The 115,343-nt window shown below is 40.4% G+C and carries 103 protein-coding genes, 8 tRNA genes, 1 pseudogene and 1 other annotated feature (1 of these 113 only partly in view); of the genes and pseudogenes, 41 read left to right on the forward strand and 71 right to left on the reverse strand.

What is annotated here, in order from left to right; genetic code table 11:
* The 7 genes from PUND_RS11850 to PUND_RS11880 form a co-directional block, all read right to left on the reverse strand.
* Window positions 1-466: the 5' portion of a putative porin gene (locus PUND_RS11850; protein WP_010391475.1), read on the reverse strand. Its footprint begins 323 nt before the window's first position; the window shows 466 of its 789 coding nt (coding positions 1-466); the start codon lies at window positions 464-466; its stop codon lies beyond the left edge, outside the window.
* Between the two features lie 208 nt (window positions 467-674).
* Window positions 675-1,049 (reverse strand): PH domain-containing protein, encoded by a 375-nt coding sequence (locus tag PUND_RS11855; protein ID WP_008111597.1) that lies wholly within the window; start codon window positions 1,047-1,049, stop codon window positions 675-677.
* Entirely contained in the window at window positions 1,049-1,957 is a 909-nt protein-coding gene (locus PUND_RS11860; RefSeq protein WP_010391473.1) for an ABC transporter ATP-binding protein, read from the reverse strand. Before PUND_RS11860 ends, PUND_RS11855 begins: the two co-directional genes overlap by 1 nt.
* Window positions 1,954-2,781, reverse strand: a complete 828-nt coding sequence (locus tag PUND_RS11865; RefSeq protein ID WP_010391471.1) for an ABC transporter permease subunit — start codon at window positions 2,779-2,781, stop codon at window positions 1,954-1,956. The genes PUND_RS11860 and PUND_RS11865 overlap by 4 nt, the downstream gene beginning before the upstream one ends.
* 143 nt (window positions 2,782-2,924) lie before the next feature.
* Entirely contained in the window at window positions 2,925-4,103 is a 1,179-nt protein-coding gene (locus PUND_RS11870; RefSeq protein WP_010391468.1) for a cystathionine beta-lyase, read from the reverse strand.
* A gap of 3 nt (window positions 4,104-4,106) precedes the next feature.
* Window positions 4,107-5,033, reverse strand: a complete 927-nt coding sequence (gene nudC, locus PUND_RS11875; protein WP_010391466.1) for an NAD(+) diphosphatase — start codon at window positions 5,031-5,033, stop codon at window positions 4,107-4,109.
* Between the two features lie 185 nt (window positions 5,034-5,218).
* Window positions 5,219-5,713: a LabA-like NYN domain-containing protein gene (locus tag PUND_RS11880; RefSeq protein WP_010391464.1), complete on the reverse strand. Its 495-nt coding sequence runs from the start codon at window positions 5,711-5,713 to the stop codon at window positions 5,219-5,221.
* A gap of 139 nt (window positions 5,714-5,852) precedes the next feature.
* Here PUND_RS11880 and PUND_RS11885 point away from each other — a divergent pair, with 139 nt between their 5' ends.
* Together PUND_RS11885 and PUND_RS11890 are read left to right on the forward strand one after the other, a co-directional pair.
* The gene (locus PUND_RS11885; RefSeq protein ID WP_010391462.1) at window positions 5,853-6,476 is read left to right on the forward strand and encodes a hypothetical protein; all 624 of its coding nucleotides are present in this window, start codon (window positions 5,853-5,855) and stop codon (window positions 6,474-6,476) included.
* Window positions 6,476-7,219: a DUF3307 domain-containing protein gene (locus PUND_RS11890; RefSeq protein WP_010391460.1), complete on the forward strand. Its 744-nt coding sequence runs from the start codon at window positions 6,476-6,478 to the stop codon at window positions 7,217-7,219. The genes PUND_RS11885 and PUND_RS11890 overlap by 1 nt, the downstream gene beginning before the upstream one ends.
* Before the next feature lie 79 nt (window positions 7,220-7,298).
* On the opposite strand, the gene PUND_RS11895 is transcribed toward PUND_RS11890, so the two are convergent.
* Together PUND_RS11895 and PUND_RS11900 are read right to left on the reverse strand one after the other, a co-directional pair.
* Entirely contained in the window at window positions 7,299-8,696 is a 1,398-nt protein-coding gene (locus tag PUND_RS11895) for a DEAD/DEAH box helicase (RefSeq protein ID WP_010391458.1), read from the reverse strand.
* Between the two features lie 171 nt (window positions 8,697-8,867).
* Complete coding sequence (locus tag PUND_RS11900) at window positions 8,868-9,707, reverse strand: isopenicillin N synthase family dioxygenase (RefSeq protein WP_008111615.1); 840 nt, start codon at window positions 9,705-9,707, stop codon at window positions 8,868-8,870.
* Between the two features lie 310 nt (window positions 9,708-10,017).
* Between PUND_RS11900 and PUND_RS11905 the strand changes: the two genes are divergently transcribed.
* The 3 genes from PUND_RS11905 (at window position 10,018) to PUND_RS11915 (ending at window position 12,538) form a co-directional block, all read left to right on the forward strand.
* The gene (locus tag PUND_RS11905; protein WP_010391456.1) at window positions 10,018-11,220 is read left to right on the forward strand and encodes a bifunctional alpha/beta hydrolase/OsmC family protein; all 1,203 of its coding nucleotides are present in this window, start codon (window positions 10,018-10,020) and stop codon (window positions 11,218-11,220) included.
* A gap of 140 nt (window positions 11,221-11,360) precedes the next feature.
* Window positions 11,361-11,972: a M35 family metalloendopeptidase gene (locus PUND_RS11910; RefSeq protein WP_010391453.1), complete on the forward strand. Its 612-nt coding sequence runs from the start codon at window positions 11,361-11,363 to the stop codon at window positions 11,970-11,972.
* Window positions 11,969-12,538 carry a hypothetical protein gene (locus PUND_RS11915; protein ID WP_010391450.1) on the forward strand — a complete coding sequence of 190 codons (570 nt, stop codon included), beginning with the start codon at window positions 11,969-11,971 and terminating at the stop codon, window positions 12,536-12,538. Before PUND_RS11910 ends, PUND_RS11915 begins: the two co-directional genes overlap by 4 nt.
* A 105-nt stretch (window positions 12,539-12,643) precedes the next feature.
* Here PUND_RS11915 and PUND_RS11920 read toward each other — a convergent pair whose 3' ends face one another.
* Window positions 12,644-13,390: an alpha/beta hydrolase family protein gene (locus tag PUND_RS11920; RefSeq protein WP_010391449.1), complete on the reverse strand. Its 747-nt coding sequence runs from the start codon at window positions 13,388-13,390 to the stop codon at window positions 12,644-12,646.
* Window positions 13,391-13,519: 129 nt separating this feature from the next.
* Between PUND_RS11920 and PUND_RS11925 the strand changes: the two genes are divergently transcribed.
* Complete coding sequence (locus PUND_RS11925; protein ID WP_010391447.1) at window positions 13,520-13,843, forward strand: hypothetical protein; 324 nt, start codon at window positions 13,520-13,522, stop codon at window positions 13,841-13,843.
* Between the two features lie 35 nt (window positions 13,844-13,878).
* Here the strand turns inward: PUND_RS11925 and PUND_RS11930 are convergent, their stop codons facing one another.
* Both PUND_RS11930 and aspS read right to left on the reverse strand, forming a co-directional pair.
* Entirely contained in the window at window positions 13,879-14,478 is a 600-nt protein-coding gene (locus PUND_RS11930; RefSeq protein ID WP_010391446.1) for a pentapeptide repeat-containing protein, read from the reverse strand.
* A gap of 100 nt (window positions 14,479-14,578) precedes the next feature.
* On the reverse strand, window positions 14,579-16,357 hold the full coding sequence (gene aspS, locus PUND_RS11935) for an aspartate--tRNA ligase (RefSeq protein WP_010391445.1): 1,779 nt from the start codon (window positions 16,355-16,357) through the stop codon (window positions 14,579-14,581).
* 237 nt (window positions 16,358-16,594) lie between these two features.
* On the opposite strand from aspS, the gene PUND_RS11940 reads away from it, so the two are divergent.
* Both PUND_RS11940 and PUND_RS11945 read left to right on the forward strand, forming a co-directional pair.
* Window positions 16,595-17,443 carry a DUF72 domain-containing protein gene (locus PUND_RS11940; RefSeq protein ID WP_041709112.1) on the forward strand — a complete coding sequence of 283 codons (849 nt, stop codon included), beginning with the start codon at window positions 16,595-16,597 and terminating at the stop codon, window positions 17,441-17,443.
* A 27-nt stretch (window positions 17,444-17,470) separates the two neighbouring features.
* Entirely contained in the window at window positions 17,471-17,968 is a 498-nt protein-coding gene (locus PUND_RS11945) for a M48 metallopeptidase family protein (protein WP_010391443.1), read from the forward strand.
* A gap of 200 nt (window positions 17,969-18,168) precedes the next feature.
* Here the strand turns inward: PUND_RS11945 and PUND_RS11950 are convergent, their stop codons facing one another.
* Entirely contained in the window at window positions 18,169-18,852 is a 684-nt protein-coding gene (locus PUND_RS11950; protein ID WP_010391441.1) for a DUF3334 family protein, read from the reverse strand.
* A 116-nt stretch (window positions 18,853-18,968) separates the two neighbouring features.
* Here PUND_RS11950 and cmoA point away from each other — a divergent pair, with 116 nt between their 5' ends.
* The 5 genes from cmoA (at window position 18,969) to PUND_RS11975 (ending at window position 23,325) form a co-directional block, all read left to right on the forward strand.
* Window positions 18,969-19,694, forward strand: a complete 726-nt coding sequence (cmoA, locus tag PUND_RS11955; protein WP_008111640.1) for a carboxy-S-adenosyl-L-methionine synthase CmoA — start codon at window positions 18,969-18,971, stop codon at window positions 19,692-19,694.
* 15 nt (window positions 19,695-19,709) lie between these two features.
* Window positions 19,710-20,678, forward strand: a complete 969-nt coding sequence (gene cmoB / locus PUND_RS11960; RefSeq protein ID WP_010391439.1) for a tRNA 5-methoxyuridine(34)/uridine 5-oxyacetic acid(34) synthase CmoB — start codon at window positions 19,710-19,712, stop codon at window positions 20,676-20,678.
* Window positions 20,679-20,874: 196 nt separating this feature from the next.
* Window positions 20,875-21,927: a phosphoribosylformylglycinamidine cyclo-ligase gene (gene purM, locus PUND_RS11965; protein WP_010391437.1), complete on the forward strand. Its 1,053-nt coding sequence runs from the start codon at window positions 20,875-20,877 to the stop codon at window positions 21,925-21,927.
* Window positions 21,927-22,574: a phosphoribosylglycinamide formyltransferase gene (gene purN, locus PUND_RS11970; RefSeq protein WP_010391434.1), complete on the forward strand. Its 648-nt coding sequence runs from the start codon at window positions 21,927-21,929 to the stop codon at window positions 22,572-22,574. Before purM ends, purN begins: the two co-directional genes overlap by 1 nt.
* On the forward strand, window positions 22,528-23,325 hold the full coding sequence (locus tag PUND_RS11975; RefSeq protein ID WP_041709110.1) for a DUF3108 domain-containing protein: 798 nt from the start codon (window positions 22,528-22,530) through the stop codon (window positions 23,323-23,325). Before purN ends, PUND_RS11975 begins: the two co-directional genes overlap by 47 nt.
* A 107-nt stretch (window positions 23,326-23,432) precedes the next feature.
* On the opposite strand, the gene PUND_RS11980 is transcribed toward PUND_RS11975, so the two are convergent.
* Window positions 23,433-24,197, reverse strand: a complete 765-nt coding sequence (locus PUND_RS11980) for a class II glutamine amidotransferase (RefSeq protein WP_008111650.1) — start codon at window positions 24,195-24,197, stop codon at window positions 23,433-23,435.
* A gap of 309 nt (window positions 24,198-24,506) precedes the next feature.
* On the opposite strand from PUND_RS11980, the gene fadE reads away from it, so the two are divergent.
* On the forward strand, window positions 24,507-26,969 hold the full coding sequence (gene fadE, locus PUND_RS11985) for an acyl-CoA dehydrogenase FadE (RefSeq protein WP_010391432.1): 2,463 nt from the start codon (window positions 24,507-24,509) through the stop codon (window positions 26,967-26,969).
* Window positions 26,970-26,974: 5 nt separating this feature from the next.
* Here the strand turns inward: fadE and PUND_RS11990 are convergent, their stop codons facing one another.
* The gene (locus PUND_RS11990; protein ID WP_010391431.1) at window positions 26,975-28,084 is read right to left on the reverse strand and encodes a DUF6136 family protein; all 1,110 of its coding nucleotides are present in this window, start codon (window positions 28,082-28,084) and stop codon (window positions 26,975-26,977) included.
* Window positions 28,081-28,671 (reverse strand): ABC transporter ATP-binding protein, encoded by a 591-nt coding sequence (locus tag PUND_RS11995; protein ID WP_010391430.1) that lies wholly within the window; start codon window positions 28,669-28,671, stop codon window positions 28,081-28,083. The genes PUND_RS11990 and PUND_RS11995 overlap by 4 nt, the downstream gene beginning before the upstream one ends.
* Window positions 28,672-28,833: 162 nt before the next feature.
* Between PUND_RS11995 and PUND_RS12000 the strand changes: the two genes are divergently transcribed.
* On the forward strand, window positions 28,834-30,777 hold the full coding sequence (locus tag PUND_RS12000) for a S9 family peptidase (RefSeq protein WP_010391429.1): 1,944 nt from the start codon (window positions 28,834-28,836) through the stop codon (window positions 30,775-30,777).
* A gap of 52 nt (window positions 30,778-30,829) precedes the next feature.
* Here the strand turns inward: PUND_RS12000 and PUND_RS12005 are convergent, their stop codons facing one another.
* From PUND_RS12005 to dnaQ, 10 genes are all read right to left on the reverse strand, one after another.
* Window positions 30,830-31,546 (reverse strand): helix-turn-helix domain-containing protein, encoded by a 717-nt coding sequence (locus PUND_RS12005; protein ID WP_010391428.1) that lies wholly within the window; start codon window positions 31,544-31,546, stop codon window positions 30,830-30,832.
* Between the two features lie 221 nt (window positions 31,547-31,767).
* A tRNA-Asp gene (locus PUND_RS12010) sits at window positions 31,768-31,844 on the reverse strand.
* 53 nt (window positions 31,845-31,897) lie between these two features.
* Window positions 31,898-31,974 (reverse strand) — tRNA-Asp (locus tag PUND_RS12015).
* Window positions 31,975-32,010: 36 nt separating this feature from the next.
* Window positions 32,011-32,087 (reverse strand) — tRNA-Asp (locus tag PUND_RS12020).
* 38 nt (window positions 32,088-32,125) lie between these two features.
* Window positions 32,126-32,202, reverse strand: a tRNA-Asp gene (locus PUND_RS12025).
* Window positions 32,203-32,233: 31 nt separating this feature from the next.
* Window positions 32,234-32,310 (reverse strand) — tRNA-Asp (locus tag PUND_RS12030).
* A 41-nt stretch (window positions 32,311-32,351) separates the two neighbouring features.
* Window positions 32,352-32,428: transfer RNA gene (locus PUND_RS12035), tRNA-Asp, on the reverse strand.
* A 27-nt stretch (window positions 32,429-32,455) separates the two neighbouring features.
* Window positions 32,456-32,532, reverse strand: a tRNA-Asp gene (locus PUND_RS12040).
* 98 nt (window positions 32,533-32,630) lie between these two features.
* Window positions 32,631-34,001 carry a TIGR03503 family protein gene (locus PUND_RS12045; RefSeq protein ID WP_010391426.1) on the reverse strand — a complete coding sequence of 457 codons (1,371 nt, stop codon included), beginning with the start codon at window positions 33,999-34,001 and terminating at the stop codon, window positions 32,631-32,633.
* A gap of 9 nt (window positions 34,002-34,010) precedes the next feature.
* Entirely contained in the window at window positions 34,011-34,724 is a 714-nt protein-coding gene (gene dnaQ / locus PUND_RS12050) for a DNA polymerase III subunit epsilon (RefSeq protein ID WP_010391424.1), read from the reverse strand.
* Between the two features lie 68 nt (window positions 34,725-34,792).
* Here dnaQ and rnhA point away from each other — a divergent pair, with 68 nt between their 5' ends.
* Entirely contained in the window at window positions 34,793-35,257 is a 465-nt protein-coding gene (gene rnhA / locus PUND_RS12055) for a ribonuclease HI (protein WP_010391423.1), read from the forward strand.
* 14 nt (window positions 35,258-35,271) lie between these two features.
* Here rnhA and PUND_RS12060 read toward each other — a convergent pair whose 3' ends face one another.
* Window positions 35,272-36,033: a class I SAM-dependent methyltransferase gene (locus PUND_RS12060; RefSeq protein ID WP_010391422.1), complete on the reverse strand. Its 762-nt coding sequence runs from the start codon at window positions 36,031-36,033 to the stop codon at window positions 35,272-35,274.
* A gap of 53 nt (window positions 36,034-36,086) precedes the next feature.
* On the opposite strand from PUND_RS12060, the gene gloB reads away from it, so the two are divergent.
* Together gloB and PUND_RS12070 are read left to right on the forward strand one after the other, a co-directional pair.
* Window positions 36,087-36,860, forward strand: a complete 774-nt coding sequence (gene gloB / locus PUND_RS12065; protein WP_010391421.1) for a hydroxyacylglutathione hydrolase — start codon at window positions 36,087-36,089, stop codon at window positions 36,858-36,860.
* A gap of 153 nt (window positions 36,861-37,013) precedes the next feature.
* Window positions 37,014-38,591 (forward strand): LysM peptidoglycan-binding domain-containing protein, encoded by a 1,578-nt coding sequence (locus tag PUND_RS12070; protein ID WP_041709094.1) that lies wholly within the window; start codon window positions 37,014-37,016, stop codon window positions 38,589-38,591.
* Window positions 38,592-38,660: 69 nt separating this feature from the next.
* Here PUND_RS12070 and PUND_RS12075 read toward each other — a convergent pair whose 3' ends face one another.
* On the reverse strand, window positions 38,661-40,031 hold the full coding sequence (locus PUND_RS12075) for a Gfo/Idh/MocA family protein (RefSeq protein WP_010391419.1): 1,371 nt from the start codon (window positions 40,029-40,031) through the stop codon (window positions 38,661-38,663).
* A gap of 161 nt (window positions 40,032-40,192) precedes the next feature.
* Between PUND_RS12075 and PUND_RS12080 the strand changes: the two genes are divergently transcribed.
* The gene (locus PUND_RS12080) at window positions 40,193-41,803 is read left to right on the forward strand and encodes a M28 family metallopeptidase (RefSeq protein ID WP_010391417.1); all 1,611 of its coding nucleotides are present in this window, start codon (window positions 40,193-40,195) and stop codon (window positions 41,801-41,803) included.
* Window positions 41,804-41,869: 66 nt separating this feature from the next.
* Here PUND_RS12080 and PUND_RS12085 read toward each other — a convergent pair whose 3' ends face one another.
* The 24 genes and pseudogenes from PUND_RS12085 to PUND_RS12195 form a co-directional block, all read right to left on the reverse strand.
* On the reverse strand, window positions 41,870-42,085 hold the full coding sequence (locus PUND_RS12085) for an EF-hand domain-containing protein (RefSeq protein ID WP_010391416.1): 216 nt from the start codon (window positions 42,083-42,085) through the stop codon (window positions 41,870-41,872).
* 69 nt (window positions 42,086-42,154) lie between these two features.
* Window positions 42,155-42,367, reverse strand: coding sequence for an EF-hand domain-containing protein (locus tag PUND_RS12090; RefSeq protein WP_010391414.1), 213 nt, complete (start codon window positions 42,365-42,367; stop codon window positions 42,155-42,157).
* Between the two features lie 155 nt (window positions 42,368-42,522).
* Window positions 42,523-42,735, reverse strand: a complete 213-nt coding sequence (locus PUND_RS12095) for an EF-hand domain-containing protein (protein ID WP_010391413.1) — start codon at window positions 42,733-42,735, stop codon at window positions 42,523-42,525.
* Window positions 42,736-43,273: 538 nt separating this feature from the next.
* On the reverse strand, window positions 43,274-43,489 hold the full coding sequence (locus tag PUND_RS12100; protein ID WP_010391412.1) for a TIGR02450 family Trp-rich protein: 216 nt from the start codon (window positions 43,487-43,489) through the stop codon (window positions 43,274-43,276).
* Window positions 43,490-43,582: 93 nt separating this feature from the next.
* Window positions 43,583-43,892, reverse strand: a pseudogene (locus PUND_RS18465) (cupredoxin domain-containing protein).
* Between the two features lie 23 nt (window positions 43,893-43,915).
* Entirely contained in the window at window positions 43,916-46,156 is a 2,241-nt protein-coding gene (locus tag PUND_RS12105) for a heavy metal translocating P-type ATPase (protein ID WP_010391411.1), read from the reverse strand.
* Window positions 46,153-46,590, reverse strand: coding sequence for a MerR family transcriptional regulator (locus tag PUND_RS12110; RefSeq protein ID WP_010391409.1), 438 nt, complete (start codon window positions 46,588-46,590; stop codon window positions 46,153-46,155). Before PUND_RS12110 ends, PUND_RS12105 begins: the two co-directional genes overlap by 4 nt.
* A 158-nt stretch (window positions 46,591-46,748) precedes the next feature.
* Window positions 46,749-47,243 carry a DUF2059 domain-containing protein gene (locus tag PUND_RS12115; protein ID WP_010391408.1) on the reverse strand — a complete coding sequence of 165 codons (495 nt, stop codon included), beginning with the start codon at window positions 47,241-47,243 and terminating at the stop codon, window positions 46,749-46,751.
* A gap of 132 nt (window positions 47,244-47,375) precedes the next feature.
* Window positions 47,376-47,708 (reverse strand): Na+/H+ antiporter subunit G, encoded by a 333-nt coding sequence (locus PUND_RS12120; RefSeq protein WP_008114566.1) that lies wholly within the window; start codon window positions 47,706-47,708, stop codon window positions 47,376-47,378.
* A gap of 9 nt (window positions 47,709-47,717) precedes the next feature.
* Window positions 47,718-47,987, reverse strand: a complete 270-nt coding sequence (locus PUND_RS12125) for a K+/H+ antiporter subunit F (protein WP_008114565.1) — start codon at window positions 47,985-47,987, stop codon at window positions 47,718-47,720.
* Complete coding sequence (locus PUND_RS12130; RefSeq protein WP_010391406.1) at window positions 47,981-48,517, reverse strand: Na+/H+ antiporter subunit E; 537 nt, start codon at window positions 48,515-48,517, stop codon at window positions 47,981-47,983. The genes PUND_RS12125 and PUND_RS12130 overlap by 7 nt, the downstream gene beginning before the upstream one ends.
* Complete coding sequence (locus PUND_RS12135; protein WP_010391405.1) at window positions 48,517-50,034, reverse strand: monovalent cation/H+ antiporter subunit D; 1,518 nt, start codon at window positions 50,032-50,034, stop codon at window positions 48,517-48,519. The genes PUND_RS12130 and PUND_RS12135 overlap by 1 nt, the downstream gene beginning before the upstream one ends.
* The gene (locus PUND_RS12140; protein WP_010391402.1) at window positions 50,031-50,378 is read right to left on the reverse strand and encodes a Na+/H+ antiporter subunit C; all 348 of its coding nucleotides are present in this window, start codon (window positions 50,376-50,378) and stop codon (window positions 50,031-50,033) included. The genes PUND_RS12135 and PUND_RS12140 overlap by 4 nt, the downstream gene beginning before the upstream one ends.
* Window positions 50,378-53,170 (reverse strand): monovalent cation/H+ antiporter subunit A, encoded by a 2,793-nt coding sequence (locus PUND_RS12145; RefSeq protein WP_010391400.1) that lies wholly within the window; start codon window positions 53,168-53,170, stop codon window positions 50,378-50,380. The genes PUND_RS12140 and PUND_RS12145 overlap by 1 nt, the downstream gene beginning before the upstream one ends.
* 254 nt (window positions 53,171-53,424) lie before the next feature.
* Window positions 53,425-54,564, reverse strand: coding sequence for a hypothetical protein (locus PUND_RS12150; RefSeq protein WP_010391399.1), 1,140 nt, complete (start codon window positions 54,562-54,564; stop codon window positions 53,425-53,427).
* Window positions 54,548-55,420: a lipoprotein NlpI gene (gene nlpI, locus PUND_RS12155; protein WP_010391397.1), complete on the reverse strand. Its 873-nt coding sequence runs from the start codon at window positions 55,418-55,420 to the stop codon at window positions 54,548-54,550. The genes PUND_RS12150 and nlpI overlap by 17 nt, the downstream gene beginning before the upstream one ends.
* Before the next feature lie 348 nt (window positions 55,421-55,768).
* Complete coding sequence (gene pnp, locus PUND_RS12160) at window positions 55,769-57,895, reverse strand: polyribonucleotide nucleotidyltransferase (protein ID WP_010391396.1); 2,127 nt, start codon at window positions 57,893-57,895, stop codon at window positions 55,769-55,771.
* A gap of 350 nt (window positions 57,896-58,245) precedes the next feature.
* A complete protein-coding gene (rpsO, locus tag PUND_RS12165; protein WP_006793376.1) occupies window positions 58,246-58,515 on the reverse strand; it encodes a 30S ribosomal protein S15 in 270 nt (89 codons plus the stop codon).
* Window positions 58,516-58,624: 109 nt separating this feature from the next.
* On the reverse strand, window positions 58,625-59,569 hold the full coding sequence (gene truB / locus PUND_RS12170) for a tRNA pseudouridine(55) synthase TruB (RefSeq protein WP_008114547.1): 945 nt from the start codon (window positions 59,567-59,569) through the stop codon (window positions 58,625-58,627).
* Window positions 59,569-59,976, reverse strand: coding sequence for a 30S ribosome-binding factor RbfA (gene rbfA, locus PUND_RS12175; RefSeq protein ID WP_008467148.1), 408 nt, complete (start codon window positions 59,974-59,976; stop codon window positions 59,569-59,571). Before rbfA ends, truB begins: the two co-directional genes overlap by 1 nt.
* A 157-nt stretch (window positions 59,977-60,133) precedes the next feature.
* Window positions 60,134-62,791 (reverse strand): translation initiation factor IF-2, encoded by a 2,658-nt coding sequence (gene infB, locus PUND_RS12180; protein WP_010391393.1) that lies wholly within the window; start codon window positions 62,789-62,791, stop codon window positions 60,134-60,136.
* A gap of 25 nt (window positions 62,792-62,816) precedes the next feature.
* Entirely contained in the window at window positions 62,817-64,316 is a 1,500-nt protein-coding gene (gene nusA / locus PUND_RS12185) for a transcription termination factor NusA (protein WP_010391392.1), read from the reverse strand.
* 38 nt (window positions 64,317-64,354) lie between these two features.
* Window positions 64,355-64,810, reverse strand: a complete 456-nt coding sequence (gene rimP, locus PUND_RS12190; protein WP_008114543.1) for a ribosome maturation factor RimP — start codon at window positions 64,808-64,810, stop codon at window positions 64,355-64,357.
* Window positions 64,811-65,089: 279 nt separating this feature from the next.
* Window positions 65,090-65,166, reverse strand: a tRNA-Met gene (locus PUND_RS12195).
* Window positions 65,167-65,458: 292 nt separating this feature from the next.
* Between PUND_RS12195 and PUND_RS12200 the strand changes: the two genes are divergently transcribed.
* From PUND_RS12200 to PUND_RS12215, 4 genes are all read left to right on the forward strand, one after another.
* Window positions 65,459-67,012, forward strand: coding sequence for a cryptochrome/photolyase family protein (locus PUND_RS12200; RefSeq protein ID WP_010391391.1), 1,554 nt, complete (start codon window positions 65,459-65,461; stop codon window positions 67,010-67,012).
* A 160-nt stretch (window positions 67,013-67,172) separates the two neighbouring features.
* Window positions 67,173-68,186 (forward strand): phospholipase C/P1 nuclease family protein, encoded by a 1,014-nt coding sequence (locus tag PUND_RS12205; RefSeq protein ID WP_010391390.1) that lies wholly within the window; start codon window positions 67,173-67,175, stop codon window positions 68,184-68,186.
* On the forward strand, window positions 68,186-69,376 hold the full coding sequence (locus tag PUND_RS12210) for a peptidyl-prolyl cis-trans isomerase (RefSeq protein WP_010391389.1): 1,191 nt from the start codon (window positions 68,186-68,188) through the stop codon (window positions 69,374-69,376). The genes PUND_RS12205 and PUND_RS12210 overlap by 1 nt, the downstream gene beginning before the upstream one ends.
* Window positions 69,373-69,888 (forward strand): hypothetical protein, encoded by a 516-nt coding sequence (locus PUND_RS12215; RefSeq protein ID WP_010391387.1) that lies wholly within the window; start codon window positions 69,373-69,375, stop codon window positions 69,886-69,888. Before PUND_RS12210 ends, PUND_RS12215 begins: the two co-directional genes overlap by 4 nt.
* 59 nt (window positions 69,889-69,947) lie before the next feature.
* On the opposite strand, the gene PUND_RS12220 is transcribed toward PUND_RS12215, so the two are convergent.
* On the reverse strand, window positions 69,948-70,394 hold the full coding sequence (locus PUND_RS12220) for an Hsp20 family protein (protein ID WP_010391385.1): 447 nt from the start codon (window positions 70,392-70,394) through the stop codon (window positions 69,948-69,950).
* Window positions 70,395-70,684: 290 nt separating this feature from the next.
* On the opposite strand from PUND_RS12220, the gene PUND_RS12225 reads away from it, so the two are divergent.
* Complete coding sequence (locus PUND_RS12225; protein ID WP_008114535.1) at window positions 70,685-70,948, forward strand: GrxA family glutaredoxin; 264 nt, start codon at window positions 70,685-70,687, stop codon at window positions 70,946-70,948.
* A 160-nt stretch (window positions 70,949-71,108) separates the two neighbouring features.
* Window positions 71,109-72,938: a DEAD/DEAH box helicase gene (locus PUND_RS12230; protein ID WP_010391384.1), complete on the forward strand. Its 1,830-nt coding sequence runs from the start codon at window positions 71,109-71,111 to the stop codon at window positions 72,936-72,938.
* Window positions 72,939-73,990: 1,052 nt separating this feature from the next.
* On the opposite strand, the gene PUND_RS12235 is transcribed toward PUND_RS12230, so the two are convergent.
* The 5 genes from PUND_RS12235 to PUND_RS12255 form a co-directional block, all read right to left on the reverse strand.
* A complete protein-coding gene (locus PUND_RS12235) occupies window positions 73,991-75,550 on the reverse strand; it encodes an AbgT family transporter (protein WP_010391381.1) in 1,560 nt (519 codons plus the stop codon).
* A gap of 143 nt (window positions 75,551-75,693) precedes the next feature.
* A complete protein-coding gene (locus tag PUND_RS12240) occupies window positions 75,694-75,969 on the reverse strand; it encodes a YfcL family protein (protein WP_010391380.1) in 276 nt (91 codons plus the stop codon).
* 3 nt (window positions 75,970-75,972) lie between these two features.
* Entirely contained in the window at window positions 75,973-77,115 is a 1,143-nt protein-coding gene (locus PUND_RS12245) for an ATP-NAD kinase family protein (protein ID WP_010391378.1), read from the reverse strand.
* Window positions 77,105-77,659: an elongation factor P hydroxylase gene (locus PUND_RS12250; protein ID WP_010391376.1), complete on the reverse strand. Its 555-nt coding sequence runs from the start codon at window positions 77,657-77,659 to the stop codon at window positions 77,105-77,107. Before PUND_RS12250 ends, PUND_RS12245 begins: the two co-directional genes overlap by 11 nt.
* 165 nt (window positions 77,660-77,824) lie before the next feature.
* Window positions 77,825-81,010 (reverse strand): HD domain-containing phosphohydrolase, encoded by a 3,186-nt coding sequence (locus PUND_RS12255; RefSeq protein WP_010391375.1) that lies wholly within the window; start codon window positions 81,008-81,010, stop codon window positions 77,825-77,827.
* Window positions 81,011-81,206: 196 nt separating this feature from the next.
* Between PUND_RS12255 and PUND_RS12260 the strand changes: the two genes are divergently transcribed.
* Window positions 81,207-81,905: a 2'-5' RNA ligase family protein gene (locus tag PUND_RS12260; RefSeq protein ID WP_010391374.1), complete on the forward strand. Its 699-nt coding sequence runs from the start codon at window positions 81,207-81,209 to the stop codon at window positions 81,903-81,905.
* A 46-nt stretch (window positions 81,906-81,951) separates the two neighbouring features.
* On the opposite strand, the gene PUND_RS12265 is transcribed toward PUND_RS12260, so the two are convergent.
* The 3 genes from PUND_RS12265 to prmB form a co-directional block, all read right to left on the reverse strand.
* On the reverse strand, window positions 81,952-82,338 hold the full coding sequence (locus PUND_RS12265; protein ID WP_010391373.1) for a DUF4112 domain-containing protein: 387 nt from the start codon (window positions 82,336-82,338) through the stop codon (window positions 81,952-81,954).
* Window positions 82,339-82,464: 126 nt separating this feature from the next.
* Entirely contained in the window at window positions 82,465-83,562 is a 1,098-nt protein-coding gene (gene aroC, locus PUND_RS12270) for a chorismate synthase (RefSeq protein WP_008114519.1), read from the reverse strand.
* Window positions 83,563-83,653: 91 nt separating this feature from the next.
* Window positions 83,654-84,589 (reverse strand): 50S ribosomal protein L3 N(5)-glutamine methyltransferase, encoded by a 936-nt coding sequence (gene prmB, locus PUND_RS12275; protein WP_010391371.1) that lies wholly within the window; start codon window positions 84,587-84,589, stop codon window positions 83,654-83,656.
* Window positions 84,590-84,886: 297 nt separating this feature from the next.
* On the opposite strand from prmB, the gene smrB reads away from it, so the two are divergent.
* Window positions 84,887-85,444 carry an endonuclease SmrB gene (smrB, locus tag PUND_RS12280; protein ID WP_008114517.1) on the forward strand — a complete coding sequence of 186 codons (558 nt, stop codon included), beginning with the start codon at window positions 84,887-84,889 and terminating at the stop codon, window positions 85,442-85,444.
* A gap of 17 nt (window positions 85,445-85,461) precedes the next feature.
* Complete coding sequence (locus PUND_RS12285) at window positions 85,462-86,385, forward strand: AEC family transporter (protein ID WP_010391367.1); 924 nt, start codon at window positions 85,462-85,464, stop codon at window positions 86,383-86,385.
* Window positions 86,386-86,439: 54 nt separating this feature from the next.
* On the opposite strand, the gene sixA is transcribed toward PUND_RS12285, so the two are convergent.
* Window positions 86,440-86,916 carry a phosphohistidine phosphatase SixA gene (gene sixA, locus PUND_RS12290; protein WP_021033112.1) on the reverse strand — a complete coding sequence of 159 codons (477 nt, stop codon included), beginning with the start codon at window positions 86,914-86,916 and terminating at the stop codon, window positions 86,440-86,442.
* A 183-nt stretch (window positions 86,917-87,099) separates the two neighbouring features.
* Between sixA and PUND_RS12295 the strand changes: the two genes are divergently transcribed.
* Both PUND_RS12295 and PUND_RS12300 read left to right on the forward strand, forming a co-directional pair.
* Window positions 87,100-89,823, forward strand: coding sequence for an insulinase family protein (locus tag PUND_RS12295; protein WP_010391362.1), 2,724 nt, complete (start codon window positions 87,100-87,102; stop codon window positions 89,821-89,823).
* Window positions 89,824-89,874: 51 nt separating this feature from the next.
* Complete coding sequence (locus PUND_RS12300) at window positions 89,875-92,115, forward strand: sensor domain-containing protein (protein WP_010391359.1); 2,241 nt, start codon at window positions 89,875-89,877, stop codon at window positions 92,113-92,115.
* Here PUND_RS12300 and PUND_RS18450 read toward each other — a convergent pair.
* Window positions 92,112-92,315, reverse strand: a complete 204-nt coding sequence (locus tag PUND_RS18450) for a hypothetical protein (protein WP_010391357.1) — start codon at window positions 92,313-92,315, stop codon at window positions 92,112-92,114. The genes PUND_RS12300 and PUND_RS18450 overlap by 4 nt on opposite strands.
* A gap of 148 nt (window positions 92,316-92,463) precedes the next feature.
* Window positions 92,464-93,036: an elongation factor P-like protein EfpL gene (gene efpL, locus PUND_RS12305; RefSeq protein ID WP_010391355.1), complete on the reverse strand. Its 573-nt coding sequence runs from the start codon at window positions 93,034-93,036 to the stop codon at window positions 92,464-92,466.
* Window positions 93,037-93,229: 193 nt separating this feature from the next.
* Here efpL and PUND_RS12310 point away from each other — a divergent pair, with 193 nt between their 5' ends.
* A complete protein-coding gene (locus PUND_RS12310) occupies window positions 93,230-93,616 on the forward strand; it encodes an MmcQ/YjbR family DNA-binding protein (protein ID WP_010391352.1) in 387 nt (128 codons plus the stop codon).
* Between the two features lie 87 nt (window positions 93,617-93,703).
* Here the strand turns inward: PUND_RS12310 and fadJ are convergent, their stop codons facing one another.
* Window positions 93,704-95,896 carry a fatty acid oxidation complex subunit alpha FadJ gene (gene fadJ / locus PUND_RS12315; RefSeq protein WP_010391350.1) on the reverse strand — a complete coding sequence of 731 codons (2,193 nt, stop codon included), beginning with the start codon at window positions 95,894-95,896 and terminating at the stop codon, window positions 93,704-93,706.
* Window positions 95,896-97,206: an acetyl-CoA C-acyltransferase FadI gene (gene fadI / locus PUND_RS12320; protein WP_010391348.1), complete on the reverse strand. Its 1,311-nt coding sequence runs from the start codon at window positions 97,204-97,206 to the stop codon at window positions 95,896-95,898. Before fadI ends, fadJ begins: the two co-directional genes overlap by 1 nt.
* 329 nt (window positions 97,207-97,535) lie before the next feature.
* On the opposite strand from fadI, the gene PUND_RS12325 reads away from it, so the two are divergent.
* From PUND_RS12325 to PUND_RS12360, 8 genes are read left to right on the forward strand one after another with little or no spacing between them, the layout of a single operon-like run.
* A complete protein-coding gene (locus tag PUND_RS12325) occupies window positions 97,536-98,492 on the forward strand; it encodes an AAA family ATPase (protein ID WP_010391346.1) in 957 nt (318 codons plus the stop codon).
* A gap of 3 nt (window positions 98,493-98,495) precedes the next feature.
* Entirely contained in the window at window positions 98,496-99,440 is a 945-nt protein-coding gene (locus tag PUND_RS12330) for a DUF58 domain-containing protein (protein WP_010391342.1), read from the forward strand.
* 3 nt (window positions 99,441-99,443) lie between these two features.
* Entirely contained in the window at window positions 99,444-99,878 is a 435-nt protein-coding gene (locus tag PUND_RS12335; RefSeq protein ID WP_010391338.1) for a DUF4381 domain-containing protein, read from the forward strand.
* On the forward strand, window positions 99,871-100,854 hold the full coding sequence (locus PUND_RS12340; RefSeq protein ID WP_010391336.1) for a vWA domain-containing protein: 984 nt from the start codon (window positions 99,871-99,873) through the stop codon (window positions 100,852-100,854). Before PUND_RS12335 ends, PUND_RS12340 begins: the two co-directional genes overlap by 8 nt.
* Entirely contained in the window at window positions 100,854-102,752 is a 1,899-nt protein-coding gene (locus PUND_RS12345; RefSeq protein WP_010391333.1) for a vWA domain-containing protein, read from the forward strand. The genes PUND_RS12340 and PUND_RS12345 overlap by 1 nt, the downstream gene beginning before the upstream one ends.
* Window positions 102,746-104,389, forward strand: a complete 1,644-nt coding sequence (locus PUND_RS12350) for a BatD family protein (RefSeq protein WP_010391331.1) — start codon at window positions 102,746-102,748, stop codon at window positions 104,387-104,389. The genes PUND_RS12345 and PUND_RS12350 overlap by 7 nt, the downstream gene beginning before the upstream one ends.
* 53 nt (window positions 104,390-104,442) lie before the next feature.
* Window positions 104,443-105,000, forward strand: coding sequence for a sigma-70 family RNA polymerase sigma factor (locus tag PUND_RS12355; protein WP_010391329.1), 558 nt, complete (start codon window positions 104,443-104,445; stop codon window positions 104,998-105,000).
* The gene (locus PUND_RS12360) at window positions 105,000-105,752 is read left to right on the forward strand and encodes a DUF3379 family protein (protein ID WP_010391327.1); all 753 of its coding nucleotides are present in this window, start codon (window positions 105,000-105,002) and stop codon (window positions 105,750-105,752) included. The genes PUND_RS12355 and PUND_RS12360 overlap by 1 nt, the downstream gene beginning before the upstream one ends.
* A gap of 76 nt (window positions 105,753-105,828) precedes the next feature.
* Here PUND_RS12360 and PUND_RS12365 read toward each other — a convergent pair whose 3' ends face one another.
* Entirely contained in the window at window positions 105,829-107,019 is a 1,191-nt protein-coding gene (locus PUND_RS12365) for an amino acid aminotransferase (RefSeq protein WP_010391325.1), read from the reverse strand.
* Between the two features lie 78 nt (window positions 107,020-107,097).
* Complete coding sequence (locus PUND_RS12370) at window positions 107,098-107,757, reverse strand: GAF domain-containing protein (protein WP_010391323.1); 660 nt, start codon at window positions 107,755-107,757, stop codon at window positions 107,098-107,100.
* 248 nt (window positions 107,758-108,005) lie between these two features.
* Between PUND_RS12370 and PUND_RS12375 the strand changes: the two genes are divergently transcribed.
* Window positions 108,006-108,335: an SUI1 family translation initiation factor gene (locus tag PUND_RS12375; RefSeq protein WP_008114484.1), complete on the forward strand. Its 330-nt coding sequence runs from the start codon at window positions 108,006-108,008 to the stop codon at window positions 108,333-108,335.
* A 14-nt stretch (window positions 108,336-108,349) separates the two neighbouring features.
* Here PUND_RS12375 and PUND_RS12380 read toward each other — a convergent pair whose 3' ends face one another.
* Window positions 108,350-111,352, reverse strand: a complete 3,003-nt coding sequence (locus PUND_RS12380) for a bifunctional diguanylate cyclase/phosphodiesterase (protein ID WP_010391318.1) — start codon at window positions 111,350-111,352, stop codon at window positions 108,350-108,352.
* A 195-nt stretch (window positions 111,353-111,547) separates the two neighbouring features.
* Window positions 111,548-111,663, forward strand: a sequence feature (Phe leader region).
* 43 nt (window positions 111,664-111,706) lie between these two features.
* Here PUND_RS12380 and PUND_RS12385 point away from each other — a divergent pair.
* Window positions 111,707-112,864: a chorismate mutase gene (locus tag PUND_RS12385; RefSeq protein ID WP_010391316.1), complete on the forward strand. Its 1,158-nt coding sequence runs from the start codon at window positions 111,707-111,709 to the stop codon at window positions 112,862-112,864.
* A 54-nt stretch (window positions 112,865-112,918) separates the two neighbouring features.
* Here PUND_RS12385 and tyrA read toward each other — a convergent pair whose 3' ends face one another.
* Window positions 112,919-114,052, reverse strand: a complete 1,134-nt coding sequence (gene tyrA / locus PUND_RS12390; protein WP_010391314.1) for a bifunctional chorismate mutase/prephenate dehydrogenase — start codon at window positions 114,050-114,052, stop codon at window positions 112,919-112,921.
* 315 nt (window positions 114,053-114,367) lie between these two features.
* Window positions 114,368-115,237, reverse strand: coding sequence for an MYG1 family protein (locus PUND_RS12395; protein WP_010391312.1), 870 nt, complete (start codon window positions 115,235-115,237; stop codon window positions 114,368-114,370).
* Window positions 115,238-115,343 lie beyond the last annotated feature (106 nt).

Here is a 115,343-nt window from a genome sequence, read left to right on the forward strand (position 1 = left end):
CTACATAATCTGTATCGTTTAGCATGTGGTTGTATGCTAAAGAAAAGAATGTAACGTTATCACCATCTTTTTGATCAACAAATCTTACTTTTGCAAGTAAATCTGGGTTAAAGAAATAACCAGCAGAAAGTGTGTATGACTCGTTGTTAGAGTTGTAATCAGCATTTTGGTAAGACGCACCAACAACAAAATCTTCAACGAAGTATTCACCGCCAATAGCAGTCACATCGCCAAAATCGTCATCAGCGTAGCCACCAAATACGTTGCTTTGCTTATTGATGTATTCGAATTGATCGTATGGACCTAGTGTGCTCTTTGGAGAGAAGTAGTAAGTAGAGTCCACGCTGATAGTATCGTTGTTATCAGTATCTGTGTAGTTTAAGTTACTGATTGATTGATAGCTATCTGCAGCGTGTGCAGCACTTGATAATAAAAGACCTGAAATAATAATTGCTAACTTTTTCATAATGAAACATCCCTATGTACATTGTTTTTGTACTTTAACTACATTGCTAAAGTGGGGGTATGCTAACGCCGCGAAACTGAACGAAAACTGAATCAAGCAATTGTATTTGTTAGGGAATTTGTAAGAAAGTGTTGGAGTAATTTATGTTAAAGTAATCGCAACAAACTGTAAACAATTACTTTAATTTTACACCGATTTTTGTTTGTTTCTATAATGAATACTGGCTAATTATCCTATAAACATCATTTATGTTATCACCAGCTTTAAAGTCTTTGCTGATAGGGTTTGGATCAGATCCAACCCAAATTTTCAGTTCTGCATCTAAATCAAAGTGCCCCGCACTTTCTTTGCTGAACTTAGTTATCTTAGAGTAAGCAATACTGATCATTTCCATTTTAGAACCAGTCACACCTTGTTTATCTAATAAAATTAGTCGCTTATTAGTAAAGATAAACATATCACGAACTACTTTATACGCCTTTTCAACTCGCTCACCTTCAATAAGCGTATTAGCCAATACTTTTTCTAAATCGGCATCATCCACTTCACTGGCGTTACCCATTAAACCACTAAATAATCCCATTACAGTTTCTCCTGTTTAAATATTTGATTTTCTAGAGTATGACCATTTACTAACTGCCTATACTGCCAATTATGTTGGTGGCAAAATTGCAATAGCGCGATGTCAAGTGAATCGCTAGTTGGTTGATACTCAATCACATACTCTTTATGTTGGCTCATATAAACACGACTCACCCCCTCAATTGCTTGCAGTTGTTGCTCCACATTTTGATACGCTTCACTTAGCATTAAGGTATAAAAGTGCTTATCAGTATTCGCCGCTTTAGTTTGATGCTCGCTTAATATGCCTTTATCTAAATGTAGTACTTGGGAGCAAAGTCGTTCTAGTTCAGTTAAATCATGAGAGCTTAAAATAAACGTCGCTTGAGACGACAGCTCAGACACCAGCTCTCTGACCTCTCTGGCATGAATCGGATCAAGCCCTGCGGTGGCTTCATCTAACATTACAATTTGCGGTGAACCAATTAATGCTTGTGCTATGGTTACACGCTTGCGCATACCGTGAGATAAGTCCCCTGCGCGGTTTTTTGCAACCTCGCTAAGACCCACTAAATCTAATACTCGAAGTGCCTCTATTTGGCTTTGCTTGGTGCCCATACCTTGTAGCTTGGCATAAAAGCTAAGTTGTTTATCTATATTAAAACGCGGATCTAGCTGTGCATCTTGTGGTAACGCACTCACTTTATTAAATAAAGCCGCGCTACCTGGTTTATGGCCGAGTATTTCAAGCTCACCCATGCTAGGTGCGATATAGCCACACAACAAACTAAATAAAGTGGTTTTCCCTGCGCCATTAGGGCCAACTAATGCAACTGGCGCGCCTTTTTGAATCTCAAAATTCACATTATCAAGAGCCAGTTTTGAGCCGTATAATTTACTTAAATTACGCCCTGTTATTAATGATTTCATAATGAGCTCCTTGCAAAAATACGTTGAGCAACTGCAAGTAACACCGCTGTTTGCACTAAAGGAATAGCCAAAGCACTCAATAACGGTAAGTTTTGTCCAGCCAATAACTCTATTTGCACACCAGGGAATAAATAATCAAGCACACTTAATGCGGGTATTTGCCACTCCAGTAATCCAACAATAATGCCGCCGGCTGTGAAATATAAAATTGCTAACACAATAGATAAGCGAGATGAGCTCGCAAAAGTATTAATTAAGCTCATCAAGGCTACAAACGGCGTAAAAGTAACGATGAGTATTAAAAATATTGAAACAGCACGACCAAGGCCACCAGCAAGTAAGCTCGGCTCGCGAAACCCGAGCACCGCCAATGTCGCTATAAGCGTGATGCCAACTAAACAGGTTAGTACCGCTAACTGCCCTAAAAAACGACCAAAGAGTATTTCAAAGCGAGTTGAGCGTAATGATAAAAACCTTAGCGTACCGCGCTCTCTATCACCGACGGTTTGATCACTACAAATAAATAAGCTAAAAACAGGAAAACTATACAAAGCAATAAGCCAATACATAGCAAATTCTGCTTCAGGCCAATCAAGTAACTTACTTAATCCAATAGAGCCGGAAATATCACGGGCTATTTGTTCAAAATCTGGCGAGCTGATTATGCCTACAGCTTGACCTATGGGGTAACGTAAAATAACAAGCCACACTAGTGCAAAAGCCGCCAGTGCAATAAGTCCTCGTTTAGTTAAAAACATACGTACCAGCTCAAAACCCGCGATTTGGGTTAAGCGCCCTACGTTAACTGGTGATGGTGTTGCCATTGACTATCCTTAATGACGTTGTTCATACTTTAAAATAAGCGTTATTTAACAACACTAAGTGTAAACACGTTGAATTGCTAGCAAAAAAAAGCCTACTCAGAGGTAGGCTTTGTAACAAATAATGTAATTTAACCAATTAGTAATTATAAATGTTGCTCATAAATAGCTAATGCTTGCTGTAAGTCGGCAATTAAATCTTCAACATCTTCCAAACCAATGTGCAAACGAATAACAGGTCCATGCTCCCATCCTGTGTGCGAGCGCAGCCCTTTCATTGATAAGTTTGCCGTTACTAAGCTCTCAAAGCCCCCCCACGAAAAACCCATTTTGAAATGTTGTAAGCTATCTAAAAAAGCATCTATGGCGTGTTGATTACCTGCTTTCATTACAAACGAAAATAAACCATTACTGCCGTCAAAATCGCGTTTGAAAAATTCATGGCCTGGGCATGTTGTAAACGCAGGATGGCGAATATGATCAACCAACGCATGTTGCTCAAGCCATTTTGCTACTTCTAGCGCGGCTTTTTCATGCTGATTTAATCGCACTGCCATGGTACGTAAGCCTCGTAGTGCTAAATACGCATCATCTGCACTGGTGCATTGCCCGAGTAAATAAGAGTGTTCACGAAGTGTTGGCCAATACTTTTTATTAGCTACAGCAACCCCCATCATCACATCAGAGTGGCCAACAATATATTTGGTGGCGGCTTGAATACTAATATCAACACCATGTTCAAGCGGACGATAATGCAAGCCATTGCCATAGGTGTTATCAAGCACTGTCATTACATTATGATCGTTTGCCACTTTTACCATGGCGGGAACGTCTTGAACTTCCATGGTAATTGAACCCGGAGACTCTAAAAACAACATTTTGGTATTGTCTTGAATGTACTCTTTTATGTCTGCGCCAATCATGGGCGGATAATAGGTCGTACTAATACCCAACCCAGCTAATATCTTGTCGCAAAAATCACGAGTTGGCTCGTAAACAGTGTCCACTATTAAAATATGATCACCTGACTTTAAAAACGATAACAGCGTTTGGCTTATCGCTGCCGCGCCACATGGGTATAACGCACAGCCCTCACCGCCTTCGAGTTCGGTAATTGCCTCTTGCAGAGCAAAATGAGTGGTCGTCCCTCTGCGGCCATAAAACAAGGTTTTGTCGCCACGTGTTTTAGCCGCTTCTTTAAGCTCACTCACAGAATCAAACACAATCGTTGAAGCGCGCTGTATCACTGGATTAACTACGCCATGGGTGTACGCTTTTTTGCGCCCTGATGACACTAATTGGGTATTTTTATTTTTGCTCGACATGATTCATCCTTCTATCTGAGTACGCCAATATTCAATTAAATAACGCGAAATCGAATCAGCTCTAGGTAGCTTTAAATGCTCCCCCTCGTGTTGCCAATCTTTAAATTGCGCAAGTTCTTGGCGAGAAAACCATCGTGCATCTTCAAGTTCATCTTGCTCTGTGCTTATTTCATCACTGCTTGCTGTGGCAATAAAACCAAGCATGATTGATGAAGGAAACGGCCAAGGTTGAGAAGCAATATACTCTGCTTTCTCCACGGTAATACCCGCTTCCTCTTTTACTTCTCGGATCACGGTTTGTTCAAGGGTTTCACCTGGGTCAACAAACCCGGCAAGTGAGGAATACAGACCTTTAGGCCAAGTTGCTTGGCGACCCAATAAGCAGCGTTCAATCCCATCAGAAAATGTTTTAGTTACTACCATAATAACGGCTGGATCGGTACGCGGAAAAGTTTGGTGCATACAGGCTGCGTTGTCGCATAAACGTGAATGCCCCCCTTCAACTAAGTGATTTTTGGTACCACAGCGACCACAAAAACTATGAGTGGCATGCCAGTAACACAACCCACGAGCAAGCGCTGCATTTGAGCCATCTTCAAGTGCTACTTGAGTACCAGGTTGACGAATATCTGCAAACTGGGCATCACCAACAATCGTTGCTAATAACGACTCTTCGAGTTCAGTTACGTCTAGCGCAAATACGGCATTATCCTGTTTATTTGATCCTAAAAGAATAGCCTGCGTTAAATCTAAATGTGCCACTTGTTGGTAAGCTAAATACACCACCTCAGGGCTACTGTTAGCAAATAAGGTGTGATTGCCTTTAACTAGAAGCCATAAACTGTCTGCTGTTTTTTTTGCGTCTACCCAAGTAGGGTCTTTGCGCGCATTTGAGCCTCTGTCTAATGGCATATTACTGTAGTTAAGCATGTAATTCCTTGATACTAATTGAATCTTAAAATTACCATACTCATCCACTAAACCCAATTTATTATCGCCATAAAAAAAGCCTAAATTAGGCTTAATTAATCTATGCACCCGTTGTATTAAATACTCTCATGATCAACGCAAACATTCTGCTCAAAAATAAATCAAAAATACAATACTTATACTTTTTAAAGTAGTAGCTGTTTGTCTATTAAATGAAATTGCTCGGCACTTTGCTTAAGTACCTCTGCGGTTAATTTATCAGCACCGTATACATCACACGGAACATTATATTGATTTTTTAAATGCCCAAGTAATAATGCAAAGTCACCGTCACCCGAGAGTAAAATAACTTTATCAAGCTGCTTCCCCTGCTCTAGCATATCTATGGTTATACCCACATCCCAATCGCCTTTGGCACTGCCGTCACGGCGTTGAATAAAGGGTTTTAGTTTTACTTCAAAGCCAATAGCGCGCAAAATATTTTGAAACTGATTTTGCTTTTCATCACCTCGGTATATTGCATAGGCGAACGCACATTCTATATCGTATTGTTGCTCCATCATTCGCCAAAAGGCATTGTAATCAAAATTTTTACCGTAGCTTTCGCGACAGGTGTAATAAATATTTTGTACATCGACAAAAATACCTACACGAGGTTTACTGCTTTGTTGTGAGGTCATTCTTATGTCCCAATGAGTAATACTTGCAATTGCGTGTTAAGTAACCTAAATTAGTTACCAAACCCAATGTAACCAAATACGGTTACATTTAACAATGTAACCAAATTTAGTTACATATAAATAATCTATTTGGATTTTTATGATTGGTGTGATCAGCGGCGATATTATTAAATCGCAAAAAATACCTAAACAACAATACGATGCCATGCTTTACCAGCTAGAGCAAAGTTTACGTGCAAATTGCAATAAAACAACATCTTGGGATATTTACCGTGGGGATGCATTTCAACTACAACTCGATAAAAGTGAACAGTTAGTTACCACCGCTATTCTTATTTATCTACAGTTAAAATCTGCCGGCTATGAATTGCGCCAAAGCATGGCGTTGGGGCACATAGATAACCCTAGTACGAGTATAAAAACTGCTACAGGCTCTGCGTTTACTCTCTCTGGTCATGAGCTAGATAAAATGACAAACCAGCGTTTTACATTTGCTATTGCAGATCAATCGGTTGATGAGAGCTTTAAGCTAAACCTAGCGTTTGTCGATGTATTACTGTGTAAAATAACCCAAAAACAAGCAAATGCTTTGTATGTATATTTAACCCATGCTAATAACAACCATGCAGCTTTAGCTAAAGAGCTCAACACCAGCCGCGAAAACGTTACTAAGCTGCTTAATCTTGCTAACTATCAGCTGATAGAACGATTTATTTTACATGCACAACAACAGCTTAAAAGCATACAGCAAGGACATGACTAATGGAATTTTCACTATTACTCGTCGCACTGATTATTGGCCACTTACTCGCTGATTTTTATTGGCAACCCATGAGCTGGGTAAACGACAGAAACACCCGTCATTTTAAAGCAAAAAAACTTTACTACCATGTATTGGTTCACGGAATTACCAGTGCAGTCGTTGTGGCACTTTGGGAATATAGTTTTGGCTGGCAACAACTAAGCAGCGTATTACTGGCGACCGGCATTATTATGATCAGTCACTACTTTATTGATATTGCTAAATCGTATTCAAATAAAGGCGTAGTGCCTTTTTTATTAGACCAAATTGCACATATCACTGTCATTATTGCGATAAGTATTTGGCTCACTGACGATCAGCAATTTGCTGACAATGTGATGGCGTTATTGTGCAACGATAAAGTGCTGTGGGTTATAGCTGGTTACTTTATTATTTTAAGTCCCAGTGCGGTATTTATAAGAATGATGTTAGAGCGTTTAACTAATCACTTTTCTAGTGATGGTAGCCTCCCCTTAGCAGGACAAAGTATTGGTATGCTTGAAAGAGTACTTATGCTGACATTTATTTTATTAGATCAGTTTGCAGGGCTTGGGTTTTTAATTGCCGCCAAATCCGTGTTTAGATTTGGCGACTTAAGTGCCAGCAAAGATAAACAACTCACTGAATATGTGATGCTAGGAACGTTATTGAGCGTCAGTGTTACTTTATTTGTAGGATTAGCAGTTAATTATTTAATCGGTTAGTAAAGCTTTAAAATAGGCATTAAAAAACGCGCTACCAGTAAAAGTAAGCGCGTTTTTTATTAAAGCGAACTAAACCTAATTAGTCGTTATTTGCTGGACGACGACGGCGCTGGCCATTCCCACCAACCGATTGACGCTTTGCCCATGGGTTTTGTGCATTATCATCGGTTTTAGCTGCTGGCTTTTTAGAGCCACCACGACGTGGGCCTGTACCATTGCCACCATTGTTAGGCTTTTTGCTGTTAGGTTTGCTGCTATCTGATTTAGGCTTATTAAATGGTTGTTTTTTCTTTGGCTTTTTTGCCGGTAACGGGCGTGCATCGAGTGCGCGCTCTGCAACAGGGTTAGCCGGTTCAAAACCTTCTTCTTCAGCACGTGGAATTAGCTCGCCAATAAAGCGCTCAATGCCGTATAAATCTACTGCATCGTCAACCGTTACAAACGAAATAGCATGCCCTGATGCCCCCGCACGACCAGTTCGGCCAATACGGTGAACATAATCTTCATATACATTAGGTAAGTCGTAGTTTACAACATGCGGTAATTCAACAATGTCTAAACCACGTGCAACAATATCGGTTGCCACTAATACGCGCACTTCACCACTTTTAAAGCCCTCTAGTGCTTTAACGCGCGCGCCCTGAGATTTATTGCCATGGATTGCCGCGCCAACAATATCATCGCGTTCAAGTTGCTTAACTAAACGATTAGCACCGTGTTTAGTACGACTAAATACCAGTACTTGTTGCCAATCGTTGCTACGAATTAAATGGCTTAATAGGGCCGTTTTACGCGCTTTATCTACTGCGTATACGCATTGAGTCACGCTTTTAGCAGTGGTGTTTTTGGCAGCGACTGAAATTTCAACCGGATCGTTAATTAACCCTTTTGCCAATGCACGAATGTCGTCAGAAAAGGTTGCTGAGAACATTAAGTTTTGACGCTTTTCAGGCATTTTTGCAATTAGGCGTTTAATATCATGGATAAAGCCCATGTCTAGCATACGGTCGGCTTCATCTAAAACCAGTACTTCAACGCTATCAAATTTAACCGCGTTTTGATTGTGTAAATCAATTAAACGCCCTGGTGTCGCCACTAAAATATCAACCCCTTTGCGCAGGCGCTGCATTTGTGGGTTAATTTTAACACCACCGTAAACTACAAACGAACTCACGTTTGAATGCTTAGCATATTCTTCAACGTTTTCACTTACTTGCAACGCAAGCTCACGGGTTGGCGTTAAAATAAGCGCACGAACATGATTACTTTTTGCTTTAGTGCCCGACGATAAACGCTCAATAAGCGGCAAAGTAAAACCAGCCGTTTTACCGGTACCGGTTTGCGCTGCGGCCATTACATCGCGACGTGCAATAATTGCTGGAATAGCTTGAGCCTGAATAGGCGTTGGCGTTTCATAGCCCTTTTCTAAAACCGCATTAACTAAAGACTGTGATAAACCTAAACCATCAAAACTCATATAAACTCTCTATTTCAAATTAGGCCAAAGTGGCCAGTTGCGCGCATTATACCTTTAGTAGCTCAGAATGCATGCCATTATTTACTTTGTGCCAAATCAATAAACACAAATACTAAAAAAGCGGCTAAACAGCCGCTTTTTATTTACCTGAGCATTACAAATGCTAAAAGATTATTTTACACCTAACTCACGTAAACGCTCTTGTAAGTAGCTATCTGCTGTGTAGCGATCAGATAACACCACATCTGGACGAGGGTGTAAAAACAATGGTAATGAAATACGTGATTTGGTTGTTGCTTTACCCGATGGATTAATTACACGGTGAATCGTTGATGGGAAGTAGCCACCCGATGCTTCTTGTAGCATGTCACCAATATTAATAATTAAACTACCAAAATCACATGGCACGTCTAACCAACCGCCATCGGTTTTTTGTACTTGTAAGCCTGGCTCATTTGACGCCGGTAATACGGTTAATAAGTTAATATCACCGTGCGCAGCAGCACGAATAGCACCAGGCTCTTCATCACCTGTCATTGGCGGGTAATGTAAAATACGTAACAACGTTTGCTCAGACTGGGCAATCATATCTTTTAAATCAATAGAGAACTTAGCACGCACTTCTTCAGGCGCTTCAGCCTGCACCCAACTTAATAATGTTGCCGCAAATTCATTAGCTAAACGGTAGTACTCACGAACATCTGCTTCTAATTGTGCAGGAACACGGCCTTTAGGGTAAACATGAAAGTACTCTTTAATGTCTTTTACCGTATGGCCTTTAGCTACTTCTGATACCGACGGTGGAAAATAACCATCTTGCGTTTCTTTTGAAAATAAAAACTCATGCTTTTGCTCTGAGTTAAAAAAGTCTTGCCAATTTTTATAAATAGACTCAACTAAAGATTGCGGAATAGGATGGTTTTTTAATACGCCAAAACCAGTATTTCTCAACGATTCAACAAATTGCGCAGCCGCATCGTCCGCTTTATAATCAACTGTAGGTAATTGCATGGTACATTCCAGTAAGTAGGTTGTTAGAAGCCATTTACTAATCCGCTTAAGCCACAGGTCTACACGAAATTAGTATTACATTCAAATATAGCTTAACTACTTAATTCAAGTAATAAAGGCTGCATTTTTATGCTGTGCGAGGATAGACAAACCCCCTTGAAATTATAAGGACATATGTCCGCACTCAATAAGCAAGCCTTCTCTGCCTTGATCAAGATCAAAATAACGCTTGTATTGAATTTTCACCCCATCGTACCAATCTCTTCTTTATCAGCATCACACACTATATCAACTTGTTAAGGCTCTCTACATGCGACAAAAAGTTTCTTTTAAAAGCGGTGAATTAGAACTCGCTGGACAACTTGAACAGCCCTCTGGTGAAGTGAAATTTTATGCCTTATTTGCTCACTGTTTTACCTGCTCTAAAGATGTAGCGGCTGCAACACGAATAAGTCGCGCGCTCACTCAGCAAGGCATTGCTGTATTACGCTTTGATTTTACAGGGCTTGGTAATAGCGATGGTGACTTTGCCAACAGTAACTTTTCATCAAACATTCAAGACTTAGTGGCTGCAGCCAATCACTTAAGAACACACTTTAAAGCACCTCAGTTATTGATAGGCCACAGCTTAGGTGGTGCTGCGGTGCTTGCAGCAGCAGAGCACATACCCGAAATATCGGCCATTACGACTATAGGCGCGCCATCAGATGCCCAGCATGTTACTCATAACTTTGCTGCTCATTTAGATGAAATAAACCAATCGGGTGAAGCAAAAGTGTGTTTAGCTGGGCGGGAATTTACGATTAAAAAGCAATTTATAGATGACATCGCCAAATACGATAACAGCCATATAGGCAAGCTTAAGCGTGCTTTGTTAGTTATGCATTCTCCTATTGATGCCACCGTGAATATTAGTGAAGCCGAAAAAATTTACGCAGCTGCTAAGCATCCAAAAAGCTTTATTAGTTTAGATAATGCCGATCATTTACTCAGCAATAAAGAAGACGCTAACTACGCAGCCGATGTCATTGCTACGTGGGCTAATCGCTATGTTGAATACGATAAAACACCCTATAGTGCAAAATTAACTAACGGCAGTGTATTAGTTGAAGAAAAAGATCATAAATTCACTCAGCACGTGAGTACTAAAAACCATACATGGCTTGCTGATGAGCCTACCGATGTCGGCGGTAAAAACTTAGGCCCGGACCCTTATGATCATTTACTCGCTGGGCTTGGAGCTTGTACTGCAATGACACTTCGCATGTATGCAAGTCGCAAAGAGTTGCCGCTAGAGCACATAAAAGTAGAGCTCAACCATACCCGCAATTACAACCAAGATTGTGATGATTGCGAAAAAAGCGGCAATTTAGAGGCCATTATCCGCAAAATAACCTTACAAGGTGATTTAACTGACGCTCAGCGAAATCGATTACTCGAAATAGCCGACAAATGCCCTGTGCATAAAACGCTACATAATAGTCCACTGGTGGTTAGCGCATTAGTGGGGTGACGCACAGCTGTGGCTGCGCTATCTTAGATGTTCATTAATGTAACCTCACAATCTGAGATAAAATATAGAGGTTGAATAATAGGTACAATTCTAGTAGCTTGTTAGTAAAAATTATATAACCAAGGATAGGTATAAATAGTATGAATAAAAATACTTACTATGAGCGCAATAACTTTTCAATTTACGAAGTAACAAACAAAACAGGTATCGAGTTAACTTTATCTGAACTAAAACAAATTGAAATAGCTATGCTAATTACCCCAAAAGCATTAACAACTTTTATTAATATATTACACAACCCTGCTAACTTAGATGAAAAGAAAAAAGAAAAATTCGAATCAATTATGAAACAATATGGTTTTATTAATTCAATTAATTTTGAGGCAACACGAACATTTCTAATTCGCCAAGCACGCAAAATAATAAACCTTATCGGCTCCATGCTTTTAACCCCTCATAAACTTTATAAATGCACAGGGTTTGGAGATGCTACTTATTATGATAGATATGGAATTATAGGGTTTGGTAAGAGCTTTTTCGAAGTAGGAACTGACAGAAAAGTTGATACTATCGTTCACGAGTTTAGTCACGCGGTATGGACTTCTGAAGATACAGCATATAACGCTAGAACAGCTTTGAAAGAGCTTAATATAATCGCTCGAAACGCACGAATAAACCAAAGCGCCCAAGATAGAAAAGAAATTCTATCCTCTTCATACGCATTTGAAAGTGCAGTACGAGCAGCCCAATGAAAAGAATTATTATTACTATATTTTGTTTGATTAGTTACTCATCGTTTGCTACCGAAGAAGCTATCGAAAGTCCTATCGCTACCTCCTCTTTCACTTTTTGTCATATAGATACTAAGTGTATAACGAATATCAGATTAGCTAACACAACACCATATAAAGTTAAGCTAAGCTCTCTCGCTTTTAATAAGCAAGGAATCGATTTAAACTCGATGTATGTATTTGAAGAAGATAGGTATTACGATTTAAAAGAGAATAACTTAGATACAGGTATGTCAGAGCAACCCATACAGGGACGCAGACGCGCCTACAAGCAATTGTCATCATTAGAATTCGAGCCCCTAGAAGTCAAATTTATTGAACTAAAAGGCATAGAAAAGAGGTTTGCATTAGATCCAGGTAAGAGGTATCTGGTGGGGACACTTACCCCATTTGTAAACTTGTACATTAATGGTAAATTTGCCGATATCATCACAATTAGAACAAACTATTCACTTTTAACAATTCCTACAGAAGATATGGAAATAAAGGAACAGCCAATAAAGCAGTTTGCTACGCCCCAAGGGTAACCTGTAATAAATATACATGCTTTGTTTGATCGCACTAAAAATTCTGCGTCAGCTTAAACCTTTATATATCAAGCCAGCATAATGTTGGCTTGAAATATATCTTAGCTAATTATCTAAAAACGCCGCTACCTCTTTGCTCACTCTATCCACCAGCCATTTAGGCCCGCCATCGTACATATCGTTATGACGTGATTTTTCTATCAACGTTTGCGTAACAGAATAAACGGTTAACTCTTGGTCGGTTAAAAGCACGTTTGCATCGGCTGGATAATCACTAGCGCGCAGTGTAAGTACACGTATGTTTTTATTACGTGGCAATAACATGCGGCGGTGATCGAGCGTAATTAATTGGCTTACTTCACTTGGGTAAATAGCTGCATACAAGGCTGAGATATCTCCACCATTTGAGTGACCAAATAAAGTGAGTTTTGTAAAATCATACTTAGGGTATTTAACACTTAGCTCATTAACTAAAAACTTTAGGGTTTCAGCACCCCGGTGCCAATTTTCTATACGAGTAGTTAAGTATGGCTGCGCACGATTAAGTGCAGGGTCACTTTTAAGCTCATGTGCTACCGCAATGCTTAAATAGCCTTGTCCATTAAATAGCTTACTCGCAAAAGTGTATTCATTGTGGCTAATGCCATACCCTGCATTTACAAATACCACTGGGCATTTGACTTGCGCGCTGCACTTAAGGTGGTTAGCTGGTAGGGTAATATTTACAGGTATAGAGCGATTACGACTTTCATCAATGATTGCATCGTTTTGGGCATAACTTGATGATGCAAATAGCATAGTGCTTAAAGTCAGTGCCTTTAACATTAAATGCTTTTTTATAATTTTTAACATGCATTCCCTTGTATTATTTATACATTTTTAACTAACATTAATTTTTATTTTAAAGGTTAGCGCGCGCCTTTGCTAATTTGTGCGATAATAGCGATTATTGTTTTACTATTATCGCAAAAGAATCCATTCATGAAATCATATAGCAGCATTGAACAACGCATCGACATTCTCCAAAGCAGAATTGAAGCCTACCAAGAAGAAATTAAAGTGTTACAAGCCGAGCCGAAAAGTAACAACGAACGGATTATTTTTAAGTTCATTGAAACCGGCAGTACAGGTAAAACCAAAGACTTTGTGAGAGAGCTGGGAATTAAATCGCCGCGTGATAGCTTATATTCATCTGGTGATGTAACTAAACTGATTAAAGATGGCGCTGATGATATTACGCCTGAGCTACTGAGCATAGCCCGTGCACTTGCTAGCGCGCGCAACAAAAATGGCCCTGCTTGCTAATAGTAAATATACGCATTAGCCGTAAACTCTTGCGGCTAATCAACCAGCTCGATATCAAGTCCAGCTAATAAATTTAACGCTTCAAGCCGTTCAAACTTTGCATTACTCACATCATTGCTTGTTATATCAATATTAAATTGCGTTGCGCCAACAAAGTTTGCTTTTCTCACATTAGTTTGATGAAACAGACTGTCTCTAAAGTCAGTATCCGAGAAGTTGCTTTGAGCTAAGTTAGCGTGCCTAAAATCGACATCTTTGGCAAAACAGTTCGTCATTGTTAACGCTTTTAACTGTAATTCAAAAAACGAACTATGGCTCAGTTCACACTGTTTAAAACTCACCGGTGACGTTAGCGCTAATTGCGGCCAATTTACTTGTCCCCACATTATGCTATTGAGTTTACAATTTGCAAAGCTCACCCCTTCTAGTGAGCTGTAATTCCAATTAAGCTCAGTCAAATTACAGTTAATAAATTCACACTCTATAAACCGACAGGCACTAAACTGGCTGTGACTAAAATCGCAATCAATAAACTGACATTGTTCAAACTCAATATCGCTAAAGCGCTTTGCATTTGCTGTAAAGTTTGAAAATGACTGATCAAAATAATGACTATCTTTAAATAGCTCACTCATAAATATAAAGCACCTAAATTGGGTTATGCCAAACAAAAAACCCCTTAGGTATTTAGCCTAAGGGGTTTTGATCTAACTAAAGACTATGGTTTAACTAGCTTTATTCTGCGCTTGGTAATTCTTTCTCAACTACACTAATAGCAAGCTCTGTCAGCGAATCGCTGTTTGCTTTGCTAGGCGCATCGGTCAATAAACACGATGCCTGTGTAGTTTTAGGGAAAGCAATAACGTCACGAATGTTATCAGTACCACATAGCAACATAACTAAACGGTCTAAACCGAACGCTAAACCTGCATGCGGTGGTGTGCCGTATTTAAGTGCATCAAGTAAGAAACCAAATTTATCTTGCTGCTCTTGCGCTTCAATACCTAAAATTCTAAATGCCGCTTCTTGCATATCTGCATTGTGAATACGTACCGAGCCACCGCCCACTTCGTAGCCGTTTAATACCATATCGTAAGCATCTGAAATAGCCGCTGCTGGGTTTGCTTCAAGCTCACTGGCACTAATATCTTTTGGTGCAGTAAATGGATGGTGTACAGCGTGTAGTGTGCCTTCGTCATCTTCTTCAAACATTGGGAAGTCAACAACCCAAAGTGGTGCCCAGCTATCTAAATTAGTGATTTCTAAATCAATACCAATTTTTAAACGAAGTGCGCCCATGGCTTCATTTACGGTGTTGCGTTTATCCGCACCAAATAAAATGATATCGCCTGTTTGTGCATTAGTACGTTCAAGTAACTGCGTGATCACGTCTTCATTTAAGAATTTAGCGATTGGCGATTGCACGCCCTCAACGCCTGCATCACGGTCATTTACTTTCATCCATGCTAAACCTTTAGCACCGTAAATACCGATAAACTTAGTGTAATCATCTAGTTGCTTACGAGAAAGTGATGCGCCACCTGGTACCGTTAGTACTGCAACACGGCCTTTTTCATCGTTTGCTGGGCCTGAGAATACTTTAAATTCTACGTCTTTTACTAAATCGGCTATATCAATAAGCTTCATTGGGTTACGTAAGTCTGGCTTATCAGAACCATATAGGCTCATTGCCTCAGAGTAAGGCATAATTGGGAAATCACCTAAATCAACATTTAGTAATGACTGCCACATTTCACGGATCATTTTCTCTGTCATACCACGTACTTGATCAGAGCTCATGAACGAGGTTTCTAAATCTATTTGAGTAAATTCAGGTTGACGGTCAGCACGTAAGTCTTCATCACGGAAACATTTAACAATTTGGTAGTAACGGTCAAAACCCGACATCATCAACAATTGCTTAAACAACTGTGGCGACTGTGGTAATGCGTAAAAGCTACCTTTATGAACACGACTCGGTACTAAGTAATCGCGAGCACCTTCAGGCGTTGCTTTAGTTAGCACTGGCGTTTCGATATCTAAAAAGCCATTTTCATCTAAAAAGCGACGTACAAAGCTGCTTGCTTTAGCACGTAATTTAATGCGGTCGCTCATTTCTAAACGACGTAAATCTAAGTAACGGTATTTTAAACGACGCTCTTCTGAGTTCACTTGGTTAAAATCAAGTGGCATAGGCTCAGAGCGGTTAATAATAGTTAAACCCGTGCCTAAAATTTCTACTTCGCCGGTTGCCATGTCTTTATTTACTTGGCTATCTGGGCGAGCGCGTACAATCCCTTTTAACTGAACACAAAATTCTTGACGAAGTTTGTTAGCTGTTTCCATTAATCCTTCAACTTCCGGATCGAATACAACTTGTACTAAACCTTCTCTATCACGTAAATCGACAAAGATAAGTCCGCCAAGGTCACGTCGTTTGTTGATCCAGCCACATAGTTCAACTTCCTGATCTACGTGAGTTTTATTTAGCTGTCCGCAGTATATAGAGCGCATAGTTTTCCTGTCAGATAAAAGGCATATAGCGGTTAAACACCGTTGTTTTAAAAGTTTTTATAAACACCAAAATGAAAATAAAACCGCTAGCAATTCAAAATAATCAAATTAAGCCCTGCATTATACCCAAGTCGGTTGAAGATGCTAGGGCGTGTTTACCTTTCGGGGTTGAATTTACAGCGCACCGTTTTGTTATTTGTTACACTACAAGCACTTTATAACAAGGCTTTTGTTTGTATGCTATATATTGGATGCCCGCAGTGGTCGAGCAACGCATGGAAAGGAAATTTATTTTCACGCCAGTGTAAAAATGCCGATATGCTTAGCGAATATGCGCAGTATTTTAATTCGGTAGAGGGTAATACTAGCTTTTACGCCGACCCCTCGCCTGACACTGTATTACGCTGGGCTGCGAGTGTACCTGATGAGTTTAAATTTACTTTTAAATTTCATCGGCGCTTTAGTCACGAACTCCAACTTACTAACGTGCAACATGAGCTAACTAATTGGCTTAATTTATTCGCCCCGCTATTTGAAAAAACAGGGCAAATAATGCTGCAATTACCTAAAGCGTTTGCGCCACAACATTTAGCTAAGCTTGCCGCTTTTATAGATTTACTTCCTAAAGAGCTAAACTATGGGGTTGAGGTACGCCACCCTGATTTTTTCAAAAAAGGTGAGGCCGAAATCGCGCTTAATCAGCTTTTAATGGCACACAATATAAACCGCATTGCAATGGATACCCGCGCATTATTTGCGGTTAAACCCACAACCGAAGCACTCATAGATGCACAACAAAAAAAGCCTTATTTACCAGTGCACGCTATTGCTACGGGCTCGCAGCCTATGGCGCGCTTCGTTATTGCTGATTTAGAAAACGATTATAAGACCTTTTATCAGCCTTGGCTTAGCAAAGTAACCCAGTGGCTCGATGAGGGCAAAAGCCCCTATGTGTTTTTTCATACCGCTGATAACCGCGAAGCGCCCTTACTGGCTCGCCAGTTTTGCCAAGATTTGGGGTATAATCACAATGTACTCAATCCATTTAGTGGCGAAAAAGAAGCCCACCAGCAAGCACTTTTTTAAAAATAAATTCAAAATACAGAGACAATAATGAGTGAATACGCACGTTACTTTACCGGCTACCCTGCCAATATCGTTGAGCAAGTGTTAGGACTAATAAAAGCAGGAAAGGTAAGTGAGTATTTACTTAAAAAGTACCCGCAGGCGCATCGTATTACCAGTGATAAGTTACTGTATAGCTACGCCACTGAGCTTAAAAAGCAGTATTTAAAAAACGCCCCGCCATTTGGCCGCGCTGCGTTTAAAAAACAAGGTGATATGGTTACCAATGCGCTCGGTACCCACACGTACCGTATGCAAGGTAAAACCCGCAAGCACGATTTAGCAATAAACAGCGATTTACTGCGCGCGCCAGAGCCATTATTAAAAGCATTAGTGGTGCACGAACTCGCGCATTTTAAAGAAAAAGACCATAACAAAGGCTTTTATAAACTGTGCTGCCATATGGAGCCGCAGTACCATCAGCTAGAGCTGGATTTACGGATTTTTTGTGTGGCTATTGCGATGGGTGAAAATCCGTATAATTGAGCGGTCAGCAGTCAGCAGTCAGCAGTCAGCAGTCAGCAGTCAGCAGTCAGCCAAAATTCAATGACACACGAGTTCATAATGAAAGCCCTCGTTAATAAAAAACGCGATACTAAATCGCGTTTTTTATAATTTACTGATAGCTACAAACTGACAGCTAGCTCGTTAGATTTCGTTTCACTCAACCCAACCTACTTAAAACGTTAAAGCCCTAATTCGGCCATAAAGTCGTCGTCGCTATCATCTTGCTTTGGCTGTTTTGCTTTTTCTTTATCCGCTTTTTGCTTGGCTTCGTTTGCGATAATGTCGTCTGGGTCTACAGCTTCTACAATGTCAAAGTCGTGAAGTTTAATAAACTCTGTTTTATCCATCGCCAATTCTAAATAGAAGATATTTTGATTGCGAGTCGTAAACGTTACACGGCGAGCTTGCGGGCGATCCATAGTGGTATCAACCGATATTTGCACTTGCTTATTAATAGCCATCATTTTTGGCTGGTTTTGGGTAATAGAGGTATGTAGCTGTTCACGCACTTTTGACGTGAAGTCTCCCACTATTTGGTTCATCAACTCACCCATCACGTTTGAAACGTCATCAGATAAGTGACTATGCGCGATTTCGTCTTCTGGCATGCCCATATTACGCATGTAATCGCCATAAATTTCCATCGCCGCTTGCGCCGTAAAGTTGGTAACAACTAAGCCGGTAAAGCCCCCGTCAAATAAAACAAAACAACCTATGTCTGGTCGCATACATGTCCGGGTAATTTTTTGTACCATGGCTGAATAGCTGATCTCGTTGCCGCTGGCTGATGAAAGTACACCCGTTACTGAGTGGCATAATGTTGCTAATATATCGTCGGTACTAATAACCTTACTTTTGCTCATTTAATAATCTCTTTTATACTTATTCTTCATAATTCTAGTCAAGCTACTGAATTTATCACTGACTATCCAGCATAAAATGTTAAAATAGCACTATTATTTTCAAAGAGACTGCCTTCGTGAGTATAAAAGACAGTATTTATGCCTCTGAGCAACAAGTAAAAGACTTTAGTTTTGATCAAAACGTGGTTGAAGTATTTCCCGACATGATCCAACGCTCGGTACCCGGTTACGCCACCATAGTAAGTACCATGGGAAAATTAGCGGGTGAGTATGCTCAGCCTAATTCTAACCTTTACGACTTGGGCTGCTCGTTAGGGGCGGTTACCCTAAGTATGCGCCGTAATATTCAAACTGATAGCTGTCATATTATTGCTGTAGATAACTCACAAGCCATGGTGGAGCGTTGTAAGGTCCATTTACAAGGGTTTAGATCAGACGTTCCTGTAACGGTTACCTTGGGTGATATTAACGAGCTTGATATTCAAAATGCCTCAGTAGTAGCGATGAATTTTACTCTGCAGTTTATTCCACCTGCGCAGCGCAAAGCGGTACTTGAAAAAATATACGCTAATTTAAAACCCGGTGGCGTTTTGCTATTAAGTGAAAAAATTAAAGCCGAAAATGAGCAATGTGATAACTTACTGATTGACTTGCACCACGACTTTAAACGTCATAATGGCTACTCTGAGCTGGAAATAAGCCAAAAGCGTACCGCCATTGAAAACGTAATGCGCCCCGATACACTTAGCACACATACACAACGTTTAAGCGACATTGGTTTTAGCCAAACGCAAGTGTGGTATCAATGTTTTAATTTTTGCTCAATGGTAGCAATTAAATAATTTAGAGAGTGACACATGTCTGCATGGTTTAACCAATTTTACGCTGCTATTGCACAAAGCCCACTTAGCCACTGGCTAGAAACCTTGCCTGCGCAATTAAAGCATTGGCAACAAGAGGCCAGCCATGGCGATTTGCCTCAATGGCAAAAAGTACTAAAAAACTTACCTGAGGTATCAACAAACCAAGTTGATATTGTCAGCAAAGTAGCAATAGGCGCGCCTGGCGAAATGACTGAAGGCGAAAAAAAGCAAACCACGCATTTATTAAAACGAATGATGCCTTGGCGTAAAGGCCCATTTAATGTGCACGGTATCGACATTAATACAGAATGGCGCAGTGACTGGAAATGGGATCGACTTCTACCGCATATTGAGCCATTAAAAGGCCGTACTGTATTAGATATTGGTTGTGGCTCGGGATATCACTTATGGCGTATGCGCGGTGAAGGTGCACAGTTTGTGGTGGGTATTGACCCATCTGACTTATTTTTGTGCCAGTTTCAGGCAATTAAACACTTCAACCCTGATGAAAACGTGCATTTATTACCATTAGGTGTAGAAGCCCTGCCAGAGCTTAAAGCATTTGATACGGTATTTTCGATGGGAGTACTTTATCACCGTCGCTCACCTATCGACTTTTTAGCGCAATTAAAGGCACAGCTTCGCCCTGGTGGTGAGCTAGTACTTGAAACTTTAGTTATTGAAGGCGATGAAAACACCGTTTTAGTACCGACCGACCGCTACGCAAAAATGCGTAATGTATGGTTTATTCCAAGCACTGCGGCATTAAAATTGTGGATGGAACGTGTTGGCTTTAAAGATGTGCAAATTAAAGATTGTGCTATTACAACGCTCGACGAGCAGCGTAAAACTGACTGGATGGAAAACGAATCTTTAGTTGACTTTTTAGACCCTACTGACACCAGTAAAACCATTGAAGGCTACCCTGCTCCACTTAGAGCGATACTTACAGCAAAAGCCTAATTTGTAGTATTAATTTTTATTTTCATGTTAAAAAGCGCCATTGGGCGCTTTTTTTGTTTACTAATGCAACAATTAGCGGACAAGTGTCCTTGTCTTTAAAATCAAATCCAGATTTCAACTAGCCGCGCCCTTGCAATTGTTGTAAAATACGCGCGTTTCTAAGTAAGCATCAAAACAACTATTTTGAGGAAAACCTGTGAGCGAACAAAAACAGTCTCTAAGCTATAAAGACGCGGGCGTGGATATCGACGCTGGTAATGCACTTGTTGAGCGTATTAAAGGCGTAGTTAAAAAAACTCGTCGTCCTGAAGTGATGGGCGGAATTGGTGGTTTTGGCGCACTTTGCGAAATTCCTGAAGGTTATAAGCAACCTGTACTTGTAGCAGGCACTGACGGTGTTGGCACTAAGTTACGTTTAGCAATTGACCTTAAAAAGCACGATACCGTAGGTATCGACTTAGTTGCGATGTGTGTAAATGATTTAATAGTACAAGGCGCTGAACCCCTGTTTTTTCTAGATTACTATGCAACGGGTAAACTAGATGTAGACACAGCAGCCGACGTAGTAACCGGTATTGGTAAAGGTTGTGAAATTTCAGGTTGTGCCCTAATTGGTGGCGAAACAGCTGAAATGCCAGGTATGTATGATGGTGAAGACTACGACATGGCAGGCTTTTGTACCGGTGTGGTAGAAAAATCAAAAATTATTGATGGCACTAAAGTAGCCGCAGGCGATCAGCTAATTGCGCTTGCTTCTAGTGGTCCACACTCAAACGGTTTCTCACTAATTCGTAAAGTATTAGAAGTCTCTAACGCTGATACTAACCAAGTGATTGATGGCAAAACCTTAGGTGAGCACCTTTTAGAACCAACACGCATTTACGTTAAGCCATTACTTGAGTTGTTTAAGCAAGTAGATGTGCATGCGCTTTCGCATATTACTGGTGGCGGTTTTTGGGAAAATATCCCTCGTGTATTACCTGAATCTGCTAAAGCGATTGTTAAAGGTGATAGCTGGCAGTGGCCTACTGTATTTAGTTGGTTGCAAGAAAATGGCAATATTACCACTCACGAAATGTACCGCACATTCAACTGTGGCGTAGGTATGGTGTTAGTTGTACCTGCAGATCAACTTGATAACAGCATAAACATTTTAAAAGATCTTGGCGAAAACGCATGGCACCTTGGTGAAATTCAAGATGCGGTTGCGGGCGAAGAGCAAGTTGAAATTGTAGGTGGTGCTGCGTAATGGCACCCACTCGTCTAGTAGTTTTAATCTCAGGCAGTGGCTCAAATTTACAAGCCATTATTGATGCCTGTGAAAGCGGCGAGATAAACGCTCATATTGCGGCTGTTATTAGTAATAAAACAGACGCATATGGGTTAGAGCGTGCAAAAAGTGTAGGCATTGCTACGCAAGTACTGAGTCATAAAGAGTTTGACTCACGCGAAGCTTACGATGCCCAGTTAATGCATATAATTGACTCTTTTGAACCAAATCTAGTTGTATTAGCTGGGTTTATGCGTATTCTAACTCCTAGCTTAGTGCAAAAATATGTTGGAAAAATGTTGAACATTCATCCATCTTTGTTGCCTAAGTACCAGGGGCTGAATACCCACCAAAGAGCAATTGATGCAAAAGACGACGTTCACGGCGTTAGTGTTCACTTTGTAACTGAAGAATTAGATGGCGGACCCGTTATTCTTCAAGCTAAAGTGCCTGTATTAGCAAACGATACAGCAGACACGCTCGCTAAACGTGTGCATGCGCAAGAGCACATAATTTATCCTTTGGTGGTCAAGTGGTTCAGTGAACAACGACTTACGATGGAAGCAGATTATGCAGTTCTTGACGAAAAACAACTTCCTGCACACGGCGCGCACTACCCAAAATAAAAAATTAAGTGCTTGGCTACTATGTGCGGGCACTTTATTACTTCCTACCAGCCTGATTGCAGGCGAGTTAACCCAGTACCAAGCTAGTTATGATATTTTGCGCAAAGGCACTAATCATGGCAAAGCCGAGCGTGAACTAAAAAAACTCGATAATAATAACTACCAAGTCACTTACCACAGCGATATTGAATGGATGATTTTCTCTGACTCACGTCAAGAGTCATCAACCTTTAGCTTTATGAATGATAAAGTAGAGCCTATTGATTACACGATGATCCGCACAGGCACTGGGCCTGACAAAAAGTATGAAATTAACTTTGACCGTCTAACCAAAACTGTTACCAGTAACACCAGCGATTACCCGTTAAAATGCCAATGGCATGATAACTTCCAAGATGGTATTTCTTATCAAGTACAAGTTCGTGAAGGTCTTAAAAAAGGCAAAACCAACTTCTCGTTTCCGTTGGTTGATAAAAAAGGTAATTGCCGTGACTACGACTTTGAAGTGGTAGAAACCGAAATGATTTCTCTGCCTATAGGTAATGTAGAAGCAGTGAAAGTTAAACGCTTATACGATAACGATAAACGCCAAGCTTTAGCCTGGTTTGCCCCAGAAATGGATTACATGCTAGTGCGCATGTGGAAGGGTGAAAAAGGTGTGGAGCAGTTTGAAGTGCAAATGAAATCGTTTACCGTGATCAACCCACCTGCTTTACCTGCAGAAGTGAAAAACGAACTATCACCAGAGTAAATTGCTTACAAGGTGAAAGGCCCAAGTGTGACGACCATAACTTGGGCTTTTCATTTTAATACTTAAATTTAAAACTTTAAGCTGGGTTTCATTTCACTCTACCCAAGCTACATTAATTCACCCATTTTAAATAACGCAAACTCTCCTGGCTGCATTTTTTGCCAGCGCTCATCATTAGTTAATGGCCTTGTTGCTATAACCGTTACTACATCGTTTGGTGTGGTTTCTTGTTGAAAGTCGACCACCATGTCAGCATCAATCAATGTAGCTTTACCAAATGGTGCACGGCGCGTTATATAATGTAAGTTATTAGTACAATACGCTAAAACAAATACACCATCGGTCAATAACATATTAAATACGCCCTTTTCACGTAGCGTATGCGAAAGCTTGGCGGCGTATCTAAAAACCGATGCCATATTACTTGGACGCTTTGGGTATTTTTCGCGAATTTTGTCAAGTAACCAACAAAAAGCGAGTTCACTGTCGGTGTTTCCCACAGGTCGATAATACTCTGGTTTTAAATCGTGATAATTTGAAAGCTGCCCATTGTGTGCATAGGTTATTTCGCGCCCCCACAACTCTCGGGTAAACGGATGAGTGTTTTCAAGACACACCCGACCACGATTCCCTTGGCGAATATGACTAATTACCGATACGCTTTTAATTGGGTACGCTTTTACCAGCTTTGCTATTTCTGACTGGTAACTTGGCTCTGGATCTTTAAAGGTTCTGCAACCTTTACCTTCATAAAAAGTAATACCCCAGCCATCTTTATGCGGGCCAGTATTTCCACCACGCTCCAACAACCCTGAAAAACTAAAACAAATATCCGTTGGCACATTGGCTGACATGCCAAGTAATTCACACATAAAATAAATAAACCTTTAAAAAGCTAAACATAGAATATCGTTCTATTTTTAATAAGCGTACACTGATCATCATAAGTATATTTACTTAATTAAACTTATATTACTACTAGATTAATTGATTTTTTTAATGCTTATATTTTTTTATGATAAGCCAAAATAAACGATTACAGCCAAACTGTTCGTATAACATACAACGCATTGTAATAATCGTACCGATAACTACACTTTAATCTAAGTAATGTACTTGAAACTTAGCGTTACTAGCGCTACTCTAAACGAGGTGGTCTGACCTCTATTAAGGAATTAGCAATGACACTCATATTTACACTTGGTTTAATCGCACTGCTCAGCATTGCGCTTTACCACAGAGCGAGTTGGAACACAGCACTTGGTGTTTCTGCCGCAACATTATTAATTGGTACCTTTGCTGGTGCTTTTGGTTTAATTAGCTGGGTGATCTTTTTAATCATCGCAGTGCCTCTTTCAGTTACTGGTATTCGCCAGCAATACATTATCAAACCTATTTTCACCATCTTTAAAAAAGTAACACCGAGTATGTCTGACACCGAAAAGTCAGCAATCGATGCGGGTACTACGTGGTGGGAAGCGGATTTATTTTGTGGTAATCCAGATTGGAAAAAGCTTCACCAGTATCCAGTTCCAAAACTTACTATTGAAGAGCAGGCATTTATCGACGGCCCTGTTGAAGTTGTATGTAGTATGCTTGATGATTGGGAAGCTACGCATGAGCTGACTGATTTACCTCAGGATGTATGGCAATATCTAAAAGATAACAAGTTCTTTGCCATGATCATTAAAAAGGAATACGGCGGCTTAGAATTCTCTGCATTTGCACAATCGTGTGTACTGCAAAAACTAACCAGTAAATCAACATTGCTTTCGTCAATTGTTGGTGTACCTAACTCGTTAGGCCCAGGTGAGCTATTACAGCACTATGGTACTGAAGACCAAAAAAATCATTACTTACCGCGTTTAGCAAGCGGTCAAGAAATTCCATGTTTTGCACTTACCTCGCCAGAGGCGGGTTCTGATGCAAGCTCAATTCCAGACTACGGTGTAGTGTGTAAAGGGCAATGGAATGGCGAAGAAGTAGTTGGTGTAAGCCTTACATGGAACAAACGTTACATAACACTTGCGCCTGTAGCTACGGTGCTTGGTCTAGCATTTAAGTTACAAGATCCTGATGGATTATTAAGCGACGTTAAAGAGCCAGGTATTACCTGTGCACTTATCCCAACAGATACCCCTGGGGTAGAAATTGGTCGTCGTCACTTCCCGCTTAATGTGCCGTTCCAAAACGGCCCTACTCGCGGTAAAGATATTTTCGTTCCACTTGATTACATTATTGGCGGCCCAGAAATGGCTGGTCAAGGCTGGCGTATGCTAGTTGAATGTTTATCGGTTGGTCGTGCTATTACGTTGCCGTCAAATTCAGCCGGTGGCATTAAAATGATTGCAGTAGCAACCGGTGCTTATAGCCGTATTCGTCGTCAATTCCGCTTACCTATTGGTAAAATGGAAGGGGTTGAAGAATCAATGGCCAAACTTGCTGGTTATGCTTACAGCTCAGACGCTGCAGTAAGCATGTCTACGGGCGCGGTTGATTTAGGCGAGAAGCCATCAGTTGTGTCGGCGATTATTAAGTACCACCTTACCGAGCAAATGCGCGATTCAACCATTCATGCAATGGACGTGCTAGGCGGTAAAGGGATCATGCTTGGGCCAAATAACTATTTGGGTCGTGGCTATCAAGGTGCACCTATTGCCATTACCGTTGAAGGTGCAAACATCTTGACCCGTAATATGATTATTTATGGTCAAGGTGCAATTCGTTGTCATCCATTTGTACTTACCGAGCTAGGTGCGTGTGAAATTGAAGACCGCGAAGAAGCGCTTAACGTATTTGATAAAGCGCTAATGGGTCACATTGGCTTTACCATGTCTAACCTTGTACGTACTAAGTGGCTTGCGCTTACTGGCGCTCGCTTTACTAGCGTGCCATACAAAGACGAAACTGCAGAGTTTTACCGTATTGCGTCTCGCTTTAGTGCATCACTTGCACTTATGTCAGACATTAGCATGGCGGTATTTGGTGGATCTCTTAAACGTAAAGAACGTATTTCAGCACGTTTAGGCGACTTATTAAGTTACCTTTACTTAGTATCTGCAACGCTAAAACGTTACAACGACGAAGGCCGTAAAAAAGAAGATTTTGCATTGGTTCAATGGAGCTGTCAGGATCACCTTTACCACTGCCAGCGTGCACTTGCTGACTTAATCAATAACATGCCGTCGGCTCCACTACGTGGTGTTTTAAAAGTATTGTTATTCCCGTTTGGTCGTCCGGTTCGTAAACCTACCGACAAACTTGAGCACAAACTAGCGCAGTTGTTACAAGTTCCTAGCGAAACACGTAATCGTTTAGCAAGCTATGTATACCTTACAAACGAACCGCTTAACCTTGTAGGCCGTCAAGAGCAAACGCTTAAAGACGTTCTAGAAGTAGAGCCATTGTTTGAGCGTGTATGTAAAGAGAAAGGCGTAAAGCTGCCATTCTTCCAGCTTGATAAAGTGGCGCAAATGGGTTTAGAAGCGGGTATTTTAAGCCAAGCAGAAGCCGATAAGCTCGCTGCAGTTGAAAAAGATCGTCTAGACGTGATTAATGTTGATGACTTTGACCCTGCAGATTTACTTGCTGGCAAAGCAGCGCGTAATAGCAAAGCTAAAGCTAAAAAGGCAGATGCTGCTTAACTTTACTAATAAAAGCTAAGCAACACACCTGTTATAACCATCCAAACCAGCGCATAATGCGCTGGTTTTTTTTGCGCTAAGGCCTGTTGTAGTAAACACCAAACAACCCCTATTACTAGCAATAAGCAATTTGCTTGATTAAATAAAACCACAAAACCAACCAGTGCGAGTAATAATACAATTAAGCTAGGAATAAATAAGCTAACAAAGAATGCTGTTTGCTTATTCTGCATGTTAAAAAACACACTGTACTGCTGATATAGGTGACGACAATCAAATTGTAGTGAGCTACTAAATAACACCACAAAGGCAAGTGACAAAATACTGAATATAGCAGCTAAATCAGCGCGCTCTTGTAACAACACCTTGGATGCCATAAATACACATAGTAATAAAGCTCCTCGCCATATCAAAGCCCAGCTATTATGCATAAAAAATAACAGCCAAAAGCCTGTAAGTGAATTCAACTTTAGCTTAGCTGTAGCATTAAAAGGGACCATCAAGGTACTTAGCGAAAATAACAGAACAAAGCCGCTATGATAAAGCAATGGACTGACATCAAGCGGTAACGTTGCCCAAATTGCGGATAACAAAAAACCATAAACCAGCGCTATTGGCTTGTATAAACATAAAATGCCGAGCACAAATTGCAATAGTAAAAACAACCAGAAATGCGGCACTCTAAGCCACTGACTCACACTAAGATCAATCGCGATAATGAGGCTCGCAATCAACCAGCCATTGCTTAAAAGTAATAGCTTTATATCCATAAAACCAAGCCAATATCGCTTCACCAATGTTTGTTGAAAGGCACGTTGAGCGCTGTTTTTTATAGCAGATTTCATTGCGCTCAACATGACACTTTGCAACAGCAAATACAGCCAAGCCATCTGTGCACCATACTGCGGTGCATCGCTGCTATCGATAATTCTTCCCAGCCCTAAAAACAACAGTAAAATCATACCAAGCATGGCAGAGCCAAGTACCACTAGAAATAACAAGCCAAAGTTTTTAAGTTGCAACAATAATTGCGTGAGTTCAGTTTTGTAAGCCTGATAACGATAATCCATAAAGGAGCGATATTGCCCGATTGATTGTTTTAAATTTGCAATCATAACGGTATACACTCAAAGCCACGCTCAATAAATGGCGCTGGTTCATGGCAAGTGATGACTATTTGCCCATTTGGCTTATCCATTAGATATTCATCAAGCAGCACTAATAAATACTGAATACTGGCTTGATCAAGTGCTGCGCTGGGTTCGTCTAGAAGTAAATAAGGTGCATCACGCATAAGCGCTAAAATTAACTGGCATTTCTTTTGATTACCTGACGACAGCGCATCAAAACGAGTATTTAAAAATTCATTGAAATTAAACCCATCTATTATTGTTGTTGGCCAACTACAATCCAGCGTATTCGCAGATAAGTTAATTATTTGCTTTGCAGTCAAAAAGTCGGGTAAAGCAATACGGTCTGAGGCTATAGCAACTTGCTTATGTGGTTCGGTTAATGCTTTGCCTGAAAACAAAATCTGCCCACTTTGGCGCGTTTCAAGCTCAGCTAGCATCATCAACAACGTTGTTTTACCTAGGCCATTTGGCGCTTCAATGCATATTTTAGGTGCACAAAATTGCACGCTATAGCCACTGTACAATACGTTTTCAGCAAACTGTTTATGTAACCCAATGACTTCTATCATAAATACTCCCTGATTTTGAAAGTGAATTATAACTGGTTTTCTATTTTCGTGGGCTACATGGTTTGTAACACTTTATTGCAGTTCGAGTAGGCTAATTACTTGCGTTTAAAAAATGTTCGGTTAACACTAAAAGTCTATAATTATAATCCAAGGAATGTATCTATGAAAAAAGCCCTCAAATTTGCCTGTATTACCTGTGCAGTATCAATTGCATTAACAGGTTGCAGTCAATCTAATAATTCAGCCTCTACCCCTGTGGCAACTGAGCAAACACAACAAGTAAAAACCTATAACGCTAAAACCTTTTTTGATACAACATCTATCATGGGCAGTAGCTTTTCCCCGACTGGCGATAAAGTTCTAGTTAGTAGCGATGAAAGCGGTATCTATAGCCTCTATGAAGTCGATGTAAAAACAGCAAGTAAAACGCGCCTAACCAATTTTGAAGACAGCACCTACCCTATTCGCTATTTCCCAAATGATGAGCGTGTACTATTTACCAAGGACTCAGGCGGTAATGAGCGCTACCATGTTTATGTGCGTGAAGTTGATGGTTCAATCAAAGATTTAACTCCAGGGGAAGAAACCCGCGCGAGTTTTGCAGGCTTTACTAAAGATGGCAGTCAGTTTTTTATTACCAGTAATCAACGCGATGCCAAGTTTATGGACTTGTATCGTGTAGATAGCAAAACCTATAAAGTCACGCCCGTTTATCAAAACACACAAGGACTAGATGTGGGCGCAATTAGCCCCGATGGACGCTACATTGCACTGTCTAAAAATAATACCAATAAAGACAGCGATACGTTTATTCTTGATACCTATAAGAAAACCCTCAAGCCGCAATTAATTTCAAAACACGATACACCAGCACAATATACGCCTGAGACCTTCTCTGTAGACAGCAAATATTTATACTACTCAACAGACGCTAAAGGAGAGTTTTCAGAGGTGTGGCAATATGAGCTCGCCACAGGCAAGCACAGCCCAGCATTAAAAGATGATTGGGACGTTAGCTTTATTTACTTTTCTAAATCTGGGCGTTACCAAGTAAGCGGTGTAAATGCTGATGCCAGCACAAAGGTCACAGTAAAAGACACGCAAACAGCGGATGAAATTGCCATGCCTAAATTACCTGCGGGAAATCTACGTGGTGTGAATTTCTCAAGCGATGAGAAAACCATGGCGTTTTATTTAAATTCAGATACCTCACCAAGCAACTTATTTGTTTGGCAAGTTGGCAGTAATGAAGCCAAGCAACTTACCAACACATTAAGTGAAGATATAGATCAAAACGACTTAGTAGAGAGCACCATTGTGCGCTTTAAAAGTTTTGATGATTTAGAAATACCGGGCGTATTATACAAACCAAAACAAGCCAGCAGCACCAATAAAGTACCTGCACTTATTTGGGTGCATGGCGGCCCAGGTGGGCAAAGCCGAACTGGTTATAGCGCAATGCAGCAACATTTAGTTAATCATGGCTATGCTATTTTTGCCGTCAATAACCGCGGTAGCTCAGGCTATGGTAAAACATTTTTCCATTTAGACGATAAAAAACATGGCACCGATGATCTACAAGATATTGTCTACGGTAAAAAACACTTACAAAGCCTAGATTGGGTCGATGCAGATAAAATCGGCATCATGGGTGGTAGCTACGGCGGCTTTATGACCGCAGCCGCGCTTGCCTTTGAACCGGAAGAGTTCAAAGTAGGTATCAATATTTTTGGTGTGACTAACTGGGTACGCACACTGAACTCAATTCCACCATGGTGGGAAAGCTTTAAAAAGGCGCTATACGATGAAATGGGCGATCCTGCCACCGATGGTGAACGTCACCGTGCTATTTCACCGCTATTTCATGCCGATAACATCACTAAGCCTTTAATGGTTATTCAAGGTGCTAATGATCCACGCGTATTACAAATTGAAAGCGATGAGTTGGTTGCTGCGGTTAAAGCTAATGGTGTGCCAGTAGAGTATGTATTATTTGATGATGAAGGCCACGGTTTTAGCAAAAAAGAAAACCGTATCAGCGCCTCCAACGCCTACCTAAACTTTTTAGATACTTACTTGAAAGAACGCTTTGGCCCACAAGGGTAATTGTAAGCCAATTTATATTAAAGCCTGCTGCGTTTTCATGTACGCAGGCTTTTTATTGCTTGGTTAATCTAGGTTCCAGTAAAGCGAGCGCCAAACCAAATACAGCAGCAAAAATACCTAAAAACTCAAACCAACTATTGCCTGCATGTGGCATAGTCCGCGAAAGCTCATTTGCAGTATAAACACGTTTACCTCCCTCAACCTCTTCAACAAATGATTCACCGACATACTCATCCATTAACTTAAAACTTGGTACCCTTCTGGCCAGCATTTCCCGATTTTTCTCATCTCTTTTTTCTCGATTCGACTCAATAATATAATTGCTCCAATGAGTAAAAACATTCAGAGGTTCACCTGTTTTGATCACACCTTGTGATTTATATTCGTAAAAGCGCTCATTGAACACATAGTTTTTATGTCCTGCATAAAACAATGCACAACCAATAGATATTAAAAACATTGCGAGATAAATAACCTTACGCTGTGTGGCTGAGCTCTTTACTGCTTTACTTTTATACCACAGCTCTACATCGGATATCTGTATGAGTCTTGCTTTGTCATGGCTGGAAATGAGAGGCTTCATAAACTCATCAACTGAAAGATCTAATGCTATCAATAAAGCTCTAAATATTTCATTTGAGGGAATTGATTTATCATTTTCAAGCTTGGATAAATAACTCTGCTCTATCCCCACTTGCTGAGCGAACTCTGGCTGGCTCAGTTTTTTATCATTTCTTAGCTGCTTTAATTGCTGACCTAATGTACTCATCTTAATGCTTCCTTTTTAAAAGTGAGGTTAGATTCTTGGTAATTCATGCAGATATATGAAGCTGAATAGTGAAGAATAATAAGGAATATTAGCAGGTTAGTATAAAAAAGTCGATCTGATAGCTGATAGCTGATAGCTGATAGCTGATAGCTGATAAAAAATTATGTTTGGATTTATTAATAAGGAAATTATTTATTGCTTGTTATTGAGGAAATAACAAGTGGCGGAGTGGACGGGACTCGAACCCGCGACCCCCGGCGTGACAGGCCGGTATTCTAACCAACTGAACTACCACTCCGCAGTGGTATGTGCATGGGGTAATGCACTTACTAATTTTGTTATGATATCAAATGGCGGAGTGGACGGGACTCGAACCCGCGACCCCCGGCGTGACAGGCCGGTATTCTAACCAACTGAACTACCACTCCGCAGAGATATCTTTTACTTGTCATTACTTAATTTGTTGGCGGAGTGGACGGGACTCGAACCCGCGACCCCCGGCGTGACAGGCCGGTATTCTAACCAACTGAACTACCACTCCAGCATACAAATTTTGTAATATAACAGTGTTTAAATAGTTGGCGGAGTGGACGGGACTCGAACCCGCGACCCCCGGCGTGACAGGCCGGTATTCTAACCAACTGAACTACCACTCCAGCGCGTATTTAAACTGTTATTTTTTCTTATTGGCGGAGTGGACGGGACTCGAACCCGCGACCCCCGGCGTGACAGGCCGGTATTCTAACCAACTGAACTACCACTCCATAATAAGAATATGTTTTACAACCATATGTTGTGTAAGTGTTGGCGGAGTGGACGGGACTCGAACCCGCGACCCCCGGCGTGACAGGCCGGTATTCTAACCAACTGAACTACCACTCCAGCGCATACTTACAAATTGTCGAAAATTGGCGGAGTGGACGGGACTCGAACCCGCGACCCCCGGCGTGACAGGCCGGTATTCTAACCAACTGAACTACCACTCCGCATTTTCGTTTCTGTCTGAGTCTCCCCTGACAGCGGCGTGAATAATACGAACCAGCCCCTGCTTCGTCAAGGGCTTTTTTGTTTTTTTACAGGTTTTTTAGTCATCTGACATCGAAAGGTTTAAAATTCCACCTGATTTATCATTTTTTGAGCTATTTTCTGGTTCATCTGATTTTTGCTGTTCAGCTTTTTTTGACTCAACAGCTTTCTTTTTATTTAAAAAAGCTAAATTCAATTTAAGTTTTAATGGTTTGTTCTGCACAAAAACACGAATACATAACCAACCTATAAATAAAATGGCCAAATTTCCACCAACAATTAAACTAACCATTAATCCCGTGGACATTACTTTTGGTTTTACAACTGGCACAGGAATAATTTCTGGTTCGCTAACACTGGCAACTGGAATTTCTGGAATCACTTCAATCGGTCTTTCTATTTCAAATAAATAGGTTGGCAATGTAGCCATAAACTCTCGGTCATTGATTGTTGAGCCAAAAACAGAGATTTCAATGTTGTAGCGCCCCCAACCATAATCTTGTAAAGCCAACTCTCTAGCAGTAGTGCTGTTGCTATCTAAGTAAAATACCTGCTCTTCACCATTGGGATAATAAATTTTACCTTGCATGATCACCGTATCAGGTTTTAAAAGCTCATCATCAATATTGATGGTAATGCGATGATCATCCCCCTCTTCGGTTGCTTCAACGGAGGTAAAGCTGAAAGGCGGCTCATGCACAACAATAGGATCTTGAACCACCCGCCTCTCTAATACATCAGTGGTAATATAAAGCTCAGGGCGCCACTCGCCAGGTGTGAAATTTAAAGTAAACTCACCGGTAAACACACCGTCTTTAGCGCTTTCATCGAACCCGTAGCCATCATCTTTGAATTCAGTTACTTGTTGTATGCCTGCACCAAAGTTTTCAAAGTTTTCATTATTGGTGCTCACAAAGCTTACATTAAGCGATACCGCATCTTTAAATAGGTTGGCGCGAATCGGCTCGCCATCATTTAAAATCTCACCAGTTACCTTTACAGTTTCACCCTGAAACAGAATTTTAGGCAGTGGGTCTACTTTTAGCGATAACTCACCAATAACAACAATGCGGCTTTCTGGCATTATTTGGCCAATAACTTGCCACGGCCCAGGCATGGGATTGCGAATAACCACTAAGTCATAATTTAATTCATCGTACCAATCAAGACTAGTGTTTCTCACCGCATTGGTTGCAAAGTATTTAGTACCATCGGGTCTTACTAAAATTACGGCAGGCGATCCAGGGCGTCTAAAAAATATTAATTTTATTTCATCAATTTTGTCATCAACACGAAAACGGTTATCCAGTAACGGGATTTCATTTTGTTTACCGCTGCCTTTTAACTCTTCAACTTGCTTTACGCTGTGTGCATCGGGGTGGAAACACACGGCGATTAAAAGCAGTGAAACTACTAATAGCGTTTTCATAATAATGCCCTATTCAGCGCGCCATAAACAATGGCCGCCCTCCTTTTGTACAATGTCTAAACGCGTTTGATGTGCGCTTTGCTCTGCATCGTTAGCTGCTATAACTACCAAAGGTGCTCTGTCGCTACTTAGGCGTCTAATACCGCCTTTTTGATCTTCACTTGAGTCATCTTTGTTTTGATTTAGGTTTAGCTTTACTTGCCCCCCGGTCATTGCCAGGTAAACATCGGCTAAAATTTCAGAATCCAGTAAGGCGCCGTGTAACGTCCGCTTAGTGTTATCAACATCGTAGCGGCGACAAAGTGCATCTAGGTTGTTCTTTTGCCCTGGATGCAAGTCACGCGCCATTTTAAGGGTATCAAGCACACCACAAAAACTATGGGTGTTTTGATAGCCTTGATTTAATAACGCAAATTCATTATCCATATGGCCAATATCGAACGGCGCATTATGAATGACTAACTCAGCCCCTTTAATATAGTCAAAAAACTCTTGAGCAATGTCACGATAAAGTGGTTTATCGCGTAAAAATTCATTAGTAATACCGTGAACATCGATTGCTTCTTCTTCAATGCTGCGCTGCGGATTAATGTAAACGTGAAAATTATTGCCGGTTAACCGACGATTCATAAGCTCCACACAACCGATCTCAATGATACGGTGCCCTTGTTTAGGGTCGATGCCGGTGGTTTCTGTATCTAAAACTATTTGTCTGCGTGCCATATCGAATTAAGCCTGACTCTGGTATCTTTCTATAATCACTTTATTGTACATAATATCAAGGTAAAACAGTGCAAAAAACCGTAGAGATTTACACCGATGGTTCGTGTTTAGGTAATCCAGGCCCCGGTGGTTATGGTATTTTTATGATTTATGAAGCCCATGAAAAAAAATTAAGCCAAGGTTATAAGCTTACAACCAACAACCGTATGGAAATGCTGGCAGCCATTGTGGCGCTAGAATCTCTTAATCGTGCCTGCACTGTAACCCTGACTACCGATAGCCAATATGTTAAGCAGGGTATTGAGTCTTGGATCACCAATTGGAAAAAACGCGGTTGGCAAACCTCGGCTAAAAAGCCGGTTAAAAATGTCGATTTATGGAAACGTCTCGACAAAGCCTGTGCCGAGCACGACGTTACCTGGAAATGGGTAAAAGGGCACAGTGGCCACAAATATAACGAAATTGTTGACGACCTTGCTCGTGATGCAGCCAGCGGCAACAACTTACTCGATGATGAAGGTTACCAACCGTAACCCTCTACATCATGCTATTTTTTATTTTGTTGATAATGCTGCTTTGAGGTTTGCCTAAGCCCTACCCCTTTTATTGGCACAAATTGTGGACGAGCATGCCACTTAGGTTTGATTGGTGTAAGTGGCGCAACTCGTTTTCGTGCCACCAGCATATACACACTGCCCATAGGTTTTAAATACTGTTTGGTAAAGCTGCGCCAAAATGCAAACCGCGATAAGCGATTACCGCGCGCCAACGACGAATAAATAAAACGCTCATCGGCCACAATTTCAAATCCAAGTAAATTTAGCCAGTCTTTTACCCGTGCAGGAGTAAAAAAGCGCCCTGTCCACGGTAATTTTTGACGGCTAAACGGCAGTAACTGCGCTAACCCACAAAAACTAAACGGATTAAACCCCGTAATTGCGATATAACCGCCTGGAATAAGGGTTCGATGAGCCTCACGTAAAATATGATGTGGATCTGAGTGATACTCTAAACAATGGCTCATAATGCAGGCATCTATACTATGCTCGTAAAAAGGCAGTTCGTCTATATCGGCAACCACCCCCGTGTATGGGCCAAGCTCTGCAACACATACTTGATGTTTAATGGAGCTTTTACTGGTGTCTAATTCACCGCTTAAATTACCTAATTTAAGCATATGATAGCCAAACATTCGCGGTAACCAAGGCGACAATTTGCGTTCTATATCACAACGTAAATAATCACCATGCGGAAACTGCTGCCATGACAACGGTTTAGGACCTTCTTGAAAACTAAGGGCTGGTTTCATTATATAAGCTCGTTATAATATTAATTAAATACCACTTTATAGAGCAACGATACATGGTGCAAGTCAAAGCAATTAAAGCCTTTTCTGATAACTACATTTGGTGCTTAACCACCGAACAGAATAACCAAGCGTGGGTGGTTGATCCTGGGCAATCAGCACCAGTTTTAGAGCATTTAGCACAGCATAACTTAACCCTTGGCGGTATTTTAATTACCCATCATCATTATGATCATACCGATGGCGTAGCTCAATTAGTAAAGCAGTACCCAAACATTGCAGTTTATGGCCCTAGTAATAGCCCATTTGAGGGAATAACAATGCCTTTAAATGAAGGTGACACAATTAGCGTTTTAAACATTCCATTTGAAATTATAGCCACCCCTGGGCACACCCTAGACCATATTTGTTATATTAATGATGCACTGGCCTTTACTGGCGACACCTTATTTAGTGGTGGTTGTGGGCGCTTATTTGAAGGCAGCCCAGAGCAAATGTGGCATTCATTTAATAAGTTTCGAGCATTGCCAAGTGATTGCAAAGTGTATTGCACCCACGAATACACCCAGGCAAACTTGGCCTTTGCAAAAGCGGTTGAGCCACGAAACCCCGAATTACTCGCTTACAGCCAGAAAGTAGATGAATTGCGAAAAAATGATGAAATAAGCTTGCCAAGCACCATAGGCCAAGAGCTTAAAGTTAACCCTTTTATGCGTAGTAATTTGCCCGATATTACAAAGTCATTACCAAAAGAGTATTGTTTAGTTACAAAAAACAATGAACCTTGGGAAAACTTTGCTAGTCTGAGGATGTTCAAAGATAATTTTTAAGCCAGTAACAAAAATAATTAACTGTTCATTTTAAATAACAATAAGTTAACACTTTCTAATTATATTTGTTTGGATTTTTAACGATGACAAGTGGCAATGTTGGCTCATAATGAGTAGTATTCGCCGAGTTTTTTACCCTATGTATTGGTATTTATGAATAAATCTCCTCTTTTATTGGTTTTAGCGATGACGCTAAGCGGTTGTCAAACATTGACAACATTAGACACAGATTCACAAAATCAAGTTCAAAACCAACTTGAAGGCGCCAGCCCAAATGATATTAGCACTGCATTAATGATTAATGCGCAATATCAACAAGTAAATGATATTGAAGAAGAAGCCCCTGTGTTTGACGATGTTTGGGAGCGTATTCGTTACCAATTATCTATTGATATTCCACAAAATCGCCCAGTGGTCGCTGAGCGTAATTATTATGCACGTCATCAGGCATACCTAGATCGCATTTCTAAACGTGCTGAGCCGTATTTACATTTTATTGTTGAAGAAATTGAAAAGCGTGAAATGCCCATCGAAATTGCACTTTTACCCATTGTAGAAAGTGCGTTCGACCCTTATGGCTATTCGCACCGTACTGCATCGGGTATTTGGCAGTTTATGCCCGCAACCGGCGAGCGTTTCGATTTAAAACAAAACTGGTGGTATGACGGTCGTCGCGATATTGTGCAGTCTACTCGCGCTGCACTTGATTATCTCTCATACTTACACAAAACCCTTGAAGGTGATTGGCTGAACGCAATTGCCGCCTATAACTCAGGTGAAGGCCGCTTGTTGCGTGCGATAAAAAAGAATCGTAAAAAGCATTTACCTACCGACTTTTGGTCACTAGATTTACCTCGTGAAACCACCGCCTACGTGCCTAAATTATTAGCTTTAGCTGATTTACTAAAACGTGCAGATGAGTTTAAAGTGTCGTGGAAGCCAATAATTAACGCACAAGTAGTCGAAGTGGTTAATATTGAGTCACAAATAGATTTAGCACTGGCTGCGGATATGGCCGATATGACCCTTACCGAACTATATCGATTAAATCCAGGATTTAACCGCTGGGCAACCGATCCTGATGGCCCACACTTTTTATTACTTCCTACCGATAAAGTAGAACAATTCACTGAAAAGCTTACCGCTACAGCGATTAAAAACCGTCTTCGTTGGCAGCAATATAAGGTCAAACGTGGCGATAGCTTGTCGGTGATTGCAGATAAATTTACCACTAGTATCAGCGCGATTAAGTCATTAAATAAGCTTAACTCAAACGTAATTCGTGTGGGTCAACAAATTTTAGTACCACTCACTGATGGTAAAATTAACAGTGAACATTTGCCTCAGCAAGTACGTGCGGCCGCTAATAAAAGTTTACGCACTAAACTTTCTCATACGGTAAAAAGTGGCGATACCCTATGGGATATTAGCCGCGAATACGATGTAACTATGAGTGAATTAGCTAAGTGGAATAAGCTGAAAAAAAATGCAGTACTGCGTTTAAATCAAAAATTGGTAGTTTATAAGTCAGCTAGCCAGCCTAAAAAGTCGACGAGTAATACTAATCGTACTATTACCTACAAAGTGCGCCGAGGCGATTCTTTAGCGCGTATAGCGTCTAAGTTTAATTTAACAGTGAGCGATATTATTAAATGGAATAACCTTGCCGGACAAAAATACTTACAGCCAGGACAAAAGCTTAAATTAAAAGTAGATGTAAGAAGTAGCTGATCCCTATTGTAATAAACTGTTAAATAAAAAAAGAGCGCATGCGCTCTTTTTTTATGCCTGCTATAAACCTTAGCCTACAATGCCTAAAGGCTGTGCTGTTTGCCATGCACCGCGAGTAAAATCGGGAATATCGATTGAGCGGCTACGCTCACTCACAGACTGGGCTGATAACGGTGAAATAACCGACCACGCTGCGCCATCGTAAACGTCCTGATCCAGCGGTTCGCCATTTCTTAGGCAATAAATCATCCGCCAAAACATTAAAAAGTCCATACCCCCGTGGCCGCCATTGCGCTGTGCTTCTTCACCCATTTTAATCCATAGGGGATGGTCGTACTGCTCATACCATGCGCTCATATCATAATCCCACTCATGAAAGCTTGTTGATCCGCCATTTTCAAGCGCAATACGATTAGGGAAACCGGCAAACACCCCATTCGTCCCTTGGATTAAATTATGTCGAGAGTATGGCCGAGGGGTTGTTGTATCGTGCTGTACCATAATACTGCGCCCCTTGAGAGTTTTAATCAGTGTCGTGTTCATATCACCGGCAATATAATTAAGCTGATTACGGGAATGATCCGCTGCAAATTCACGTTGTGCATAGGCGCTTCTACCCAGCGAAGGTGAGCTCATTGAAGTTAAAAAATCAAACCTATCGCCACGATTTATATTCATATATTGCGATACAGGGCCTAATCCATGAGTGGGGTATAAATTACCATCACGTTTTGCATGCCATTGCGTTCGCCATGAGCCTGTTTTGTGATCTAGCTCTTTCATTTGCCAACGAAGCTCATGAATATAGGCCGCTTCGCCATGTAACAGCTCCCCAAATACACCTTGGCGCACCATGTTTAATACCATTAACTCGTCGCGACCGTAATTCACATTTTCCATCATCATGCAATTCTTTTGAGTACGTTCGGCGGTGTCTACAATCTGCCACATTTCGTCAACAGTCAGTGCCAGGGGCACTTCAACAAAAGCATGTTTTGCGCTGTTCATAGTATCGATAGCCATAGGTGCATGCCATGCCCAAGGAGTAGAAATAATGACTATATCTATGTCTTGTCGTTCAAGCATTTGTTGATAGGCCCGCTCACTGCCAGTATATAACGCCGGCTTAGCTACCCCTTTATCAACTAAATAATTGGCAGCTCGCTCTAGCACCTCAGTATGCGTGTCACAAATAGCGACTATTTGCGCACCTTCAATATGGCTCATGCGCTTTACATGTCCATAACCGCGCTGACCCACACCAATAAAGCCCACTCTAACCACATCCATTTTGGGCGCGACTAAACCAATAACACTGCGCCCTTGCTGTTTTGGTGCGCTTGCATTAGCACTTCCACTTGATGCACAACCACTCACTACACCGGCAGCTGCGGCGACACTGGCTGCTTTTAAAAAGTCTCGACGATTAAATTGCTTCATTACTTTATCCTTTTTGTTATTGTTTTAACTTACCTAAAGGCGATGAACGGGTAAATAGGTGAAGAGGTAAGCGACATAAAAATAAGGTTAAAAGAGATAAAAATTCGCATTTAACGGTTACTTGGGGTTATAGTCGAAAAAAATTATTATTTTAAGTAGTTATGTCTTATATAAAAATCACTGCACTTTTTTTAGCTATTGCACTAACGGGTTGCTCTGAGCCTACAACTCCAGCTTCATCTCTTGAAAACAGCTCAGGCGTTAGTTTAAACAATCTTAAGCAGCATATTAAAACCTTAGCATCAGATGACTTTGAAGGACGCGGCCCGCTTACCTTAGGTGAAGTTAAAACCGTTGGTTATTTAAGTGAGCAATACCAAGCTATGGGGTTGTCTGGCGCGTATCAAGGGAAATATTTACAGCCAGTTAAAATGGCCATGCTAACTGCAGATCAAAAAATGCAATTAACTATGGGAGAGCTTAGCTTTATTGCAGGTAAAGACTTCACCGCCCGTACAAAGCAGTTACAGCCGATTATTGATGTCCGCAATAGCGATATTGTGTTTGTTGGTTATGGGATTAACGCGCCAGAATATAACTGGAACGACTATGCCAATGTTGATGTAACCGATAAAACCGTTATTGTGCTGGTGAACGATCCGGGCTTTGCCACCCAAGACGATACACTATTTACAGGCAATGCCATGACCTACTATGGCCGCTGGACTTATAAATATGAAGAAGCCGCGCGCCAAGGTGCAAAAGCGGTATTTATTGTTCATGAAACAGCCCCAGCCGCATACCCTTGGGGCGTGGTTGAAAGCTCAAACACGGGCACCAAGTATAGCTTAATGGACAACAGCCTTAATGCATCTGAACTGCCGGTTATGGGCTGGTTAACACTTAATGCGACTGAACAAGTATTCGCATCGGCAAACTTAAATTATCAACAATTAAAGCAACACGCATTAAGTAAGCAATTTCAAGCCAAGGAATTGAACTTAAAGGCAAACCTTGCATTTAAAAATGAAGTGTCACACGCTAAATCACATAATGTGGTTGCACAAATTACAGGCAGTGAAACCCCTGACGAATACGTTATTATTAGTGCCCATTGGGACCATTTTGGTACTAAACAAACCGACAGCGGACCTAAAATTTATAATGGCGCAGTCGATAATGCTTCAGGCACCGCAGCAACGCTTGAAATTGCTCGCATTATGAGCAAAATGCATCAGCAAAAGCCGTTTAAGCGCTCAATCCTGTTTGCTAACTTTACCGCCGAAGAAACAGGTCTAATCGGCTCAGAAGAATTTGCCAATGGGAATATGATTGCCACCAAAAAAATGGTCGGATTATTAAATATCGATGGTATGAACGTGCTCGATGAAACCGATTATATTTTGCAATACGGTAACAACCTATCAGAAATGGAGAGTTACTTAGCAAGCGCGGCTAAAGCACAAGGACGCGTGGTAAGAATGGATCCTCGCCCACAAAGTGGATTGTTTTTTAGATCAGATCATTTCTCACTCGCTAAACAAGGCGTGCCAAGTTTACTGTTTATGAGCTTAGGTGATACCGACCCTGACTACATCAGTCATAAATACCATAAAGAAGCCGACGACTATTCAGATACATGGTCATTAGCTGGTGCAAAACAAGATATCGAGCTGGTTATAGATATAGCCAGACAACTTGCCAATAATGGCGATTGGCCTAAGTGGACAAGCGAGTCTGATTTTAAAGCCAAACGTTTAGAAGATAAGTAAATAAAAAAGCAGCCGAGAAATTACTCGGCTGCTTTTATCTGTATCGTTAAAGATTGTGCATGTTTGTTACTGAACTTTAGCAAATTCTTGCTTAGATAATTCACCATTCCCGTCAGTATCTAAGTCATCAAATAATTTAGCTAATTGTGAATTAGCTTGTGCTTCAGACTGGCTAATAACGCCGTCGCCATCAGAATCAAAAGAATCAAAGTCAACCGCAGCAAAAGCGGCAGAAGACGAAGCAAGTGCAATTAAAGCAAGCGTTTTAGTAAATGTTTTCATAATAAATCCTTAGCTTAATAAAAAAGTGGGTAAGAAATCCTTTTCAAAGATCCTTAGGGAATTATGAAGTTAGTATGCTGAAAATTCGTCTTTAGAAAGTTCACCATTGCCATCTACGTCCAGCTCTGCAAACTGCTCCATAAGTTCGGCCGCAACCGATGCTTCAGCTTGGCTAATTGCGCCACTACCATCTACATCAAGAGTTTCAAAGTCTGTGCTGGCAAATACTGCAGATGAAGAAGCAAGTGCCATAAGTACAAGAGTTGACTGTAATTTTTTCATAATATTAATCCTTCAAAGTATGCAATGTTTGGGTATAAATTAATTAACTCAACGCTACAACCGTACATCCTAGTTATTCTCTTTCATAGGCTCCCTTGCCTATTTAGGTTGTCTTTGGCAACTCAGAATATGTAATAGCGTTGAGCATTGGCCTTTTAAGCCTTAGAAAATTCTGCTTTAGAAAGCTCGCCGTTTTTATCCGTATCAAGCTCTGTAAACTTACTCATAAGTGAAGCGTCTACTGATGCTTCAGCTTGGCTTATTGCGCCATTACCATCCACATCCAGTGTGTCAAAATCTGTTGCAGCAAACGCCACAGATGAAGAAGCAAGTGCCATTAATACCAGTGTTGATTTAAATGTTGTCATAACGTAATTCCTTCATTGGGTTGTAAGGTTAAGCGTTAAGCTTAATCACTTTTTGCTAAATACAGCTTAGGTATTACAACTTCGATGCCATGTTTAATTTTTTATTTATAAACAATAAGTTAAAAATAAAAATGTGATTTTTACTTAAAAATGCCCAACATTTTGTTGCTCTTTTGCAACAGCTACTTTTAACTAAAAAAATACCCATTAAAATTCAACAAGTTAAATCATCTAAAAAAGACACACCTATCTTCAATTCAAAATAAAACAATAAAACTGAGTCGCTATAGAGATAAATCGCCACTGAACAAATTAACAACGCGAAATTAAACAGGTTAAATTAAATAGATAACAAATTGAAAATAAACAACTTAAATTGATTTGTAGAAAAATATAAATTAATTTTTTTAACTGGGAGAGAAAAAGCAAGGATTTGTCGCCGTATGGCGAATAAATACTTAAAGCAATGAATGAATCTCGTGCGGGATACTAATTTGATATCACTCATACCCACTTATTTGGGCATGAGTACAAGCGGTCACTTCCAGCCTTGGCGCCACCTTTGTTCATCTTTTAAATCGCGCCACTGAATAGGATATTGATTTTTTGACATCACCGCTTCAGTGATACATTCAATCACATTAGCGTCTTCATCAAATTCTACCTCAACAATAATAAAGTGCTTTTCTTTATTAATAGCTGGGATGGCAGTCCATTTACTATTTAGCAGTTTTTTAGGGTTTAATTTATTCATACTACACCTTTTATGTTTTCTGCTTGATAATACGCATCAGTGATACGTTTAGTTTTATTAAAAAACCAAAAACTTCCCTTTAAACATTTGTATTTAGCAATGAAAAGCATATTCTCCAGCATCAAGCGAAAGTAATTCAATAGCCGCATTTTCACCTATACTTGGCGTTTCACGAGTTCAAGCGGGGGAAAATCACTGTTTCAGCGCAAGGAGAACCGTCTTGTCGATTCAGGGTCAGAGGCCTGTTCGCTGCTACCTTAATATACGCTGGATAATTAATACACCCCGTTACCCACAGTAATGGCTATTTGATTGCTATGACTGTTTACTTCGGCTCATACAACCAAAACCAATAAATAATAGCGACAATAAGTAAAACGCCTAATAAATTAATTAATAGCATAATTAAATCCCCTATAAATAAAGTTACGAGTTACTGGCTTTAAAATAACGTAATCGGTTTGCATTAGTGACTACAGTAAGCGATGATAAAGCCATTGCCGCGCCAGCTACGACTGGGTTTAGTAGTAAACCAAAAAACGGATACAACAGCCCTGCAGCAATCGGAATACCCGCAATGTTATAAATAAACGCCCCAAACAAATTTTGTTTAATATTAGTTATGGTTGCGCCACTAATTGCAATGGCATCTGCAAGACCATGAAGTGAGCCTCGCATCAGCGTTATATCCGCACTTTCAATAGCTACATCTGTACCAGTGCCAATGGCAAATCCAACATCGGCTTGTGCCAACGCTGGCGCATCATTTATACCATCGCCAGTCATGCCCACAATTTCACCTTGAGATTGGCGCTTAGTCACTTCACCGGCTTTATCATCTGGCATTACTTGCGCTATAAAGTCTGTAATACCGACTTTGCTGGCAACGGCTTTAGCGGTCGCTTGGTTATCGCCTGTCAGCATAACCACATGAATACCATTATTTTGTAAGCGTTTAATAGCTTCAGCTGAATCTTCTTTTATTGGGTCAGCAACCGCAATAATGGCATGTAATTGATTGCCAATAGCAAAGTACATCGGCGTTTTAGCAGCGCTAGCAAGCTGCTCCGCTTGCGGTATTGCCTCTGCAATATCTATATTGTGGCTTTTCATTAGTGCCTGATTGCCAAACAATAGGCTTTGCTCATTAATGGTACCGATGACACCTTGCCCAGTGATAGCATTAAAATTACTGACTTTTTCAAGGGTAATATTTTGGTTTTTAGCATAATTAACAATGGCTTCGGCTAATGGATGCTCAGAACTACTTTCAAGACTAGCTGCTAACTTTAGCACCTCGGTACTGTCGCTTTGGTTGAACGTAACCACATCGGTCACGGTTGGCTTACCAGCGGTTATAGTGCCTGTTTTATCTAAGATCATGGTGGTGATTTTAGCTGTTGTTTGTAGCGCTTCACCGTTACGAATAAGTATACCCGACTGAGCAGCTTTACCTATGCCGACCATAATTGACATCGGTGTAGCTAAACCAAGTGCACACGGGCAAGCAATAATTAAAACTGTGGTTATTGCAACAACCGCATAAGCAATACTCGGCTGTGGGCCAAAATTAAGCCATGCTAAGCCTGCTAACACCGCAATAATCATCACTGTGGGTACAAATATGCCTGAAATAACATCAGCTAAGCGTCCAATTGAGGGTTTAGAGTTTTGTGCACGTTTAACCATATTAATAATATTCGCTAAGGTGGTTTCGCTGCCTATATGGGTTGCTTTAAACAACAAAGTACCACTTTTATTAATACTGCCAGCAACAACCTTGTCACCCTCACCCTTATTAACCGGCATCGGTTCACCAGTGAGCATTGATTCATCTAGTGTACTGCTGCCTTCAATAACATCTCCATCGACTGAAATTTTCTCTCCAGGGCGGACACGAATCAAGTCACCTTTAATAACTTGGCTTATAGCTACATCTTGCTCTTGGTTATCTCGGATCACCCGTGCCGTTTTAGGCTGTAAACCAATTAAGCGTTTAATCGCCTCAGAGGTACGCCCTCGCGCCTTTACTTCAAAGGCTAAGCCAAGACTTATTAAGCCTATGATCATTGCTGAGGCTTCAAAATAAACATGTCTAGCCACCTCTGGTAATAGACTTGGCATGATCACCACCACCATTGAATATAGCCAGGCTGTTCCCGTACCAAGCGCAATCAAGGTATCCATATTAGCCGTATGATTTTTAAATGACTGCCATGCGCCAGTATAAAATTGCTTACCCGACACAATCATTACGACCAATGTCATCATTCCAACAATAAACCAGCCAATACGCTGGGCATTGCTAGTGACACTCATATCAAAGATTAATCCATAAAGCATTAATGGCGCACCCAAACCCAATGCCAATTGCATATTGCGCATAAGTTTTTTGTAGTGCGCGTTATCAGCTTCGGCTTTTTCATCTAGGGCGTCTTGTTGAGAATCACTATTCATAGGTTTAGCTTGATAGCCAATATCAGCGACAGCGTGCATTAGCTCCCCAGCCTTAGCCGAACCTTCTACTTGCACAGTTCGATCGGCAAAGTTCATTTCAACGCGCTGCGCACCCTTTACATTTTTCAGTGCTTTCTCTATTTTAGCCACGCAACTGCCACAATTTGCGCCTTCAATCATAAAGTTTTGCGTGGTAGGTTGATTACTCATAACGCTTCCTTAGTATTTTTAACTTCAGAGATTGGATCAACAAAGGTCTCTATTAAGCTACATATATCTGCACTTACAGCCCCATCAGGCGATTTATCCCACTGTTTAACCGCTGCTTGCATTCGCGTGCGTAATTTAAGTGTTTCTTGAAAGTGCTGCTCTGTTTCCTCTAGTCGCTTTGCTATTAATTGTCGTGTGAGCGGACAAGGGCACTGCCCTTGGTCCGACTGTGCAATAATTTGTTGAATATCTTTTATTGAGAAACCGAGTTGACGCGCACTAATAATAAACTTTAAACGTTGCTGATCGGCTGCGGTATACTCTTGATAACCATTGCGCTCACCACGAATAGGATTAAGCAGCTTTATTCGCGTGTAATGACGAACTGTGTCTTGGGTCACGCCCATAGTATTGGCTAATTGCTTTACGTACATCATTAAACCTCTGGCTGGCTATGTAATGACAACATAATAAACCTATGTGTAACACATAGGTCAACAATTAATTAAGCATATGGCTGGGAGTGCGAAAGAAAGTTAAGATAAGAGCAGCCACAATATGTGACTGCTAAATTTGAGAGCTACTGTAGTGCTTAGTTTGCTTTGCTTCGAGATTGCTTAAGTGCTTCACCAAGCTCACCCGCAATTGCTTGAATTTCAGGCATAGCGTCTTGTACTAAGGCTTGTGACATTTGCATTGATTCTTGCATTACTTGTGGCATTTTCTTCAAAATAGCCTGCCCTGATTCTGTCTTATAAAAAGCTAACATGTCGCTAATTTCTTGTTCAGTAAATTGTTTATCGTAGAGGTTAATCATCATCGGCTGCATTTTTTGCCAGCTCATTTTTGTTTTTAATACCTTGGTCATATCAGCATAATATTTGTCGAAAATTGCTTTCTCATCTGGCTTAACGCCCATTTGCACTGACATATTTTGCATCATACCCTCAACTTGCGCATACATAGAGTCAACCATGGCATCCATGTTCATCACCTCTACCAGCTCATCAATTTTTTGCTGTTTGGCAGTTTGCGCTGCAAGGTTAGTTGAAAAAATTAAAAGTGAAAGCAGTATTACCTTACCCATATTAATATCCTTTTTGTATTTGAATTAGCGTCATAATCACATGTTCAACAAGTGTTGTAAATGGGGACAACCAAAAAACGAAAAAGCCGAATAACTGGTGTTTATTCGGCTTTTAATCGTTTATTCCCAGAGCTAATCTTTTTCGATATTATCGAGCCCTTTCGTTCCCTCTTTAGCTTTAAGCTTATGATGAATAGCGGTTTTAATCAGCATATAGCCACTAATAGGTGCAGTGATTAATAGAAATATAGTGATTAATATTTCTTTTACACTTAAGCCACTGACTGAATTAGCAAAAAATACCATAGCAGCGGTAAGTATACTCGCCATACCTAAAGTGGTGGCTTTTGTTGGCCCATGTAAACGCATAAAAAAGTCAGGTAATTTAATTAAACCAATTGAGCCAATTAAAATAAATAACCCGCCTAATAGCAGCAATATTGATACGATCCATTCACTTATCATTTTAATACCTTACTCAATTATGTCGCCGCGAAGTAAATACTTACATACAGCTACCGTACTTATAAACCCAAGCATGGCAATAAGTAAGGCTGCTTCAAAGTACAGCCCCGTGCCCATGCTAATGCTATATAAAATAATCAAGGCAATCACGTTAATGTACATAGTATCGAGCGCTAAAATACGATCCGGTACTGATGGGCCAATAATAAGTCGCCATAGATTAAGTAATAACGACAATCCAACCATTGAAAAAACAATCAGTAATACTGTATCTAACATTGAAATATCTCCTTTAGGGGAGCTTCGTAACGTGCTTTTATTTGTTTAATAAGCGCTTGCTCATCATCTAAATCTAACACGTGAATTAATAAATAACGCTGTACCGGTTCATCGCCTTCATTAAGCGATTTAATCAGCGGGTAAACCTCGGCACTTACCGTACCCGGCGTTAAAGACACGCAGCTTGCTAAAATAGTAATTGGCATTTCATGCATTAAATCTATAGGCACTTTAACAAAGCCTGGGCGCAGATTTTTTGAAGGGCCCAAAATTAATAATGCCACTTGCAAGTTAGCCACTATAATATCGTAAAGTACGATTAGTAATTGCTTAAGTGCTAGCCCCGGCTTTAATATCAGCGGTTGCGGGTCTCTAAACGACATACTAAATAACGGTATTAGCAACGCGAGTAGCGCTCCTAATATAATATGCCCTACCGACACACTGTTATTTAACAAGAGCCATACTATAAATAAAAATAGACTACGAAACGGCGTAGGTAACCAACCAAAACGAGCTTGTAAGCGCATTACATACCTCCCTTAAGTACCGCATTTATACCACCACTAATATCGTGAAGCTGTGTTGCCGCCTCGAGGGCGTACTGCGTTGCCACGTCACCAAAAATAACCAGTAGTATTGAACTTGCTAATAAACCAACTAACACGGTCACTTGTAACGGGTGGGCATTGGCAGCATCGCTAGCATCACCTGTTTTGTCTTTACGTTCCCAAAACAAACTAGTACCCGCACGTGATATAGCCACAATTAGCGCTAAGCTCATAATTAAGTAAACAGGCCAAAATACCAGTGCTTGCTCGCTATTTAAGGTCGTTTTTAAAATCCAAATTTTGCCAACAAAGCCCGAAAAAGGTGGCATACCAATAACGGTTAAACCGGCAATAATAAAACACGCACCTAATAAAAATGGTTGTTTTACTGCACGTCCTCCAACTAATCGATCACCAGCTTTACCTCGTTGTGTTGCAATTAAATCAGCAAGTAAAAATAGCGCCGCAGTCACTAACGTTGAATGCACTAAATAGTAAAGCAATGCAGCGGTGGCATTTATGTTTTGGAGTGCGACTAATGCCACCAACGTCCCTACAGAAACCAGTACTAAATTAGCGGTAAGCTTACGTAAATCTTGTGCGGCTAACACCCCTATTGCGCCAATCACTATGGTGGCAATAGCCAGCGCCCATAACCAAGACTGCGCCATATGCTCAAGTTCGCCAGCTTGTTCACCAAAAATAACCGTATATACACGTAAGGTTGCGTAAACACCGACTTTGGTCATAATAGCGAATAATGCAGCAACCACAGGTGTGGCACTTGAGTAGGCGTTTGGTAACCATAAATGCAATGGTAATAACGCACTTTTAAGTGCAAATACAACGAGTAATAATAACCCGCCCGCTTTTGCTAAATAAACGTCGTCACCACTTAGCTGCGGTACTTTATTGGCCATATCAGCAATATTTAAGGTGCCTAATACTCCGTATAAAATACCTAAACCAATTAAAAATACGCTTGAACCAACTAAATTTAAAATAACGTAATGCAGAGCAGCGCGCGTTTTGGGTTTACCGCCACCGTGCATTAACAGCGCATAAGAGGCAATTAATAACACTTCAAAAAATACGAAGACGTTAAATAAATCCCCTGTTAAAAATGCACCATTTACCCCTAATATTAAAAAATGGATTAAAGGGTGAAAAAAGCTACCTTGTTCATCATCACCAGCACAGCCATATAAAGCCACGCCAACCCCCAAAAAGGCGGTTAAAGTGACTAACAAGGTCGAGAGCATATCTGCAACCAGTACAATACCAAATGGCGCAGACCAGTTACCTATTGCATAAACAATTATACCGTTATCTTTAACCTGAATTAGCAGTAATACTGTGACTGCAAAGGTTAGAATAGCCATTAAGCTAGACATAAATCGGCGTGCAAATAAGCTTTTGCCACACGGTGGAAGTAACAAAATAATTGCCGCTAACATTGGCAGTAAAATAGGCAAAGATGCTAAATGCTGAATCATTTTCTCTCCTTGCGTTTATTTTTAGTTAGGGTGCCATCAACATGGTCGTTGCCTAAATCTGCTCGGCCACGAATAGATAAAATAACCACAAACGCAGTCATCGCAAAGCCAATTACAATGGCTGTTAACACTAAGGCTTGTGGTAGCAGGTCAGCGTAATCAGCGCCAGTCCCTAGTACCACGGCTTTATTAATTGTTAAGCGCCCTGATGAGAATAAAAACAAATTAACCGCGTAAGAAATCATTGTCAGCCCCAGTACCACTGGGAATGTACGCGCTCTTAGCAATAAAAACACGCCACAGGTGACTAACACGCCAACGCAAGATGCGTATAACAGTTCCATTAAATATTTACCTCTTCTTTCTCTGCGTTCGCGGTCATATTACCTAAGCTTGCAAGGATCATCAGCGTAGCGCCAACAACAGTCAAGTACACGCCCAAGTCAAATACAATGGCGCTGGCAAGCTCTGTTTTACCAACAAACGGAATATCAAAGTAATCAAACCAGGTAGTTAAAAATGGCTTGTCAAAGAACCAACTTCCCACACCTGTAAACATGGCAATAGCAATACCTGATGCAATGATCTTTCGATAGTTAACATCAAAGCGTTCATTTATCCACGCAGTACCATGCGCCATATATTGTAAAATAAAGGCAATAGAAGTTACGAGGCCTGCTATAAAGCCTCCTCCAGGTAAGTTATGACCGCGTAGGAAAATATAAGCAGACACTAATAGCGCTAATGGTAGTAAGCTTTGAGAAATACAAGCCAACAAAATAGGATGGCGATCTTTAGACCATGGACGCCCTTCACTATCGCTCGCTGGCATATAGAGTGGAATTCTTGATAACAGTTTAAATATGCCCAGTGCGGCAATACCTAGTACAGTAATTTCACCTAAAGTATCAAAGCCCCTAAAATCAACCAAAATAACGTTAACTACATTAGTGCCACCACCGCCTGTTTTGGCGTTAGCAATAAAGAACTCAGAAATTGAATCAAGCGGACGAGTCAGTAAGGCGTAACAAATACTGGCAATAATGATCCCCACGGTAGAGGAAATAACCACATCACGTAAAATACGCAATGAGCTTGACTCTCTTGGCGTGCTCTGAGGTAAGAAAAACAGTGCCAACATTAATAGTATAATAGTGGCTACTTCTACAGTAAGTTGCGTTAAGGCCAAGTCAGGCGCTGAAAAACGGGTAAACGCCACCGACACCATTAGTCCCACAATCGACAGCATTAATAACGACACCATTCGAATTCGATGCCAAATAACGGTAGCAATTGCACCTATTATGAGTAGTCCTGCACCAATTGCGTTTTGAATATCAACCGGGGTATTAGGCACGCTACCAGCTAGCTGCTTCATTTCAAATAATGGCCAACCAGAGGCAAGTAATACAACGCCTAACATTATAAATACATAACGTTGCAATGAGCCATTTTCTGTTGATTGTATTTTGTTTTGACACCAATTGACCACTACCGCTAAAAAACGCTCGAAGATTTTTTTAGCGTTAAAAGGAGGTAACGACGCTTGGAACTGGAACAAGTACTTTCGATTAACGTAAATAAATAAACCACCAATTACCGCCATACCACTCATAAGTAGAGGTAAATTGAAACCATGCCAAATAGTCAACTTGTACTCGGGCATAGCTTGACCAAGTACAGCCAGTGACGCGGCTGATAAAATACCGTCAACGACAAAGTGTGGAAAAATACCCACTAAAATACACAGTACCACTAAGATTTCTATAGGCACACGCATATAACGCGGCGCTTCATGAGGGGTACGTGGTAAATCAATTGGCTCACCATTAAAGAACACGTCATGAATAAAGCGTGATGAGTACGCCACCGACAACGCACCCGCTACAGTTGCCAGCACCGGAATTAACCAAGACATAGAGCCAAGCACCTGCTGATGCAGTGTCTCAGCAAAGAACATTTCTTTTGATAAGAAACCATTTAACAACGGTACACCGGCCATAGCGGCAGCAGCCACCATCGCCAGGGTGGCTGTATACGGTAAGTAGCGCCACATACCATTGAGTTTGCGCATATCACGAGTCCCGGTTTCATGGTCAATAATACCGGTTGCCATAAATAACGACGCTTTAAACGTCGCGTGGTTAATAATATGAAAAATAGCGGCAACGGTTGCAAGCTGTGTATCTAGGCCTAGTAATAATGTAATTAAACCCAAATGACTAATCGTTGAATAGGCTAACAACCCTTTTAAATCATGTTTGAATAACGCGATATAAGCGCCAAATAATAACGTGGTTAAACCGGTCAAACCGACTAATAAAAACCAAGTATCGGTACCCGCTAATGCGGGATAAAAACGCGCAAGTAAAAAGATACCTGCTTTTACCATGGTGGCAGAGTGTAAATACGCACTTACCGGCGTAGGTGCAGCCATAGCGTGCGGTAACCAAAAATGAAACGGAAATTGTGCAGATTTAGTAAAAGCACCCAGTAAAACTAATACCAGTGCTAATTCATATAAGTCGTGAGATTGAATAATCGCTTTGCTAGCTAAAATGGTGTCTAAGTCGTAACTTCCAACAATATCGCCTAACAACATTAAACCACCCAGCAAGGCTAAACCACCTGCGCCGGTTACTGCTAATGCCATGCGCGCCCCCTTGCGCGCCTCTGATTTGTGCCACCAGTAACTGATCAGCAAGAACGAGCTAATACTGGTTAGCTCCCAAAATACCCATAACTGAATCACATTGTTTGACATAACAATGCCCAGCATGGCGGTCATAAATAACATTAAGTAGCTAAATAGCTTTGGCAGCGAATCATTTTGACTTAGGTAATAACGGGCATACAAAATAACCAGCAACCCTATTCCTAAAATCATAAATAAAAACAGTAAACTCAAGCCATCTAAGCGTAAGGAAATATCCAGCCCTAAAGCAGGTATCCACTGTGCGCTAAAACGAATGGTTTCTCCCGCGAGAACCGCAGGCGCATGATAAAGTGTAATTGCAAGCGCGGCTAATGGCGCAATAGCCGTTAGGCTCGTTGCCTGATTTCGAGAAAGTTTGCCGGTGCATGCAGAAATAACACTGCCTAATAAGGATAACAGGGGTATCCAGAGCAAAGTCATAATGAAGGGCCTTTTTGAATCATAAAGTTTATCAATTCGCTACTTGTTATTATTAAATACCAAAGTGACTTGGGTATACGTTTTATGTCTGTTTTTTAACAACATTAATACGTACAGTTATACTGATAAACGCAGTTTTTGTCTATAGAAAGCGCCGCTAGCGGGATAATAATCAAACAAAAATGCCTATAAATTCATGAACTGAAGTAAAACAAGCTTAGCTTTTAAACAGTTTACGGCAGAGTCTATAACCACTAAAATCGTACAAATAAATCAGCATTGAGTGCTATATGGGTCTGCCACAAAACACGGTATTGCGCTGATAGCCCTAACTGTTGATATTGCATAATTGACCACTGTGCACTGGGCTTATAAGCAGTGCCACCTTGTTGGCAACTTTGGCTTTTGTGCCACCCTTTGGGAGCAACTGATTTTTTTGCAATAAATAAGTTAGGAGCAACAAACCCATCAAGCTGACATAACCACGCTTGCTTTTTTGCTGGTAAAGCGTACTCATCTTCAAAGCCATTAAAGTGCATTAATTCATGCAAAAAAACCGCGTAGCTAGCCTGTGAATTAATATGCATTAAACCATTTTTTACACTGGCAGTACCTTGCTTAGGCATCATAACAGCAAAATCGAACCCAGTGGGAAGCCGCTTTTTAAGCGATGATTGTTGCCAATTGCACTTAGCACGGGAGGATTCAGTACTATTGCAGCTAATTGCACTACCCACATAAACTGGTTTTGAAAAACAAAAGGTATTGAGACTCGGCTCTGGGTTTTGAAAGTACGCGTTACGAAATTGATTGAGCCTGTATAAACCATCACGGTGATCGCTCAACATTAATACGTTAAATGTACACTGCTTTTGTATCTCAACTTGCTCGCTTGCAAGTAAAAACCCTAACTTATTCATGAATGATGCACTCAATGTTTCTATGGGTGCTTGTTGCTGTAATTGCAGATGATAAAAGATATCGCCTTTAGGAAGCTTATTTTGATTTTTTAGTAGCGCTAAATCCTGCCAACGCTGTTGCGAAAATAACGAGTCGGCGAGTTTTTTTTGCTGTGCTCGTGTAATTTTATCCAAACTTGCTTGCCAAAATAGTTTAGCCGTTTCAGTTTGATTATTGCTTAATAATGACAACCCATAGCCATATTGAGCATCCGCTATTTTATTGCGAGCTAAGGTTGCTAAGGCTGTGGTGGGTAATTGTAATATGTGGTTTGCAAAGTAACGAGGGAATTGCCAATAACTGTCAATCACATTGGCCTTGGCATGTAATACTTGCCAAAAGCCAATGCTATTTTGTTTATTACTCGAGCCACTAATAACGCTAGCGCACAGTAATAAAGCACTTAGTTTTAAATAATTAGCCAGCGCTTTCACTGGCCATCAACTCAAGCTCTAAACGCGCATACTTATATTCTATAAATTCATGTACGTTCGTTGCTAGCGCCAATTTAAAGTAATCTGTGGCAATTGAGAGCTCACCTGCGGCTTGGTGCTGTTTAGCTAAGTAAAAATAAGCTTCACATAAACGCTGAGCGTATTCTTGTTGTGAACTTACACCATCGGCTATGCCTGAAAAAAATACTTTTTCACTCAAATCACCCACATACAAAGCAATAAGCTGATACGCCCATTCATTTTCATCAAGGGCCGCCGCATTGGCTTTTAACGCAGCGATTGCCGCGGTTTTATCTTGTGCTGCTTGGGCTAAATAAAGCCACAATACACGGTAAGGATCGTTAGGAGAGCGCTCCAAGAATGTTTTAAAGTCATCCTTTGCAAGCGTGGCTCTATCACCATAGTACAAAGCAATACCACGATTTAAATACGCATATTCATGTTCTTGGTCTAACTCTATGGCTGAATCAAAATACTCGTATGCTTTTTCGTATTGCTGCATCAAGGTATGCTGAATACCCAAAAAGTTATAGACTTCAGCCAAATCAGGCTTAAGTTTAACCGCTCGGTTAAAATCAATTCGCGATAAAGTCGTCATGCCTAAGCTATCAAACAGTACTCCACGGTCATAATAGAGCTTTGCTTGTTGTTCTGTACTCAAGTCTGCTCTGTTTAATAGCTCTGAAAAACGTGCAATGGCAATTTCATTTCTAAAATCTGATGCAAGCGGTGCAGTAAATGGCACATTAATAATAGCAGCGGGTTTAGTAGTAGCCTGACAAGCGCTTAAAGACAAAATAGCAAAAGATGCCAAGGCTAAATGTTTAAGTCTCATTAAAATCCTTAATACCGAGGTAAGTAGCAAATAGATAAGACATAAGCTGTCTTGTAAGGTTCATTCCTGTTATGTGTTATTAATATCAACCGGCATAAATATTTGAACAATTTAACGAATTAAATACCCCTATAACGTTGTTAAAATTCTTTTATTTAGAACAACTAGATATCAAAAATTTTGCCTAGTTATAGAGCAATTTTCTTATCGTTAAAATAAGTCCCATATCCAAGCAGGTTGGTATAAGTATGATGAACACAATTAATTGCTAACATTAAAGCATAAAAAAAGGGGCTAAACAGCCCCTTTTTATACTATCCAGTAATTATCTGGATGAAAGATTAGCAATTACGCGTCTTTAGACTCGTCAGCTGCAGGTGATGCTGATTCCATTGCTTCTTTAATACTTAGACGTACACGGCCTTGACGGTCTACTTCTAGTACTTTAACTTTAACTTCTTGACCTTCGCTAAGGTGATCAGCAACGTTGTTAACACGCTCAGTGCTGATTTGTGAGATATGCACTAGGCCATCTTTACCAGGAAGAATGTTTACAAACGCACCGAAATCAACGATACGTACCACTTTACCTTCGTAGATAGTACCTACTTCAAGCTCAGCAGTTAATTGCTCAATACGGCTAATTGCATTTGCTGCACTTTCACCGTCTGTAGCAGCAATCTTGATTGTGCCATCATCACCGATTTCAATCGTAGTACCCGTTTCTTCAGTAAGCTGACGGATAGTTGCGCCACCTTTACCGATAACTTCTGCGATTTTCTTCTGTGGGATTTGCATCGTGTAAATACGCGGAGCAAACATAGATAACTCTTCAGAAGGTGCAGAAATCGCTTCGTCCATTACATTTAGAATGTGTAAACGTGCAGCTTTCGCCTGTTTAAGCGCGATTTGCATGATTTCTTGAGTAATACCTTCAATTTTGATATCCATTTGCAGTGCAGTGATACCGTTAGTTGTACCCGCTACTTTAAAGTCCATGTCACCTAAGTGATCTTCATCACCTAAGATATCTGAAAGAACAACAAAGTTTTCTTCTTCTTTAACTAAGCCCATTGCGATACCCGCAACTGAGGCTTTAATTGGAACACCTGCGTTCATAAGCGCTAAAGACGTACCACAAACCGATGCCATTGAAGATGAACCATTTGATTCAGTAATTTCAGATACAACACGGATTGAATATGGGAAGTCAGTCAATGTTGGCATTACAGCTTGGATACCACGCTTAGCTAGGTTACCGTGGCCGATTTCACGACGCTTAGGAGAACCAACAAAACCAGTTTCACCTACACAGAACGGAGGGAAGTTGTAGTTAAGCATAAAGTGGTTTTTGTGCGTGCCAGTTAAATCGTCGATTAACTGTGAATCACGTTCTGTACCAAGTGTTGCTGTTACTAATGCTTGCGTTTCACCACGTGTGAAGATTGCAGAGCCGTGAGTACGTGGAAGTACGCCCGTCATTACATCTAGAGCACGGATCATATCTGGTTCACGACCATCGATACGTTTTTCGCCAGCAGCGATACGGCCACGAACGATTTTCTTCTCAAGTGAACCGAATACTTTACCTACTTCTTGCTTATCAAGCGTTTCGCCTTCAGCAAGTTCGCTTGTTAGTGCTTCAACAACCGCATCTTTTGCAGCAGTTAATGCTTCTTTACGCGCTACTTTATCAGTAATACGGTAAGCTTCGCCTACTTTATCAGCAGCAAGAGTTGCTACTTTCTCTTCTAATGCAACGTTTTTCTCAGGTGCAGTCCAATCCCAAGTAGGCTTGCCTGCTTCTGCTTTAAATTCGTTAATTGCATTGATGATAGACTGTGATTGCTCATGGCCGTATACAACCGCGCCTAGCATTACGTCTTCAGCAAGTACGTCTGCTTCTGATTCAACCATAAGTACTGCGTTATCAGTACCAGCAACAACTAAGTCAAGTTGGCTCTCTTCAAGCTCTTTTAGTGTCGGGTTAAGTACGTATTCACCGTTAATGTAACCAACACGTGATGCACCAATTGGACCGCTGAACGGGATACCAGAGATAGCAAGTGCTGCTGATGTACCAATCATCGCAACCATATCAGGTTGGATTTCAGGGTTTACAGAAACAACAGTCGCGATAACTTGTACTTCGTTTACGAAACCATTTGGGAAAAGTGGACGAATTGGACGGTCAATAAGACGTGCAATAAGTGTTTCGCCATCGTTAGGACGACCTTCACGCTTAAGGAAACCACCTGGGATACGACCAGCAGCGTACATACGCTCTTGGTAGTTAACTGTTAGTGGGAAGAAATCTTGACCTGGTTGAGCTTCACGCTTACCAACAACCGTTACTAGTACTGACGTATCGCCAATGCTTGCTAGTACTGCGCCGTCAGCTTGACGAGCGATAGCACCTGTTTCTAGCGTCACTGTGTGTTGACCTAGTTGAAATTCTTTTATAATTGCTTGCACTTAAAATATTCCTTAAATGTATTTTTAGTATTAATTAAGTTTTCATCAAAGTACCAATTACAGTACATAATTGTATTCAGTTGGAAATCAATTAAGTACTACAATTGGCAATGATGTAAATAACCGTAAATAAACCTTCTTATCTACGCGCCATAGTATATAACAAAGTCAGGTAAAATTGCGAGCTTAGTCCAGAGATAAACGCGTTGCTAAATTATGTACTTTGCTGTTACTTACAATGTGGCTTTTAGCTGATATTTCAAGGGGATTAATCGATGTGGATAGTGGGTATGGGGAAGTTTAGACACAAAAAAAGGAGCTAAAAAGCTCCCCTTTTGATAATCAAGTTCTTAGCGACGTAGGCCAAGCTCTTTGATTAACGCAGTGTAACGCGAGATATCTTTACCTTTAAGGTAATCAAGCAGTTTACGGCGAGTGCTTACTTTACGAAGCAGACCACGACGTGAGTGGAAGTCATGCTTGTGATCAGCAAAGTGACCTTGAAGCTTGTTGATATCAAAAGTAAGTAATGCTACTTGTACTTCAGGTGAACCAGTGTCGCCTTCAGCGCGTGCGAATTTAGCAATGATATCGATTTTTTCTTGATTGCTTAGTGACATAATAACTCCAAAAGTTAAATTTAATAGGTGCTTTAGCCGATCACTAATTCAGCCAAAACGATTAAGCGGGCGTATTCTACCAATTATCAGCATAACTACAAGTTAAACTTTACTCTGGTTGTTGATTAGACAAGCCACGCTTTGATTTTAAATGGCCATCAGGATTACGTTCGCCCGTACCAATAAATATTCCGTCAGCCAGGACTTTAATTGCACCTTCAGGCAGGGCTTTACCCAACACCACAGCTTGACCATGGCTAAATGCCATTCCCTGCTCTTTAGTAATTTCCACAACGGGTAAATCAACTAACGCGGTATCCATTGGCAATAATAGTTCGTCAAGGTAAGTGGAAGGCGCAACGTCTTGTTCTTTCGCTTGATTTAATAACGTTTCTAACTGCTCAAGTGTGACCATTTTATCTGCAGGGTAATGCCCTACAGCACTACGATGCAGCATAATCACATGCGCGCCGCAGCCTAAGTTTTCACCTAAATCATCAACGATAGTACGAATATACGTACCTTTAGATACATGTGCGGTCATTTGTATTTCGTTAGCTTGCTCATCAAACTCATCAAGCGTTAAGCTAAATACGTTAATTTTTCGACATTTGCGAGGAACTTCTATGCCTTCACGCGCATATTTATATAAAGGTTTACCTTCATATTTAAGCGCTGAATACATTGATGGATATTGGTCTGACTCACCTAAAAACTTAGCAATCTCTTCGCTTAGTAATTGGGAAGTAACATTCACATCGCGAGTTTCGACCACTTCGCCATCAGAGTCTGATGTGGTAGTACGTTCACCTAGCTTAGCTCGAACAACATAGGTTTTATCTGTATCGAGTAAAAACTGGGTAAACTTAGTCGCTTCACCAAAACAAATTGGCAGCATGCCGGTCGCAAGCGGATCAAGCGCACCTGTGTGCCCCGCTTTTTGCGCAAAATAAATACCTTTAGCCTGCTGTAATGCCTTGTTTGATGAAATGCCTTCTGGTTTGTTTAACAACAAAATACCATCAACTGGACGGCCTTTACTGCGTCTTGCCATTAGTCTTTAGTGCCTTCTTCGCTATCTGTTTCATCATCAACATGCTTAGCATTATCTTCACGAATGATAGAGTCCACTAAGTTAGAGATGCGCATCCCTTCCATTAATGAGTTGTCAACCACAAATTTAAGCTCTGGCATAATACGTGCGCGAATACGTTTACCTAGTAACGAACGGATATAGCCCGTTGCTTCGTTCAGTACTTTTGCACTCTGTTTTGCTGCATTTTCGTCTTCAGTGTTAAACACCGTGATAAAAACTTTGGCATAAGATAAATCGCGTGATACTTCTACCGCAGACACTGTCACCATGCCTAAGCGCGGATCTTTAATTTCGCGTTGTAGAATCACAGCAATTTCTTTTTGAATTTGCTGAGCAACACGATCAGTGCGAGAAAATTCTCTCATTTCACTTTCCTAAAATTATAACTTATTGAAAAACAATAATAAGTTAACTAAATAATGGATACACAAATGGGGGCTGAGCCCCCATTTAAAATCTTAGCATAGGTTATGTTGGGCTATCGAGGTACGACCTTGAATGTCCAACAACACCTAACAACAATTAAAGACTACGTTGTACTTCAACTGTTTCAAATACTTCGATTTGGTCACCAACGCGAACGTCATTGTAGTTCTTAACGCCGATACCACATTCCATGCCGTTACGAACGTCTTGTACGTCATCTTTAAAGCGACGTAATGACTCAAGTTCACCTTCGTAAATAACCACGTTATCACGAAGTACACGAATTGGTGCGCTACGTTTGATAGTACCTTCAGTAACCATACAACCAGCAATTGCGCCAATTTTTGGAGACTTAAATACATCACGTACTTCAGCAAGACCAATGATCTCTTGTTTAAACTCAGGAGCAAGCATACCAGACATGGCTTGCTTAACTTCTTCGATAAGTGCGTAAATTACGCTGTAGTAACGAAGGTCTAAGTTTTCAGAGTCAATCACTTTACGCGCTGATGCATCGGCACGAACGTTAAAGCCAACTACGATTGCGTTAGACGCTGCAGCAAGAGTTGCATCTGTTTCAGTGATACCACCAACACCAGAACCAACAATCTTCACTTTTACTTCATCAGTAGAAAGTTTAGTTAGTGAGTCTGAAATTGCTTCAATTGAACCTTGAACGTCTGCTTTAAGTACCACGTTAACTTCAGACACGTCGCCTTCAGTCATGTTAGTAAACATGTTTTCAAGCTTCGCTTTTTGCTGACGCGCTAATTTAACATCGCGGAATTTACCTTGACGGTAAAGTGCAACTTCACGTGCTTTACGCTCGTCTTTAACTACTGTCGCTTCATCACCTGCAGCTGGAATACCAGAAAGACCTAAAATCTCAACAGGAATAGAAGGACCCGCAGATTTAATGTCTTTACCGTTTTCATCGCGCATTGCACGAACACGGCCATACTCAAGACCACATAATACAATGTCACCTTGGTTAAGCGTACCTGATTGAACAAGGATAGACGCTACTGGACCACGGCCTTTATCAAGACGTGATTCAATAACAACACCTGCAGCCATACCTTCGCTAGGTGCATTTAGTTCTAACAGCTCAGATTGCATTAATACTGCTTCTAAAAGGTCATCAATACCAAGACCTGTTTTAGCTGAGATGTGAACGTATTGCGTATCACCGCCCCAATCTTCTGGGATAACGTCTAGCTGAGCTAGCTCGTTTTTAACACGGTCTGGATCTGCGCCTTCTTTATCCATTTTGTTAACAGCAATGATTAAAGGAACGCCAGCTGCGCGAGCATGCTGTACCGCTTCTTTAGTTTGTGGCATTACACCATCATCGGCTGCAACTACTAGGATTACGATATCAGTCGCTTTTGCACCACGAGCACGCATAGATGTAAATGCGGCGTGACCCGGAGTATCTAGGAAAGTGATCATGTTGCCGTTAGTTTCAACGTGGTATGCACCAATGTGCTGCGTAATACCACCGGCTTCGCCTGAAGCAACTTTAGCTGAACGAATGTAATCAAGCGTTGACGTTTTACCGTGGTCAACGTGACCCATAACAGTTACTACTGGAGCACGAGGCTCAGACTTACCATCTTCGTGGCGGTCGTTAAGTACTGTTTGCTCTAATTCGTTTTCTTTAACGATGATAACTTTATGGCCCATTTCTTCTGCAACAAGTTGCGCAGTTTCTTGGTCAATAACTTGGTTAATCGTAACCATGTCACCCATTTTCATCATTGTTTTTACAACTTCAGCGCCTTTAACAGCCATGCGTGACGCAAGCTCAGCAACTGTAATTGTTTCACTAATACGCACTTCGTTTTTAACATCAGCCGTTGGTTTTTGGAAACCGTGCTGTAATGACGCTGGCGCTTTTAGCTTACCTTTTTTACCTTTAGACGCTGCAAATTTATCTTTTGCTGGCGCTTTTTTCTTTTTCTTCGCACGGCGTGAGCCTTGCTCTTCGCGAGCATCTGCTACATCTTCTGCTTCACGTGCGTAAGTTGAAGTCGTAAGGTGGTGATCCGCGGTTTCTTCGCGTTTCTTACGTTCTTCTTCTTCTTTCTTCCAGCGTGCTGAATTCTCTTCAGCTAGCTTTCTTGCCTCTTCTGCTTGACGTTTCGCTTCTTCTTCAGCTTTCTTCAATGCGGCCTCTTCTGCTTCTTTTTGCAGACGCTCAGCTTCGATGCGATCTTTCTCAGACTTAGCACTTTGCTCAGGGGTCATCTGCTGTTGTTTCGCTTTACGCTCAGCATCTGCTTTGCGTTTAGCTTCTTCTTTGGCTTTACGATCAGCGTCTTCTTTCGCTTTACGTTCTGCCTCTTGTTTCGCTTTCAATTCTGCGGCTTCTTGTTCAGCTTTTTGCTGCCCTTCAAGACGCGCTTTTTCTTCAGCGGCTAGACGTTGCTGTTCTTGCTCTTGCTCAACAGCACTTTTTTTCACGTAAGTGCGGGTTTTGCGAACTTCAACTTGCACAGCCTTTGCTTTACCCGTAGAGCCAGTCACACTTAATGTGCTTTTGCTCTTACGTTGCAATGTCATGCGCGCTGGACCTTCAGATCCAGTACCGCCATGTTGCTTGCTTAGGTGATCAAGTAACGTCGCTTTTTCAGCTTCTGTTACATTATCGCCTGCTTGTTTAGTAATACCGGCTTGTGAAAACTGCTGTAGCAATTTATCAACAGTTGTACCTATATCACCGGCTAGTTTTTCAACATTTACTTCTGCCATAGTCTCTAATACCTCCGTTAATAAATTACTCGTCTGCAAACCAACAAATATTACGTGCAGCCATAATTAGCTCGCCCGCTTTCTCTGCAGATAGCTCTGTAATATCTACAAGCTCATCAATGCCTTGCTCAGCTAAGTCTTCAAGTGTTACTACACCCTTGCTTGCCATAACAAATGCTAAATGACGCTCTAAGCCTTCAAGCGCAAGTAAGTCTTCAGCAGGCTCAGCGCCTTCTAAGCTTTCTTCCGTTTTAAGGGCTTTCGTTGTTAATGCATCTTTTGCACGTGAACGTAATACGTCCACTGTTTCTTCATCTAAGCCGTCGATTTCTAAAAACTCAGAAGCAGGTACATACGCAACTTCTTCAAGTGTTGAGAAACCTTCGTTGATAAGTAATGACGCAAACTCGTCATCAATATCTAAGTTTTCAGTAAATAAGTTAATTAACTTATCTGACTCAGCTTCGTTCTTAGCGCGCATTTCATCAACGGTCATTACGTTTAATTCCCAGCCAGTTAACTGGCTTGCTAAACGTACGTTTTGACCATTACGACCAATAGCTTGTGCTAAGTTATCAGCTTCAACAGCAATATCCATTGAGTGAGTGTCTTCATCCATTACGATTGAAGCCACTTCTGCTGGTGCCATTGCGTTAATAACAAACTGTGCTGGGTTGTCATCGTAAAGTACGATATCAACACGCTCACCGCCAAGTTCTGACGATACCGCTTGAACACGTGCGCCACGCATACCAACACACGCACCTACAGGGTCTATACGCTTATCATTAGACTTAACTGCGATTTTAGCGCGTGAACCTGGATCACGAGCTGCGGCACGTAATTCAATCATCTCTTCGCCAATTTCTGGCACCTCAATGCGGAATAATTCCATCAGCATTTCTGGTTTAGAACGGGTTACAAATAACTGTGCACCACGTGCTTCTGGTTTAACTTCATATAGAAGACCACGAATACGATCGCCTGGGCGGAAGTTTTCACGTGGCAGCATGTCGTCACGGTAAATAACCGCTTCTGCGTTATTACCTAAATCAAGTACGATTGCATCACGCGTTGCTTTTTTAACAACACCCGTTACTAGCTCGCCTTGCTGATCTTTGTACGCTTCAACCACTAAGGCACGCTCTGCTTCACGTACTTTTTGTACGATTACTTGCTTAGCCATTTGTGTTGTTATGCGGTCAAATTTAATTGATTCAATCTGCTCTTCTACGTAGTCGCCCATTTTCAAGTCTGGTTCTTCAACTTGAGCAGCTTCTAACGTGATTTCGCTGTATGGATTCTCTAAAGAACCATCTTCTAATACTTCAGCTATTTGCCAGCGACGGAATGTATCGTAATCGCCAGTTTTGCGGTCAATTGCAACACGTACATCAATTTCACCATCATGCTTTTTCTTTGTCGCTGTCGCTAATGCGAACTCTAGAGCTTCAAAAATCTTTTCTTTTGGAACCGCTTTCTCATTGGAAACGGCTTCAGCAACCAATAATATCTCTTTTGCCATGGGTAATGCCTCGCTTGCCCTATTCCTTCGCACTCGAATTAAAACTTTGCGATTATGTTCGCACGTTCAATGTTACTAAGCATGATTAAATGCTCTGCACCATCGCTAGATAATGTGATCATATCGCTGCTAACTGCTATTAAGTCGCCTTTAAAATTACGACGACCGTCTTGTGGAAGCTTAGTACGCACGCGTACTTCCTCTCCTTGCGCCTGCTCGTAGTGATCTTGTTTGAATAATGGACGATCAACACCAGGAGACGACACTTCCAAATCATATTCGTTTGTAATCGGGTCTTCGACGTCTAAAATCGCACTAATTTGACGACTTGCATCTGCGCAGTTGTCAACTGAAATTCCATCCTCGTGAGCAATGTATACTCTTAAGGTAGAATGGCGACCCGCTTGTACAAACTCAAGACCATGTAATTCAAAGCCTAGCATTTCTACCGCAGGCGTTAACATGGTTACTAAATCTTGTTCAAGTTTTGTCACGAAAATCCTCCATACAAACAAAAAAAGGGCTTATAGCCCTAAAATACTGAGTTTAAATTTTGATTTAATCGATAAACATTAAATCAAACGGTGCAGATACAACAACGCCCCGAACCAAGCGGGGCGTCACACCAAAAAACGCAAAACTGTGTGGCCTAGGGCCAAGCTTGGTTGCGAGTCAGTACCCTGACCAAATTAAACTTCATTAGCTTAAACGCAAAACGCGCATTACTTAGAATGCGCGATATAAAGTAGTAAGTTTAAACCTACTATTAAGATTGGTTGCGGGAGCCGGATTTGAACCAACGACCTTCGGGTTATGAGCCCGACGAGCTACCAGACTGCTCCATCCCGCGCCAATAGATAAAAAGTTAATAACTTAATATCGCTGTTAGTAAATTTTATAACCTACTAAACAATGGCCGCTATTATAAGGATGTGCCGCTAAATTAGCAACCATAATAACTAATAAGTTGATAAAAAAAGCAACCTAGTTTATCGCCTTACCTACACTATGTTTGCTATAAAATTTGAATCGTTACAATCAACCGCTGTATTAAATTGCATTCGGTGCTCTATTATTAAGTAACCTTTAGGAAATAGATCGCTTTTAAAAATATCACGTATAAGAGTGAATTTTGGCTAATTATGAAAAAATACAACACACTAAAATTGATTTTAGGTGATCAGCTCAATCCTGCTCATTCGTGGTTTAAAGACAAATCAGACGACACAGTATTTGTTATTGCTGAGCTTATACAAGAAGCACACTATGTAAAACACCATGTGCAAAAAATATCAGCCTTTTTTAAAGCCATGGAAAACTTCGCTAATGCATTAAAAGATGCTGGCTTCAATGTTTTACATCTCACGCTAGATGACACCAAAGACGATGATGACTTACCCGCTCTTTTAACGCGTTTAGCCAAGCAGCATGAATGTACCTCTATTGAATATCAATACCCAGATGAGTACCGTTTAAAAACACAGCTTCACGAATTCGCGACTAATAGCGAGTTAACGGTGAATGCCTGTGACAGCGAGCATTTTTTATTAGCATTTAACGACATAGATAAACGCTTTAAAAAAGATAAACACGTCACCATGGAGCATTTTTATCGGGCAATGCGTAAGCAGTTTGATATTTTAATGGACGATGACAAACCTGCCGGTGGGCAATGGAACTTTGATGCCAATAACCGTAATAAGTTTTCAAAAAGTGATTTAGCCGATATTCCTGGGCCTAAATTATTTAAAAATGACGTGAGTGCCATTATTGAGCGCTTAGATTCGCATAACGTAGAATATTTTGGACAAATAGAAACTCAGTTAAGCTGGCCAACAACCCGTAAGCAAGCAATAAGTACGCTTGATCATTTTTGTGCGCATTTACTACCTCGATTTGGTCAGTTTCAAGATGCGATGACAGATCAATGTCCTGATAAAGATACCTTTTATCACAGCCGGTTATCGTTTGCGTTAAATGCCAAAATTTTACACCCTCGCTATGTTATCGACCGCGTGGTTAAAGAGTTCCACCAACGTCAAGATGAAATATCTATTTCTCAGGTTGAAGGCTTTATTCGCCAAGTTCTGGGTTGGCGCGAATATGTGCGTGGCGTGTATTGGAAAAACATGCCCGATTACGCCAACAAAAACCAGCTTAATGCAACTCGTGTACTGCCGAGTTATTTTTGGAATGGTAAAACAAAAATGAATTGCTTAAGCCACTCATTAACACAAAGCTTAGACAGCGCGTATGCCCATCATATTCAGCGCTTAATGGTAATAGGCAATTTTTGTTTATTAACCGCCATCAGTCCCGATGAAGTGGATGAATGGTATTTAGGTGTTTATATCGATGCAATTGAATGGGTAGAAATGCCTAACGCCCGAGGGATGAGCCAGTTTGCTGACGATGGCATCATAGCCACTAAGCCTTATGCGGCTAGCGGCAACTATATAAATAAAATGAGCGACTACTGTAAAAGCTGCCAATACAAAGTAAAAGAAAAAGTGGGTAAAGACGCGTGTCCGCTAAACAGCCTCTACTGGCAGTTTATGCAAAAACACCGAGAACGACTTGAGAAAAACCCGCGAATAGGCATGGTTTATCGTAATTGGGATAAACAAGATGAATCATTGCGCCAAGAAACCTTAGAGCAAGCTAACAACTATTTAAATAATATTGAAAAGCTATAAATATAAATGCCGTCAATTGGCGGCAGTATCCTTGATAGTTAATATTAAAGTACCAAAATCAGGGAATATTGTTAATTTAATGTTTAATTTATTTGTCATGTCAGTGTAATGAGCTTATTTTTTAATAGCACCTCTTACTCCAAACTATGATGAGAATAAAATGAAAAAACAATTAATTGCAGCGACACTTTTATTACTCGGTACAAGCCAAGCTCAAGCTTTTAGTCAAGAAACTCACAAACGTATTGTTCTAGATGCCGTAAATTATATGCAGCAACACCCAGCCAGCACCGAATATGCTGCCCTACGTCAGTACGCTGCACAAAACAATCTGACAATCTCTGAATTAGCCGAGCTGCTGGGACAAGCTGCTTATGACGTAGATGACTTTGAAGACACCTTTTTCTGTGGTGCTATTACAGGTTCCTGTGTTCAAGCGCCAGTATGGGGAGCAGCGCAAAGTATAGTTAAATATACAAGCTATTGGCATTTTCAAAATCATACCCAAGGTGCAGACCAACATGGAAACGATTTTGGTGGTTATAATTATGAGAAGCTCACCGTTTGGGGCACTATTGATAATCTTGCATCTGCTTGGCTTAAAGGTGACTATCTTGATGATGGTAAAGGGGGGGAAACAGGTTGGTTCAATGCCGACTCTTCAAAATATAACAGTTATGGTGTAACAGAATCTCACTACAGAATCGATAGCAACTCAACCTATTCTATGTACGATGACTTTGAAGAAATGCCATTTCAACCTATCGATAATTTAGGCCAATATTGGTATCAAAGTTACTTACAAAGCGGAAATCCTCAAGTATTAGGGTTTGTATTTCATACTACTGATTTATTACAACCTCACCACACATGGACCACATCAGACCTTAACCACTCTAGCTGGGAAAGTTGGGTAAAAGATTACTATGATCAAGAGCAGCTCAACGATTTATCTCTCGTTACTCAAGCAATGCAAACGTTCTCGCCTTTAGATAAAAATAGCCAAGATGTTCGCCCATTATTAACTCAAGGCGGTTCATTTTCTTATGCACAAGGTGGGATTGTACTCAACTCAGAAGATCATTTTGATCGCCTTAATATAGCTAAGCAAGTAGTGCCGCATGCAATAGCAATGGTAGTGCACTTATTAAACCACGCCATGGTTGCTCGCTAATGAAAAAAGTGGCTATTTTAGTGATTACATTACTAGGGGCTTTTTACCACTCCCTAGTAATGGCCTCATTTACACAATACAGTAGTGATGAAGTTAACTTTATGCATCGTGCTTATTTAAAGCACAAACCTGAAATTACAATCAATGAAGTTAGAACTCGTCTTTATGAGAATCAGTTTTTATTACAACAAGCAGCGCTAAAAACACCAGCAATAATAAAACGACAATCTGCCGTTGGTTTTAGTACTCAATACCATGTTGAACGTTACTTAAAAAATCTGTTCGATTCGCAGTTAGCTATAAAGGCACAGTCAAGTCAGGTAAAGCTTGACACTTATGATAGTCAATGGCTTAAACACACATTAGGACCCTACCCTAAAAATGGCCAATATGTGCAAAGCTTGATTAAAAAAATGCAGCAGATCGATTTAACCCCTATTTTGTATAAACCTATTAATTTATATGAATTTATCGATGCACTATCAATGCAGGTACGTTTTAAACTCCATAGAGGCGATAGTAAGCTATTCAAAAGTGAATTAATAAAAAAACGGCAATTCAATATAGCGTTTTCAAAAGCCAAACCGATTTTGGCAAAACAGAATATTGATATTGAACATCTGTATGAAATAGCTAAAGGAGATATTTTGCGCCCCTCCATTCAAAGCTGGCTAGGCATAAATACAATGATGCATATGCAGAGCCCTGTTCTTGAAAAGCTAGAGAAACAAGTAAACAAAAGCGAAATTAAAGCGTTTTATCAAGCAAATAAATCGCAGTTTAAATTTTTAAGCCAAGTGAAAGCCCACGGAGCCCAATTTGCTAGTCGAACCAATGCTGTAGACTTTCGCACGTTGGCGGATAACAAATCACTTAAACAAGCATTAGTAATATCAGGAAAACAAGATATATATGCTCAATACAATAGTGAATTAAATCGCAAAAACAAAAGTAGTTGGGTTGTACAACTTGCGTTCACAACTAAAGAAAACACCATTTCTGCTGTTATACGTACACCTAGAGGTGAATGGGTGGTGATACACAGTTATGAGCATCAGTTTGATTACTTTTCGCCAGAAGATGAAACCGTTCGATACCAAGCAACAAAGGCCATCGCAAAACAAAAAGCGGCACAACAGTATGAAAATAACTGGCTCAAGTGGCAAAATAAGACGGGAGTAATTTTATGAGTAAAAAAAATTTCTTTTCTGTCATTGCTTTAGCTTGTGTTGGTATTTACACACTTTTCACTCATTATACTAGCAAACCAACAATAGAGAATATTGATGGTCTTAACCAAGCTAAAAGTGTCAAGCAAATAACGTCCCTTGAACTTACTGCTGCTGACATGACTCAAGAGTTGGAAAGCACGCAATTGAAAACGGTTGCAACTAGTAATACTAGCTCTCAGCCCTTACCAACAATAACCTCTGTGGCCTATTTACCCAACATAGTAAAAAATACTCAGCCAGTGGCTCAGTACAATGGTGATCTAAATAATCACCAGGCATATCAAGATTTCCACCTTGAACAGCAAAGACAGCTCGAACAACGTTTTGTTGTTGCTGCAAAAGCCAAAATATTAAAACTTGAAGACTTACTTGCTAAAGGCCGACAAAAAAAGCTTTCACAAGAACAACTACAAGTTGCAATAGATAAAATTAACGCTCTAAAACAAATGCAAATAGATTTAAAAGACTAACAACGCAAAAAGCCGCCAAATGGCGGCTTTTCACAGGGAAAATACGTGTGCTATCTAAGCTATTTACTTTCTAGCATATTGCCTGAGCCAATTTCAATTTTACGTGGCTTCAGCGCTTCTGGGATCTCACGTTCAAGGTCGATGCTTAGTAAGCCGTTAGCTAGGTCTGCGCCAAGTACTTTAACGTGGTCACCTAACTGGAACTTACGCTCAAAGTTGCGCTCGGCAATGCCTTGATGAATGAATTTACGTTCATCGTTTTGATCTTTACCTGCTTTAGTGCCTGATACAACTAACGTGTTGTTTTCAGATTGCAGGCTTAACTCGTCTTCACTAAATCCAGCAACTGCCATAGTGATACGGTATTTGTCTTTATCAAGTGCTTCGATGTTGTATGGAGGAAAACTTGGCTGCTTGTCAGTTCGTGCAGCGGCATCCATTAATGATGCTAAGTGATCGAAACCAATGAATGAACGGTATAGGGGTGATAAATCTACTGTACGCATAATAATATCCTCATATTTAAGCGATATATTGCTGCCACTTTTCGTTTGAACAAGTAACGGCAAAATTTAATTAATAATATAACTTTCAAATAGTTCTGTTTAAATGAAGACCCATCAGGCGTCCTCAAATAACTATTTATGGGCGGACAATTTTATTTCAAGATTTTTTTATAAAATATTTTTTATTTTTTTACAGGCCCTAAAAAAAGCGAACACAATAATCGTTTTTTTGCACTGTAATAAATAATGAAATTAGTTACACTAGGGTCAACTAATTTGAGGAGAGCGTTATGTTAACAGTAATTTTTGGCCGTGAAGGCTGCCCTTTTTGTGTTCGCGCTAAAGATGTTGCAGAGCAACTTGCTAATGACCGCGATGATTTTAAATACCGCTACATCGACATCATCAAAGAAGGTATCAGTAAAGAAGATTTAGAGAAATCTGCAGGCAAGCCATGTCCGACTGTGCCACAAATTTTTGTAGACCAAACTCATATTGGTGGTTTTACAGAATTTGAAGCCTACGCCAAAGAAAACCTAGGCCTTTACCAGTAAATTTGTAGGTATATTGTTAACCAGCTTAATTAACGCACAACTTGAGCTGGTTAAATTTCGACCAACATCAACCACATATAAATTAGTTGTAATTTATACAAGCATTTGCCTCGTATTTCCTATACAATGCGCGCCTCTTTAAATTCGTTGAGGCGTATTAATGTCAGAACCAGTCACGTTTGAATCTCTAAATCTTTCTCCTGCAATTTTAAAGGCAGTTGAAGAGTTGGGTTACAAGACACCATCTGAAATCCAAGCTCAATGTATACCGTTATTGCTAGAAAGAAAGGACGTACTGGGACTAGCACAAACGGGTACAGGTAAAACAGCAGCATTTGCACTGCCATTACTAAATGATATTGACCCGTCTGTGAAACAGCCACAGATCCTTGTACTCACACCAACCCGTGAGCTTGCGATCCAAGTAGCTGAGGCATTTGAACAATATGCAAAACACACTCGTGGTGTTGAAGTACTGGCACTATATGGTGGCCAGAGCTACAGCATCCAGTTGAGCGCACTTCGTCGTGGCGCACAGATTATTGTTGCTACACCGGGTCGTTTAATCGATCACATAAACCGTGGCACTATCAAGTTTGATGCTTTACAAGCACTTGTACTTGATGAAGCCGATGAAATGCTACGTATGGGCTTTATCGATGATGTTGAAAACATCATGGAAAAAACGCCGCGTGAAAAGCAAACATGTCTTTTCTCTGCGACTATGCCTAAGCAAATTCAAAACATCAGCAGCAAATATATGAACAATCCTGAACAGGTTCATATTTCTGCACGCAACTCAACTGTATCGTCAGTAGAGCAAGTGTTTTGGAATGCACACGTACATAAAAACAAAGCCATTGTTCGTTTCTTAGAAGCAGAACAATATGAAGGTGCTATTGTTTTCGTACGTACACGTAACGATACAGTACAACTAGCTGAGTTATTAGAGCGCGAAGGTTTTTCTGCTGCACCACTTAACGGTGACATGAACCAGCAAGCGCGTGAGCGCACAGTTGATCGTTTAAAAAGCGGCATGCTAAACGTTGTTATTGCAACAGACGTAGCGGCACGTGGTCTTGATGTAGACCGTTTAAGCTTAGTTATCAACTACGACATTCCACAAGATTCTGAAGCCTACGTTCACCGTATCGGCCGTACAGGTCGTGCTGGTCGTACTGGTAAAGCGATTCTTTTCGTTAAGCATAACGAGCGTTATTTACTTAAAAATATCATTCGTCATACTAAATCTGAAATCGCACAAGTTGAATTACCAACAGCTAAAGTTGTTGAAGAGAAACGTATCAATGCGCTTCAAGAAAAGCTTACGCTTGCACTTGAAAACAAAGATATTACTTTCTTCAACGAAGTGGCTGCCAACATGGCACAAAAACTTGAGCTTGCTCCTGAAGACTTAGCGGGTGCATTACTGTGTTTAGCACAGCAACAATCACCAATTAAAGTTGAAGAAGTTAAGATTCAACCGCGTGAACGTAACGAACGCAACCCTCGCAACGACCGTAATGATCGTGGTGACCGTGGTCGTCGTAACGAACGTGGCGGTGAGCGCGCTGAGCGTAAACCTCGCGAGCGTAATAGCCGTGATGCAGGTCCTATGGATACGTACCGTATCGAAGTAGGTCGTGAGCATGGTGTTCAGGTTAAGAACATTGTTGGTGCAATTGCTAACGAAGCAGACATTTCAAGCAAGTTTATTGGTGACATTCGTCTTCACGACAGTCACAGTACGGTACAATTACCGCAAAACATGCCTAAAGATGTACTTGATCACTTCCAAAAAGTGTTTATTTGTAAACGCCCAATGGGTATGACATTAACACAAGATCAAGGCCCTTCTGAGCCACGCGGCGAGCGTTCTGAACGCCCTGCTGGTGACAAGAAGCGTAGCTTTAATAAAGATGGTCAACGCCCTGATAAGCGTAGCGGCCCTCGTAAAGAACGTCGCCCAGTTAGCTTCACCGCTAAGTAAGCAACGACTCTTTAATAAAAAAACCTTGGCATGAAAGTGCCAAGGTTTTTTTGTGTCTAGAATTCAGGTATCAGGTCAGCTTAAATTCCGTAACTTGAAGCCGCTAGCCAGTATTAGGTACTTAACTAAAATATTGAATTAAAAATATTTTGTTTGTTTTCTCTAACCAGAGATTGCAGTGAAAACAAGGCGAAATTACGCGTCAATTACTAGCCATTGTAAGTAAATTCAACGCAATTAGCGTTGAAAAAGCTGCTTGAGATAGCTTTATTATCCAATAACTCAGATTACTTAATGTGTATAAACATGTTTTCTTTGATTTTTAAAACAATAAAATTTATGTAAACTAAGCAAAGGCTATAATTCACGGACGAATTAAAAATTGAAAAGAAATTACGACAACTTACTCTTTGTAGTAATAATGTTACCTATTTTATTATGCATCATTATTCCTATTTTAATGGACTTTACAGATCCACCATTTATCACAAATGAAATATACGACGTTATTTTCTTTATAGCATTCCCTATTATTTGTGGCGCATCATTCATCTATTTAAATATACTTGTATTCAATAAATATAGACGCTGCAGTAAATACAGAGAGCATCTTAAATATAGTTTTTCAGATACAAAAACGAAATTATCATTAATATTCGCGTACCCATTAATCCCTTTGTTAATCTATGCAAGTCTCTATTTTTTATTCTCTGCCCCCATTAAATTATGGGCTTACTACACGCAAGGCGACTATTGGTATAAGGAATATATCCTAACTGATGTACAAAAGTGTGGTTCTGATTATGAAGATAATTGTACTCGTTTATATTTTAAAGATCCTAAAACAAACGAAACTCATGATTTTAGGTGGTACGACGATAAGTCTACAATAATGAATAACAAAAACGATTATGTTTATATTTTTGGTGAGGCTAGTTTGTTTGGTTATATAGTGAGAGATTTAGAAAGGTAACTTAGACTTACTTTGAATATTACAGCACTTTTATATAAACCTCACTCGAGTGAGTGAGGTTTATGAATCAAGATATAAGTTAAGGCGCCACAGCGGGATACACGTAGCTGGCATCAAGTCCTAATGGGATACCGAGTGCCCAGTAGCCTAGCAAGAAGATACTCCAACCGATCATAAAGGCGATTGAATACGGTAGCATCATCGCGATAAGCGTACCTATGCCTGTGCCTTTAACGTATTTTTGACAGTACACCACCACCAGCGGGAAGTATGGCATTAGCGGGGTGATAATATTAGAGCTAGAATCTCCCACACGGTACGCTGCTTGCGTTAAGTCTGGCGAAATACCGAGCTGCATTAGCATAGGTACAAATACCGGACCTAATAGTGCCCACTTAGCCGAGCTTGAACCAACAAACAAGTTTACAAAACCAGTTAGGAAAATAATCCCTACCACCGTTACAGAGCTCGGTAACTCCATTGCTTTTAATACCTGAGCCCCTTCAATTGCCAGTAAGGCACCTAGGTTTGATTTACTAAATGCAGCAATAAATAATGAACAAAAGAATGCCATAACAATGTAATACGCCATACCATTCATGGCTTTGCTCATCGCATCTATCATGTCTTTAGAGCTTTTAAAGGTGCCTACGGTAAAACCATATACTGCGCCTGGGATCCAAAACAGTAAGAAGATTAGCGGCACTATTGACTGCATTAGTGGTGAACTAAAGTTTGTTAAAGAGCCATCGCTGCTGCGCATCGCTGAATCAGCGGGTGCGGATACGTACGCTAATAACGCAATACCTGCAATCATTACGGAACTAGCAATAAGAAAGGCGCGCTTTTCGTCACTACGGGCATCTTCAAATGCTGGTAGGTCTTGAGTTTCACCATCTACTGGTGAATTTTTTAAACGTGGTTCAATAATTTTATCGGTGATGTACCAGCCTAACATTACAATAAATAAGCTTGATGCTGAAGCAAAGCCCCAGTTATTAAGCGGGTTAATGCTCATTGTTGGATTAATAATTTGTGCTGCACTTTGCGTAAAGCTTTGCAGTAACGGGTCAATCCCAGATGGAATAAAGTTAGCGCCAAAGCCACCGCTAACCCCTGCAAATGCCGCTGCAATACCGGCAAGCGGATGACGACCTGCTGCAAAAAATATTACCCCAGCAAGTGGAATAACCAGCACATACCCTGCATCGGTAGCCGTATGGCTCACAATAGCTACCAAAATAATTGAGGGTGTTAGTAATTTTCTAGGCGTTACTTTGAGCATTAATTTAAGGCCGGTATTAATAAAGCCCGAATGCTCTGCAACGCCTACACCTAGCATAGCAACCAGTACGACACCCAGTGGCGCAAAACCGGTGAATGTTTTTACCATAGAAGATAAAAAAGTGGCCAACGAATCGCTGGCAAGCATGTTATTAATAATAATGGCTTCGCCAGTACGAGGGTCTATTGCATCAAATGTGACGCTTGAAAACCACCAAGACAAAAACCAGATTAATAACATGGCAAACAAAAAGATAATTGCTGGATCAGGAAGCTTATTACCTACCCGCTCAACAAAATTTAAAAATCGCGCAACTATGCCAGTTGGCATTGTCGCATCATTATTGTTATTCATTTCACTTGTTCCCTAGAATTTAGACTGTGCTACTTTAGCGTATCTAAGGAATGAGGTAAATTTTAACTGAATAAACAAGTTCTTTTTTAGGCACAAAAAAACGCGGCTCAGTAGCCGCGCTATTTTTAATGAATAAAAAAAGCTTATGCGAGTGCTTTTACTTCATCCCATATTCTTACTACGAGTGCTTTATCATCTTCATTAAGTTCGCCATTGCGATAAGCTTTTACTAAGCTTTTTTCAACCGTGTCGTTTAGTTCTGCAATTTCTAGATTTAACTCTTCAACTTGTGCATAACCTACGGCTAAATCAAAGTGGCCGCGTAAATAACCGCCAGCAAATAACTCGTCATCGGTGGCTTTTATCACTAAATCATCAAAATATTGCTGCGCAGCATCTATGTAATTTACTAAACTCATGTGTTACTTCTCCTCTGGGTGCAGCCCATCTTGATGACCTACTGCATACATAATATGGTCGTTAAACCCACTGGTTACACGTATATAACCGCTTAATTCATCATCTAATTTGCTATCGCCGGTATCACAAATCAGCGGTCGGCCATTTAAAGCCTGTAATTTTGTTTTAGTAGCCACCACAATAATATTATCGCGGCCTATCGCTTTAATTAACGCAGGACTGAGTTGTTGATTGCCTCGACCAAAAATATGCCCTTGACCGCCAATTAGAGTGATCACTAATTTTGTTTCACGTTCTTTGGTAAGTTCAAGAAGTTGCTGGGCTGTTAGGTCTTGCCCTACTAAAGCTTGATCTTCAACGAGATCAACACCGAGTAAGGTGTTTTCAAGCCCCATCTCTTCCATCACTGCGCCAACGGTAGAGCCACTACCCATGACATAGAGGATATCGGCATCCATTTCACTAACGACATAAGCAGCTATATCTGCTAGCACCAGCTCGTCAGTTTCTTTACCGCCATTTTTAACCGCTTGTACATAGCGCACTTCACTTGGCACTTGCATTTCACCATAACGTTTTGCTTTTACTGTTCCTTGGCGAAAAGCCACTTCATCAATGTCCATCACATCAGCATCGCTTAATGTTACAAGCTCACCTTTTACCAGCATTTCAACTACACGGCCTGCGGCTTTTGGCGTTATGGCATAGACGCCGGAATGAATTTTACACCCAGCAGGAATGCCCAACACGGGTACAGAGTCTTCTACAGCATGGCAAATATTGCGCGCCGTTCCGTCGCCACCAGCAAATAAGATTAAATCTACACCTTGTTGCTGTAATAAACGAGCTGCAGCTTCGGTATCGTCACTGGTTGTGGGTGAGTTACTTTGATAAACCACTTGCGTATTAAAGCCCAACGCTTTTGCTGTTTGCTCCCCCATTTCATCATTAACAGTATAAATAGTAATGTTTGATTGATGAGGTACAAGCACTTCAAGTGCAGCTTTAGTGCGGCTATTTGACTTAGGCTCTGCACCTAATGCAATGGCTTTAGCAGCGGTGTCTTCACCGTCACTGCCCTTAAGCGCAACACTACCACCGAGCCCTGCGACCGGATTTACAATCAATCCTAACTTAAACTGCATCTTTTAACTCCTCGGGAGAATGCCATGAAAACTGCGCAGCATGTAATGGCCACGTGGTGTTATAAAATTTACACAGTGCTTTTAATAGTAAGGTTGTTCTTGGGTTAAACCCGTTTTGCAATAACTCTAATAACTTTGAATGAACGCGAGACTGAAACGCAAATCGACATGTTTGCTCACCATTTAAATTATCTACCGATACGTTAAAATCAAACCCGGCAGCCACACTCAATGCCCACTCTATTGCTTGAGGTTTTACCTCTACTGATTCAAATTCCGCTTGCTGTGTAGCATCGCGCCCATCAGGGCAATACCAATAACCATAGTCTTCACTTAAACGGCGCTGAGAACCTGCCACTAACCAATGAGCTATTTCATGCAATGCACTGGCATAAAAACCATGGGCAAACACAATTTGATGATGCGGGGTTGTATCATTTGCGGGAATGTAAATAGGCTCATGCTCACCTTTTACCAAACGCGTGTTATAGCTTTGGTAAAAAGTGTGTTCGAAAATAGAAATCAGATCAGCTACTTGGTGCATAAATACTTCGTATACTCGTTTGAACCCGATGCTTTAAAGACAGATGAAATTAGTATAAAGCACACTAAAAACGAAGCGAATTGTACGTACTTTTATCTACAAAGTAAAAAACAAGTGATTAAAAACATTGTTAGCGCTAAGCGGTTTAATTTTAACGCTTTGGCCCTAAGTTATATATTTAGAAATATCTACTTCATCTATTTGTTCAGCATTGAGATAACGCTTAGCATAATCAAGATAAATACCTGAACTTAAAAATAATTCAAATACGGCTTTATCAACATGCTGATCGGCCACCATTTTAGCTAATATACCGATGGACTCACTGAGTGTTTTTGCCTTTTTATAGGGCCTGTCGGCTGCTGTTAATGCTTCAAAAATGTCAGCAAGTACCAACACCCGCTCAGGTATCGATAAATCATCGGCACTTAGTTTACGAGGGTAGCCAGTTCCTTTTAATGTTTCATGGTGAGTAGAGGCAAAACGCGGGACACGCTCCAACTCTTTAGGAAACGGTAATGTATCGAGCATACGTATGGTACTTATAATATGCTCATTAATTTTAAACCTATCTTCTGCGGTAAGGGTGCCTCTAGAAATTTGTAAATTATAAAGCTCCCCTAAATTATATTTATATTTACACGGAGCAATTTTTATTCCTAAACGCTCGTCATATTCAATCGGTTTATCATGAGGAATTAAATGCCAAGGCTTATCGCTGAGTAGCTTTTCAGTAGCAGGCAGCGTGTCACTCGTTTGTGCATAGCGATACATTTCGACAGGTGAAAGCCCTAGCTTATCGTCAAAGTGCCGCACCCAAGTAACATTGCTTAGCAAGGTTAAACGCTCAAGCGAGGCTGCTGTGATTTTTTCGCCGCCAATATTACACTGTGCAATAAAGGCAAAATCGTCCAACAACTGTTGATGTTTAGCCGCCAACTGCTTAGCTAAATCACTCTGATTTTGTGGATTTTGCTGTAATGATTTGTAGTAATCAAGCTCAGCATCTCGCCAAAGGACTTCAAAACGCGTTCTTACTTCATGAATACGATTATAAATCACCTCCAACTTAGTGCCTTTATCAACAATATGCTCTGGAGTGGTTATTTTACCGCAATCATGTAACCAAGCAGCTAAACTAAACTCTTCAACCTCTTCATCACTTTTAAACGCAAACATTTTAAAAGCTGGTAACTCTGATTCCGAAGCGGCTTTAGCAAGCTCAATACCTAGCTCTGGGACACGTTCGCAGTGTCCCGCAGTGTAGGGAGACTTATCATCAATTGCTTGAGCTATAAGCTCAACAAACGAAGCCATGAGTGCTTTTTGGCTTTCTTCGTGTTGTTGTATCGACTTGCTCATTTCGACCATAGAGCTGGCTAAAGTATTAATTTCTTTAATATGACTTTTTAAGGTTGAGACTTGCTTAAACTGACGATTTTTAATTTTATTATTTTCACCCACCAGCGTTTTAATTGGGGCAACAATGGGGGATGCAAAAAACCACGACACAGGTAATATCAAAATAAGGCAAACAGCAGTAATGATAAGAGAAAGCTTTATTTTTTTCCGTGTAGAACTCAATACATCTTCTTTAGAAACCATAATGGCTAAGTAACCTGTACTGGCTAGCGATAAATAGTCAGATAAAGGCTTAATAAATACATACTGTTCTTTGCCATTAATATGCACTAACTTTAAATTAGAGAAATTACTATCATCGTCTAATAAAGTAATTAATTGTTCATAGGGGACAGTGCCCACAATTTTTGATTTTTTCTCTGGATTAGTATTAAGCCATTTATCACTAAGTTGTTGTTTAAATTGCATAGGCAGTTGCGTGGCTGCATAGTCAAACAAGGCTTTTAATTGAGCGTCTTGGTTATGAAATAATAAGTGATAGTCATTTGAAAAAAGCGCGGCACTTTCTTCATCTAGTTGATTATACTGAACCCCATCAATAAAAAATTGTTGTTGGATATATTGTAATACCGCCTTGCTGTCTATTCCCGCATAGGTATCACCATTGGCTACATGCGTTAACAACGTTTTTGTATTGGGAACCTCTACTAAGTTAATTTCTGGAAATTGCGCTTGCAATGTTTTTACAATTGACCAGCCCTCACCCACTGCAACTGACTTACCAGCAAGTTGCTGTATGTGGGTGATTGGTGGGTTGCTCTGATGGTTAACAATACTCAAAGGCAAATTTACCATGGGTGTACTAAGCATACCTAAGGTATTATTCGTTGTGGTATTAACTACAGGATGAAGTACATCTATCTGATTATTTTTAAATAAATTAAGTAATTCTTGCCAACTAAGTCCATTAACATAATTTATCTTAATACCCAGTAGCTGCGCAATCGCATTGATATATTCAATACTGTAGCCATTGGGCGTACCACTAACACTAAAGTCCATAGGGGCCCAATTTGTTTCGTTTGATACTGTAATAGTCGGGTATTGTGCAATTACTTTTTGCTGTTGCTCGCTTAGCGTTAATTGTTTCAAGCTTTTGTTTTTATCAACCTTACCTTTCTGATTTGAAGCAACAATCTCTCCTTCTCGATTATATATAAATAACTGCGCAGAGTTATGCATATCTAACTGCTGCTGTTGTGTTAATAAATAATTAGAAATATTATCGACCATAACTCCAAGAGCTAACACATGGTCTTTGCCTTTGGTTTTAATCGAGTAGGTTTGGCCTGAAGTTTGTAAATGCGAGAATAAGTAAGGTTTAGTTTTATTCACCTGCTCTGAATTTGCTTGTTTAAACCACGTTTGCTCTCGAGGATCAAAAAACGTCGGTTTATTGGTTTGTTTTCTTAAGTTAAAATCAGCATCAAAGTAGTACCTGTGTTCTACCCTTTGCCCTTTTTCGGTTTTAATATGGATCACAACCCACCGGTCATTATCAACCGTATTTAAACGCTCTCTGACTATTTTACCACTCTCAAGATTGATAATTTCATAAAAGTCTCCGTTGCTATAGCCCATAGAAAATGCGTAAAACAAAGGGTTTAATTCCATTATTTCGCTCAATACATTACGCAGCTCTGTTTTGTCTGAAAAGTTATTACCTACTAGTGAAGTATTTTTAACCATCATATTTAAAGTATTTTCAGATTTTTCATTGATGCGTGATAGGTAATCAGCAACAGATTGCGTGGTCATATTGAAATGCAGCAGGTTAGACTCTAGTGCCATTTTTTCGCTGAAGTAATACTGTAAACTAGTGGCTATAATGGCGGTAATAGACGTTGCCAATACAAATACAGCCACAACCGTTAAACGAATAGAAAAGCGCACTGTTCTTTTTAACTTATTTAACGCTTTAAATATCATTGAACTTTCCTTGAAGCACTTTTAAGAGCAATAAATACAGAGAGTTGAATACTGCTAAAAACAATATTCATAATCCGTATGGAGCTAAAGTAATATTAGTCACAAAATCAAAAATATAAAACTTTATGCACTTATTTACTGATCACTTAATTGCGCTTACCATATGCCAACCAAAAACCTAAATTGACTCACTCTTATGGTTAAACAACACAGCTCTTTTTCGTGGCTATTTATCTCTTTTACTTTTTTAACACTCTTGGCTACTTCTGCCAGCAGTTATGCAAAAAGCATAAGTATTAACGTATTTGCTATTCCTTCTAAGCCTATTGTTGAGCTAGTCGCTAACACCAGCGATAAATTAGCTACGCACCAAATTACTACGTTTTACCAACAAGGGTTACCCGTGCACGCCACCTTGTATTTAACGGATTACCCACTTGAAGCACAAAACGAAATTAAGCAAATGGTAGAGCGTATTGCCAAAGAACATCAGTCGTTTGAGATAAAAGCCAATGGATTTAGTGTGTCACCAAGTAATTGGGCATTTATAAATTTAGAAAAATCATATCAATTACAACGATTGGCAGATGAGGTTACCCTTAAGCTTGAGCCGCTTCGCGATCATCAAGCACCAGTGCCTAGTTGGGTAAAGCATTACCCTAATAAACTTGTGGCTTTTGAACGTTATGGCAGCCCTAATGCATTTCAGAATTTTCAGCCGCATTTAACACTACTCGCAAATGAACAAAGCGCAGCATTAGCGTTAGTCAAAAAAGCACTGCACGCTGAGCCACCGCAGGCACAAGGTGAAATAATTGGGATTGGAATTGGAGTGTCTGATCAGTTTGGTCAACAAAAAGAAATACTCGCTAAGTACTTTTTTGATGCCAAATAAATAGTTAATAGTGGGAGCTAATTACACATTTATTAACTTAAATGGTTTATGGGTTTGTGGTTAGCTTATCTGTTAAATGTTTTTTAAGTATGCGGGTGTTACGCGTATTTGCTTTAAACATGGCATCAAAAATATCTCCAAAAAATGGAATGAGCCCGCCAACAAAATCAATCAACATATTTATAATAATACGGCTTTTTACTCGCTTGCTAACACCTAAGCGCTGCGCTTCAATTAGTACATAGCCAGATAAAATAAGCCCTGCTAAATCACCTATCACAGGTAAAAGCCCAATCAACGACTCTACACCAAATTTAAATTTAGTAAACGGAATACCAATGCTGCTATCGGTAAAGCGGCTAAACTCTTCGAGCCGTTTTATGGTGGCTTTATATTCAGTTTGTGAGATGGAAGCTTGATTGTTTTTTTGCATACTAACAGCTCTCTTATTTTTAGGTGCGCTGAGCACATTTAAATTGTTGAGCGGCAATAAAGATGTATAGCCTGTATATACTAAACGCGCTATTGCCCGTTTAGTATAGTTTTAAACGTAAGGCGCTTAAATAGCGCCTTTAATTGGCCCATGTTCGTGGTTTACATGTGGGTTTTGACCGCGTTGACGAAGTAAATGATCCATTAAAGTAATAGCCATCATTGCCTCAGCAATCGGAATAGCACGAATGCCTACACAAGGATCATGACGACCTTTGGTGATCATTTCAACCGCTTCATTTTCGGTGTTAATACTATTACCGGGAATAGTAATACTCGATGTCGGTTTAAGCGCAATTGATGCGATTATATCTTGCCCCGTTGAAATTCCTGCAAGCACGCCACCGGCATGATTTGAGGTAAACCCATCAGGGGTTAACTCATCACGATGCTCAGAGCCTTTTTGCTCGACTACATCAAAGCCATCGCCAATTTCAACGCCTTTAACAGCATTAATACTCATTAATGAATGTGCAAGTTCGGCATCTAGCCTATCAAATACTGGCTCACCTAATCCAACTGGTACATTTTTAGCCACTACTTTTACTTTGGCACCCACTGAGTCGCCTTGCTTTTTTAGCTCGCGCATATATTCATCAAGTGCTTCAAGCTTACTTGTATCTGGGAAGAAAAATAAATTGTTTTCCACTTCGTCCCAATCGTAGTTTTCGGCTTTTATTGGCCCTAATTGACTCAAGCATGCTTTAACTTCAATACCATGAAACTGCTTTAAATACTTTTTAGCAATGGCGCCTGCCGCAACCCTAATAGCGGTTTCACGCGCAGATGAGCGGCCACCACCACGGTAATCGCGTAGGCCGTACTTGTGCCAGTAGGTATAGTCACCGTGACCTGGACGAAATACGTCTTTAATTTTGCCATAATCTTGTGAGCGTTGATCAGTATTTTCAATTAATAAACCAATACTGGTACCGGTGGTTTTACCTTCAAAAACGCCCGCTAAAATTTTAATTTGGTCGCTCTCACGGCGCTGCGTGGTATAGCGACTTTGTCCAGGCTTTCGACGATCTAAATCGTGTTGTATGTCGGCCTCTGTTATCTCAAGGCCTGCGGGCGTGCCATCCACTACGCCGCCTAATGCAACGCCGTGGCTTTCGCCAAAGGTGGACACTTTAAATAACTGCCCTATGCTATTACCTGCCATTAACTTTCCTCATTCCTAATGACTTATAGCCGAGAATTAACTCGGCTATTGTTTTGCCCAGCCATTTGGGATGAATGGCTAGTATTAATTATTACTGTGCAAAGTAGGCATCTAGTTGTTGCTTGCTAATAACAAACACACCTAATCCGCCTTGTTCAAACTCAATCCATTCAAATGGTGCGCCTGGATACAGTGCATCCATATGTACCATAGAGTTACCTACTTCGACAAATAACAAACCGTTATCTGTTAGATGCTCACTAGCTTGATCTAAAATAGTACGTGTTACATCAAGGCCATCGTGACCCGATGCTAACCCAAGCTCTGGCTCGTGGTGGAACTCACGTGGTAAATCAGCCATATCTTCAGCATCAACGTACGGTGGGTTTGCTACGATTAAGTCATATTTTTGCCCAGGTACACCGCTGAATACGTCAGACTGGATCGGTAATACACGGTCACTTAGTTGATAGTCAGTGATATTAATATCAGCCACTTCAAGCGCTTCATAAGATATATCAACCGCATCAACTTGCGCATTTTCGAATGCTTGTGCCAATGCAATCGCGATACAACCTGAGCCCGTACATAAATCTAAAATACGCCCAACTGACTCTGGCTGCTCTAGCCAAGGTGTAAAACGATTATTAATAAGCTCAGCAAAAGGCGAGCGAGGAATTAATACACGTTCATCCACATAAAATGGCATATTGGCAAACCATGCAGTGTTGGTCAGGTATGGAACTGGGGTAAAATCGTTAATGCGCTCGGCAATTAAGCCTGCTAAACGGTTTTTTTCAGTGCTGGTTAAACGGGCATGCATCAGCTCTTTGGGTGCATCAATTGGCAAGCTAAGTGCTGGTAATAACAAACTTACCGCTTCATCCCATGCGTTATCGGTGCCATGACCAAAGAAAATACCGCTACTTGCAAATTGACTTGTCGTCCAACGAAGCCAATCGTGTAAGGTTGAAAGTTCTGCAACAGCTTCATCCAGGGTTGCTTCTTCTATTAGTAATTCACTCATCAGTATTATCTGCCTGCTACTTTCAAAAAATTAACTCAATCGGGGCACACTATGGGCCCCATGATTGCCCTATTGTATACCCAAGCCACCTCTAGGTGCGAGTGACAGTTAGAATTAAAAGTAATTTAAACAAGGCATTGATTGCAAGTGTAATAGTCACTCTGTTGTTCAAATCAATAACGCAGTATAAATCGCTTTTAAACTAACCTTATTGGCGCCGTACTATGCACCTCAAAGCTGCTTGGGTATCACACCTTTTTACTCGATTTTTACCACTTTTTTGTTTAGACTGCCGCTATGAAAAAAGATCCACACTCAAACAATCTAATTAGCCCTGATGACATTGACTTGTTTCGTCAAAGTATCAGCGGTGCGCGCGTGTTCAAACAAGACACTCACCGTTTTAGCAATAAACCTAAAGTGTCACAAGCGAAGCAATTTGCCCAGCAAAAAAAGCAACAACAATCAGAATTTTTCTTTTCTGATGAATATGTGCCCGATATAGACACTAACGGCACTGTTAATTATGTGCAACAGGGTCAGGATCGTTTTTTAGCGAAACAACTTCGCCGAGGGGATTTTATACCTGATTTAACCCTCGACCTGCATGGCTTAAATAAAGAAGTAGCCAAGGATGAGCTCGCAGGGCTTATTCATGAGTGTAAAAAAAAGCATTATTACTGCGCCTGTGTTGTACACGGAATTGGCGGCCATATCCTCAGACATAAAGTGCCGCAATACTTAGTGCAGCACCCCGACGTTATTGCTATGCATCAAGCACCACTTGAATATGGCGGTAAAGGTGCGGTACTGATATTAATTAATTTACCGCAAAGTGATGAGTTTAGACGCTAATCAACAAGAGCCTTTTAGTGCATATATTTTCGATTATATTCCCGCTGATATTTATTGTGCTATGTGGCTATATTGCTAGCCGCAGTGGCTTTTTAGAGCGTATCCATATAGCGGGATTAAGTAAGTTTACTTTTTATATTAGTGTGCCGAGCTTTTTATTTTTAAATATGGCCAAAGCAGACTTACAAACCAGTGTCAGCTTAAATGGCTTTTTAAGTTTTTACATTCCGGTTATTTTAATTTACTTTTTTGCCCTAATTATTGACCGCTACATTCTCTCTAAACATCTTCAATACGAACGCCATAGCGTGTTTGCCCTTGGCAGTAGCTATTCCAATACTGTATTGGTGGGGTTACCTATTATTATTGCCGCATTAGGCGAGCAAATGATGGGCATTATTTTTATGATCATTACCTTTCATAGCGCATTATTGTTCACCCTTACTTTTTTAATTAGTGCAAACAGCGCCAGTCATGCGTTTTCCTGGTCAGCATTTTCCAAGAATATGCTACTCAATCCGGTAGTGTTAAGTATTAGCACTGGTTTATTGGTTAATTTGGCAGGGGTTACTTTATTTGCTGACTTAACTAATGGCTTAGCGCTTTTAGCCGAACCAGCGATTGCTTGTGCGTTATTTGTATTGGGCGCTAACTTAGCTTTTTATAAAATTAGCGATAACTGGCAAGCAGCGGCCATTGCCAGTCTATTAAAATTAGTCATATTACCTACCTTGGTATTATTGCTAGGCACACACGTATTTACACTTAATGAGTCACTGTTAAAAGTACTGGTGCTATTAAGTGCATCGCCATTAGGCGTTAATGCCTATTTAATTGCATGCCAAATAAAACAACACCAAGATACCCTAGCCAGTGCGGTAGTTTTATCTACAGTATTAAGTGTGTTGAGTTTTAGTGTGTGGTTAACCATTTTACTTTAGATATATGCCTAACCACGTTTTATTGTCAGGCTTTAAGCTGGGGAGATTCGTAGTTTATACGGTTACATTAGCTGGCGCATCTATAGTGATGTAATCACTTTTATGGCTCACTTCATTGTAACTAATTTGGGCAACAGCACCAGTATTAAAAATTGGCATATTACCAGCGCATAGCTGATCAACCAAATAGCTCACCATAGGCATGTGGGCAACAACCAGCCAGGTATCGCATTCTGGATGAAGCGCAATTAACGTTTCTAAATAATCTGCAGCAACTTGAGGATTGCCCTCAGGAATAACATCGTGACAAGTTTCTTCAAATAAAAAGGTATTATTTTTTTTAACAGCCTCAGCCGTTTGCTGCGCTCTTACATAGGGGCTAACTAACAGGCCACTGGGAGCGTGCATTTTTTGCAACCATAGCCCCATTTTTTCAGCTTGCTGCTGACCCACAGAAGTCAAATTTCTACTGACATCATCAGAGTGCATCGGTGTTGCTTCACCATGACGCATTATCAAGATTGTTTTCATAAAAAATCAACCAATTAAAGAATATAAAACAGTAGCCAATTTGCTCGAATTTCCGCTATATTAATAACTCAAACCTATTTATTTTCTTAAAATAGTTCTTTCATGATGTTCAGGTAAATAGCGTCGCATTCCTGAAGTTATCATCTGTTGTTAACAATTTACGTTTAGTTTCAGGAGCATCATTTGAAAATCAGCACCAATGATAACAGAGCTTACCGCACACTAACACTGGACAATGGTCTAAAAGTGCTTTTAGTGCGCGATCAGGACTCAGCAAAAGCGGCAGCCTCCATGGCAGTTAACGCTGGTCACTTTGACGATCCTCTTGATAGGCAAGGCTTAGCGCACTTTTTAGAGCATATGTTGTTTTTAGGTACGGATCTGTATCCCGAATCCGGTAGCTTTAATAATTTTGTCTCTCAATCTGGTGGTAACACCAATGCCTGGACTGGTACCGAGCATACCTGCTACTTTTTTGATATTAATAACAATCATATTGAATCGGCGTTAGCACAATTTAGCCGTTTTTTTATAGCGCCCGCCTTAAATCCCGCAGAAACCGAAAAAGAACGTAATGCGATTGAGGCTGAGTTTAAATTAAAGATTAAAGATGATGGCCGGCGCATCTATCAAGTGCATAAAGAAACGGTTAACCCTGCACATCCATTTGCTAAGTTCTCTGTAGGCAACCTACAAACATTAGCTGATAGAAAACGCTGTATTAGTGATGAGTTACGCGACTTTTTTAATCAGCATTACCAAGCTCAATGGATGACCCTAGTGATTTGTGCCAATGAATCATTAGATACTCTTGAGGCATGGGCAACTCAATATTTCTGGCAGATTAAAGGCAATAACAGCAAGTTAAAGCCACCCATAGAGGCACCGCTTTATCGCAGCCAAGACTTGGGTAAGTTGCTCCATATTGAGCCACACAAGCATGTACAAAAGCTGATTATTAGCTTTGCTATGCCAAACATTGACGATTTTTACCGTCATAAAACTGTTAGTTTTATTGCCCACTTACTAGGGTACGAAGGGCAAGGCTCGTTGTATTCTGTACTAAAAGAACAAGGCTGGATCAATGCTCTTTCTGCCGGGGGTGGTATCAACGGTAGTAACTTTAAAGACTTTAATATTAGTATGGCACTGACCGATGAAGGCATTGAATACTACGAAGATATTATTGAAATGGTATTTGAATACATTTGCTTAATAAATAACAACATCGGCAAACTCCCTCGCCTTTATCAAGATAAGCAAAAGCTGCTGCAAATCGCATTTGATAACCAAGAAAAATCTCGGCTGATTGACTGGGTCAGCAATTTAAGTATTAACATGCAACATTACGATGAAGTTAATTACTTACAGGGCGACTATTTAATGGAAGGCTTTAAAGCCACCACTCATGAAATGGCGATGCAATGGTTAACCCCTCATAATATGCGTTTAGTGCTGATTCATCCGGGTGTAGAGCCTGAACATACAGCCGCTTGGTATAACACACCGTATAAAATTGAAAAATTGTCACTGCATTGGCTCGAAGCGCTGGCACAAATTAGTCAGCCACAAGGTGAAATGTTATTACCTACCGCAAACCCTTATTTAGCTAAAGATGTTGTTCTATATCCAATAGAGTCGCAGCAAGCTCATCCAACGTTACTGGTGAAAGAAGCTGGCTTTGATTTTTGGTTTAAACAAGATGCCACCTTCAGAGTGGCTAAAGGGCATTTTTATTTAGCCATGGACTCTGACTTTGCAGTTAAAGATGTAAAGCATATGGCATTGACTCGATTGTTTTCTGATTTGTTTATGGATAGTGTTGGCGAGCAATTTTATCCAGCTGAGCTCGCGGGCTTAAGTTATCACTTAACCTCTCACCAAGGCGGCTTAACCCTGCATACTGCAGGGCTATCTTCAAGCCAACTAGAGCTGGTTGATCAGCTAATTGATGCACTATTTAACGTAAAAATTTGTGCTAAACGCTTTGCTGAATATAAAAAACAACTGGTAAGGCACTGGCGTAATAGCAACCAAAACAAACCCGTTAGTGAGCTCTTTAGTATTTTAGGCGCTAAAATAATGCCATGGAATCCACAGCCTGACGAGTTAGCAAATGCACTTAAAGATACCTGTTTTCATCAGTTTAATGAGTTTAGACAGGCGTTTTTTAATGCACTTCATGTTGAGTCTTTTTTACATGGCAATTGGCAACAAAATGAAGCGCTTGAGTTTCAGAAAAAGGTGGCACTGCACCTTAAAAAGTCAGCCGTTATAAAAGATTTAAAGCGCCCACTCTTTGAAATTACTAAAGTGACTCGTTACGAATTAGAACTCGCTTGTAGCGATAATGCCATGGTGATTTATTATCAAGCATTAAGCGATGATGTTGATGAAAAAGTAAAAATGATGGCGCTTAATCATTTAATTAACCAAGATTATTTCAATGAGCTACGGACCACACAACAACTAGGTTATTTAGTTGGTGCCGGTTATGCGCCCTTTAATACCCGTGCCGGAATTGCTTTTTATATTCAGTCACCTAAATTTGAACCAAGCACATTACTGCACAGGCATAATGTGTTTATTAGTCAATATTTATCAACCATTGATGAACTGACAGAGCAAACCTGGCTGCAACAAAAACATGGGCTAGTGACGCATATTGCCGAAAAAGACAAAAATTTGCGTTTACGTTCACAACGTTTATGGCTTGCAATTGGCAATGGCGATCATCAGTTTAATATGCAGCAACGCCTGCTAGATTCTTTAAACGCATTAACGCTTGAAGGTTTAAAAAACTATGCAGCTGAAATTTTTGATGCTGATCGCCCAAGATATGAGCTTTTAAGCGCTAAATCTGTGAATCAATCGGAGAATCTACCACTTTATTCGCATTCTCTTTGACTCTTGCTCGCGCTTGATTTAGATTGTCTTTTGTAAATAAGAAGTAAGACAATGAACAAAATAAAAATAATAAAATACATTCTGTTGTTGACCACTTTGGTCACCGCCTACTCTGCTAGTGCATTTGAGTCATCATTTAGCTTGAACTTAAATGCGCTAGTCGTTAGCGTGTGTGCAATAATGTCATTACTGTTAATTTACTTTTTAACAGTTATTCACTCACTCAAGCGCTCACATTCCCAATTACAGCAATCTGAAAAACGCTTAAAAAGTACCGTAGAAGGTAGTGGTGACACGCTTTGGGACTGGAATATAAAAACCGGCAAAGTTATTCGTATTAACGACAAGTACGTGTTGAATAACAACAATCTAGTAGAATTCCCACCTAATAAAAGCCTTATACACCCTCGTGATTTAACTCATGTAGATTACCTACTAAAAAAACACTTTGCTGAAGAGAGTACTTTTTTTGAAGCTACTTATAGAATTAAAGATAGCTTTGGTAAATGGCATTGGGTACTCGACCGTGGAAAAATAATTGAAAAAGACGCAAACCTTAGCCCACTGAGAATGACTGGCACGGTGAGAGATATTTCTCAGCTCAAATCAACCGAAGAACGACTAAATCTATTTGCAAAATGCGTTGAGTCACTCACGGATGCACTGGCTATTTATGATAAAGATTTTAAGCTTGTTGATATTAATCCAAGCTTTTTAACTTTGTTTGGCGGTGTGCGTGAGCAATACCTTAAAAAAGAATTTCATTTAGCCGGTTACGACAAAAGCTACATAGAAACTATAAAAGACACCGTTCGAAAGCACGAGCATATTCAAGAAGAAGTAAAGCTGCGCAATAGCGATCATGCCCTACTGCCATTTGAAATTTCGATAGATGAAATTAAAAACGCGCAAAATCAAATAACTAATTACGTGGTGGTGTATTCTGATTTAACCGAGCGTAAAAAAACGGAGTCAGAGCTCAATAATTTATCCAATCGAGATCGCACCACCAGCTTACCTAACCGTAATTTATTTTTTTCTGATTTAAAAAAACTAGCAAAGCAGCATTCACACCATGCATTGTTAGTATTTGATTTAGATAACTTTAAAAAGATAAATGACTCATTGGGTCATCAGTTAGGTGACAGCTTACTGGCAAAGCTTGCTATGCGCTTAAATAAGCTTACCCGTGAAAATGATGTATTTTATCGCCTTGGCGGCGATGAATTTGCGCTGGTTATGTCAAACACCAACGATATTCTCACTATCACCCGTATGGCTAAACAGTTTTTAGCGGCAATAGCTACACCGTTTAAAATGGCAGGTCATGAACTTGCTATCACCTCAAGCGTGGGTATAGTACTGTTCCCTGAAGATGGTAACACCCCCGAAATACTATTAAAGAACGCCGATACCGCTATGTATCATGCGAAAAAGAAAGGTAACAGCTACTTGTTCTTTAATGACACCATGAACCGCCAAGCAGTAAAGCGACTACAAATAGAAAACCTAATGCGCTTTGGCTTAAAAGAAGATCACTTTGAGGTATATTATCAGCCTAAAATGAATATTCGTACTGGTAAGCTTGCTGGAATGGAAGCGTTAGTGCGTTTTATTACGCCGAAAAAGGGGGTTATTAGCCCGGGGGTATTTATTCCAATCGCCGAAGAAACAGGGCAAATTATTGAAATTGGTGAAGTGGTTTTAAACAAAGCTTGTCGTGACGTGAAACAATGGTTAGACGCTGGATTATTTAACGCTCGTGTTGCGGTAAATTTATCAGCAAAACAATTTAGCCTACCCGATTTAACTTCGCGCATTGATGTGATTTTACAAAAAAATGAACTGCCCTCTTACTTTTTAGAACTTGAGATCACCGAAGGCACCGTAATGGACGACCCACAAGAAGCCATTGCGATTATGCGCTCTTTAAGTGCCCGCGGCATTCATTTAGCTATGGATGATTTTGGTACTGGGTATTCGTCGCTGGCGTATTTGAAACAGTTCCCACTAAATACGCTTAAGGTAGATAAAGCCTTTATTGATGATATGAAGACAGAGCGTGGCCGCAATATGGTGGACTCTATTGTCACTATTGCACATAACCTTGATTTACATGTAGTTGCTGAAGGTGTAGAGCAAGCCTCACAAATAAGCATACTGGAAGAGCTTAACTGTGAAACACTTCAGGGTTATTACTACTCTAAACCACTCTCAAAAGATGAATTTACTGCGTTTTTAAAACAACAACAGAGCCAATCAAAACTAAGTTTAATTAGAGCGACGAGTTAAGCACGCCATAAGCACGTTTTTACGCCGATATTACGTATCAAGGCACGTCGATAATGCAGATTAAATAAGCACCAAGCCGCAGGTCCCAACAATCCGCTTAAAAATAACCAGCGCTTCACAGGCATACCTTTTTTGATGGTTTCAATATACATAAGTGCGATAAACACACCACTCAGTAAAATAAATAATACCATGGTCATCAAACTGCTTAAAAATTGAGGCGCGTATAATAGCGTTTAACTGGCTAAAATTAAAGCAACGTATTATTTAATTGTAGTCCTTTTTAATCAGACACAAAAAAGCCGAGCAACTTAAAAGCTCGGCTCTCAATTATCAATTCATCACAGCTTATTTGTCAGCACGACCCATAAACTTATGCTCGGCAGTATTAATGCGGATGCGATCACCCGTTGAAATATGCTCTGGTACTTGGATCGTTAAGCCCGTTGATAAGCGTGCAGGCTTTGAGCGAGCGCTGGCTGAAGCTCCCTTAATTGAAGGGTCGGTTTCTTCAACAACAAGTTCAACACTTGAAGGAAGATCAAGACCTACAGCAGTACCGTCAATTACAATAACGTGCACACCTTGGGTTTCTTCATTAACAAATTGAATTTCTTCCGCTATGGCGTCTTTATTTAAATTGTAAGGCGTGTAATCTTCATTATCCATGAAGACATACTCATCCCCATCAATATACGACAGCATGGCTTCACGACGGGTTAAATCAGCAAGATTAAGCATATCGCTGTCTTTAAATGTTTCGTCAACTTTACTACCCGTTACTACATCGTATAAACGCATACGGTATAAACTACCACCTGCACGACCTTGTGGTACTGAGCGTACGATATCTTTTACTACTAATACACGGCCATTAAAGTCAATAGCCGTCCCTTTTTTAACATCACTCGCCTTTGGCATGGGTGAATTCCTATTGTTTTTTTGATTGCGAGAAACATACCACGAAACTGATTTTGTTCAACAATAAAGTGATATGATTAGCTTCTTACTTCGTATTGACTTATAAATCTGTAATTTAGACTGAAACACGTGTTATCTAGTGGCAAAAAGCTGCTATGGTTAAGTTATCGATTATGACCTCAAGGAATGGCTCATGAACCAACAAACTGTACATACTTATTTAATGAACAAACCGTTAGTTAAACTAACGCAACCTTTTGCTAAAGATGTTGATGTATATAAAGTAAACCATAAGATGTTCGCCACCCTTGCACTGAGCAATGAGGGTGAAACCGATGAAAACGGCGAACCTATTTGGTGGCTAAACTTAAAGTGCGACCCTGATGAAGCACAGTCATTACGTGATATTTTTCCTTCGGTGATTCCAGGTTATCATATGAATAAACGCCTTTGGAATACAGTGATTTTAGACGGCTCAGTACCACAAGGTGAAATTGAGCGTATGATTGATAATTCATTTAATTTGGTGGTCGACAATATGCCAGATAAAGACAAACAGGCTATTGAAGCCTTACTGTAAATAAGCGTCTATATCTCTATATTTACTGATAATCAAACATAAAAAAAAGCCGCATAATTTGCGGCTTTTTTACGTTAACTTAAGACATTAATCTTTGTGTTCAGTCATCTCATTTTGAGTATCAGTCGATTTATTATCTACCTGCTCTGACTCAACTTCAGCTGTTCTAGTGGCTGTAGTGTAAAACTTATCGCCTTTATCAGCCATTGCAACCAGTGATTCACAGGGTGCAAAAATCGCATTGCTGTTAGCCAATGTAGACATATCAGAGCTTATTTTACTCGCACCTAATTTGTCCATGTAGCTAAACGGGCCACCTAAGAACGGTGGGAAACCAATACCAAAAATAGCACCAATATCACCATCACGCGGGCTTGCGATAATACCATCATCTAAACAACGAGCCGCTTCATTAAGCATTTGTGAAACACAGCGCTTAGCAATCTCGTTTTTATTTAAACGTGGGGCTGGGGTTACACCTAGTAGCTCATAGACTGACTCATCGACCTTTTTGCCTTTCTTGTCGTATTCATAAAAACCGCGCCCTGTTTTACGACCAAGACGTTTTGAATCAATCATGCGCGAGAAAGCATCAGGCCCTTTAAAGCGCTCACCCAATTCTTTTTCAAGAATTGGCGCAATTTTAGATCCAATATCAATACCCACTTCGTCCAGCAGTGCCAACGGTCCAACAGGAAAACCAAATTCGACTAAGGCCGCGTCTATTTTTTCAATCGGCTCACCAGCAAGCATTAAGTTAGCCGCTTCATTAAGGTATGGCGCTAAAATACGGTTTACATAAAAACCAGCCATATCTTTTACTACAATTGGCGTTTTACCTTGCTTACGTGCAAAGTTAACTACACGAGCAATGGTTTCTTGTGACGTGCCTTCGTGAGGAATGATCTCTACCAGTGGCATTTTCTCTACTGGCGAGAAATAATGTAAACCAATTACATTTTCAGGGCGTTCTGCTTTTGCTGCAATTTGCGAAATAGGTAATGACGAAGTATTACTTGCAAAAATAGTATTCGCTTGGCATTGCTGCTCAACATCAGCAACCATACCTTGCTTAAGCTCTAAATCTTCAAATACCGCTTCTATCACTAAATCTATGTGCTTAAAGCCGCTGTAATCCGTAGTGCCAGTAATGCGGTTCATGGTTAACTGCATATCAGCTTTAGACATAATACGGCGCTTAAGGCGTTTATCTAAGATTTTGTATGTGTAGTTCATGGCATTACTTATGCCCTGCTCTGCCACATCTTTAATACGTACCGGCAATTTAGCCTTAACCGCACTTACATGGGCAATACCTGCGCCCATTAATCCGCCACCTAACACAGCAGTTTTACTAATCGCAGGAGCGTCATCGTTGCGCCATTCTTTTTTCATTTCAGTGGTTGCAAAGAAAATACCGCGAAGTGCTTTAGACTCATCACTCATTACTAACGTAGCAAAGCCTTCGGCTTCGGTTTTATACGCTTTCATTTCATCAAGCTCTACGCTTGCACGAACCGCTTTAATAATCGCAAGCGGCGCTGGGTAGTGACCACCGGTTTTTTTAAGTACGTTTTCTTTAGCTTTTTTAAAGATAAAGTTACGACCAAACGGGTTTGATTCTAATAGCTTACTGATCTTATCAAGTTTAGGCTCTTTAGCTTGTTGCTTTTTCTTCGCCGCAAACTCTTTGGCCACTTTTAGCAGTACGCTTTGTGGAACACAATCATCCAATACACCGGCTTTTTTAGCTTGTTTTGGACGAATTTGCTTACCAGTTAGCATCCACTCAAGGGCTTTTTGAATACCCACGATTTTAGTTAAGCGTTGTGTACCACCACCGCCAGGCAATAAACCTAGTTGTACTTCTGGTAAACCAATTTTAGTTAAATCGCTATCTGTACCAACGCGATAATCACATGCTAAAGCAAACTCTAAACCACCACCTAAAGCAGCGCCGTGAATAGCACTAACCGTGGTATACGGTAGTTTTTTCATATCAAAAAATGCTTGATGGCATAATTCGCTGATAGCTAATGCATCTTCGCGTTTTTCAACGCTGTCTAGCATTTTCACATCAGCACCGGCAATGAAGTTATCACTTTTGCCACTAATAAATACCATACCTTTCACTGCATGCTCTTTAGCTTGTGCTAATAATGCTTTTAAATCATCAGCAAAGCTGTCACGCAGGGTATTCATTTTTTCACCCGGCACATCAATGGTTACCACGGCTATTTTGTTATCATCAACCGTTAAATTAAATACTGAATCTGTCATTACGCACTCTCCAATACAAAGGCTGCACCTAAACCACCCGCAGCACAGGCAGTCGTTAACGCTAAACCACCGCCACGACGCTTAAGCTCGTATAAGCTTTGTGTAATTAAACGCGCGCCGGTTGCCGCAAATGGGTGACCATAAGCGAGTGAACCGCCGTTAACGTTAAACTTATCCATGTTAATTTCACCTATGGCTTTATTACGCCCTAAGTGCTCTTGTGCAAATTTATCTGAAGCAAACATTTTCATATTCGCTAAGGTTTGCGATGCAAACGCTTCATGCATTTCAATAAGGTCTAAATCAGCTAACGTAATACCTGCTCTATCAAGCGCGATTGGCGTTGAGTGGGCAGGCCCCATTAGCATGTCTTTTTCTACGCCTATAGCTGAAAACGCAAAACTGCGTACGTAGCCTAATATTTCGTAACCCAATGCTTTTGCTTTGCTTTCGCTCATCATTAACACTGCAGCTGCGCCATCGGTTAATGGGGTTGCATTAGCGGCAGTCACAGAGCCGTGCTGACGATCAAATACGGGTTTAAGCTTAGCGTAGCCTTCAACCGTTGAGTTTTTACGAATATTGTTATCTTCTTCAATAAAGCTTTTATAAGGCGGTAAGTGCGCCGTCATTACTTCATCTTTTAACTTACCATCGGCCCAAGCTTGAGTTGCTAATGAGTGAGAACGATGTGCTAAGGCATCTTGATCTTCACGGCTAATATTATGGGTTTTAGCCATTTGCTCAGCTGTTTGTCCCATTGATAAACCCGTTGAGTACTCAGCAACCGCTGGCGGTACTGGTAATAAATCTTTTAAACGTAGTTTTGAGAATATTTTTAAACGCTGACCAAGCGTACGGGCTTTGTTTAAATCGACTAAACTGCCGGCTAATTTTTTACTTACACCAATTGGCAATACAGACGATGAATCGGCACCACCAGCAATACCCACGTTTACAGAGCCTGCCATAATAGATTCGGCAACATTTGCAATTGCTTGAAAGCTAGTTGCACACGCACGTGACACTGAATATGCATCAACGCCAACTGGCATACCTGTACCTAATACAATTTCACGTGCAATATTTGGCGCTTCTGGCATTTGTACTACTTGACCAAAAACCAGTTGATCGATTTCTGACTTGTCGAAATTTAATCGCTCAAGCATTTCATTAACTACTAGCTTACCCATATCCAATGCTGGTACATGGTGAAACGCAGTTGCTTGCTTAGCAAAAGGAGTACGTAGGCCGCTTACAATGGCAATACGGTCGCCTTTTGGTGTTTTAAGTATGTTTTGCTCAGACATTTATTATTCTCTCCCGCTGACAGGTCAGACCTGTATGTTTTCCTCGATTCTAAACAACCCGTGTGATAAAGCCAATAGATAAACGTAAATTAATCATAAAGCGCCATTGTAAATCACTACATACATTGTGTAAGGGTAATACAATAGGCTTTTTTAGCAGGTTTTACAAAGTTTTGTGTTAGGCTAAAAAGCGTTAAAAAATAACGAACTATTTTCAAAAAATCAGTCTAACTCTTGAGTTATCCACTTATAAACCTTATAACTAGCTCAGTATTTGTTACCTAACCACTTTAGGTATTATTTAAGCTGACGAGGACAGTCCACTTATTATGGCAGCTAACGCATTTTCAAACTTAAAAACGTATTTAGACACCCAAATTATTGGCCAGCCAGCGCTCACTCAAGCACTCTTAATTGCTATATTAGCCGATGGTCATTTACTTGTTGAAGGCCCTCCGGGGCTTGCAAAAACGCGAGCGGTTAATGCTTTAGCAAAAGGTATTGAAGGCTCGTTTCAGCGTGTTCAGTTTACCCCAGACTTATTACCTGCCGATGTAACCGGCACTGATATTTATCGTCAACAAACCAGTGAGTTTGTGTTTGAAAAAGGCCCTTTATTTCATAACCTCATATTAGCGGATGAAATAAACCGAGCACCAGCAAAAGTACAGTCAGCTTTATTAGAAGCAATGGCCGAGCGCCAAGTTACTGTGGGCAAAAATACGTATCCACTTAGTGACCTGTTTTTAGTGATGGCAACACAAAATCCGCTTGAGCAAGAAGGGACCTACCCACTACCTGAGGCGCAATTAGACCGTTTTTTATTACATTTAAGTATTAATTATCCAGGGGCTGAGCACGAGCTTGATATTTTACGCCTAACCCGTGGTGAAGCACTTAATGATGAAGCCCCAGTGCTTGAGCAAATTTCGCAAGCAGAGCTGTTTGCCGCTAGAAAAGCGATTTTGGGTCTGTATTTAGCAGAGCCACTAGAGCAATACTTAGTTCAGTTGATTATTGCTACTCGAGAAGGCGCAAACTTAGATGAGCAACTTGGCCGCTGGATTGAATACGGCGCCAGCCCACGTGCCACGATTGCTTTGGATAAATGTGCCCGCGCTCATGCGTGGTTAAGTGGTCGTGATTTTGTATCGCCTGACGATATTCAAGCTGTGGTACATAATGTATTACGCCATCGTATTATTTTAAGTTACGAAGCACAGGCCGATGGTATTACAAAAGATCAGGTTATTAGCCGTATTGTTGAACTAGTAGCTGTACCTTAAGTTATGCAAACACACTTTGATTCTCAGGCATGGCTTAAATTAAGTCATAGCCATGGTGTTAATTTATCGCTTAAAGAGCTGATGTATTATAAAGCAAAAGCGCAACTGCTTGAGCTGGCACCTAAAGTTAGAATAAAAAATACCTTAGCGGGGCAATATCTAGCGCCGCATAAAGGCCGTGGCATGGAGTTTGCCGAAGTGCGCCATTACCAACACGGTGATGACATACGCTCTATTGATTGGCGGGTCACGGCTCGTACCGGTGAAACCCACACCAAACTTTTTCAAGAAGAAAAAGAACGCCCGGTATTTGTATTTACTGACTTTTCAAACTCCATGTTATTTGGCTCTCAATTATTATTAAAGTCGGTGCAAGCTGCACATATTAGTGCCTTGGTTGCGTGGTCTGCTTGCCAACGTGGCGATAGAATTGGCGGTGTTGTGTTTAATCAGCACTCGCATTTAGAGCTTAAACCTAGTGCCCGTGAAAAGGCCGTGTTAAAGCTGTGTCATAATTTATGCGACGCCCATCAGCAGGCACTTGAAAATATTGATAAACCTGCCAGTAATAACTTTAGTGACAACCTTAAGCGTTTAAATCACTTAGCTAAACCCGGTAGTTTGGTTTATATCGTATCCGATTTTAACGCCTTAGATGACGCCAGCTTTAAACAACTCGAATTACTTGCGCGGCACTGTGAGTTAATAGGCTGCCATATTAGCGACCCCTTCGAGCATAAGTTACCTGCTTTCCAACAAGCGGTTACGGTAAGTGCTAATAATCAGCAGTTTGCCCTCCCTTTGATGGATAACAGTTTTAGAGAACGATTTGCCAAAAATGCCGAGCAAGCATTTAGCGCGCGTATTAATCGTTTAACAAAATCTGGGCTTAACCTATTATCATTCGATGCAGCCACTACGCTGGAACTGCAATTAGTGAGAAGATAAATCATGCAAACCTCTCCACTTGATGGCCTTCACGATATTATTGCTCCCTCTCACGTTGACTGGTGGCCGTTAGCCCCTGCTTGGTGGGTAGTTATTAGCATTGCACTGTGCTTAGTGTGTGGCTTAATTATAATTATGTACAAAAACTATCAATTTAAAAAACCAAAACGTAATGCGATTAAATTAGCTAATCAACAACAATCAGCGCAGCAATTGCATATTATTTTAAAGCGTTTAGTGATCACCTATTACGATCCACGCTTAGCAGCGCAATCCACAGCTAACTGGTGTAAAACCCTAAGTCAACTTGCTGCAATTGGTTTTAATGAAGATGAAATTTCAAGCCTATATAGCACAGCACAAACACCACCGGCACTCAGTGATAAGTTTCGCCAAGCTATTAAACAATTTAAGCTAAAGGAGCCACTGCATGTTTGAATTTAGCTGGCCATGGCTGTTTTTATTATTGCCGCTTCCTTTAACGTTACTGCTATTAAAACCCGCAGCAAGTAATGCAACGACACGTTTACGCATCCCTAGTTTTGCATCGCATAATTTAAATAATCAACATGTAGAGCCCAGTGCACGTAAGTTAAACACTCTTGAATGGTTGCTATGGGCATTATTAGTAACAGCATCGGCTAACCCTACTTGGTTAGATGAGCCTATATCGCTGCCTAATGAAGGTCGCGACATTATGCTCGCTGTGGATTTATCCGGCTCAATGACAGAACAAGACATGGCTTATAATGGCCAATATGTTGACCGTTTAACTATGGTTAAAGCAGTGCTTAGCGATTTTATAGAGCAGCGTCAAGGCGACAGACTTGGGCTAATATTGTTTGGTGATACAGCGTTTTTGCAAACACCTCTCACCCGTGATGTAAAAACCGTCAGCAAAATGCTTACTGAAGCACAAATTGGCCTAGTAGGACGTGCCACGGCTATTGGTGACGCTTTAGGTTTATCGGTTAAACGCTTTGCTAGTAAAAAAGAAAGTAATCGCATTGTAGTGTTACTAACAGATGGACAAAACACCGCAGGAAACCTTGACCCCGAAGATGCCCTATTACTAGCTCGTGAAGAAGGCATAAAAGTGTACACCATCGGAGTCGGCTCAGATAACCCTCGTGGCTTTAGTTTATTTAATATGAGCTCTGGGGGCAGCAATTTAGATGAGAGTTTACTGAAAAATATTGCCGAACAAACAGGGGGTCTGTACTTTAGAGCCAAAGATGTCGCTGGGTTGCAACAGATCTATGCAGAGCTTGATAAACTCGAGCCAATTAGTGCCGATGAGCAGACCTTTCGCCCGCAAACAGCCTTGTTTTATTATCCGTTATTACTGGCCATTCTATTAATAAGTGCAATGGCATTTTTAAAAACAGTACGTGCATTGAAGGAGCCAAGCTAATGGATTTTGAGTTTATTCGCCCCGCTATTTTATGGCTGCTACTCCCTGCGCTAGGGCTGTTTTTTATTGCCATGCTTAAAAAGAAAAAAGCCCAATCGGCGCCACTCATTGCGCCACATTTAGCACAATTTGTTATGAGTGAATCAAATAATCAGGCTCGTCAGCCGCTGTGGCTAGTTGCGTTATTTTGCAGTTTAGCCATTATATTTAGTGCAGGCCCAAGTTTTGAGGAAAAACAAGTCCCTGTATTTCAAAGCAAAAGTGCCCGCGTTATTGTAATGGATATGTCGTACTCTATGTATAGCACCGACATTGCTCCTAATCGATTAATGCAATCTCGCTTTAAAGCCCTCGATATGATTGAGTTATTTAAAGAAGGTGATACTGCATTAGTAGCCTACGCAGGCACTGCCTATACCATTTCTCCACTGACCAATGATGCAACCACCCTTGCTAATCTTATTCCTAGTTTGAGCCCTGAGATTATGCCTGATAAAGGCTCCAACGTGCTGGCAGGTTTAGACATGGCGCAAGAGCTGCTCACTCAAGCAGGCTACCTAGATGGTGATATTATTTTGATCACCGATGGTATTGAACAACAACAGCAAAGTGATATAAGTGGCTTTACTAACAGTAGCCAGTATCGACTTAATATTTACGGTATTGGCACTGAGCAAGGTGCACCAATAAAGTTACCTGAAGGCGGATTTTTAAAAGATAATTACGGCCAAATTGTAGTGCCTACACTCAATGGTTCTTTACTCAAAGGACTAGCAAAGAATAGTGGCGGCCAATACGCTAATTATCAGCCAAGTAATAGCGATATTGCCATTTTTTCACCGCAAGCAAACAGTGAAATACTAAAAAGTGAAAAACCAAATTTAGCCTTGTGGCGAATCGATGTTGGCATTTATGGCTTGCTTATTTTGCTGCCCTTAGCTCTATACTTATTTAGGCGCTCTGCGTTTATTGGTGCGGTGCTATTGCTAAGCTTTTTACCTCAGCAAAATGCCCATGCAGTAGAGTTACCAACGCTATTTAAAAATACCGATCAACGTGCATTAGAAGCTTACAACAACCAAGAGTACCAACAAGCAGCGCAAGCGAAGTCCAACGCTCTCAAAGGCGCTGCACTTTATCAGCAAGGTCAGTTTGAAGGCGCTCTGAACGAATTTAGTCAAGATAAATCAGCTACTGGTTATTACAATTACGGTAATGCACTGGCTAAAGCCGGACAATTGGAGGCTGCTATAAACGCTTACAAACAAGCGCAATCACTGCAGTCTGATTTTACCAAAGCAGCCGATAACCAAGCGTTAGTTGAGCAGTTACTTAAGCAACAGCAAGATCAAGAAAACCAACAAGGTAATGATTCGCAAAATCAAGATGATCAAAGTCAAGATGATGCAGATAAATCAAAACAAGATCAGCAAAAAAATGGCGATAAAAATAACGCAGATAAAAGCGAAGATAACAGTCAAAACAGTGAAGAGCAGCAATCGGGTGAGCCCTCGGAGCAATCAAAAGATCAACAAAGCCAATCTGGCGAGCAGTCAGATGAACAAAATCAGCCTGACATGCAAGCTCAATCACAAAACCAACAAGACGAGAACAAAGACGACGATAGTAAGCCTCAGCAAGACGAGCAACAGAGTCAACCCAATCAAATGAATGAGCAACCGCCATCAGATGAGCAGAAGCAGCAAGCACAACAACAAGCTATGCAAGCAAAGGCGGCTGAACTCACTAATGAAGAAAAAGAGAAAGCACAACAACTAAATCAGTTACTAAGAAAAGTGCCCGACGATCCCGCTATTTTATTAAGAAACAAAATGCAATTAGAAGCCCAAAAAAGACAATATCAACGCCGTCCAACAGGAGTAGAAAAATCATGGTAATGCGATTATTTTGCTGTTTATTGCTATTAACTGCCATGCCATTAATGGCCGCCACTTCATTAGAGGCAAGCGTAGATAAAAACCCGGTACTGGCAGGTGAGTTTTTTATGCTCAATATTAGCGTTGATGATTCAATCAAAGGGCAACAACCCGATACTTCAGCGCTGTTAAAGGATTTCGTAGTCGGCCCTATGAGCTTAAGTAGCCGCACCAACATTATTAACGGTAGCATTAAAAAACAAACATCGTGGTCTGTTAAGTTAATGACTCGCAAAGCCGGCGAATACACAATTCCTTCTTTTAGTGTTGCAGGGCTCAGCTCTCAACCGATAAACTTGTCGGTTAAAGAGCGAAGCAGCGATGCGGGCAAAAATGATGATATATTTTTAAAAAGCTCGCTTACAAATAACAGCTTATTTGTGCAAGAGGCTGGCGTTTACACCATTAAACTTTACTTAGCTAAAGAGCTACTTGATGGCAGCTTAAGCACGCCAAGCATGGAAGATGCTCAACTCACCCAGCTAGGTAAGCAAAGTGAAGATTATGAACTGGTTAACGGTAAACGTTATTTAGTGATCACCCGTAATTATTTAATTCAGCCGCAAAAAAGTGGTGCATACACCATTGAAGCACCGGTTTTTCAAGGGCGTGTTCAACAAAACTATCGCCAACTAGAGGTGTCGGCACTTGGCGATGAACAACAGATTGAAATCAAACCCATCCCTGAGAATTATCAAGGTGATTGGTTACCCAGTGAATTAGTAAGTCTAACCGAGCAATGGCAACCAGACGATAATACCGTTGAGGCCGGCACGCCAATAACACGCACTATTATGCTTACCGCATTAGGGGTTACTAAGGAGCAACTACCCGAAATTGATATGCCTACTATAAATGGTATTCGCAGCTACCCAGATGAAAAAGAGACTAATAATGCAGTACGCGATGGTCGAGTGGTATCACAGCAAAGCGCCTCATTTGCGCTACTACCACAAACACCAGGCACTTATACATTGCCTGAAATTACCCTGCCTTGGTATAACACCAAAATGAACCGAATTAGTTACGCAACTTTACCAGAACGCACAATTACGGTAACACCAAGTACCACAGCGCCAGCAAACTCACTAAATACACCCGTTGAAAGTACTTTAAACAACACGGATGCAGAGCCAACGCAGCAAGCGCTCAGCGTGCAACGCCACACTAGTACGCCTCTATGGCTTATTATTGTAGCCGTATTAGGTTACATATTATGGATTGTGACCCTGGTTCTTTACTTTATGAAACGCTCAGCTAAAGAAGTGCAACAAACGACGCAAGCAAATCATAGAGGCAATCAGCAAGCAGATTTAAAAACACTGCAAATACTTGCTAAAAGCCATGATAATAAAGCATTTTACGATGCACTTAATCTATACGCGCTAACTCGAACAGATAAAAAGGTAGGAGCTCTCACCCATTTATGCGCTATGATAAACAACTCGCAGTTCACTGCGCAGGTAAATAATTTACAAGCACAGTTGTACGGTAACCAATCGGCTAGCACTGATTTAGAAGCGATTGTTAGTTTATTAAAAAAACATCAATCGCACACAGCTAAGTCATCATCTGCGTTAAAAGAGCTATATTCTTAATAAGAATCTTAGTTACTTTTTTGGCCTATAATAATTTTAATTAAAAAGTGCTTATGTTTGGAAATAAAAAATCGAATGATCGGGTCTTAATTAATATGGCTGAAAAACAACAACGCTATGAAGCCTTGGTTCATGTTTATCATAAGGAACTCTATCGCTTTGCTTACTGGTTATGTAACGATCCGACTATTGCTGATGACTTAGTGCAAGAAACCTTTTTGCGTGCATGGCGCTCGCTTGATTCGTTACTCGACCAAAAAGCAGCTAAGCCATGGTTGCTGACCATATTAAGGCGTGAGAATGCCAGACGCTTTGAGCGCAAGCAATTTGATTACAGTGATGTAGATAACGACACATTGGTGGATCAAACCAGCCATAGTTTAGATACAGCAATGGAACAAACCGTTATTCAGCGACAAATTTCTTTATTGGCTGATGACTACAAGGAGCCGCTGTTGCTACAGGTGGTAATGGGCTGCACCGGAGATGAAATTGCAGACATTCTTAACTTAAATAAAAATACTGTTATGACACGTTTATTCCGAGCAAAAAATCAACTTAAAGAGGCATTAAGCCGTGATGATGAACAACTTAAAGGAGCATCAAAATAATGGATGAACTTGAGTTTCGTCGCCGCACGATTGCGCAGCCAAATGAGCTGGACAAAGAGCTTCAGGAATTTGCAAACAGCAGTGCCGACAGACAACAATTTTTAAATGAAAGCAAAGCATTCGATAAACAACTCGACGACGCGCTTGATATTACTGTACCTGACAATCTTGCTGAACGAATTATTTTAAACACCTCGTTAAAAGAAAAAGCCAGAACAGATGAACTTGAGCAAAAGGATAACGTGGTTAGTGCACGCTCATGGTTTAAGTTCGACCGAATGCATTTGGCTTTGGCAGCTTCGTTTGTGATTGCAGTTAGTGCGTTTATGTTTAGCGAAGAACAAAGTATTAATCAAACGGCTGGTGAGCATGCACTAGCCCATGTTTACCATGAAATTTATGCGTTAAATAAAACTCAACAAATTAGCATCCAAACTGTCAATGAAAAGCTGGCTTTACTTGGCGGCCATATTAGTGATTTACCTGGCAAAGTGACTTATGTTAACTTTTGCGATTTTCAAGGTGAGAAAGGTATTCATTTAGTGTTTGAGTCTGACTTTGGGCCTATGACCGTGTTTATTGTGCCAAGCGATAATCAAATCTTTGAAATTGGCTCTGATGATTTTAATGACTCTCGCTATGCTGGCCATATAAATCGTGGCAAACAGGCCGATACCGTGCTAATTGCAAGCCTTGGCTCACCAGTTGATATGTATAATGAACGTATTTCAGGTGCTATTCGCTGGCTTTAAGCCATTATAGAAACAATAAAAAACCGCAACGAGTGTGCGGTTTTTTTATTATTTAAAAGCCAAAGCTGCTTACTGATTACTTACAAACATCAGCAACTGCGTTAGCAAAGTAGTTGATATTTGCTTGGCTAATACCTGCTACATTAACACGGCTAGAACCGACAATGTAAATACCGTATTCTTTTTGCAAGCGCTCGATTTGCTCTTTATTAATACCTAAGAAAGAGAACATACCGTGTTGGCGGTCAATAAACGAGAAGTCTTGAGCAATGTCTTTCGCTGCCAGGCTGTCTTTAATTAAACTACGTAACCCATTAATACGGTTACGCATTTCATCAAGTTCACTGTGCCATAGCTGCGTTAACTCTGTGCTGCTTAAAATAGTGTTTACAATGTCTGCACCATGCGCTGGCGGCATAGAATAAATGCTACGTACCACACTTAATAACACCGAGTTTGAAATATCAGCTGTTGCACTGTCTTTTGCAATGATTGAACAGGCACCAATACGCTCACGGTATAAGCCGAAGTTTTTAGAACATGATGAACAAATGATCAACTCTTCAACCGCATTGGCTAAAATACGTAAACCATTCGCATCTTCTTCTAAAGAAGAGCCAAAACCTTGATATGCAATATCAATTAATGGCGTAAAACCCACATCTTTTGCAAGTTCAGCAATAGTATTCCATTGTGTTTCGTTTAAATCCATACCACTTGGGTTGTGACAACATGCATGTAATAACACCACATCGCCCTTAGGCACCTGTGTTAGTGTTTCAACCATTTCATCAAACAATAAATCTTTGTTTTCGTAGTCGTAGTATGGGTATTCTTTTACCGTTAAGCCTGCAGCTTCAAATAAGCTAATGTGGTTAGCCCACGTTGGGTTAGTAACCCATACAGTAGCGCCTGGATTACAACGTACAATAAATTCTGCTGCAACACGAAGTGCGCCTGTACCACCAGGTGCTTGTGCTGTGCGTACGCGATTAGCTAATAATGCTGGGTGCTCACCAAGAAGAAGATTTTCCATTTGTTGACAGTAATCTAAGTTACCAGCAAGTCCAATGTAAGATTTGCTCATTTCATTTTCTAAACGAAACGCTTCTGCTTTTTTTACTGACTTTAATACCGGGGTATTCCCCTGCTCGTCTTTATATACACCAACCCCTAAGTCAATCTTATTTGGGTTAGTATCTTGCTTGTAGGCCGCCATAAGGCCAAGAATAGGGTCTGTTGGTAATGGTTTTAATACTGAGAACATTGGCTATCTCTTCGTTATTTAGGGGTTAGCTGTTGCGCTAAGCTTAACATAAAAACTCACTTGATTGACTAGTGTTATTTACACTAAAAAGTGAGGAATTTTAATACAGCACGCTATTAATAACGCGAGCGTCGCTTTATCAAAAAAATCAGTATTAAAAGCTTCACCATCAACAATACCTATACATTGCTGTTGTGCATTAAATAGCGGTAAACAGGCTTCTGCTTTTACTTTCGGATCGCAGGTGTAATATTCACCGCCTGCTGCCAAATATTGCTCAACGTTATTGATAACGCGTCCTTTACCACTAAACGCTACCTGAACGTTATTGCTGGCAGTCGCAAATTCAGCAGTAAGCGGAAATAAAGGACGACTCGGCGCACCAAAATAAGCCAGCTTTAATAACTGCTCCCCTTCATTGGTGTGGGTATTCTGATAAATGCCGTACCAATCAAGCTTTGTGTTTTCAATGACGTAGTCAACAATCAATTGAAGTTGCGCTAATTTTTCAGTTGTTTGCGTACTTTGGCTGACATAATCGCTTAGTTTAAACGGCTCATCCTGTAGGTAACCAAATAAACTGCATGCCCCACCTTCACCTAGCTCAGGAATTTGGTATTCCCAACGCACGGCTGGTGCAGCATTTTTATTTAGGTATTGCTCAAGCTTTTCTAGCTCAGCGTGAATTAACTGTGGCTCAACATTAAGTTGAGCATACTCTAAGTAAGAATTAACCATTTGGACGTCCATACATCTATAATGCCGAAATAGTAGCATGGATGTTTTTATAGTGCTAGCCAATTTAAAGCGCTTTTTTAAAATCTTTAAACACTTTTATTCATAGATATAATTGCGGTATTTAAACTGGTTGCTTTATCTTTGGGGGCATTAAAAGGTGTTCAGCTTAGGTGCAAAAATTACGCCTTTGCTTCACAAATTTGTTATTATTTGCCGCATTATTATATTCAATCTTAAGTAGGTTAATTATGAGTGATAGTCACTTAGTGTATTCAACAGCAACAGGGCGAATTGATCAGCCAAAGCCAGAAAAAGAACTGGATGTAAAACTATTTAAAGACGGGTCAATTCGCATAGAACGTCAAACCAAAGGCCGAAAAGGTAAAGGTGTAATGCTGGTTGTTGGTCTTGATCCACAACAGCATGATTTGAAAAAGTTAGCAAAAACAATAAAAAGTAAGATGGGCCAAGGGGGCGCAGTAAAAGAAGGTGTTATTGAAGTACAAGGTGATGATCGCGACAAATTAAAAGCGATTTTAGAGGGATTAAAATTTAAAGTAAAAATTGCGGGTGGTTAACCCGCAATTCTTGCTTATTTAATAATTTTTAGCGCTGCTAATTGATCAAATAATGCGGGAATATCATCCTCAGCCACTGGCTTACTAAAATAATAGCCTTGAACAATAAAGCAATTATTATTTTGTAAAAACTCAACTTGCTCGATTGTTTCGACCCCTTCGGCAACTACATCAAGCTTCAGCTTTTGTGCCATAGCAATAATGGCCGCAGTGATCTCCATGTCGTTATCATCCTCAGGTATATCTTTGACAAACGAACGGTCAATTTTAAGAATATCGACAGGGAAACGCTTAAGGTAACTCAGTGAAGAATAACCCGTACCAAAGTCATCAATAGAAATTGAGATACCCAACTTTTTAAGTTGATGTAACTGATCAATAGCTGCTTCAACATTCCCCATCAGCATGCTTTCGGTTAATTCAAGATGCAGACTTTTAGCATTAATCTGCGTCTCTATAATTATTTTTTTCAGCATAGGCACTAAGCTTGCGTCTTTAAACTGTCTTGCTGACAGATTGATCGACATATTACTTGCTCTACCTTGTTGTTCTAGTCGCTTCGTAAACTCACACGCTTGTTGTAGCACCCATTTACCGAGCTCTACAATTAAACCCGTTGCCTCAGCTATCGGAATAAACTTAGTCGGAGGAATAAACCCTTGCGTAGGATGGAACCAACGAAGTAATGCTTCATATCCCACCACGCTATTATCGCGACAATCAACTTGTGGCTGGTAATGTAGCGTGAGTTGCTTTTCTTTAATCGCATGACGCAATTCATTTTCTAGGAATAATCGTTCATTAGCTGCCGCATTTAGATCTTGGCTATAAAAATGGAAAGTGTTACGCCCTTTGGCTTTGGCCTCATACATGGCTAAGTCGGCATGCTTTAGTAACTGATCTTCTTCTAGGCTATCAAATGGTGCTAAGGTGATGCCAATACTTGCACTGACAATTACTTCATTGCTGCCAAGTTTTATCGGCTGGTTTAAGGTTTTTTGTATGGTGTCAGCGACTTCAGATGCTTCTTTTTGATGTTCAATACCACTGAGTAAAACAGCAAATTCATCCCCACCTAAACGGGCTATGGTATCTTCTGCTCGTAAGCGCTGTTTTAAGCGTGTTGCCACTTCAACTAACAGCTGATCACCCGCATCATGACCTAAAGTATCGTTAATACGCTTAAATTCATCCAGATCAAAATAAAATAAAGCAAACGAGTAACGCCCTCTCTCAGCAAGCGCCATCGACTTCCTGAGCTGCATTCTAAAGAATGTACGGTTAGCAAGCCCGGTTAGTGTGTCAAAGTAAGCGAGCTGTTCCATTTTTCGTTGGCTTTCTTTCACAAACGAAATATCTTGCGCTGATGCCACGTAACTGGTTATTTTACCACCGTCTTCTCGAATAGGTGACACACTAAGCGATACCCATATTGGCGACTTGTTTTGCGCTTCAATAAGCGTATCTCCTCGCCAGTAATTACGATTACGCAAATCAATGTCAATATCCTCTACCAACATGGTCATTTCATTGGCAATAATTGTCAGTAATGGCTGACGCAAGAAATCATTTTCGACAAAATCAGTCATCTCTAACATTTTTGGATTAACGTATTCAATGACAAAATTTTCATCGGTGATCACCACCCCTGTACCCGAGAACGCAACCGCTTTAGACAAGCGATTTGCAGCTTTCTCTGCGATTTCTTTTTCTATTATGCGCTGGTTTAAGCCGTCAATGAGTTTGCGAATTTCAATGGTCATATCTTTGAATGAACCATTAAGCGTACCAATTTCATCTTTATTTTCTTTTGGAAACTCAATCTCTAACTGGCCTTTACCAAAGTTAGTAACTGCATAAACCAATGAATGTAAGCGTCTTAATACCAATTGGTAAAGTGCTTGGTGTAATAATAAAGCAACTAAAATGGCATACAGAATAAATAGGCCAAAAAACTTAAGCTTTAAGTCTTTCAATGCCGATAACGTTGAGGAGCGCTTTTTATATACACCCACATACCAGTTTACACCTTCAACTTTATGGATATTTATAATGTAGTCTTCATCATTTAATGAAAATGAATCGGCATATTCTGGTAATTGTATTTGCCCTGCGTTATCAATAACGCGCTTTAGTTCTGGAGAAATAAAGTCATCTGGTAATAGCTTTTTGCCTGCCTCTCCGTACTCTTTATAATTTTCAGAGGTTAAGTTCGGATGTGCTAATAGCTGTCCTTGTTTATCAAACACTACTAAGTGTTTTTCCTTTCCACCGACGGGTAATTGCGATATGAGTGAGTTTAGTGAAATATCGCTACCGGTAACCCCTAAAAACTCATCATCTTGATAAATGGGAACAATTAAACTGACTACCCATTTATTCCAAACTTCATCATAGTAAACTTTTGACCATTGAGGCTCTCGTTGTGGGTTAGTTAAAGACTTCGCATAATTGAAGCTATCACTTTGGTTAAATGTATAATTTCCAGGCACATTAAGCGCCCAGTTTGGCGGTGCGACACGAATAAAGTTATCTTCAGTTATAAGATAAAAATTATAGAAATCTTGAATTAACGTAGGAGAAATAACTTTCCAAAGGGATTCAGAATCAGCAATTAGCTGTTTATAAAAAGGAGAATATGCAGTTTGAGGGATAAACGCGGCTGATAGCCCATCCGGTGATGCACTGCGCACTGAGCCATCATTGGTGAGCTGCATTGTCGGTGCAGTATTATTTTTAAATGACAACTGTCCCTCAAATAACTGCTCGCTAACAACAATATTAGCTTGCTCTGCTATTTTAACTTTGGTGGCTATCAGGTTATTAAACTGGTTTATTAATAATTCATTTGATTGCTTTAATACCTCATGCTCTTCAAAAACAAGCTGTTTTTCTTCTGACTTGAGCATTAATGCAGCCGCACAAATGCCAGCCACTAAACAGATACCAGAGATCAACAATGATAACTTTACACTAAGTGAGTTTATGCCAAATCGAGATGGAGGGCGTCGATACACAAAAAGCCAACCTTATTTATAATTATTATTTTTTCAAGTAATAGAAATATACCAGAACTTAAATCAGAATTATAAATTATTTATAAACTTTTAAAAAACAACACCTTTTGTACACATATTAGGTAAAAAAGCCGCGTCAGGTAAGTGCTTGTTGACATTGGGAGTGACACTTCATACATTAAGGGTATGAATATAAATTACTCACACACCTTTTTTTCTTTTTTTAGCTTCTTTATATAGAAGAGGCTTCCCTGTTTGTGAGATAAAATCAATCGAATAGTAAAGCCTCCCAACTGGGAGGCTTTTTTATTTTCACTGCAAAATCAGTGATATTTTTGGAATGAGGAAAACCAAATGAGCAACGATGTACTTGATACTCTCAGGCACGATATAAATGAAATCGACTCCGATTTACTTGTTTTACTAGCAAAGCGACGCCGCATTAGTCATGGCGTAGTTGAATATAAAATTGCAAATAATAAACCCATTCGTGATGAGGCCCGTGAACAGGCTTTGCTCGAAAAACTTATTGGCTATGGCAAATCGTTAGGGCTTGACGCTTACTACGTTAACAACGTGTTTCAAACGATATTAGAAGACTCCGTATTGCATCAACAAGCCATGCTTCAAAAGAATTTAAACCCCGATGCACTGAGCGAAACCCATCGCGTAACGTATTTAGGCGGTCAAGGCTCTTATAGTCAGCTTGCATGTCATAAATATTTTAGCCGTCGCCCGGGTAAATTAGTTGAAATTGGTTGTACCTCATTTGAAGAAATCACTGGTAAAGTAGAAAAAGGTCAAGCCGACTTTGGCTTACTGCCTATCGAAAACACTAGCTCAGGTAGTATTAATGAAGTATTTGATTTGCTGCAGCATGCACAGGTCTCTATTGTCGGTGAAGTTACTCATAGCGTTGAGCATTGCTTATTAGCAGCCCCAGGAACTGAGCTGAACCAATTAACTAAAGTCTTTGCACATCCGCAACCCTTTGCCCAATGTAGCCGCTTTTTACAGGGCCTTGGCGAACTTCAGCATGAAACCTGCGATTCAACCTCAAGTGCATTAAAATCAGCTCTTGAAACACCGAACAGCGCAGCAATCGGCTCTGCGCAAGCAGGGAAAAATGTAGGCCTTGAAGTGATCAAGGCGAATCTTGCCAATCAAAAAGAAAATCACAGCCGCTTCATTGTGGTTGCCCGAAAACCACTGCAAGTATCAACTCAAATCCCTACTAAAACTAGCTTAATTATGTCAACCAAGCAGCAGGCCGGTTCGCTTGCCGATGCGTTAATGATTTTTAAACAGCATAATATTAATTTAGTGAAACTAGAATCTCGACCTACTCCTGGTAACCCATGGGAAGAAGTATTTTATGTGGACTTGGAGGCTAACTTAATCGATAACCAAGTGAAGCATGCATTGGAGGAGCTCAAACAGCACACTCAATATGTTCGTGTACTTGGTTGTTACCAAAGCGAGTCTTTACAAGCTGTGAGCGTAGAAAGCTAACAAAATATTAAAAAAGGGCCTAGCGGCCCTTTTCTTTTCACGGAGCTATTCTTTTTAATCAAGTACTTTCGCATCATTCGCTTTATTTAATAAACTACGGCTTTGGGTTAAAAAGTGCGCCGTTGAATCTGAGAAATAAGATTTTGCATCAGCAAAAGCATCAATTAATGCGGGCTTATCCCCTGCTTTTAGCTTTTCAAGCGTTTGCGAAAACAAAGACTGATACTGCGCCAATAAGCTTTCGACATTGTCAAACTGCGCTAACATAATATCGGTGTATAGCTCTGGCGATTGCGCAAATAAACGGCCAACCATCATTAGCTCTAACTGATATATAGGTGATGAACAACTTCTTAGCTCGGCGAGTGTGTGTCCCTGTTTTGCTAAAAACTGACCGTACACAAAGGTGGTTAAATGACGCATAACCTGAATAATTTGCATTGCTTCGTCATGCTTTTTGGCCTCAAGTTCAACCAACTGACAACCCCATATTTGTAGCTGTTTAAATAACCCTTGTGCCACCTCATGACTACGCCCTTCACACACCACCACGGTTTGTTTCACCCAATGGGAAATATCAGGTCCAAACATTGGATGTAAACCAACAACTGGCCCACTATGTACTTTTTTAAGCACAGCTAATGGTGCTTGTTTAACTGATGTAATATCAACCAGCAAACAATCATCATCAAGCTTTGGAAGCGCGTTAACAACTGTTTCAAGAGCATTTATTGGTACACTGATCATCACCAGTTTTGCACCTTTTAGAATATCCGCTGCCTGTGATTGCTGCGCTTTATCTAAAATTTTGACTTCGTAACCCGAACGCTGAAATTGTTTTGCAAATAACTGCCCCATTGCCCCTTCACCACCAACAATAACAATTGGCGATAATTGTGGGTCGGCACAGGCTAATTTGGCTTGTTGATTTTGATAAGCTTCACGCATCATGCGTCTGAGAATGTCTTCGACTAAATCAGGATTTACACCTTGATTAATAGCCTCTTGACGTCGTGCAGCTAATAAATCTGCTTCTCGATCGGGTGCATGTAATGGCGCGCCAGTTTGTTGTTTTATTGCGCCTATTTGTTGGGTAATACCATTGCGTTTTGCAAGTAAGGCAACCAGTTGCGCATCGCATTCATCTATACTTGTTCTTAGCTGCGCTAAATCACTTATCTCTGCCACGTTCTCATTCCATCCAAAAAAGCAAAATCGTAAATTAAAACTTACAAAAAAGTAAACTAATCAATACGATAAATACTAACAGGATACGTTAGGGGTTAAAAGGCAAATTATTGAAAAGATCACTATCAGTTGTTCAACTAAAACCAAGGTGGAAACGATAGTAAGTAACCTAAACGCTAGATAATAAATCTATCTCAAGCAGCTATTTCAGCGCTAACTACATTGAATTTACGTAGGTTCAGGTTAAGTAGAGAATCTTAAAAAGTGGCTAAAGCCACTTTTATTAAGTAACCGGCGAGCGGTTAAGGAGAACTATTAGTATTCTAATGCCATAGCCGCAAGCGACATAATACTGTCGAATGATTCTGCGCCAGCGATAAATAAGCCATTGTGACAAAACATAGCATCATCGATACCAGTTACCGCTTGAAATTCATCGTCTGATAATCCTGCCCATGGTGCAGGTAATGACTTTCTGTCTTCAAAAGAGCCTAATTCTGCAGGCACCGTTTGCACTATCCACTTGCCAGAATGAGATGGGTAAACGACAAATAATGCCTCATCAGATAAACTATGTACGGTTTTTTTCCACGGAGTATAGCGCTCTAATACGATTAATCGAGGATCATCAGCTTGTTTTATTGCTTGAGCAACAATCTTCTTAGCATTTAAACCACCTCGGGCAGAAGCTACAAAACGAATCAGTAAAGTGTGTGCAAATTCAACCGCTTGATCAAAAGCAGCATCAAAATCACTTTCCTCTTCCCATGTTGGGTTAAACATAGAAATTGTTTGGCTTAAGCTAATGCCTGTAGCAACCCCTTCAACATGACCACAATCAATGGCATCAATAGTTGATACAAGCCCTGCATCCACCGCATTCGCCACATCTTGGTTATCATCACATATTGCTAAGCCATATTTTTTCCACACCAAGCCAAATGACGAAAAAGGAATACCATTTTCACGAGCGCCAGCACCGCCACGCTGATGATGATCAAACCGGTTAGTTTCTGGGTCATATTGACCACCAACATCAATAACCACATCGGCGTCATTAATAATCGCATTATCGCGTGTGCGGATCAGGGTAAAAGAAGGAAAAATAATTTTAAGTGCAGCGATACTAAAAACATCATCTGCGTGAAAATTGCCGTTGTGTGTAACTATCGTTTTATCATTCATTTTTGTACATCATTTTTGCAAGAAGTGAGAAGATATTGTGATTTGAAGTGAACCACACTTTAACGCATGCAGGTTAAGGTGTGTATTGGTTTTTGAATGTAGCGAT

Source organism: Pseudoalteromonas undina, assembly GCF_000238275.3.
GTDB classification, from domain to species: Bacteria; Pseudomonadota; Gammaproteobacteria; order Enterobacterales; family Alteromonadaceae; genus Pseudoalteromonas; species Pseudoalteromonas undina.

Bases quoted from the DNA above. Each gene is read 5' to 3' on its own strand.
- PUND_RS12230 (WP_010391384.1), top strand. From the start codon at position 71,109: ATGTCAGAACCAGTCACGTTTGAATCTCTAAATCTTTCTCCTGCAATT.
- PUND_RS12100 (WP_010391412.1), bottom strand. From the start codon at position 43,489: ATGAATAAATTAAACCCTAAAAAACTGCTAAATAGTAAATGGACTGCC.
- PUND_RS12340 (WP_010391336.1), top strand. From the start codon at position 99,871: ATGTTTGAATTTAGCTGGCCATGGCTGTTTTTATTATTGCCGCTTCCT.
- PUND_RS12335 (WP_010391338.1), top strand. From the start codon at position 99,444: ATGCAAACCTCTCCACTTGATGGCCTTCACGATATTATTGCTCCCTCT.
- rpsO (WP_006793376.1), bottom strand. From the start codon at position 58,515: ATGTCACTAAGCAATCAAGAAAAAATCGATATCATTGCTAAATTCGCA.
- PUND_RS11920 (WP_010391449.1), bottom strand. From the start codon at position 13,390: ATGTTAAAAATTATAAAAAAGCATTTAATGTTAAAGGCACTGACTTTA.
- PUND_RS12255 (WP_010391375.1), bottom strand. From the start codon at position 81,010: ATGATATTTAAAGCGTTAAATAAGTTAAAAAGAACAGTGCGCTTTTCT.
- aroC (WP_008114519.1), bottom strand. From the start codon at position 83,562: ATGGCAGGTAATAGCATAGGGCAGTTATTTAAAGTGTCCACCTTTGGC.
- PUND_RS12330 (WP_010391342.1), top strand. From the start codon at position 98,496: ATGCAAACACACTTTGATTCTCAGGCATGGCTTAAATTAAGTCATAGC.
- PUND_RS12115 (WP_010391408.1), bottom strand. From the start codon at position 47,243: ATGGGTAAGGTAATACTGCTTTCACTTTTAATTTTTTCAACTAACCTT.
- PUND_RS11940 (WP_041709112.1), top strand. From the start codon at position 16,595: ATGCTATATATTGGATGCCCGCAGTGGTCGAGCAACGCATGGAAAGGA.
- PUND_RS12395 (WP_010391312.1), bottom strand. From the start codon at position 115,237: ATGAATGATAAAACGATAGTTACACACAACGGCAATTTTCACGCAGAT.
- PUND_RS12385 (WP_010391316.1), top strand. From the start codon at position 111,707: ATGAGCAACGATGTACTTGATACTCTCAGGCACGATATAAATGAAATC.
- PUND_RS11865 (WP_010391471.1), bottom strand. From the start codon at position 2,781: ATGGCAACACCATCACCAGTTAACGTAGGGCGCTTAACCCAAATCGCG.
- PUND_RS11900 (WP_008111615.1), bottom strand. From the start codon at position 9,707: ATGCAATTACCTACAGTTGATTATAAAGCGGACGATGCGGCTGCGCAA.
- PUND_RS12225 (WP_008114535.1), top strand. From the start codon at position 70,685: ATGTTAACAGTAATTTTTGGCCGTGAAGGCTGCCCTTTTTGTGTTCGC.
- smrB (WP_008114517.1), top strand. From the start codon at position 84,887: ATGAAAAAAGATCCACACTCAAACAATCTAATTAGCCCTGATGACATT.
- dnaQ (WP_010391424.1), bottom strand. From the start codon at position 34,724: ATGGCACGCAGACAAATAGTTTTAGATACAGAAACCACCGGCATCGAC.
- PUND_RS12245 (WP_010391378.1), bottom strand. From the start codon at position 77,115: ATGCAGTTTAAGTTAGGATTGATTGTAAATCCGGTCGCAGGGCTCGGT.
- rbfA (WP_008467148.1), bottom strand. From the start codon at position 59,976: ATGAGAGAATTTTCTCGCACTGATCGTGTTGCTCAGCAAATTCAAAAA.
- PUND_RS11990 (WP_010391431.1), bottom strand. From the start codon at position 28,084: ATGATTGCAAATTTAAAACAATCAATCGGGCAATATCGCTCCTTTATG.
- infB (WP_010391393.1), bottom strand. From the start codon at position 62,791: ATGGCAGAAGTAAATGTTGAAAAACTAGCCGGTGATATAGGTACAACT.
- PUND_RS12110 (WP_010391409.1), bottom strand. From the start codon at position 46,590: ATGTACGTAAAGCAATTAGCCAATACTATGGGCGTGACCCAAGACACA.
- PUND_RS12310 (WP_010391352.1), top strand. From the start codon at position 93,230: ATGAACCAACAAACTGTACATACTTATTTAATGAACAAACCGTTAGTT.
- PUND_RS11895 (WP_010391458.1), bottom strand. From the start codon at position 8,696: ATGAGTTTTGATGGTTTAGGTTTATCACAGTCTTTAGTTAATGCGGTT.
- prmB (WP_010391371.1), bottom strand. From the start codon at position 84,589: ATGAGTGAATTACTAATAGAAGAAGCAACCCTGGATGAAGCTGTTGCA.
- PUND_RS12090 (WP_010391414.1), bottom strand. From the start codon at position 42,367: ATGAAAAAATTACAGTCAACTCTTGTACTTATGGCACTTGCTTCTTCA.
- PUND_RS11980 (WP_008111650.1), bottom strand. From the start codon at position 24,197: ATGTGTGAATTACTTGGCATGTCAGCCAATGTGCCAACGGATATTTGT.
- PUND_RS11930 (WP_010391446.1), bottom strand. From the start codon at position 14,478: ATGAGTGAGCTATTTAAAGATAGTCATTATTTTGATCAGTCATTTTCA.
- PUND_RS11880 (WP_010391464.1), bottom strand. From the start codon at position 5,713: ATGACCTCACAACAAAGCAGTAAACCTCGTGTAGGTATTTTTGTCGAT.
- PUND_RS11855 (WP_008111597.1), bottom strand. From the start codon at position 1,049: ATGGGATTATTTAGTGGTTTAATGGGTAACGCCAGTGAAGTGGATGAT.
- PUND_RS12000 (WP_010391429.1), top strand. From the start codon at position 28,834: ATGAAAAAAGCCCTCAAATTTGCCTGTATTACCTGTGCAGTATCAATT.
- PUND_RS12120 (WP_008114566.1), bottom strand. From the start codon at position 47,708: ATGATAAGTGAATGGATCGTATCAATATTGCTGCTATTAGGCGGGTTA.
- PUND_RS12045 (WP_010391426.1), bottom strand. From the start codon at position 34,001: ATGAAAACGCTATTAGTAGTTTCACTGCTTTTAATCGCCGTGTGTTTC.
- PUND_RS11860 (WP_010391473.1), bottom strand. From the start codon at position 1,957: ATGAAATCATTAATAACAGGGCGTAATTTAAGTAAATTATACGGCTCA.
- PUND_RS12095 (WP_010391413.1), bottom strand. From the start codon at position 42,735: ATGACAACATTTAAATCAACACTGGTATTAATGGCACTTGCTTCTTCA.
- PUND_RS12265 (WP_010391373.1), bottom strand. From the start codon at position 82,338: ATGCAAAAAAACAATCAAGCTTCCATCTCACAAACTGAATATAAAGCC.
- PUND_RS12350 (WP_010391331.1), top strand. From the start codon at position 102,746: ATGGTAATGCGATTATTTTGCTGTTTATTGCTATTAACTGCCATGCCA.
- PUND_RS11890 (WP_010391460.1), top strand. From the start codon at position 6,476: ATGGAATTTTCACTATTACTCGTCGCACTGATTATTGGCCACTTACTC.
- PUND_RS11885 (WP_010391462.1), top strand. From the start codon at position 5,853: ATGATTGGTGTGATCAGCGGCGATATTATTAAATCGCAAAAAATACCT.
- PUND_RS12130 (WP_010391406.1), bottom strand. From the start codon at position 48,517: ATGCGCTTACAAGCTCGTTTTGGTTGGTTACCTACGCCGTTTCGTAGT.
- PUND_RS12145 (WP_010391400.1), bottom strand. From the start codon at position 53,170: ATGACTTTGCTCTGGATACCCCTGTTATCCTTATTAGGCAGTGTTATT.
- PUND_RS11870 (WP_010391468.1), bottom strand. From the start codon at position 4,103: ATGTCGAGCAAAAATAAAAATACCCAATTAGTGTCATCAGGGCGCAAA.
- PUND_RS12210 (WP_010391389.1), top strand. From the start codon at position 68,186: ATGAAAAAAGTGGCTATTTTAGTGATTACATTACTAGGGGCTTTTTAC.
- PUND_RS11905 (WP_010391456.1), top strand. From the start codon at position 10,018: ATGCGACAAAAAGTTTCTTTTAAAAGCGGTGAATTAGAACTCGCTGGA.
- PUND_RS12215 (WP_010391387.1), top strand. From the start codon at position 69,373: ATGAGTAAAAAAAATTTCTTTTCTGTCATTGCTTTAGCTTGTGTTGGT.
- PUND_RS11915 (WP_010391450.1), top strand. From the start codon at position 11,969: ATGAAAAGAATTATTATTACTATATTTTGTTTGATTAGTTACTCATCG.
- PUND_RS11945 (WP_010391443.1), top strand. From the start codon at position 17,471: ATGAGTGAATACGCACGTTACTTTACCGGCTACCCTGCCAATATCGTT.
- PUND_RS12200 (WP_010391391.1), top strand. From the start codon at position 65,459: ATGAAAAAATACAACACACTAAAATTGATTTTAGGTGATCAGCTCAAT.
- PUND_RS12345 (WP_010391333.1), top strand. From the start codon at position 100,854: ATGGATTTTGAGTTTATTCGCCCCGCTATTTTATGGCTGCTACTCCCT.
- PUND_RS11950 (WP_010391441.1), bottom strand. From the start codon at position 18,852: ATGAGCAAAAGTAAGGTTATTAGTACCGACGATATATTAGCAACATTA.
- PUND_RS12235 (WP_010391381.1), bottom strand. From the start codon at position 75,550: ATGAATAACAATAATGATGCGACAATGCCAACTGGCATAGTTGCGCGA.
- fadJ (WP_010391350.1), bottom strand. From the start codon at position 95,896: ATGACAGATTCAGTATTTAATTTAACGGTTGATGATAACAAAATAGCC.
- PUND_RS12075 (WP_010391419.1), bottom strand. From the start codon at position 40,031: ATGAAGCAATTTAATCGTCGAGACTTTTTAAAAGCAGCCAGTGTCGCC.
- PUND_RS12135 (WP_010391405.1), bottom strand. From the start codon at position 50,034: ATGATTCAGCATTTAGCATCTTTGCCTATTTTACTGCCAATGTTAGCG.
- PUND_RS12125 (WP_008114565.1), bottom strand. From the start codon at position 47,987: ATGTTAGATACAGTATTACTGATTGTTTTTTCAATGGTTGGATTGTCG.
- PUND_RS12370 (WP_010391323.1), bottom strand. From the start codon at position 107,757: ATGGTTAATTCTTACTTAGAGTATGCTCAACTTAATGTTGAGCCACAG.
- PUND_RS12250 (WP_010391376.1), bottom strand. From the start codon at position 77,659: ATGCACCAAGTAGCTGATCTGATTTCTATTTTCGAACACACTTTTTAC.
- aspS (WP_010391445.1), bottom strand. From the start codon at position 16,357: ATGCGCTCTATATACTGCGGACAGCTAAATAAAACTCACGTAGATCAG.
- sixA (WP_021033112.1), bottom strand. From the start codon at position 86,916: ATGAAAACAATCTTGATAATGCGTCATGGTGAAGCAACACCGATGCAC.
- PUND_RS11910 (WP_010391453.1), top strand. From the start codon at position 11,361: ATGAATAAAAATACTTACTATGAGCGCAATAACTTTTCAATTTACGAA.
- PUND_RS12360 (WP_010391327.1), top strand. From the start codon at position 105,000: ATGGATGAACTTGAGTTTCGTCGCCGCACGATTGCGCAGCCAAATGAG.
- truB (WP_008114547.1), bottom strand. From the start codon at position 59,569: ATGGCAAGACGCAGTAAAGGCCGTCCAGTTGATGGTATTTTGTTGTTA.
- PUND_RS12260 (WP_010391374.1), top strand. From the start codon at position 81,207: ATGGTTAAACAACACAGCTCTTTTTCGTGGCTATTTATCTCTTTTACT.
- PUND_RS12205 (WP_010391390.1), top strand. From the start codon at position 67,173: ATGAAAAAACAATTAATTGCAGCGACACTTTTATTACTCGGTACAAGC.
- PUND_RS12240 (WP_010391380.1), bottom strand. From the start codon at position 75,969: ATGAGTTTAGTAAATTACATAGATGCTGCGCAGCAATATTTTGATGAT.
- nlpI (WP_010391397.1), bottom strand. From the start codon at position 55,420: ATGAGACTTAAACATTTAGCCTTGGCATCTTTTGCTATTTTGTCTTTA.
- PUND_RS11925 (WP_010391447.1), top strand. From the start codon at position 13,520: ATGAAATCATATAGCAGCATTGAACAACGCATCGACATTCTCCAAAGC.
- PUND_RS12060 (WP_010391422.1), bottom strand. From the start codon at position 36,033: ATGAAACCAGCCCTTAGTTTTCAAGAAGGTCCTAAACCGTTGTCATGG.
- PUND_RS12070 (WP_041709094.1), top strand. From the start codon at position 37,014: ATGAATAAATCTCCTCTTTTATTGGTTTTAGCGATGACGCTAAGCGGT.
- PUND_RS12365 (WP_010391325.1), bottom strand. From the start codon at position 107,019: ATGTTCTCAGTATTAAAACCATTACCAACAGACCCTATTCTTGGCCTT.
- efpL (WP_010391355.1), bottom strand. From the start codon at position 93,036: ATGCCAAAGGCGAGTGATGTTAAAAAAGGGACGGCTATTGACTTTAAT.
- PUND_RS12085 (WP_010391416.1), bottom strand. From the start codon at position 42,085: ATGAAAACATTTACTAAAACGCTTGCTTTAATTGCACTTGCTTCGTCT.
- nudC (WP_010391466.1), bottom strand. From the start codon at position 5,033: ATGCTTAACTACAGTAATATGCCATTAGACAGAGGCTCAAATGCGCGC.
- fadI (WP_010391348.1), bottom strand. From the start codon at position 97,206: ATGTCTGAGCAAAACATACTTAAAACACCAAAAGGCGACCGTATTGCC.
- PUND_RS12300 (WP_010391359.1), top strand. From the start codon at position 89,875: ATGAACAAAATAAAAATAATAAAATACATTCTGTTGTTGACCACTTTG.
- PUND_RS12355 (WP_010391329.1), top strand. From the start codon at position 104,443: ATGTTTGGAAATAAAAAATCGAATGATCGGGTCTTAATTAATATGGCT.
- fadE (WP_010391432.1), top strand. From the start codon at position 24,507: ATGACACTCATATTTACACTTGGTTTAATCGCACTGCTCAGCATTGCG.
- gloB (WP_010391421.1), top strand. From the start codon at position 36,087: ATGGTGCAAGTCAAAGCAATTAAAGCCTTTTCTGATAACTACATTTGG.
- PUND_RS12080 (WP_010391417.1), top strand. From the start codon at position 40,193: ATGTCTTATATAAAAATCACTGCACTTTTTTTAGCTATTGCACTAACG.
- PUND_RS12005 (WP_010391428.1), bottom strand. From the start codon at position 31,546: ATGAGTACATTAGGTCAGCAATTAAAGCAGCTAAGAAATGATAAAAAA.
- PUND_RS12220 (WP_010391385.1), bottom strand. From the start codon at position 70,394: ATGCGTACAGTAGATTTATCACCCCTATACCGTTCATTCATTGGTTTC.
- PUND_RS18450 (WP_010391357.1), bottom strand. From the start codon at position 92,315: ATGACCATGGTATTATTTATTTTACTGAGTGGTGTGTTTATCGCACTT.
- PUND_RS12325 (WP_010391346.1), top strand. From the start codon at position 97,536: ATGGCAGCTAACGCATTTTCAAACTTAAAAACGTATTTAGACACCCAA.
- PUND_RS11995 (WP_010391430.1), bottom strand. From the start codon at position 28,671: ATGATAGAAGTCATTGGGTTACATAAACAGTTTGCTGAAAACGTATTG.
- purN (WP_010391434.1), top strand. From the start codon at position 21,927: ATGGCACCCACTCGTCTAGTAGTTTTAATCTCAGGCAGTGGCTCAAAT.
- cmoB (WP_010391439.1), top strand. From the start codon at position 19,710: ATGTCTGCATGGTTTAACCAATTTTACGCTGCTATTGCACAAAGCCCA.
- nusA (WP_010391392.1), bottom strand. From the start codon at position 64,316: ATGGCAAAAGAGATATTATTGGTTGCTGAAGCCGTTTCCAATGAGAAA.
- PUND_RS12140 (WP_010391402.1), bottom strand. From the start codon at position 50,378: ATGGAACTGTTATACGCATCTTGCGTTGGCGTGTTAGTCACCTGTGGC.
- PUND_RS12105 (WP_010391411.1), bottom strand. From the start codon at position 46,156: ATGAGTAATCAACCTACCACGCAAAACTTTATGATTGAAGGCGCAAAT.
- PUND_RS12375 (WP_008114484.1), top strand. From the start codon at position 108,006: ATGAGTGATAGTCACTTAGTGTATTCAACAGCAACAGGGCGAATTGAT.